This is a genomic window from Actinomadura rudentiformis, from assembly GCF_008923185.1.
In the GTDB taxonomy this organism is placed as follows: domain Bacteria; phylum Actinomycetota; class Actinomycetes; order Streptosporangiales; family Streptosporangiaceae; genus Spirillospora; species Spirillospora rudentiformis.
The window spans coordinates 113,313-227,352 of the sequence record NZ_WBMT01000018.1 but is presented as its reverse complement, the minus strand read 5'-3'; the positions used below and the strand labels follow the sequence as shown (position 1 = coordinate 227,352).

Annotated in this window: 103 protein-coding genes, 1 tRNA gene and 4 pseudogenes (2 of these 108 only partly in view); 59 read left to right on the top strand and 49 right to left on the bottom strand. The window is 68.8% G+C overall.

Features of this window, described 5'->3' with window-relative positions:
- Window positions 1–93, bottom strand: the beginning of a protein-coding gene (locus tag F8566_RS34145; RefSeq protein ID WP_151565980.1) for a tyrosine-type recombinase/integrase. It extends 1,056 nt beyond the left edge of the window; the window shows 93 of its 1,149 coding nt (coding positions 1–93); it begins with the start codon at window positions 91–93; its stop codon lies off the left edge, out of view.
- Between the two features lie 105 nt (window positions 94–198).
- Window positions 199–555 (bottom strand): helix-turn-helix domain-containing protein, encoded by a 357-nt coding sequence (locus F8566_RS51745; protein WP_225993751.1) that lies wholly within the window; start codon window positions 553–555, stop codon window positions 199–201.
- 1,394 nt (window positions 556–1,949) lie between these two features.
- On the opposite strand from F8566_RS51745, the gene F8566_RS34135 reads away from it, so the two are divergent.
- Window positions 1,950–3,650, top strand: a complete 1,701-nt coding sequence (locus tag F8566_RS34135) for a DEAD/DEAH box helicase (protein ID WP_151565979.1) — start codon at window positions 1,950–1,952, stop codon at window positions 3,648–3,650.
- Here the strand turns inward: F8566_RS34135 and F8566_RS34130 are convergent.
- The 3 genes from F8566_RS34130 to F8566_RS50315 form a co-directional block, all read right to left on the bottom strand.
- The gene (locus tag F8566_RS34130; protein WP_151565978.1) at window positions 3,635–4,045 is read right to left on the bottom strand and encodes a hypothetical protein; all 411 of its coding nucleotides are present in this window, start codon (window positions 4,043–4,045) and stop codon (window positions 3,635–3,637) included. The genes F8566_RS34135 and F8566_RS34130 overlap by 16 nt on opposite strands.
- 495 nt (window positions 4,046–4,540) lie before the next feature.
- Window positions 4,541–7,234: an FxSxx-COOH system tetratricopeptide repeat protein gene (gene fxsT, locus F8566_RS34125; protein WP_151565977.1), complete on the bottom strand. Its 2,694-nt coding sequence runs from the start codon at window positions 7,232–7,234 to the stop codon at window positions 4,541–4,543.
- 936 nt (window positions 7,235–8,170) lie between these two features.
- A complete protein-coding gene (locus F8566_RS50315) occupies window positions 8,171–8,344 on the bottom strand; it encodes a hypothetical protein (protein ID WP_192809999.1) in 174 nt (57 codons plus the stop codon).
- A gap of 413 nt (window positions 8,345–8,757) precedes the next feature.
- On the opposite strand from F8566_RS50315, the pseudogene F8566_RS34120 reads away from it, so the two are divergent.
- Together F8566_RS34120 and F8566_RS34115 are read left to right on the top strand one after the other, a co-directional pair.
- A pseudogene (locus F8566_RS34120) lies at window positions 8,758–9,000 on the top strand (integrase core domain-containing protein); the annotation flags it as partial.
- A 158-nt stretch (window positions 9,001–9,158) separates the two neighbouring features.
- Window positions 9,159–9,371 carry a hypothetical protein gene (locus F8566_RS34115; protein ID WP_225993750.1) on the top strand — a complete coding sequence of 71 codons (213 nt, stop codon included), beginning with the start codon at window positions 9,159–9,161 and terminating at the stop codon, window positions 9,369–9,371.
- A 124-nt stretch (window positions 9,372–9,495) separates the two neighbouring features.
- Here F8566_RS34115 and F8566_RS34110 read toward each other — a convergent pair whose 3' ends face one another.
- The gene (locus F8566_RS34110) at window positions 9,496–10,248 is read right to left on the bottom strand and encodes an IclR family transcriptional regulator (RefSeq protein WP_225993749.1); all 753 of its coding nucleotides are present in this window, start codon (window positions 10,246–10,248) and stop codon (window positions 9,496–9,498) included.
- Between the two features lie 99 nt (window positions 10,249–10,347).
- On the opposite strand from F8566_RS34110, the gene F8566_RS34105 reads away from it, so the two are divergent.
- From F8566_RS34105 to dmpG, 3 genes are read left to right on the top strand one after another with little or no spacing between them, the layout of a single operon-like run.
- Window positions 10,348–11,175 carry a 2-keto-4-pentenoate hydratase gene (locus tag F8566_RS34105; protein WP_151565976.1) on the top strand — a complete coding sequence of 276 codons (828 nt, stop codon included), beginning with the start codon at window positions 10,348–10,350 and terminating at the stop codon, window positions 11,173–11,175.
- Entirely contained in the window at window positions 11,172–12,131 is a 960-nt protein-coding gene (locus F8566_RS34100) for an acetaldehyde dehydrogenase (acetylating) (protein ID WP_151565975.1), read from the top strand. The genes F8566_RS34105 and F8566_RS34100 overlap by 4 nt, the downstream gene beginning before the upstream one ends.
- Window positions 12,128–13,156, top strand: coding sequence for a 4-hydroxy-2-oxovalerate aldolase (dmpG, locus tag F8566_RS34095; RefSeq protein WP_151565974.1), 1,029 nt, complete (start codon window positions 12,128–12,130; stop codon window positions 13,154–13,156). Before F8566_RS34100 ends, dmpG begins: the two co-directional genes overlap by 4 nt.
- Before the next feature lie 441 nt (window positions 13,157–13,597).
- On the opposite strand, the gene F8566_RS34090 is transcribed toward dmpG, so the two are convergent.
- Genes F8566_RS34090 through F8566_RS34080 form a run of 3 tightly spaced genes read right to left on the bottom strand, consistent with a single transcriptional unit; the run spans window position 13,598 to window position 16,403 of the window.
- On the bottom strand, window positions 13,598–15,013 hold the full coding sequence (locus F8566_RS34090; protein ID WP_151565973.1) for an Nramp family divalent metal transporter: 1,416 nt from the start codon (window positions 15,011–15,013) through the stop codon (window positions 13,598–13,600).
- Window positions 15,010–15,492 (bottom strand): type II 3-dehydroquinate dehydratase, encoded by a 483-nt coding sequence (aroQ, locus tag F8566_RS34085; RefSeq protein ID WP_151565972.1) that lies wholly within the window; start codon window positions 15,490–15,492, stop codon window positions 15,010–15,012. Before aroQ ends, F8566_RS34090 begins: the two co-directional genes overlap by 4 nt.
- A complete protein-coding gene (locus tag F8566_RS34080) occupies window positions 15,480–16,403 on the bottom strand; it encodes a shikimate dehydrogenase (protein WP_225993748.1) in 924 nt (307 codons plus the stop codon). The genes aroQ and F8566_RS34080 overlap by 13 nt, the downstream gene beginning before the upstream one ends.
- Window positions 16,404–16,513: 110 nt before the next feature.
- Between F8566_RS34080 and F8566_RS34075 the strand changes: the two genes are divergently transcribed.
- From F8566_RS34075 to F8566_RS34055, 5 genes are all read left to right on the top strand, one after another.
- Window positions 16,514–17,314, top strand: a complete 801-nt coding sequence (locus F8566_RS34075; RefSeq protein ID WP_151565971.1) for a 2-keto-4-pentenoate hydratase — start codon at window positions 16,514–16,516, stop codon at window positions 17,312–17,314.
- A 53-nt stretch (window positions 17,315–17,367) separates the two neighbouring features.
- Window positions 17,368–17,760 carry a carboxymuconolactone decarboxylase family protein gene (locus F8566_RS34070; protein WP_151565970.1) on the top strand — a complete coding sequence of 131 codons (393 nt, stop codon included), beginning with the start codon at window positions 17,368–17,370 and terminating at the stop codon, window positions 17,758–17,760.
- Window positions 17,753–18,709 carry a VOC family protein gene (locus F8566_RS34065; protein ID WP_151565969.1) on the top strand — a complete coding sequence of 319 codons (957 nt, stop codon included), beginning with the start codon at window positions 17,753–17,755 and terminating at the stop codon, window positions 18,707–18,709. The genes F8566_RS34070 and F8566_RS34065 overlap by 8 nt, the downstream gene beginning before the upstream one ends.
- A complete protein-coding gene (locus F8566_RS34060; RefSeq protein WP_151565968.1) occupies window positions 18,706–19,554 on the top strand; it encodes a sugar phosphate isomerase/epimerase family protein in 849 nt (282 codons plus the stop codon). The genes F8566_RS34065 and F8566_RS34060 overlap by 4 nt, the downstream gene beginning before the upstream one ends.
- Window positions 19,555–19,767: 213 nt before the next feature.
- Window positions 19,768–20,442, top strand: a complete 675-nt coding sequence (locus F8566_RS34055) for a TetR/AcrR family transcriptional regulator (protein WP_151565967.1) — start codon at window positions 19,768–19,770, stop codon at window positions 20,440–20,442.
- Here the strand turns inward: F8566_RS34055 and F8566_RS50310 are convergent.
- The 5 genes from F8566_RS50310 to F8566_RS34030 all read right to left on the bottom strand — a co-directional run bounded on the left by F8566_RS50310 (window position 20,408) and on the right by F8566_RS34030 (window position 24,512).
- Window positions 20,408–21,130, bottom strand: coding sequence for a cytochrome P450 (locus tag F8566_RS50310; protein ID WP_192809998.1), 723 nt, complete (start codon window positions 21,128–21,130; stop codon window positions 20,408–20,410). The genes F8566_RS34055 and F8566_RS50310 overlap by 35 nt on opposite strands.
- A 281-nt stretch (window positions 21,131–21,411) precedes the next feature.
- A complete protein-coding gene (locus F8566_RS50305) occupies window positions 21,412–21,555 on the bottom strand; it encodes a hypothetical protein (protein ID WP_192809997.1) in 144 nt (47 codons plus the stop codon).
- A gap of 1,116 nt (window positions 21,556–22,671) precedes the next feature.
- A complete protein-coding gene (locus F8566_RS34045) occupies window positions 22,672–23,496 on the bottom strand; it encodes a pentapeptide repeat-containing protein (RefSeq protein ID WP_192809996.1) in 825 nt (274 codons plus the stop codon).
- A 573-nt stretch (window positions 23,497–24,069) separates the two neighbouring features.
- Entirely contained in the window at window positions 24,070–24,222 is a 153-nt protein-coding gene (locus F8566_RS53105; RefSeq protein WP_404800371.1) for a hypothetical protein, read from the bottom strand.
- A complete protein-coding gene (locus tag F8566_RS34030) occupies window positions 24,219–24,512 on the bottom strand; it encodes a hypothetical protein (protein WP_151565963.1) in 294 nt (97 codons plus the stop codon). The genes F8566_RS53105 and F8566_RS34030 overlap by 4 nt, the downstream gene beginning before the upstream one ends.
- 260 nt (window positions 24,513–24,772) lie before the next feature.
- Here F8566_RS34030 and F8566_RS34025 point away from each other — a divergent pair, with 260 nt between their 5' ends.
- Complete coding sequence (locus F8566_RS34025; RefSeq protein WP_151565962.1) at window positions 24,773–25,204, top strand: flavoprotein; 432 nt, start codon at window positions 24,773–24,775, stop codon at window positions 25,202–25,204.
- Between the two features lie 112 nt (window positions 25,205–25,316).
- Here the strand turns inward: F8566_RS34025 and merB (F8566_RS34020) are convergent, their stop codons facing one another.
- The 4 genes from merB (F8566_RS34020) to merA form a co-directional block, all read right to left on the bottom strand.
- The gene (gene merB, locus F8566_RS34020) at window positions 25,317–25,964 is read right to left on the bottom strand and encodes an organomercurial lyase MerB (RefSeq protein WP_151565961.1); all 648 of its coding nucleotides are present in this window, start codon (window positions 25,962–25,964) and stop codon (window positions 25,317–25,319) included.
- An 86-nt stretch (window positions 25,965–26,050) separates the two neighbouring features.
- Window positions 26,051–26,767, bottom strand: coding sequence for an organomercurial lyase (gene merB, locus F8566_RS34015; protein WP_151565960.1), 717 nt, complete (start codon window positions 26,765–26,767; stop codon window positions 26,051–26,053).
- 119 nt (window positions 26,768–26,886) lie between these two features.
- Entirely contained in the window at window positions 26,887–27,372 is a 486-nt protein-coding gene (locus tag F8566_RS34010; protein ID WP_225993747.1) for a MerR family transcriptional regulator, read from the bottom strand.
- A gap of 26 nt (window positions 27,373–27,398) precedes the next feature.
- A complete protein-coding gene (merA, locus tag F8566_RS34005; RefSeq protein ID WP_151565959.1) occupies window positions 27,399–28,892 on the bottom strand; it encodes a mercury(II) reductase in 1,494 nt (497 codons plus the stop codon).
- Between the two features lie 129 nt (window positions 28,893–29,021).
- Between merA and F8566_RS34000 the strand changes: the two genes are divergently transcribed.
- The 3 genes and pseudogenes from F8566_RS34000 to F8566_RS53280 form a co-directional block, all read left to right on the top strand.
- The gene (locus tag F8566_RS34000) at window positions 29,022–29,414 is read left to right on the top strand and encodes an ArsR/SmtB family transcription factor (protein ID WP_151565958.1); all 393 of its coding nucleotides are present in this window, start codon (window positions 29,022–29,024) and stop codon (window positions 29,412–29,414) included.
- 257 nt (window positions 29,415–29,671) lie between these two features.
- A pseudogene (locus F8566_RS33995) lies at window positions 29,672–30,127 on the top strand (chromate transporter); the annotation flags it as partial.
- 115 nt (window positions 30,128–30,242) lie between these two features.
- Window positions 30,243–30,527 (top strand): annotated as a pseudogene (locus tag F8566_RS53280) (IS982 family transposase); the annotation flags it as partial.
- A gap of 923 nt (window positions 30,528–31,450) precedes the next feature.
- On the opposite strand, the gene F8566_RS33985 reads toward F8566_RS53280, so the two are convergent.
- From F8566_RS33985 to F8566_RS52440, 3 genes are all read right to left on the bottom strand, one after another.
- Entirely contained in the window at window positions 31,451–32,545 is a 1,095-nt protein-coding gene (locus F8566_RS33985; protein ID WP_151565957.1) for a WD40 repeat domain-containing protein, read from the bottom strand.
- A 140-nt stretch (window positions 32,546–32,685) separates the two neighbouring features.
- The gene (locus F8566_RS33980; RefSeq protein ID WP_151565956.1) at window positions 32,686–33,195 is read right to left on the bottom strand and encodes a hypothetical protein; all 510 of its coding nucleotides are present in this window, start codon (window positions 33,193–33,195) and stop codon (window positions 32,686–32,688) included.
- Between the two features lie 485 nt (window positions 33,196–33,680).
- Window positions 33,681–33,815, bottom strand: a complete 135-nt coding sequence (locus tag F8566_RS52440) for a hypothetical protein (protein ID WP_264159502.1) — start codon at window positions 33,813–33,815, stop codon at window positions 33,681–33,683.
- Between the two features lie 119 nt (window positions 33,816–33,934).
- On the opposite strand from F8566_RS52440, the gene F8566_RS33975 reads away from it, so the two are divergent.
- Entirely contained in the window at window positions 33,935–34,879 is a 945-nt protein-coding gene (locus F8566_RS33975; protein WP_225993745.1) for a DUF3500 domain-containing protein, read from the top strand.
- 18 nt (window positions 34,880–34,897) lie between these two features.
- Here the strand turns inward: F8566_RS33975 and F8566_RS33970 are convergent, their stop codons facing one another.
- The gene (locus F8566_RS33970) at window positions 34,898–35,158 is read right to left on the bottom strand and encodes a hypothetical protein (protein ID WP_151565955.1); all 261 of its coding nucleotides are present in this window, start codon (window positions 35,156–35,158) and stop codon (window positions 34,898–34,900) included.
- Window positions 35,159–35,317: 159 nt separating this feature from the next.
- Here F8566_RS33970 and F8566_RS33965 point away from each other — a divergent pair, with 159 nt between their 5' ends.
- Window positions 35,318–36,160 (top strand): helicase associated domain-containing protein, encoded by an 843-nt coding sequence (locus F8566_RS33965; protein ID WP_151565954.1) that lies wholly within the window; start codon window positions 35,318–35,320, stop codon window positions 36,158–36,160.
- Window positions 36,161–36,163: 3 nt separating this feature from the next.
- On the opposite strand, the gene F8566_RS33960 is transcribed toward F8566_RS33965, so the two are convergent.
- A complete protein-coding gene (locus tag F8566_RS33960) occupies window positions 36,164–36,364 on the bottom strand; it encodes a site-specific integrase (protein ID WP_151565953.1) in 201 nt (66 codons plus the stop codon).
- A 532-nt stretch (window positions 36,365–36,896) separates the two neighbouring features.
- On the opposite strand from F8566_RS33960, the gene F8566_RS33950 reads away from it, so the two are divergent.
- Complete coding sequence (locus F8566_RS33950) at window positions 36,897–37,481, top strand: RNA polymerase sigma factor (RefSeq protein WP_151565952.1); 585 nt, start codon at window positions 36,897–36,899, stop codon at window positions 37,479–37,481.
- Window positions 37,481–38,497: a CU044_5270 family protein gene (locus tag F8566_RS33945; RefSeq protein ID WP_151565951.1), complete on the top strand. Its 1,017-nt coding sequence runs from the start codon at window positions 37,481–37,483 to the stop codon at window positions 38,495–38,497. Before F8566_RS33950 ends, F8566_RS33945 begins: the two co-directional genes overlap by 1 nt.
- 520 nt (window positions 38,498–39,017) lie before the next feature.
- Here F8566_RS33945 and F8566_RS33940 read toward each other — a convergent pair.
- Complete coding sequence (locus tag F8566_RS33940) at window positions 39,018–39,200, bottom strand: hypothetical protein (protein ID WP_151565950.1); 183 nt, start codon at window positions 39,198–39,200, stop codon at window positions 39,018–39,020.
- Window positions 39,201–40,324: 1,124 nt separating this feature from the next.
- Between F8566_RS33940 and F8566_RS33935 the strand changes: the two genes are divergently transcribed.
- Window positions 40,325–40,999 (top strand): peptide chain release factor-like protein, encoded by a 675-nt coding sequence (locus F8566_RS33935; RefSeq protein ID WP_151565949.1) that lies wholly within the window; start codon window positions 40,325–40,327, stop codon window positions 40,997–40,999.
- Window positions 41,000–41,330: 331 nt separating this feature from the next.
- On the opposite strand, the gene F8566_RS33930 is transcribed toward F8566_RS33935, so the two are convergent.
- Both F8566_RS33930 and F8566_RS33925 read right to left on the bottom strand, forming a co-directional pair.
- The gene (locus tag F8566_RS33930) at window positions 41,331–42,785 is read right to left on the bottom strand and encodes an MFS transporter (protein WP_151565948.1); all 1,455 of its coding nucleotides are present in this window, start codon (window positions 42,783–42,785) and stop codon (window positions 41,331–41,333) included.
- A gap of 89 nt (window positions 42,786–42,874) precedes the next feature.
- Window positions 42,875–43,321: an RrF2 family transcriptional regulator gene (locus F8566_RS33925; protein ID WP_151565947.1), complete on the bottom strand. Its 447-nt coding sequence runs from the start codon at window positions 43,319–43,321 to the stop codon at window positions 42,875–42,877.
- Between the two features lie 423 nt (window positions 43,322–43,744).
- Between F8566_RS33925 and F8566_RS33920 the strand changes: the two genes are divergently transcribed.
- The gene (locus F8566_RS33920) at window positions 43,745–44,263 is read left to right on the top strand and encodes a hypothetical protein (protein WP_151565946.1); all 519 of its coding nucleotides are present in this window, start codon (window positions 43,745–43,747) and stop codon (window positions 44,261–44,263) included.
- Window positions 44,264–44,428: 165 nt separating this feature from the next.
- Here F8566_RS33920 and F8566_RS33915 read toward each other — a convergent pair whose 3' ends face one another.
- Window positions 44,429–44,884: a DUF732 domain-containing protein gene (locus F8566_RS33915; RefSeq protein WP_151565945.1), complete on the bottom strand. Its 456-nt coding sequence runs from the start codon at window positions 44,882–44,884 to the stop codon at window positions 44,429–44,431.
- Window positions 44,885–45,285: 401 nt separating this feature from the next.
- Between F8566_RS33915 and F8566_RS33910 the strand changes: the two genes are divergently transcribed.
- The 5 genes and pseudogenes from F8566_RS33910 to F8566_RS33895 all read left to right on the top strand — a co-directional run bounded on the left by F8566_RS33910 (window position 45,286) and on the right by F8566_RS33895 (window position 49,037).
- Window positions 45,286–46,602, top strand: coding sequence for an alpha/beta fold hydrolase (locus tag F8566_RS33910; protein ID WP_151565944.1), 1,317 nt, complete (start codon window positions 45,286–45,288; stop codon window positions 46,600–46,602).
- A gap of 44 nt (window positions 46,603–46,646) precedes the next feature.
- Window positions 46,647–46,856 (top strand): annotated as a pseudogene (locus tag F8566_RS53275) (transposase); the annotation flags it as partial.
- A gap of 174 nt (window positions 46,857–47,030) precedes the next feature.
- On the top strand, window positions 47,031–47,594 hold the full coding sequence (locus F8566_RS33905; protein WP_151565943.1) for an SMI1/KNR4 family protein: 564 nt from the start codon (window positions 47,031–47,033) through the stop codon (window positions 47,592–47,594).
- Window positions 47,595–48,073: 479 nt separating this feature from the next.
- The gene (locus tag F8566_RS51730) at window positions 48,074–48,589 is read left to right on the top strand and encodes an SAM-dependent methyltransferase (RefSeq protein ID WP_151565942.1); all 516 of its coding nucleotides are present in this window, start codon (window positions 48,074–48,076) and stop codon (window positions 48,587–48,589) included.
- 7 nt (window positions 48,590–48,596) lie between these two features.
- Complete coding sequence (locus F8566_RS33895; RefSeq protein WP_225993744.1) at window positions 48,597–49,037, top strand: IclR family transcriptional regulator; 441 nt, start codon at window positions 48,597–48,599, stop codon at window positions 49,035–49,037.
- Here F8566_RS33895 and F8566_RS33890 read toward each other — a convergent pair.
- Entirely contained in the window at window positions 49,020–50,450 is a 1,431-nt protein-coding gene (locus F8566_RS33890) for an acyltransferase family protein (RefSeq protein ID WP_225993743.1), read from the bottom strand. The two genes, F8566_RS33895 and F8566_RS33890, sit on opposite strands and share 18 nt — an antisense overlap.
- Before the next feature lie 217 nt (window positions 50,451–50,667).
- On the opposite strand from F8566_RS33890, the gene F8566_RS33885 reads away from it, so the two are divergent.
- Window positions 50,668–51,303, top strand: coding sequence for a hypothetical protein (locus F8566_RS33885; protein WP_151565940.1), 636 nt, complete (start codon window positions 50,668–50,670; stop codon window positions 51,301–51,303).
- 152 nt (window positions 51,304–51,455) lie between these two features.
- Here F8566_RS33885 and F8566_RS33880 read toward each other — a convergent pair whose 3' ends face one another.
- Window positions 51,456–51,740, bottom strand: coding sequence for a hypothetical protein (locus F8566_RS33880; protein ID WP_151565939.1), 285 nt, complete (start codon window positions 51,738–51,740; stop codon window positions 51,456–51,458).
- 82 nt (window positions 51,741–51,822) lie between these two features.
- Window positions 51,823–52,290 (bottom strand): cupin domain-containing protein, encoded by a 468-nt coding sequence (locus F8566_RS33875; protein ID WP_192809995.1) that lies wholly within the window; start codon window positions 52,288–52,290, stop codon window positions 51,823–51,825.
- 243 nt (window positions 52,291–52,533) lie between these two features.
- On the opposite strand from F8566_RS33875, the gene F8566_RS33870 reads away from it, so the two are divergent.
- The 4 genes from F8566_RS33870 (at window position 52,534) to F8566_RS33855 (ending at window position 55,594) form a co-directional block, all read left to right on the top strand.
- The gene (locus F8566_RS33870) at window positions 52,534–53,271 is read left to right on the top strand and encodes a CoA transferase subunit A (RefSeq protein ID WP_151565937.1); all 738 of its coding nucleotides are present in this window, start codon (window positions 52,534–52,536) and stop codon (window positions 53,269–53,271) included.
- A complete protein-coding gene (locus tag F8566_RS33865) occupies window positions 53,271–53,927 on the top strand; it encodes a CoA transferase subunit B (RefSeq protein ID WP_151565936.1) in 657 nt (218 codons plus the stop codon). The genes F8566_RS33870 and F8566_RS33865 overlap by 1 nt, the downstream gene beginning before the upstream one ends.
- Before the next feature lie 169 nt (window positions 53,928–54,096).
- Window positions 54,097–54,981, top strand: a complete 885-nt coding sequence (locus F8566_RS33860; RefSeq protein WP_151565935.1) for a hypothetical protein — start codon at window positions 54,097–54,099, stop codon at window positions 54,979–54,981.
- Window positions 54,982–55,102: 121 nt separating this feature from the next.
- A complete protein-coding gene (locus F8566_RS33855; RefSeq protein ID WP_151565934.1) occupies window positions 55,103–55,594 on the top strand; it encodes a GNAT family N-acetyltransferase in 492 nt (163 codons plus the stop codon).
- A 356-nt stretch (window positions 55,595–55,950) separates the two neighbouring features.
- On the opposite strand, the gene F8566_RS33850 is transcribed toward F8566_RS33855, so the two are convergent.
- Window positions 55,951–57,015 (bottom strand): class I SAM-dependent methyltransferase, encoded by a 1,065-nt coding sequence (locus F8566_RS33850; RefSeq protein ID WP_151565933.1) that lies wholly within the window; start codon window positions 57,013–57,015, stop codon window positions 55,951–55,953.
- Between the two features lie 697 nt (window positions 57,016–57,712).
- Here F8566_RS33850 and F8566_RS33845 point away from each other — a divergent pair.
- The 3 genes from F8566_RS33845 to F8566_RS33835 are packed head-to-tail and all read left to right on the top strand — an operon-like array spanning window position 57,713 to window position 60,522.
- Window positions 57,713–58,081 (top strand): acyl carrier protein, encoded by a 369-nt coding sequence (locus F8566_RS33845; RefSeq protein ID WP_225993742.1) that lies wholly within the window; start codon window positions 57,713–57,715, stop codon window positions 58,079–58,081.
- Window positions 58,082–58,096: 15 nt separating this feature from the next.
- Complete coding sequence (locus tag F8566_RS33840) at window positions 58,097–59,644, top strand: long-chain-fatty-acid--CoA ligase (protein WP_151565932.1); 1,548 nt, start codon at window positions 58,097–58,099, stop codon at window positions 59,642–59,644.
- Window positions 59,641–60,522, top strand: coding sequence for an AfsR/SARP family transcriptional regulator (locus F8566_RS33835; RefSeq protein ID WP_225993741.1), 882 nt, complete (start codon window positions 59,641–59,643; stop codon window positions 60,520–60,522). The genes F8566_RS33840 and F8566_RS33835 overlap by 4 nt, the downstream gene beginning before the upstream one ends.
- A 100-nt stretch (window positions 60,523–60,622) precedes the next feature.
- Here the strand turns inward: F8566_RS33835 and F8566_RS33830 are convergent, their stop codons facing one another.
- Both F8566_RS33830 and F8566_RS33825 read right to left on the bottom strand, forming a co-directional pair.
- The gene (locus F8566_RS33830) at window positions 60,623–61,408 is read right to left on the bottom strand and encodes a thioesterase II family protein (RefSeq protein WP_225993740.1); all 786 of its coding nucleotides are present in this window, start codon (window positions 61,406–61,408) and stop codon (window positions 60,623–60,625) included.
- 2 nt (window positions 61,409–61,410) lie between these two features.
- Complete coding sequence (locus F8566_RS33825; protein ID WP_151565931.1) at window positions 61,411–64,500, bottom strand: type I polyketide synthase; 3,090 nt, start codon at window positions 64,498–64,500, stop codon at window positions 61,411–61,413.
- A 152-nt stretch (window positions 64,501–64,652) separates the two neighbouring features.
- On the opposite strand from F8566_RS33825, the gene F8566_RS33820 reads away from it, so the two are divergent.
- The 7 genes from F8566_RS33820 to F8566_RS33790 all read left to right on the top strand — a co-directional run bounded on the left by F8566_RS33820 (window position 64,653) and on the right by F8566_RS33790 (window position 78,876).
- Window positions 64,653–64,853 carry an MbtH family protein gene (locus F8566_RS33820; RefSeq protein WP_151565930.1) on the top strand — a complete coding sequence of 67 codons (201 nt, stop codon included), beginning with the start codon at window positions 64,653–64,655 and terminating at the stop codon, window positions 64,851–64,853.
- Window positions 64,854–64,860: 7 nt separating this feature from the next.
- Window positions 64,861–65,253: a phosphopantetheine-binding protein gene (locus F8566_RS33815; RefSeq protein WP_151565929.1), complete on the top strand. Its 393-nt coding sequence runs from the start codon at window positions 64,861–64,863 to the stop codon at window positions 65,251–65,253.
- A complete protein-coding gene (locus tag F8566_RS33810) occupies window positions 65,250–68,462 on the top strand; it encodes a non-ribosomal peptide synthetase (protein WP_192809994.1) in 3,213 nt (1,070 codons plus the stop codon). The genes F8566_RS33815 and F8566_RS33810 overlap by 4 nt, the downstream gene beginning before the upstream one ends.
- 6 nt (window positions 68,463–68,468) lie before the next feature.
- Window positions 68,469–71,660: a non-ribosomal peptide synthetase gene (locus F8566_RS33805; protein ID WP_151565927.1), complete on the top strand. Its 3,192-nt coding sequence runs from the start codon at window positions 68,469–68,471 to the stop codon at window positions 71,658–71,660.
- A 9-nt stretch (window positions 71,661–71,669) separates the two neighbouring features.
- Window positions 71,670–75,632 carry a non-ribosomal peptide synthetase gene (locus F8566_RS33800; RefSeq protein ID WP_151565926.1) on the top strand — a complete coding sequence of 1,321 codons (3,963 nt, stop codon included), beginning with the start codon at window positions 71,670–71,672 and terminating at the stop codon, window positions 75,630–75,632.
- The gene (locus F8566_RS33795) at window positions 75,632–76,933 is read left to right on the top strand and encodes an MFS transporter (RefSeq protein ID WP_151565925.1); all 1,302 of its coding nucleotides are present in this window, start codon (window positions 75,632–75,634) and stop codon (window positions 76,931–76,933) included. The genes F8566_RS33800 and F8566_RS33795 overlap by 1 nt, the downstream gene beginning before the upstream one ends.
- 116 nt (window positions 76,934–77,049) lie before the next feature.
- The gene (locus F8566_RS33790; protein WP_151565924.1) at window positions 77,050–78,876 is read left to right on the top strand and encodes a sialidase family protein; all 1,827 of its coding nucleotides are present in this window, start codon (window positions 77,050–77,052) and stop codon (window positions 78,874–78,876) included.
- A 67-nt stretch (window positions 78,877–78,943) separates the two neighbouring features.
- Here F8566_RS33790 and F8566_RS50300 read toward each other — a convergent pair whose 3' ends face one another.
- Window positions 78,944–79,105 (bottom strand): hypothetical protein, encoded by a 162-nt coding sequence (locus F8566_RS50300; protein ID WP_192809993.1) that lies wholly within the window; start codon window positions 79,103–79,105, stop codon window positions 78,944–78,946.
- A 13-nt stretch (window positions 79,106–79,118) separates the two neighbouring features.
- A complete protein-coding gene (locus F8566_RS33785) occupies window positions 79,119–80,114 on the bottom strand; it encodes a bifunctional lysylphosphatidylglycerol flippase/synthetase MprF (protein WP_151565923.1) in 996 nt (331 codons plus the stop codon).
- A gap of 139 nt (window positions 80,115–80,253) precedes the next feature.
- Here F8566_RS33785 and F8566_RS33780 point away from each other — a divergent pair.
- The 5 genes from F8566_RS33780 to F8566_RS33760 all read left to right on the top strand — a co-directional run bounded on the left by F8566_RS33780 (window position 80,254) and on the right by F8566_RS33760 (window position 84,694).
- Window positions 80,254–80,345, top strand: a tRNA-OTHER gene (locus F8566_RS33780).
- A gap of 129 nt (window positions 80,346–80,474) precedes the next feature.
- On the top strand, window positions 80,475–81,605 hold the full coding sequence (locus F8566_RS33775) for a hypothetical protein (RefSeq protein WP_151565922.1): 1,131 nt from the start codon (window positions 80,475–80,477) through the stop codon (window positions 81,603–81,605).
- A 20-nt stretch (window positions 81,606–81,625) separates the two neighbouring features.
- A complete protein-coding gene (locus tag F8566_RS33770; RefSeq protein ID WP_151565921.1) occupies window positions 81,626–82,510 on the top strand; it encodes a prenyltransferase/squalene oxidase repeat-containing protein in 885 nt (294 codons plus the stop codon).
- Window positions 82,507–83,280 (top strand): tryptophan synthase subunit alpha, encoded by a 774-nt coding sequence (locus tag F8566_RS33765; RefSeq protein ID WP_151565920.1) that lies wholly within the window; start codon window positions 82,507–82,509, stop codon window positions 83,278–83,280. The genes F8566_RS33770 and F8566_RS33765 overlap by 4 nt, the downstream gene beginning before the upstream one ends.
- A gap of 43 nt (window positions 83,281–83,323) precedes the next feature.
- Complete coding sequence (locus F8566_RS33760) at window positions 83,324–84,694, top strand: pyridoxal phosphate-dependent decarboxylase family protein (RefSeq protein ID WP_151565919.1); 1,371 nt, start codon at window positions 83,324–83,326, stop codon at window positions 84,692–84,694.
- Window positions 84,695–84,802: 108 nt separating this feature from the next.
- Here the strand turns inward: F8566_RS33760 and F8566_RS33755 are convergent, their stop codons facing one another.
- Window positions 84,803–85,933 carry an FkbM family methyltransferase gene (locus F8566_RS33755; RefSeq protein ID WP_151565918.1) on the bottom strand — a complete coding sequence of 377 codons (1,131 nt, stop codon included), beginning with the start codon at window positions 85,931–85,933 and terminating at the stop codon, window positions 84,803–84,805.
- A gap of 279 nt (window positions 85,934–86,212) precedes the next feature.
- On the opposite strand from F8566_RS33755, the gene F8566_RS33750 reads away from it, so the two are divergent.
- From F8566_RS33750 to F8566_RS33735, 4 genes are read left to right on the top strand one after another with little or no spacing between them, the layout of a single operon-like run.
- On the top strand, window positions 86,213–87,349 hold the full coding sequence (locus F8566_RS33750) for an acyl-CoA dehydrogenase family protein (RefSeq protein WP_151565917.1): 1,137 nt from the start codon (window positions 86,213–86,215) through the stop codon (window positions 87,347–87,349).
- Window positions 87,350–87,384: 35 nt separating this feature from the next.
- Window positions 87,385–87,885, top strand: coding sequence for a hypothetical protein (locus tag F8566_RS33745; protein ID WP_151565916.1), 501 nt, complete (start codon window positions 87,385–87,387; stop codon window positions 87,883–87,885).
- 11 nt (window positions 87,886–87,896) lie between these two features.
- Window positions 87,897–88,451: a flavin reductase family protein gene (locus F8566_RS33740; protein ID WP_192809992.1), complete on the top strand. Its 555-nt coding sequence runs from the start codon at window positions 87,897–87,899 to the stop codon at window positions 88,449–88,451.
- Between the two features lie 13 nt (window positions 88,452–88,464).
- Entirely contained in the window at window positions 88,465–89,490 is a 1,026-nt protein-coding gene (locus F8566_RS33735; RefSeq protein ID WP_151565914.1) for a ferritin family protein, read from the top strand.
- Here the strand turns inward: F8566_RS33735 and F8566_RS33730 are convergent.
- Window positions 89,473–91,074 (bottom strand): FtsW/RodA/SpoVE family cell cycle protein, encoded by a 1,602-nt coding sequence (locus F8566_RS33730; protein ID WP_151565913.1) that lies wholly within the window; start codon window positions 91,072–91,074, stop codon window positions 89,473–89,475. The genes F8566_RS33735 and F8566_RS33730 overlap by 18 nt on opposite strands.
- A 229-nt stretch (window positions 91,075–91,303) precedes the next feature.
- A complete protein-coding gene (locus F8566_RS33725; RefSeq protein WP_151565912.1) occupies window positions 91,304–93,562 on the bottom strand; it encodes an NACHT domain-containing protein in 2,259 nt (752 codons plus the stop codon).
- A gap of 360 nt (window positions 93,563–93,922) precedes the next feature.
- Between F8566_RS33725 and F8566_RS33720 the strand changes: the two genes are divergently transcribed.
- On the top strand, window positions 93,923–94,477 hold the full coding sequence (locus F8566_RS33720; RefSeq protein WP_151565911.1) for a hypothetical protein: 555 nt from the start codon (window positions 93,923–93,925) through the stop codon (window positions 94,475–94,477).
- 20 nt (window positions 94,478–94,497) lie between these two features.
- Entirely contained in the window at window positions 94,498–95,199 is a 702-nt protein-coding gene (locus F8566_RS33715; RefSeq protein ID WP_151565910.1) for a hypothetical protein, read from the top strand.
- Between the two features lie 74 nt (window positions 95,200–95,273).
- On the opposite strand, the gene F8566_RS33710 is transcribed toward F8566_RS33715, so the two are convergent.
- Window positions 95,274–96,173 (bottom strand): alpha/beta fold hydrolase, encoded by a 900-nt coding sequence (locus tag F8566_RS33710; protein WP_151565909.1) that lies wholly within the window; start codon window positions 96,171–96,173, stop codon window positions 95,274–95,276.
- A 61-nt stretch (window positions 96,174–96,234) separates the two neighbouring features.
- Window positions 96,235–97,020 carry a hypothetical protein gene (locus F8566_RS33705; RefSeq protein ID WP_151565908.1) on the bottom strand — a complete coding sequence of 262 codons (786 nt, stop codon included), beginning with the start codon at window positions 97,018–97,020 and terminating at the stop codon, window positions 96,235–96,237.
- A 282-nt stretch (window positions 97,021–97,302) separates the two neighbouring features.
- Here F8566_RS33705 and F8566_RS33700 point away from each other — a divergent pair, with 282 nt between their 5' ends.
- The gene (locus F8566_RS33700; RefSeq protein WP_225993760.1) at window positions 97,303–97,638 is read left to right on the top strand and encodes a hypothetical protein; all 336 of its coding nucleotides are present in this window, start codon (window positions 97,303–97,305) and stop codon (window positions 97,636–97,638) included.
- Window positions 97,639–97,802: 164 nt separating this feature from the next.
- Window positions 97,803–98,153 carry a roadblock/LC7 domain-containing protein gene (locus F8566_RS33695; RefSeq protein WP_225993739.1) on the top strand — a complete coding sequence of 117 codons (351 nt, stop codon included), beginning with the start codon at window positions 97,803–97,805 and terminating at the stop codon, window positions 98,151–98,153.
- A gap of 36 nt (window positions 98,154–98,189) precedes the next feature.
- Here F8566_RS33695 and F8566_RS33690 read toward each other — a convergent pair whose 3' ends face one another.
- The 5 genes from F8566_RS33690 to F8566_RS33670 form a co-directional block, all read right to left on the bottom strand.
- On the bottom strand, window positions 98,190–99,017 hold the full coding sequence (locus F8566_RS33690; RefSeq protein WP_151566030.1) for an SAM-dependent methyltransferase: 828 nt from the start codon (window positions 99,015–99,017) through the stop codon (window positions 98,190–98,192).
- Between the two features lie 75 nt (window positions 99,018–99,092).
- Complete coding sequence (locus F8566_RS33685; protein WP_151565905.1) at window positions 99,093–100,289, bottom strand: DUF5753 domain-containing protein; 1,197 nt, start codon at window positions 100,287–100,289, stop codon at window positions 99,093–99,095.
- A gap of 248 nt (window positions 100,290–100,537) precedes the next feature.
- The gene (locus F8566_RS33680; protein WP_151565904.1) at window positions 100,538–101,575 is read right to left on the bottom strand and encodes an ArsR/SmtB family transcription factor; all 1,038 of its coding nucleotides are present in this window, start codon (window positions 101,573–101,575) and stop codon (window positions 100,538–100,540) included.
- Entirely contained in the window at window positions 101,563–102,813 is a 1,251-nt protein-coding gene (locus F8566_RS33675; protein WP_151565903.1) for an amidohydrolase, read from the bottom strand. The genes F8566_RS33680 and F8566_RS33675 overlap by 13 nt, the downstream gene beginning before the upstream one ends.
- Before the next feature lie 197 nt (window positions 102,814–103,010).
- Window positions 103,011–104,276, bottom strand: a complete 1,266-nt coding sequence (locus F8566_RS33670) for a YncE family protein (protein WP_151565902.1) — start codon at window positions 104,274–104,276, stop codon at window positions 103,011–103,013.
- Window positions 104,277–104,446: 170 nt separating this feature from the next.
- On the opposite strand from F8566_RS33670, the gene F8566_RS33665 reads away from it, so the two are divergent.
- From F8566_RS33665 to F8566_RS33645, 5 genes are all read left to right on the top strand, one after another.
- On the top strand, window positions 104,447–105,103 hold the full coding sequence (locus F8566_RS33665; RefSeq protein ID WP_151565901.1) for a TetR/AcrR family transcriptional regulator: 657 nt from the start codon (window positions 104,447–104,449) through the stop codon (window positions 105,101–105,103).
- 86 nt (window positions 105,104–105,189) lie between these two features.
- The gene (locus tag F8566_RS33660) at window positions 105,190–106,860 is read left to right on the top strand and encodes an FAD-binding dehydrogenase (RefSeq protein ID WP_151566029.1); all 1,671 of its coding nucleotides are present in this window, start codon (window positions 105,190–105,192) and stop codon (window positions 106,858–106,860) included.
- 162 nt (window positions 106,861–107,022) lie between these two features.
- Window positions 107,023–107,856, top strand: coding sequence for an IclR family transcriptional regulator (locus tag F8566_RS33655; protein WP_151565900.1), 834 nt, complete (start codon window positions 107,023–107,025; stop codon window positions 107,854–107,856).
- An 87-nt stretch (window positions 107,857–107,943) separates the two neighbouring features.
- Window positions 107,944–109,263: a glucarate dehydratase family protein gene (locus F8566_RS33650; RefSeq protein ID WP_225993738.1), complete on the top strand. Its 1,320-nt coding sequence runs from the start codon at window positions 107,944–107,946 to the stop codon at window positions 109,261–109,263.
- A complete protein-coding gene (locus tag F8566_RS33645; protein WP_225993737.1) occupies window positions 109,260–110,243 on the top strand; it encodes a 2-hydroxyacid dehydrogenase in 984 nt (327 codons plus the stop codon). The genes F8566_RS33650 and F8566_RS33645 overlap by 4 nt, the downstream gene beginning before the upstream one ends.
- Here F8566_RS33645 and F8566_RS33640 read toward each other — a convergent pair.
- The 4 genes in view from F8566_RS33640 to F8566_RS33625 are tightly spaced (each overlapping or abutting the next) and all read right to left on the bottom strand, a layout consistent with a single transcriptional unit that may run on beyond the window.
- Window positions 110,233–111,228, bottom strand: a complete 996-nt coding sequence (locus F8566_RS33640) for an ABC transporter ATP-binding protein (RefSeq protein ID WP_151565899.1) — start codon at window positions 111,226–111,228, stop codon at window positions 110,233–110,235. The two genes, F8566_RS33645 and F8566_RS33640, sit on opposite strands and share 11 nt — an antisense overlap.
- The gene (locus F8566_RS33635) at window positions 111,221–112,222 is read right to left on the bottom strand and encodes an ABC transporter ATP-binding protein (protein ID WP_151565898.1); all 1,002 of its coding nucleotides are present in this window, start codon (window positions 112,220–112,222) and stop codon (window positions 111,221–111,223) included. Before F8566_RS33635 ends, F8566_RS33640 begins: the two co-directional genes overlap by 8 nt.
- Complete coding sequence (locus F8566_RS33630) at window positions 112,219–113,220, bottom strand: ABC transporter permease (RefSeq protein WP_225993736.1); 1,002 nt, start codon at window positions 113,218–113,220, stop codon at window positions 112,219–112,221. The genes F8566_RS33635 and F8566_RS33630 overlap by 4 nt, the downstream gene beginning before the upstream one ends.
- Window positions 113,217–114,040 carry the 3' portion of an ABC transporter permease gene (locus tag F8566_RS33625; RefSeq protein WP_151565897.1) on the bottom strand. The gene runs 106 nt beyond the window's last position, so 824 of the gene's 930 nt are visible here — the last part of the coding sequence; its start codon lies beyond the right edge, outside the window; its stop codon occupies window positions 113,217–113,219. The genes F8566_RS33630 and F8566_RS33625 overlap by 4 nt, the downstream gene beginning before the upstream one ends.

Here is a 114,040-nt window from a genome sequence, read left to right as displayed (position 1 = left end):
GGTCCGGTACCTATCGGGTGTGGTGCGGACGACACCGTCGGCGTCGCGGTAGCGAACCCGGTACCACGGTCCACGTTTTTCCGCCCAGGCCATGACGATCTCCTTCCAAATACGTGATCAGGCCGGCGCCCCGAGGGTGGGGCGGTCGGGGTCGGGGTCATCCACGCTCGACTGGGCATGGGCGCTCAAGCGCCCACGTCATCCCAGCCGATGCGGCCTTTGGCGGGGCGACTGCTCACCGGCGGTGATGATCGTTTCCAGGTCGGCGCGGGAAAACCGTAGGTGCTTTCCGAGGAATGTGCACGGGATCGCTCGAGCGGCTGCCTTACGGCGCAGCCACGACGCCTTCACACCCAGCAGCTGCGCCGCCTGCTCCGGCGTGAACAACAGCGGCTCGGCCCGATCATCAACAGGGGGCATTGTGAACTCCCCCACCCTCAAGCCCACCCTTGCGCAGGCACTCAGCAGCGGCTCGCATGCCGCCATCCCGCGTCGACCGCCCAGGCGATCGACGCAGCAGGCAGCATCCACCGCATCCCGCAACGGCCGGTCCACGCGGAGAACCAACGGCGGCGCGGGGGGCGCTGGGCAGGACGGGTGCTGGTGCGCATCCACTCATCTCGAACGACATGCACCAAGGCAACCCGGCAACGTAGACACTTCTTAGGCACACGATCGGCACACCCCGGACACACCAACAGCGATCTTAAGCACGCCATCGGCAAGGGGTAGACACCATGGACACACCCTTAGGCACGCCATCCGCAAACCGACGAGGAGTTCATCAGCACGGGGACACTCGCGCCCTAGCACTCATTGCGGACCAGCGGACTCTTAATCCGCGGGGTCGGGGTTCAAGTCCCTACGGCACGCCCCACCTGACCTAGGCATTCTCGACCACGCGAGGTGCCCAGTTCGTCATTTCGCACCACTTTCCGATGCCTGGGTGCTCCATGAGCGCTCGTCAGCACCACCCAGCGCCAATAATCTCGTGATCGGGATTCATGACTGGCCACCCGACCGTCGTCCTGCTGATGCATGGCGGCTTCTACTCGTGCGGAACCGGAGCTACAAGAAGCAACCGAGCCTTCCTGGAGGTGATGACGCAACAGCTGCGGCCGGACATCCCCCTCGTGATGATGCCGATCCACCTGACGCATCGAGCGGACGGGCGTCTCCACCAAATATGTGTCGTCAGGCTCAGGCTTCCCTCCAGCCAGGCTGAATGCCCCTTGATCGTCCTACACAAGCACCCTGGCCTTGTCCGGGCACACAGGAGGTAACCATAGACCTGCGTGATCTCCAGCTGATCTGGAACTGGCGCCTAATGCCAGAAGTAGCAAAGGGAACATTCCGGCGCAGCTTCGATGAGAGCGGCCAAGCCCAACTCGGCCGAGTCCCGCGCCACGACAGGGACGAATTCCGCCCGTTCTGCAATCCTCTGCTGACTCTTAGCCCGAGAGGTATTCGAGGACAGCGGCGACAGCTGCATTTCTCATCTGTCGGGCGCGTATTTTACCCACATAGTGGGCGCGCATAAAAACTGCTTCATTGGAAGCTAGGACAGCCCCAACAGTCGTCAGCCCCAGCTCCTGCAGTTTGGACCTCTGAAACTCAGTCACATCGAGGTAATCAATCGACCTCTTCAGTTGCGAACCAAGCGCCTCATTGCCAGACGAGTCGACGGATTCCGGGGAAATCGAGGACAAAGAGCGGCGGAATGCTGGGGTCCTATCCAGCTCAGTTAGCGGGCCGGGGTGGTTTGGCCTCCTCGGGCGTGGTCAGGAGGAAGGTCGGCGCGGGCGTGGCCGGGTTGGCGTCGGGGTTCGTGCTCTACATAACGTCATCCATTGATCAGAAATGGAGATCAGGCTACTGAGAGTCCCTGTGGTGGTGAGTTGCTTTGATTTTGTTGCAGGGCCTTGACCACTTCGGCTTGCATGGAGGGCGTGGCGAAAGAGCTAGCGGTCCATCTGCAGTTCCTCAGATCGATGGGCGAGCTGAAGACCGTGGACTACAAGCGGGTCCGTGAGACAGTCCGCGCCATCGCGCACGACTACGAAGGTGCAGGGTTGCGCAAGCACAAGGTCGGGTCGTGGGTGAGTTTCAGCGCTGGTATGGATCTGAGGGTTTTCGCTGCAGAGACTGACCACAGGACGGTCCTTACCCATGTCGCCCACCACGACGTCGCATATCGGTGGGCCGAGAACCACACAGCTGTGATCGACCCGGACGACGAGCTCCTGGCTGTCCTTCCCGGAGAACAGGCCATCGGTGCGAAGCCGCCCGCAAGCCCGAGCACCAGATCGGACGGTTCGGCGGGACAGGCGGGCCCGTCGCGGTTCGCGGTCTCTGAGGCGAGACTCGTGGGGTTCGGTGTCCCCCGCCCACTGGCCGAGCAGCTTGCGCGCCGCCGAGATGAGGACCTGTTGGAGGTGCTCTCCTATTTGGCCCCCGAGCTCCAGGAAAACGTCCTATCCGTATTGGCTGAACAGGACGTGCACCCATCCGTCACGTCCGCCAGGCCGTCCGATGTCGTGGTCGTCGACGACGAGATGCTGGAGTTCGCGTTGACGCTTCCCACCGAGCTGTGGCGCGTCTTCCTCCACCCCAGGCAGCGCTATGTCGTGGACCTGCCCATCGATCAGCACGTGCTCGTCCGGGGCGGACCGGGCACCGGCAAGACCGTTGCCATGGCCCACCGATTCCTCCGCCTGACGCAGGAATGCCGCAGAACTGGGGTTGCGGGCCCTGTCCTGCTCGTGCTGAACAATGTGACCCGGCAGATCGTCATCCGGCAGCTCACCCAGCTCGGTGTTCTTGAGACCGACATTGATGTCCGGCTGGTCTCGGAATTGCCTAAGGGCAGGAACAGGCTCCTGCAGGTGCTCGGGGAGGTCGGGCCATTGGTGATCGATGAGGGCCAGGACCTTCCCGTCACCTTCGTCGCGGCGCTCGCCGAGTTTCTGGACAGCAGCAGGGCTATCCCGCCACTCACCCTCTCTTACGATGTGAACCAGGCCATCTTTCACCCGAGCGAGAAGGCGCTATCGAAGCTCCGGCAGGACGCCGACCTCATCACGCTCACCTATTGCTACAGGAGTACGAAGGAAATCATCGACACTGCCTCGGCCATCTTGGCGAACCTGCATACAAACTACACAGGGCGTGACTTCCAGAACCGGCACCATGTTGACGCCGTTCGTGACCCGGCCACCGCCCGTATGAGGACACCGATCAGCGGCCCGAAGGTGAAGGTCCTGCTGGCCACCGAACCACAACAGTTGTGCGCCCGAACGACGGACATCATTCAAAGGTTCCTAGACAGATACGGCGGCCCTTCTGGGCTGGCTGTCATCGTCGCCGCGGACCAGCCAAGCTCGCTGGTCCAGAAGCTGAGATCAGCGCTGGCAAAACGCTCCGTTGACGTCCCAGTGATCACACCTTCGGACGCCAAGGGTGAGGAGTACCTGGCCGGAGTGGTCGTGGACGGTTTCGACCACCCGGTTCGACACAACAACCAGGTAGAAGAAGTCACGATTGGGCGATACAAGTCCGTGTCAGGCCTTTACGTCGCAGTCACCCGCTTCCGGGATCGGCTGGTGATCGTAACGAGCTCCGTCGATTCTCCCATTCAGATACCTAATTGAAGCGGAGCATGCTCCACATGCCATTCACGGAGAAACGAATCACGACAAGTGCGGGGAGTTCCGTCTTTCGTCGTCACACCAAACCACAGGAGTTCGTCTGCGATCGTGACCTGCTCCCACGCACGGCCAAGATCGTCGTGCGCTGGACTACCCCTGAAGGGACCGAGCGCACTATCTGCAACTCCTGCTACGGCTTTCTCATGTCTCAACCTTGACGGTTCAGGCTTGGCTCCCAGCCCGACCGTCATTCCGGTCCGGATCGCATCGATACGCAGTTTGGGGTCACCGGCGGCCGCCTGCAGCAGGAACCAGATCGCCATCCCGGTCAGTGCTGCGGCCACCACCACGCCCAGCAGATATCGGTCTTGATCACCGGCGCTTGCTTCACACGCCACCTCATTGACCTCACCTGTTGGGCATTTGGAAAGGCTCGGGCAAGGTAGCCGCGTTAGACGTCTGAGATGAGGGCCATGATGAAGCCGCACACAGTCGAGGCATTCTCCCCGAATCCAAACAAGCCTCCGGCACCAACCCTCACCTCGACTAGGCCCTCGGCGACGTCAAGGACTCCTCGCCGACATGGCCACCGGTGCCGGCTGTACTGGCCTCCGAGGCGACCGCGCTCGGGCATGGCGGGGTTGTCACGATGGCGAGTCCGGCGGAGGTGTCGGAGTCGACCATCGCGCGGGTACGTGACGAGTTCACCGAGCGGGACTCAAGTGCCGGACGGGTGCGCCGCCCTGATGGCGGACGCAGGTCAGCCGTAGAACGGGATCCCGGTCTGGTGTCGGCGCTGTAGGCGTTGACCGAGCCGCAGGAGTTGGATGACCTGGTCTCCTCGCTGCAGGCGGCGGTCACGGAGCTCGATCAAGGGAAAGAATGGACGTGTTTCACTGTTCCCGTCTGATCCACCGGCGCCACCGCGGGTTCCCTGCGGCGAGCTCGATGGAGCGCAGGGTGGCGATCGTGTCCGGGTGTCTGGCTCCCAGCGAGCGTTGTCGAGCCTGGAGCACCGCACGGAACTCGGCTTCCGCGGTGGTGCGGTCGCCTCGAGCCAGAATCGCTCGTGCCAGTTCATGACGGCTGTCAAGAACATCTGGATGATCGGCTCCCAGAACCGCGCTTCGCTCGTGGACGAGCCGACGGAGTTCGGCCTCGGCGTCTTCGAGCTCACCGCGCTCGAAGGCGACACGAGCGAGGGCGTGGCGCGTGGCCAGGGTGTGAGGGTGGGAATCCCCGAGGAGCTCGCGACGTGCTGGCAGAATCGTGCGCAACTCGTGCTCGGCCTCTGCTATCGCGCCGCGTTCGAGGAGCGTGCGCGCCAGATTGTGTCGAACGTCGAGTGTGTGCGGATGTTGGTCGCCCAGGGACGAACGTGATGCATCCAGCAATGTGTGGAGCTCTTCGGTCGCGATGGCAAGTCGGCCGCGTCGCAGCAACAGACGGGCGAGTCCATGTCTTGTATCCAACGTGTCAGGATGCTGCTCGCCCAGTATTGCCCGGCGTTTGTCCAGGACCTGGAGCCACTCCGCCTCGGCTGCCGGCAGCTCCCATTTGCGGAGCAAAACCCAGGCGAGCCCGTGCTGAGTCTCCAGCGTGTGCGGGTGGTCGTCACCGAGCAATCTGTGACGTGCCTGCAGGACCGTACGGAACTCCGACTCGGCTGTAGGCAGTTCCCAACGTCTCAACAGTGCCCATGCCAGATAGTGCCGGGTCGCGATGGTGTGCGGGTGATCCTCTCCGAGGAGCCGGCGCCGAGCGTCCAGCACTTCGCGGAACTCCGTCTCGGCGCCGGCGAGCTTCCAGTCGCTGAGCAGGGCACGTGCCAGACCGTGCCGTGTCGCCAGAGTGTGTGAGTGGTCGTCGCCCAGCAATCGGCGCCGGAGCGCTAGCAGTGATCTGAACGCCTGTTCAGCGGCTTGTGCCTTGCCGAGATTCAGCAGAGAACGGGCTAGCAGATGACGGCAGACGAGGACCTGCTCGTTTTCCTCGCTGAGTGCTGCTCGGCAGGCTTCGACGGACATCTGACTCAACATATGAGCGCTTGAGTAATGGCCGCTTTCGTTGAGCGCGTCACAGACCCGGTTGGAAACCTGGATCGCCTCGCGGGTCAACTCGGCGCTGGTTCCGAGTTGACCCAGCAACGCCCGCACGTGAGGAGCGAGCACCAGCCAGCGAGGCCAGTCCCCAGCATGTTTGGGCTCAAGGCGGCTGGTGGCCTGGGCGAATAGTGCAACGGCGGCAGATCGGACGGCGTCCGCCGTGCCGAGCGCTCTGCCAGTTCGACGGCGCTGCGTCTCGGCTACCAGCGGGTGCATGGTGAGAGCTTCGTGAGGCCAATCGGCGTGGTGGGAACGATGGCTGATCGTGATCAGGCCCAGCGAGACCAGCCCGCGCAATGCCGCACGCACGGCTTGTTCAGGTGTGTCGTTGGGCACCACTCCGTGCTCGGCGATCACCGCAGGATCGAGCACGTCGAGTGGAAGCGGCGATGTCGGGGCGTAGCAGGCGAGCAACCCGAGTAGCTCACGCGCGAACGGAAGCCCTCTTTCGGTGAGGCTCTCCAGAGAGAGTTCCCAGGTAGTGATCACCGCTCGGCGCCGGTCCTCCCGACCTGCTCCACCGACGTCCTTCATCAACTCGCTGAAGTGACGTTCTAGCTCGTCCAGGTATTCGCGGAAGGTCTTGGCCGACGTCAGAGGATCTGCCAGGTACATACCCGCCAAGCGCAGGGCGAGCGGCAGGAAGCCGAGCCTGGCCGCCACCGTCAAGGCCACCTCGGGATCACTGGTGTTCGGAGCTAGGTCGAGAAGGATCTCCTGCGCGGCCAGCGCGCTCACGACGTCAAGGTCATGAACACGCGTCGCACCACCCCAGATGGTCCTGTCGCGCTGACGCGAGGTCACCAGGACGAAGCCCTTGGAACTCGGCCGCAACCATCCGTTGCCCTCGGCGAGCTGATGGCCCGAACGGGCCAGCACAGTCGGGTCATCGATGTTGTTGAGCACGAGGACCCAGTTGGAGACGCTCTCGAGAACTGCCCACACAAGGTCCATCGGATTTCGTTCGGCCCTACGCGCACCTTCGACCTGACCCCTCGAAGCCCCAAGTGCCCTGGCCAGTTCGAGCATCTCGGTCTCTATCTCGGTGTGATCGTTCGCAGTGAGCCACCAGACACGACGGCCCTCGTCGCGAAACCGTCGAGCGACCTCGATGGCGACGGCCGTCTTGCCCACTCCGCCCATCCCCGTCACGACGTGGAGTGACTCGCGGCGCTCGGATGCCGCGGCCAACAGATCGCGGGTAATGGCTTCGCGTCCGCGAAGAGGATGCTCCATCAATCCAATCGGCGCCGGCAAGATGCCGGTTCCCTGGCGGAACGGAGAACCTCTGGCCTCTGCGGCCGACCGTGCGTCGTCCTCGGTACGCCTCGTCCGGGGCGGCTCAGCAAGACGAACGGCCAGATCCATCAGGACAGGGGCCAGCAAGCCACACGCACCGCCGATCGCGGCGCCACCTACACCACCGAGCACCGCCCCGAGAGCCGTCCCTCCGGTGGCAAGGACCGCGCCGGTGACGACCAACCCAGCGGTCCGCCATCTGCCCCTCACCTACCCAGGATCTACGAACACGCAACAGTTCATCCACCCGGAAGTTAATCGTCTGTCACCCCGACGTTTTCGCATGTCCGTTGCTGCCAGGAAGCCCGAACTTGTGGGAATCGCGGCGCGCGGGCGGTTAAGTTGATGGGCTGGACATGGCACGGGGTTGGGAAGATCGGCTATCGGCGAATCGGGCCCGGGTCCGGACCGTCGCCCAGGACTTGGTCCTGAGATGCCGCTGCTGCGGCCGATGCCGGAGGAGCCGTTTGAGGCCAGCGGACTCATCAAACGGGTCATACCTGTGCAGGCTCCGCCGCAACCGCTCCCGCCCGATCGTGGTGGTCTTCTGGTGTGGCGGGCCAGTTCATATGAGCAGAACGCCAAAAGGGGGGCCCTGGGCCGTAGCCTGGAGCCCCCTGGACGGGCTCACACCCGCATCAAGAGATCATCGACATGTAGGCGCCAATGATCGCGAGTAGCACGATGATGGTTCCAGCGAACACTCCAAAGCCGTGTATCGCAGACTTCCGCGCGGTGGTGGACGGCTCCTTGATCAACCATGCACCTGCCAAGCCGGCGGTGATCGCGATTGTGACGACGAGCCCTATCACTAGGGCCGCTACCAGGGGTATCACTAGCTGCCTCGCATCTCTCTGGCCGAGAGAGAAGCTGGACCGGCAGAGAGCGACTGCCGGAACGTCCCCAACTCGACCACGACTGAACACGTCAGGTCTGAATTGAGTGCGGCAGCAAACTCGATCAGCAGGATAGCGGCGAGGATGGGTCCCCGACGGTGTTTTCCGGCAGGACTTCCAGAGCTGCCCCGGAGTTGAGTCACGCATCCCCTCCATGCGGGCCCTGCGAGGCGCTCCGGCGCCTCTACGGTTTTCGTGGCCTACAGCGTCGCCGAGTGGGCGACTACTTCACCGACATCCCGGCTGGCTCGCCGAGCCGGAGGTACACGGTGCGGACCGGCGGCGCAGCGTAGCGGGTGCGGACCGGCCGGGGCTGTTCGCCGTCGATGACGGTGCCGGCGACCACGCGGCCGAGGTGACCGTGAGCGCAGCACGCCGACAGCCGTGCTGCGCTCATGTGGAACCCCGGGCGGCTACCGACGAGCCGGGCGGTGTGGCGGCCGAGGAGTTGTAGCGCTGCATCGTCACGGCGACGCAGTGAGGCCATCCAGACCGACCCGGCGTAGCGCGGCCGGTGTATCAAAACTCTGTCTGATTAGAGGCGATGCGGTCTGCAAAGGAAGCGCCGCCAGGTCCTGCAGGGCGTGGACCGAACTGAGCGGCAGTCCCGTCATGGTTTGTATCGCTCCAGGCGCAGTTGATCGTTCGCACCTCGCGCATCCTGGTCTTGGCGCAGCGCAGGGATCTCCCTTGTGGCAGAGGCGTGTAGGCCGTCGTGGCGGTGCCTGCTCCTCGCAAAAGGCCGCTCCGCCGCTCGCCAGAGTGATCCCGGCCTCTGCCCACTTGCATCTGGCACCAGTCCCTAAGACTGTCACCCGTTCCCGCGGCGCGGTGGGCACCAGCGCCGACAACGCTGCCGCCGAATCCCTCAACGCGACCCTCAAACGCGAGACGTTGCAGGACGCCGACCGGTGGGCCTCGGCCCGCGACGCCCGCCTGACGGTGTTCGGGTGGATCACCAGATACAACACCCGCCGTCGGCACTCCCGACTCGGCCAGATGTCACCGATCAACTACGAGAAAACCGCAGGTAACCTGGCAACCGCCGCCTGAAATCGGTGTCCACATTCAGGGGTGAACACCTCAGGCGGCTTCCCCCCGAAGTGTGGACACCGGTTTCAGGCGGAAGCGGTCGAGCTGCCGGTGGTTTGCTCGTAGTTGATCGGTGAGAGTTGTCCGAGGCGGGAGAGCGAGACCCGCCAGATCATCCAGTGCTGGCGCGGCCTGCTGGACCGCGGACTCATTGCTGGCTGAACCTCATCGAGGCTCAGTTCACCGCACTGCGCTACTTCACCCTCGACGGCACCGACCACACCAGCCACCGCGAGCAGGGCAGCATGATCCGCCGCTACCTCGCCTGGCGAAATCGTCATACCACCGACCCCGACCTCCGCCGCGTGGCCAACAGGGCGAACGTTGCCTGATACAGCACTTTCCCACGCTGAGGTTGGACGAGCCTGAGCAGCCGAAGCCGGAGGCTCCTGAATTCCGCGTCCGCACGATCATCGCGCAATCGCTGTCCTGGGCTCTGGGGTTTCCGAATCCGTGTCAGTTGCCTTTCCGTAGGGCTCGCGACAGCCCCAGTGCGGCTGTCCGCACGGCCGGAGCCAGTTGGGCAGGGCGGAAGCGTGCTCTGGGCACGGCCAGTGAGATGGCCGCGACCGCGATCCCTCCGCCGTCGAAGACGGGAGCGGCGATGCAGCTCACGTCGCTGGTCGCTTCCTGCTCCTCGTAGGCGAGCCCGGATGCCTGCACCTGCTCGATGACCGTACGCAAGCGCAGCGGGTCACTGATCGAGTACGGCGTCAGCCGCCGCAAGGGAGCGGCCAGCACTTCCTCAACCAACTCCCCGTCCGAGAACGCGAGCAGCGCCTTGCCGACGCCGGTGCATGTGAGGGGAAGCCGGCCGCCGATCCGGGACGGCAGCTGGACCGCGCCGTGGCCGTGGATCCGCTCGATGTAGACCACGTCGTGGTGATCGCGGATTCCCAGGTGCACGGTTTCGTGCGTCGCTTCGAAGAGGTCCTGCAGATAGGGCAGGGCGGTCTCGCGCAGGCTGCTGCGACGCGGAACGAGGGAGCCCAGCTCGAAGAGCTTGCCGCCCAACCGGTAGCCGTCCCCGTCGCGCTCCAGCAACCCGAGCCGTACCAGCTCTCCCGTGAGACGGAACGTGGTGGTCTTGGTCAGGCCGGCGCGCCCGGCCAGCTCCGTCAACCGAAACGGTCCACCACCAGATGAGAAGCAGTCGAGGAGCGCCACCCCTTTCTCCAGCATGTTCCCCGAGGAGCTGTTCCGTGTCATGGAACAGATTTTGCCACGTCGGCTCGCTGCGGCCTATACCGGATCCACGCGGGCGCCTTGCCGGAGCCTTCGCTCGCCGATCACATCTTGAGGAGCCACATGTCCGTGTCCAGCCCTCCGTCGTCCGCGGCCGTGCGCGCCGCGGACACGCTCGCCGAGGCCGAGCGCACCGCGATCCCTTGTCCGCCCGTGCGCAAACTCTTCGCCGCCGATGACATCGACGCCGCGTATGCCGCACAGCGGATCCACACCGAACGCGCGCTCGCCGAGGGACACCGTGTGGTCGGCCGGAAGATCGGCCTGACGTCTCCTGCCGTTCAGGCCCAACTCGGTGTGGGACAGCCGGACTTCGGAGTTCTCTTCGCCGACATGGCCGTGCCCGACGGCGGCGAGGTGAGGTCCGGGCGGCTGCTTCAGCCGAAAGTGGAGGCCGAGGTCGCCCTCGTCCTGGGCGGCGACCTTCCGCACCGCGACTGTACGGTCGCGGACGTTCTGCGCGCGGCGGACTTCGCACTCCCCGCCCTGGAGATCGTCGACAGCCGTGTCGAGGACTGGGACATCAGCATCACCGACACCATCGCCGACAACGCCTCCAGCGGCCTGTTCGTCCTCGGCGGGCCCCCGCGCAAGCTGACGGACCTGGACCTGCGGGGGGTGGAGATGAGCATGAGCCGCAACGGCGCCGAGGTCTCCACCGGCTCCGGCGCCGACTGTCTCGGCAGCCCGCTGAATGCCGCCGTCTGGCTGGCATCCACCCTGGCCGCCATGGGCGACCCGTTGCGCGCCGGGGACGTGGTCCTGACCGGCGCCCTCGGGCCGATGGCGCCCGCCGAGCCCGGCGATGCCTTCCGCGCCGACATCACCAGCCTGGGCTCGGTCTCGGTCCGCTTCGCCCCGGTCACCTCCACCGATGGAGCACCCGCATGACGACCGGCAACCGCACCAAGGTCGCCGTCATAGGCTCCGGCAACATCGGCACCGACCTCATGATCAAGGTGCTGCGGTTGTCGGAGACCCTGGAAATGGCGGCCATGGCCGGCATCGATCCCGACTCCGACGGCCTGGCCCGTGCTCGCCGTCTCAAGGTGGCCACCACCCACGACGGCATCGACGGGCTGGTGAAGCTCGACGAGTTCGCCGAGGTGGACATCGTCTTCGACGCCACTTCCGCAGGAGCGCACCGCCGCCACGACCAGGTCCTCCGCGAACACGGCCGCACGGTCGTGGACCTGACCCCCGCCGCCCTCGGCCCCTTCGTCGTACCGCCCGTGAACCTGGACCAGCACCTCAGCACGCCCAACGTCAACATGGTCACGTGCGGCGGACAGGCCACCATCCCGATCGTCGCCGCCGTAGGAGCCGTCACGCCCGTCCACTACGGCGAGATCGTCGCCTCCATCGCCTCCCGCTCGGCCGGCCCCGGCACCCGGGCCAACATCGACGAGTTCACCGAGACCACCTCCGCCGCCATCGAGAAGGTCGGCGGCGCGGCCCGGGGCAAGGCGATCATCATCCTCAACCCCGCCGAGCCCCCGCTGATCATGCGAGACACCGTCCACTGCCTCGTCTCCGACTGCGACACCGACCTCATCACCGGCTCGGTCGAGGAGATGGTCGCCCGCGTCCGCGCCTACGTGCCCGGCTACCGGCTCAAGCAGCAGGTCCAGTACCAGCCGGTCGCCGCCGACGACCCCCTGCGCGGCCTGCTGCCCGCCGAGGACCGCACCCGGCCGGCACTGCGCGCCTCGGTCTTCCTGGAGGTGGAGGGCGCCGCCCACTACCTCCCCAAGTACGCGGGGAACCTCGACATCATGACCTCCGCCGCACTCCGCACCGGCGAGCGCATCGCCGCCCTCACCAGCCCCCGGGGAGCCCGGCGATGACCACCACTGTCCAGCCGCTCTACGTCCAGGACGTCACCCTGCGCGACGGCATGCACGCCGTCCGGCACCGCTACACCGTCGAGCAGGCACGCACCATCACCGCCGCCCTCGACTCCGCAGGCGTCTCCGCCATCGAGATCGCGCACGGCGACGGTCTGTCGGGCTCCAGCGTCAACTACGGCATCGGCGCCCACACCGACTGGGAGTGGATCGAGGCCGTCACCGACACCGCCCACCAAGCCGTCCCGACGACACTCCTGCTGCCCGGCATCGGCACGATCCGCGACCTCAGGCAGGCGCACTCCCTCGGCATCCGCTCGGTACGCATAGCCACCCACTGCACCGAGGCCGACATCGCCGCCCAGCACATCGCCGCCGCGCGGGAGTTGGGCATGGACGTGGCCGGCTTCCTGATGATGTCCCACATGGCCGAGCCCACCGAACTGGCCCGGCAGGCGAAGCTGATGGAGTCCTACGGCGCGCACTGCGTCTACGTCACCGACTCCGGCGGCCGCCTCACCATGGACGGCGTCCGCGACCGCTTCCGCGCCTACCGCGAGGTCCTCGACCCCGGCACCGAACTCGGCATCCACGCCCACCACAACCTCGCGCTCGGCGTCGCCAACACGGTCGTCGCCGTCGAGAACGGCGTGACCCGGATCGATGCCTCCCTGGCCGGCCAGGGCGCGGGGGCCGGCAACTGCCCACTCGAGGCGTTCATCGCGGTGGCCGACCTGATGGGCTGGCAGCACGGCTGCGATCTGTTCCCTCTGATGGACGCCGCCGACGATCTCGTACGCCCCTTGCAGGACCGGGAGGTCCGCGTCGACCGCGAGACGCTCAGCCTCGGCTACGCAGGCGTCTACTCCAGCTTCCTGCGCCACGCCGAGGCCGCCGCCGAACTCCACGGCCTCGACACGCGCAGCATCCTGGTCGAAGTCGGCCGGCGCAAGATGGTCGGCGGCCAGGAAGACATGATCACCGACGTGGCCCTCGACCTATCGGCCGCCCGGCAAACGCCCTGAACGCAGCCGCGCCCGGCCGCACCCCGTATCCGCGTGCTCCGGCCCAGCGATCACCACTGCACCGGAGCACACGGACGTTTCGTCGCCTCCGAAGCTCATCGGCGAAATGCTCGGTGGTAAATGGGGCCTGCAACCCCCCGCCGACGACAACGGCGCCGTTTCAGTGGTTGAACGACAATCTAGTACCGCAGCAGGCAACGTTCACCCTGCCGGAGCGCCGTGAGATCAAGAAGATCGCCAAGTCCAAACCTTCCTGGTCGCCGAGGGGGTTGCGGTGTTCCTACACCGAGGCCTACATGAATGCGTCGGTCCGCGCGGTTCCTTGGTGCAAGCGAGATCGGTTGCTGTGGAGCTGATGTCCGGTGCCGGTCGACATCTCTTCCCGTCGGCGAGGGCGGGTGCCCTCAGCCCCGGGTTGGGTTGAGGGCACCCGACGTGGGGTCAGAGTTTCTGGAGTTGGGTGATGACCATGGCGATGGCGAAGAAGCCGTAGAAGCAGATCGCGATGACCATGGTCGCCAGGCGTACGCCGCGGATCCGGATGGCGCGGGGCAGGTCCTTGGTGTTGAGGCGGATCAGCAGGATCGAGTAGAGCAGGGTGACGACCGAGGCGGCGCAGGTGGAGACGACGAGGAGTCCGATGGGCTGGTCGAATCCGGACAGCAGGATGATCGAGCCCAGGACGATCTCGGTCCACACGACGGCCAGGTAGAGGCGGGCCTCGGTCCAGCGGGTGGAGCTCATCAGGTAGTTGCGGCGCAGGAAGTCCGAGGCGACGCGGCCGATGACGTCGAGCAGGCCCATGGCCGCCGCCCACAGCGAGACCGCGGCGATGGCAAAGAAGAGGATCTTGAGCCATTCGCCGACCTCGGCGGCGAAGATGTCTCCTTGGATGCGCAGGAACGAGGGGTCGGATTCCAGGTCGTCGCGGCCGAACAGCGTCTCGTAGGCCAGCAGGCACATGACGCCGATGGTGACGATGCAGACCAGGACGAAGGTGGTGAGGTGCTCGATGTTGGCGCGCTTCCACCAGATCCGCCAGCGAGAGAGGTTGTCCTCGGTGTCGGGGAAGCTGTAGCGGTCGCCGCCGGAGGCCTCTTCCTGGCCGGTGATGGGGGAGATCAGCCGGGGGACGTGAGCGCCCATGCCGTAGCGCTTATCGCGGATCCAGTTGCTCAGGACGAGGTTGTGCACGCCGCCGGCGCCGGCCGCGCCCAGAGCGCTGAGGATCATGGTGAAGGTGATGCCGTCGGGGATCTGCCCGAAGCCGCTGACGGTCTTCTCGGCGCCCTCGCCCCAGGTGGACAGGGAGATCACGAACACTACGGCGATGGCCAGGAAGAAGAGGGTCAGGGCCACCTTGACACTCTCGACGCGTTCCACGGTCTTGTAGATGACCTTGGAGAAGGTCAGCAGGACACCGATGGCGACCAGGACGGCGACCGAGATCCAGACCGGGTCGCCGCCGCCGACCAGGTAGGTGAACACGGTCGAGCCGCTGGTGGCCCAGCCGGGCCAGACGTACTGGAACGCCCCGGCCAGGCAGATCAGGATGCCCCAGCCCTTCCACCAGCGGGAGAACCCGGCCACAGCCGTCTGCCCGGTGGCCAGGGTGTAGCGCTCGATCTCCATGTTGATGACGAACTGGATGGCCAGGGTGACCAGGGCCAGCCACAGCAGCCCGAGCCCGCCGATCGAGGTGAGGTAGGGCCACAGGATGATCTCGCCGGCGGCCAGGCCGATCCCGACGGCCACGATGCCGGGGCCGACCATGCGGCGCAGCGGCATGGGCTCGGGAAGGTCCCGGACGGGGCCGGTCTGCGCGGCGGGGCCTGGTGGCTTGGTGTGCTGGCTCATGTGATTCTCCGGGGGGTGGCAGGGAGTGGGCCGGGGGCGGCCAGAAGGTGGGCGATGTGCCGGAGGGCCAGGAGGTATCCGTGCGTCCCGGCTCCGAGGATCACCGCGTCGGCGACAGCGGAGATGTAGGAGTGGTGTCGGAAGTGCTCGCGGCGGTGTGTGTTGGTGATGTGCACCTCGACGGTGGTGAGGCGCACGGCTGCGATCGAGTCCCTTAGCGCCACGGAGGTGTGCGTGAGCCCGCCGGGGTTGATGACGATCGCCTGACATTCGGTGCTTGCGAGGTGGATCTGGTCGATGAGGGTGCCCTCGTGGTTGCTCTGGGTGAATCTGACGGCAAGGCCGTGCTCGTCGGCGGCCTCGCGCACCTCTTTCTCGATTTCGGCCAGCGTCGTGGTGCCGTACTTGCCGGGTTCGCGGGTGCCGAGCAGGTTGAGGTTGGGGCCGTTGAGGAACAGCACCGGCTTCAGGCCTGGCATCGGCGGTCTCCCTCGATCCGGCCGTGCCGCTGCGCGAGGAGGCTCCGCAGGTGCCCGAGCATGCGGCCGGTGTCGGGCGGCAGTCCGGTGATCAGCTCGAAGGCGGCGGCCGCTTGGAACACGCACATGCCCGCGCCGCCGCTCGTCCGCAGACCGCGGGCGCGCGCCGCCTGCAGCAGCGGCGTGTCCAGCGGCATGTAGACGATGTCGACCAGCCAGAGCCCGGGACGCAGTAGATCGACGGGCATCGGTGTGCCGGGGTGGGCGTGCATGCCGATCGGGCTGGCGTTGACCACGCCGTCGGCGGATGCGAGCGCCTCACTCAGGTCGTCGGGGGAGATGCCGGTGATCCGGTCGGCGCCGAACCTGGCGGCGAAGGCCCGTACCAGCTCGGTGCGCCTGGCGGCGTCCGGGTCGGCGACGGTCAGCCGCCCCGTTCCGGCCGAGAGCTGGGCGTAGGCGCAGGCGGCTCCGGCGCCGCCAGCGCCGAGTTGGACGACATGGCGGGTCTGCGCGCCGGGCAGCCCCTGCCGGAACGACTCGGCGAACCCCTGGGCATCGGTGTTGTGCCCGATCCTGCGCCCGCCGTCGAACACGACCGTGTTCACCGCTCCGATGTCGGCGGCCTGCGGCGAGAGCCGATCCAGATGAGGGATGACCTCCTGCTTGAACGGGTGGGTGATGTTGAGACCGGCGAAGCCCGAGCTCTCGGCGTCACCCAGCAGCCGGCCCAGATCGGCCGGAGTGCCGGGGTCCTCGACGTCGATCAGGTCATAGGACAGGTCGAGCCCGTGATGGGGGCCCTCGGCCTCGTGCAGCGGCGGCGACAGCGACGCCGCGATGCCCGAACCGATCAGCCCGTACCGGCAGGGCCGCATGGTCCGCACCTCGGCCGCCGGGTGCTTGCTCATACGGGTCCTCCGGTGTGGGTGGTTGTGACTTGACTCACCTGGCATAATGTACGAACTAGTACGAACGAGCACAAGACCTGGCCTTATATCGGTCCGGGAAGGCGGAGCACATGATCGAAGATGCGGGCCCGGCCGGCTGGACGGTCGAGCGCGCGGTCACCGAGCTGCTGGATCGCGAGACCGGCCGCCGGGCCGGAGGCCGCCTCACCGACCGGTGGACCGAGCTGGATCTGCCCACCGCCTACCGGGTGCAGGACGCGCTGGTGCGGCGCAAGGTCGAGTCCGGCGAGACGATCGTCGGGGTCAAGCTCGGCCTCACCTCACGGGCCAAGCAGGAACGGATGGGCATCGCCTCGCCGCTGACCGCATGGCTGACCGACGTGATGGTGCTGCCTGAGGGCGAACCGATCCCGCTGGGCTCACTCATCCATCCCCGGGTGGAGCCGGAGATCGTCTTCGTCCTCGGTGAACGGCTGGCGGGACCGGGGGTGACCGCCGCGAGCGCGCTGTCCGCGGTGGCGGCCGTGCATGCCGGCTTCGAGGTGATCGACAGCCGCTACACCGACTTCAGCTTCGCGCTGCCGGACGTCGTGGCCGACAACGCCTCCTCCTCCCGTTTCCTGGTCAGCGCCTCCGGCCTGCCACCCGAACGTCTGGACCTCGCCGCGGAGGAATGCCGGCTCGCCATCGACGGCAAGGTCGTCGACCGGGCGACCGGCGCCGCCGTTCAGGGGCACCCGGCCGAGGCGCTCGCGCTGGCGGCCAACGCCCTGAGCGAGCGCGGCATCGCCCTGGAAGCCGGCTGGACCGTCCTGACCGGCGGGCTCACCGACGCGGTGTTCGCCGAACCCGGGCGCCATATCTCCGCGGCTTTCACCCACCTGGGCTCCCTGACCGTGACCGGAGCCTGATGCCCCACCACAACGATCCGCACGCCAACGATCCGCACGACGACAGGAGCCACATGGACCAGCGACCCGAGACCATCGAGGAGTACCGCGCGACCTACGAGGAACTGGTGGGGTTCGTCCCGCCAAGGGTGCAGGCCCGGTTCGCGGCGTCGTCGGAGGCCAACCCCGAGGTTCTCGTGGCGCAGGAACGGCTGCGCAATCTGATCATGTATCCCGAGGCGCTGGACCAGAAGACCGTCCAGCTCGTGCTGTTCGGCATCCTGCACGCCAAGCTCAGCGATGCCGCCAAGCTGCACGGGCTGGCCGCGCGGCGCGCCGGGGCGAGTTGGGAGGAGTTGCGCGCTGTCATCGACCTGGCGTTCCTGTTCACTGGATTTTCGGCCGCCAACCGCGGGCCGCAACTGCTCGCCGAGATCGCGCAGATGGAGACCGACACCCATGAGTGAAACCGCCGAACCGATGTACGAGCTGGCCCATCTCGGGCACGCCGAACTGCTGACCCCGGTGTACGAGCAGAGCCTGGAGTTCTTCGTCGAGGTTTACGGGATGGACCTGGTCCAGGAGTCCGGCGGCAGCGCCTACCTGCGCGCTTGGGGCGACCACGACCTGACCACGCTGAAGCTGACCGCCTCCGACCGGGCAGGGCTGGGCCACGTCGGCTGGCGGACGATCAGCCCGCAGGCCCTGGACCGGCGCGTCGCGGCCCTGGAAGCGCGCGGCGTCACCGGCGAGTGGATCGACGGCGATGTCGGGCACGGCAAGGCGTACTCCTTCCGCACCCCCAGCGGGCAGCGCAACGAGATCTACTACGAGACCGAGAAGTACCAGGCAGCACAGGGCAAGAAGTCCTACCTGCCCAACCAGCCGCAGTCCTCGGTCACCCGCGGAGCGGCCGTCTCACGCATCGACCACATCAACGTCCTGGCGCGCGACATCCCGGCCGCGCGCGAGTTCATGTGCCAGACGCTCGGCTTCAAGCTGCGCGAGCATCTGATCCCGCCGGACCAGCCCGAGGCGGGTGCCTGGCTGAGCCTCATGAACAAGGCTCACGACCTGGCCATCACCCGTGAACCCGCCGACACCACCGGCCGGCTCCACCACCTGGCGTACGCGGTAGAAAACCGGGAGGACGTACTGCGCGCCGCCGATGTCTTCTGCGAACTCGGCACCTTCATCGAGTTCGGCCCCGCCAAGCACTCGCGGACTCAGGGTTTCTTCCTGTACGTCTACGAACCCGGCGGCAACCGGATCGAAGTGTTCGCCGGCGGCTTCCACATCTTCGCCCCCGACTGGGAACCGGTCACCTGGACCACCGAAGGGCAAGGCCGTTCCACCGCCTGGGGCCTGGACGTACCCGCCAGCTTCCACACCCACGCCACCCCCGTACTGCCATGACACCGGCACTGACCGCCAGCTTCGTGACGCTCTCGGGAGCCGGCTTCGCACAACCGGCCCGGGTCCCGTTCGCCGAACGATGCCGCGCCGCCGCCGCAGCGGGCTTCACCGGTATCGGGCTGCACGCCGACGACTACCAGAGCATGCGCATCGAAGGCATGGGCGACAACGACCTACGTGCGCTGCTCGACTCCCACTCCCTGGCGCTCAGAGAGGTGGAGTTCCTCAACGGCTGGGCCCACTCCGCCGACGACTCCACCGCTGTCGACGGCACCGGCGTCTTCAGGGAACTCGGCGCGGCGTTCACCCCCCACCACGTCACCACCGGCGAGTTCGGCCCGGACGCCCTCGACGTCCGGGCCGCCGCGGCCAGGCTGCGCGCGGTCTGCGCGCACGTCGCCGATCTGGGCCTGCGGGTCGCGGTGGAAGCCTTCCCCTGGTCGGGCCTCAAGGACGTGGCCACGGCACGCGCCATCGTGCAAGCCTCAGGCGCCCCCAACGCAGGACTCATGATCGACGTCTGGCACTTCTACAACTCCCGCTCCACCCTGGCCGACCTCCAGGGCCTGCCGCCCGACCAGATCGTGGCCGTCCAGCTCAACGACGGCCGCATCGTCGACGACGACTTCCTCACCGAGGCACGGCGCGGCCGCATGCTCCCCGGTGAAGGCGAACTCGACCTGCCCGGACTACTGACCGGGCTACACGAACTGGGCTTCCGCGGCCCCTACTGCGTCGAGGTCAACTACCCCGAGTTTCGGGAGCTTCCCGTGGAGGAAATGGCGGACCGAGCCTTCACCTCAGCCACCACGGCACTGCAGACCCTCCCCCAGGACTCCGGCTGATCATCTGTTCCGTTGTCACTGAGGGACGGGCAGGGACGCAGCTCCAGCGCTACGGTGCCGCCCAACGGCTCACCGGCCGACCCAGCTGACCACGACCGGCGCAGCCACCCCGACACGGCGGGCCATCCGGCAGGCACAAGGCCTTCAGCAAGGAAGGGCCTCACACGCACCATAAAATGGATCGTTCGCCGGTCAGCCGTTCCATGGAGCCACATGCCACCCGAGCCCCTCACCCCCGCCGCACAGGCACGCCAGCGCGACGCCGAGCGCACCCGGGCCGAGATCCTGGAGGTCGCCCAGCGCGAATTCGCCAGGCACGGGTACTCCGGGGCCAGAGTGGACGACATGGCCAAGCTCATGCGCGCCACCAAACGAATGATCTACTACTACTTCGGCGGCAAGGAACAGCTCTACATCGCCGTCCTGGAAAGGGCCTACAACCAGATCAGGGCCGCCGAGGCCACCATCGACGTACAGCACCTCGCCCCCATCGAGGCCATCCGCACACTGGCCCAGCTGTCCTTCGACCACCACGACGCCCACCAGGACTTCATCAAGCTCGTCGGCATCGAGAACATCCACCACGCCGAACACCTGCGTAAGTCAGACCTTCTGACCAACCTCGGCACGCCCGCGACCGGCCTCATCTCCCAGATCCTGGACGCCGGACGCGCCAGCGGCGACTTCGTCACCGACGCCGACGCCATCGACGTGCACATGATGATCAGCGCGTTCAGTAACTTCCGGATCTCCAACCAGCACACCTTCGGTGCCCTGTTCAAACGCGACCTGAACGCCCCCGAACACCGCGCCCGCCACCGCGAAATGATCGGCGAAATGATCGTCGCCTACCTCACCGGCGCCGGACGCCGCACACGCGACCACTAAGGGGGCGGCTCACCTCCCGGTCAGGGGCGAGGACGACGGGCAGGCGCTTGATGCCTCGGATCATCGTGGAGCAGAGCCGCTCGTCCGGCCCGACGACGCTCCAGTGCCCGAACCGCTCGACGAGTTCGTCGAAGAGCACACGTGCTTCGACCCGGGCGAGGGCGGCGCCGAGGCAGAAGTGCTCGCCGAACCCGAACGCGAGGTGCGGGTTGGGGTCACGAGTGACGTCGAACTCCTCCGTGGTCTCACCGAAGACCCGTTCGTCCCGGTTCGCGGCCCCGTACAGCATGACCACCTGGTCTCCGGGCGCCAGGTGACACCCGGCGACCTCGGCGTCGGTGGTCACTGTGCGCGCTTGGTGGACGAGCGGGCTCACCCAGCGAAGCAGCTCCTCGACGGCGAGTTTCAAGTCACGTCCCTCGCGGAGGCGCTCCTGCTGGGCGGGATGCGCGTCAGCCAGAAGGCCGCGGGTGATGAGGTTGCGGATCGTCTCGTTACCGGCACCGAGCAGCAGGTAGCAGAGCATGTGCAATTCGTGAGCGGTCAGGGCGTCACTTTCGGCCTCGACGAGCGCGCTTACGAGGTCGTCGCGGGGGTCCGTCCGGCGCTGGGCGATGATGTCCTCGAAGTAGGCGGGTTGCTCGGACAGGGCGGTTTCCTGGAGGTGGGCGAAGTCAGGGTCCGCCACCCCGACCGAGCCGTTGGTCCAGGGATGAACTTGTCGCGATCCTCCACGGGGACGCCGAGCATCTCGGCGATGACGATGACGGGCACGCGGGCGGCGATGGTCTCCACGAGGTCGAACGGTTCGCCGGTCGGGACGTCGTCGAGCGCTTCCCGGACGATGCCGCGAACGTGAGGCTCCAGCTTGGCGACAGCCCCGACGTTGAAGGACCGGTTGATGAGCCGGCGCTGGGCTGCGTGCTTGGGGAGGATCGGTGCTGATCAGGGTGACTCCCCCGGGGACGATCATCTCGCCTCCCGCATCGCTATGCCCTGGCCGCCGCAGAACGTGGCCGGGTCCCTGGAGACGGTCAGGATGTCCTCGTGCCGGGTGAGGGCGAACAATCCGCCCGCCGCACACCAGTACACCCATAGGGTGCATCGAGGCATGGGATCGTTTCGGGCGCGTTTTTGGATCGATCCAAACGCCGTGTTCGCTCGTCGTTCCGGACTGGGGACAATCATGGCCCGATACGCCCCCCCGTGGCCAGTTGCTCAGAGTGACATCGCCCCTTGCATCACCCCCGACGAGGAGCCCTGAGTCGTTGGACTGTACGTCCTGGGGCTGCTGGTACTGATGTGGCCCGGATCTGCCAGCCCATGCCATGAACTGAAGTCGGTGCAGCAGCGCCCGGTCCGATGCAGTGAAACGCACCCTCTTCCCGGCCAGCTGACGCTCCAGGACCATGATCTGATGCCGCAGCACCAAGATCTCGGCGTCCTTCTCCTGTTCGGTCATCGGAAGCAGACGCAGCACCGCGAAGGTGTTCGCCACAGTCAGTAGGCCAGTCGCAAGAGCACAGCCGCTCATCATCCCGCGGCAACCGACCATGCCTTGGCTTGCCCTGCGACCGCCCGAGCCCGGCGCCGAGGCCTCTCACCTGCACAAACGTGGTTTTCGGCAAGCACAGTGCCCTGCACGCGTGGGAGTGCGCGGGGCGACGGGCGACCGTCTGCAGAGATTCACACGGGCACCGCTCCCCTGCCCGGTTGAAAAATGAAGCCACGCACCCGCTGCTTCCCCATGCGTGCTCCCGTTGCTCCCGCCCGGAGCGGGGAGCGACGGGAGCACGCAGGGTTCCCGAACCGTTCTGAACGGACGTCAACGAGCGTCAATGCCCACCGCCGACCTGCGGCATCTTGAGAATGCGCAGGTCCGGGATTGATCGGTACGACCTTGACACGGTAGAGGTCACTGGTTCAATCCCAGTATCGCCCACCACCCTTTCCCCAGGTCAGATCCCATATCCGGCCTGGGGATCTTGCATTTCCGACCGGGTCAGCCCACCATCGGGAGCACGTTGCTCCACGGTTTGATCGGAACTACCCAGGCATGGGTCGGCGTCATTGTCACGGCCGGTTGCCAGTCAGGTCGGTCCATCGTTCCTGGAGCCGGTTTCGCAGGTCATTGGCGCATCGGGTCGCTGACGTGTGGCGAGCCGTCGAGGGGTGCGTCCGGCGAGGAGGCGGGGCGACAGCCGGGGCCTCGACTAGTCTCCTCCCCTTCTAGGAGCTGGAGGGCGGGCGCGTCGAGCGTCCGGCTTGATCCCGTCCGCCCGGATCGAACCCCGGCTCCGCGGGACGCTCCTGGACCTGCGTGTGCTCGTCGGTCCATGCCACCAGCTGAAGGTCGTCGAGCGTCAGGCCGCGGACGCCGGTCATCACCGTGCCTTGCAGCCTCGCGCCGGTCAGGTCGGCGTCGAGCAGGTCCACATCGTCCAGGCGGGCGTTGCGCAGGTCGGTGCCGACCAGGTCCGCGCCGCCCAGATTCACCTCGCGCAGGATCATGCTGCTGAGATTGGTGCTGTGCAGGTCCGCTTCGCGCAGGTCGGCGCCGCTCAAGTTCGCGCGGTTGAGGATCGTACGGCTGAGGATGGCGCCCTGCAGCCTCGCGCCGCTCAGGTCGGCGTACGCCAGATAGGCGTTGCGTAGATTTGTGTGGCGCAGATCCGCGTCGCACAGTTCCGTGAGGTACAGGTAGGCGCCGCTCAGGTTCAGGCCGCCGAGGCGCGCCCGTCCGAGGTCGAGGCCGCTGAGGTTGAGGCCGCGGTGCTCGCAGTGGCGTGGCATGCGGCCCAGCGCGGTGAGCGCAGCCTGCACATCGGCCTGGGGCCCCGCCTTCGGCCGGGGTCGGGGGGCCGTGGAGATCAGCCGGTCGTCCAGCCGGGAGGCCGGAGCCCGGCGTCGGACGAACGCCGTCAGCGCCTCCGCCGCCTCTTCGAGCGGGGCGGGCGAGTTGTCGGCCAGGCGCGCCAGCAAGTCGATGCCGTCCAGCCGGACGTCCATCTCCGCCGAACCGAGCTGCTCCACCGCCCGGGCCAGTGTCCCCATCAGACCATGATCGGGCATGGCCGCCGCAGTTGGCACGGTGAACGGGGCGACCGGTCAGCAGGACCTCCACCACCTGGCCGTCGCCGAGGTAGGGGCACAGGCCGAGATAGGTGCGGTTCTCCACGGTCTTTGCGTCCGGTGTGCAAAGGAACTGGGCTCCTTGGAGGATCCCCAGGCCGACGCCGACCTGGTCGCCGGGCAACGCCTTCGCCGCGGCGCTGATGATCGGGGTCATCACGAAAATGAAGCCGACACTGAGCCCGAGCATCCCGGCCGCCGCGGGGATCACCGATGTGTCTCCTGCGAACGTTGAGAGGAACAGGGCGAACACTCCCGTCAGCACCAGGGGCCGGGTGCCGACGCGGTCGGCGAGGCGTCCGATCAACGGCGACAGGACGGCGACCGCGGCCCCGGCCGGGATCATGACCAGGGCGCCCGTCCCCGGTCCATGTTTTCCGCCCAGGCCATGACGATCTCCTTCCAGATATGTGATCAGGCCGGCGCCCCGAAAGTGGGGCGGCCGGGGTCGGAGTCATCCACGCTCGACTGGGCATGAGCGCTCAAGCGCCCACGTCATCCCGACCGATGCCGCTTTTGGCGAGGGGACTGCTCACCGGCGGTGATGATCGCTTCCAGGTCGGCGCGAGAAAACCGCAGGTGCTTCCCCAGGAACGTGCACGGGATCGCTCGAGCGGCTGCCTTCCGACGCAGCCACGACGCCTTCACACCCAGCAACGGTTAGTGACCGTCAATCGGCCGTCGGTCCCGGGCATGGCGAGGTCGAAGCCGCTGGTGCTCTCACCTTGATCGAAGTTGACGCTGGAGATGTCCGGGTCATCGGTGTCGGCGCCGTAGATCGACAGCCAGCCTTGGTGCGTGGGACGGCGGGCGTTGATGTTGACGGCGGCGGCCGATATCTGGACGCCTTGAGGGGCTGCGGCTGGGGCGATCGCGTCGAAGGTGATCGACGCGCCGGCCTCTAGGGGCGCGGAGGAAACCCACCAACTCCTGACCACCCTGCTACGCCAACCACCCCGACCACCCCAACGCCCCCAGTCAGGGAAAGCACCCCCAACCAGCACGCACAGAGCCTCCAACCACCGAGCAGCCAGCGCTAGCCGCATCGGATTCCTCGGGCGTCGACGCCGCCGTCGAGGCCAAGCTGAGCGTCAACGCCTCACGCACCTACCACCGCCTCGACAACGGCACACTGGTCAAGTCACAGGACCCGCCAGCCGACGAGCAGCACAACCCGAGCAGCACAACCCAATCGCAAATGACCGCCGTCCTCTACGCGGTGGCCTGCGCCGCACCGCCCACCCGCCACATCAGCGGGCTCATCACCACCGCCCAACAGCACGGCTGGGACGTCTGCCTGATCACCACCCCCACGGCCACGGCATGGCTCGCCGACGAACTTCCAGACCTGGCCGACCTCACCGGACATCCGGTCCGCTCGACCTACAAGCAGCCCAACGAGCCGGACGTCCTGCCACCCGCCGACGCGATGCTCGTCGCGCCCGCCACCTTCAACACGATCAACAAATGGGCCGCAGGGATCAGCGACACCCTCGGCCTCCTCAGCGAAGCGATCGGCCTGGGCATCCCGATCACCGCAGTGCCCTCCATCAACGACGCACTTCATCAGCCGGCCCACCGACCATGCCGAGCCCCTGGCGCCCGACACCGAGACTGCGGCCGAGCATGAAGTGGCCGACGACGAGGCGTACGTGCAGCTGCCGGTCGACCCGGCTGAACCCATGGCTAGCCGGCTCGCGATCATTTAAGGTCCCGTCGCGCCAGGGAGCCGACGCCACGGGCTAGCAGCAGGAGCACTCGCCTGGGCCACCGGCCAGCGGCAGGCTCTGGATCAGGGACCGGGCCTGGTGCTGAGCCTGGGCGGTGGGCAGGACGCTGGCGCCGGGGTGGTCGTGCAGCCACGCGGCGGCGGCGTGGGCGCTGGCGAAGAAGTGCACCTGGTTGCAGAACGAGGACCGGATCTCGGTGCGGTCGGCAGGGGTGACCAGCGAGACGACGGTCGTGGCGGGCTCGACCGCGGTGACGCGATCAGGTTCGACGTGCAAGTGCACCGGGACGCCGGTGGCGTGGCAAGTCGACTCGACGTCGGCGGGGCGGCCGAGCAGGGCGGGGAAGACCAGGGTGTCCAGCGCGCACCACGTGAACAGCGAGGCGCCGTCGACGATGAAGCGGTGCGCGGTGGGCCGCAGGGTGATGCCGTTGCCGATGATCTGGCGCTGGTCGTCGTATTCGATGTCGCCCTGGCCCGCCAGCGCGGCCCGGACTTGCTCGATCGGGCGGCCGGTGACGGCGGCCAGCTGGTCTGCGGTGACCGGCCGGCCGCGGGCCAGCAGCCGCAGCAGCGGCAGGCCGAGCCAGTTCAGCGTGCTGCCGGTCTCGGCGCGGAAGACACCCTCCAGGGACGGCTCGGGTCCTGGCTGGCTGGTCATGTTCACTCCTCCTCGCGTGGTTCAGCGGTGTCGATGCCCCGGCGGGTCTGGGACTCGGCCCTGCGCCGGATCGATCGCGGCGGATGTCAGCTGGTGAGGGTGGGCAGGGCGGTGGTTTCTGCGCGGAGCTGCCGCCACCAGGTGTTCAGGTCGGCGACCGGCAGGACGCGGCCGGTGGGGTGGTCCTTGTGCCAGGACTGGGCGGCGTCGGTGGAGGCGAAGAAGGGTTGCTGGCTGCAGGCGTCGCGGTCGACGGTGGCGGGGTCCAGGTTCTGGCTGGCGGTCAGGATCGTGCCGGGTGCGGCGGCGGGGTCGATGAGCGCGACCACCGTGCCGGCGGGGTCGGCCTCGACCGCCCCGGTGGGTGCGAAGTCCACGGTGATCGGGGTCGCGGTGACGGGGCAGGTGGACGTGATGTGCAGCGGCTGGTCGAGTGCTTGGGCGACCAGGAAGGTGTCGGGTGCGCAGCCGCTGACGGCGATGGTGCGCTGTCCGATGCGGTACCGGTAGCGGGATGTGGAGGTGGTGGCCATGTCCAGGTGGACGTGCTCGTCGTCGTGCCAGATGCGTCCCCAGGTGGACACGCCGGCGGTGGTGGTGTCGATCAAGTGCTGGGTGTCGTCGGGGGTGCGGTGCAGCGCGGCCGCCAACAGCCGGAGCGGGGTCGGGTGGTCTCCGGCCGCCGTCAGCGCGATCACGGCGTGGATCAGGTCGAACAGGTGGCGGTGGCGGGTGAACATGGTGCGCCAGTTGTCCTCGAACGAACCGGCGCCGACCGGTCGGCGGGCTGAGCCGGTGTTCATGGCAGGCTCCCTTGGCTGGGTGGAGCTGGATGTTTGGCCAGCTCACCGAGACGTTAGGGTCTGCCCCCGGGGTGAGAGTCAAGCCCTACCTCGCCCTTGCCCCGGTCCGGGCGGGAGGGTCAGGGCCGGGGAATGCAGCGGGGGTCACCGGCCCAGCACAGGTCCTGCTCGTCCAGGTCGGCGCGGTGGGCGGCCTCGAACTCCTCGATCCGGCGCAGTGTCCGCTGCTGGGCGGCGATGCGCTGCTCCAGCCGCCGCCGCGACCGGCGCAGCAATTCGGCCAGGTGCGAGCCGACCGGCTCACCGCTGCCGTCCCCGGCCGCCCCGGCCGCCCCGGCCGCCGTGGCTGCCGTGGCTGCCGTGGCTGCCGTGGCCGTGGTGGCCAGGTGAACGATTTCCGCGATGGTCAGGCCGAGGCCGCGCAGCTCGCCGATGAACCGGACGCACCACAGTGCGTCGGCGTCGAACAGGCGGTAGCCCGCGGGGCTGCGGCCCAGACTGTAGATCAGCCCGAGATCGGTGTACTCACGCAGCGTCTTGACCGGCACCCCGGTCCGGCGCGACAGCTCACCGACCGTCATCGGCCGCAACTCGTTCACGCTCACGGCGCGCTCCCTTCTTGAGCGGCTGGTCAGGTGGCGCAGCACGACAGCTTGGCCACATCACGGGTGTAGGTCTGGGCGGCCAGCTTCAGCGCTTCGGCCATCGTCAGGTACGGCGACCACAGACCGGCGATCTGCTGCACCGTCATCCCGGCCGCCAGCGCGTACACCGCACCGGCGATCACCTCACCGGCGCCCTCGGCCAGGACATGGGCGCCCAGCAGCCGACCGGTCCTCGCTTCGGCGACCAGCTTGACCAGCCCGCGGGTGTCCCGAGTCACCAGGGCGCGCGATACGTATTCCAGCGGCAGCACCCGGCACTCACACCTGATCCCCTGCGCCAGCGCCTGGACCTCGGTGAGCCCGGCCGAAGCGACGACCGGGCTGGTGAAGATGACCTGCGGCAGCGCGGCATAGTCCAGCGTGTGCTGTGCACCGTCCAGCGCGTTGTCGGCGACCAGCGCGCCGTGTGCGGCGGCCACGTAGACCAGCTGCGGATGCCCGGTCACATCACCCGCAGCCCAGACCCGGGGGTTGGTGGTGCGCAGGCGGTCATCGGTCACGATTTCGCCGCGCTCACCGGTCTTCACCCCGACCGCGTCCAGGCCGAGGCCGCTGGTGACAGGGCTGCGTCCGGTGGCCACCAGCAACTGCTCGGCCCGCAACGCCATCACCTGCCCACCGCAGGCGGCCGACAGCACGTACCCGGCATCCCGATCGGCGCCCTGACCGGCATCGTTGCCGGTCAGGCCGGCGGAATCGTCGCGGTGTACGGCGGTGACGGTGGCGGCGGTGTGCACGCCGATGCCCTCTCCGGAGAACACCTCTTCCAGCGCCGTGGAGATCTCGGGCTCGGCGAACGGCGCCAGCCGGTCCCGTGCCTCCACCACGGTGACCCGCACCCCCAGCCGGGCGAACAACTGGGCCTGCTCCAGCCCGATCGAGTTGCCGCCCACCACGACCAGCGATTCGGGAAGCCGGTCCAGCTCCATCGCCGTGGCCGAGGTCAGATATCCAGCCTGCCGCAGTCCGGGAATCGGCGGCGCCCACGGCGTGGACCCGGTCGCCACCAGGTAGTGGGCGGCCTTGAGCACCGTGCTGCCGCCGTCCTGCAGGTCCACCCGCAGCGCCGGGCTGTCGGCCTCACCGGTGAACGAGGCGGTGCCGCGCAGGATCTGCCATCCGTACTCGGCTGCCAGATCGGTGTACTTGCCGGCGCGCATGCCCTCCACCAGAGCGGTCTTGCCGCCGATCAACGTGCCGAGGTCCACCGGACCCGCCTGGGTGACGATGCCGGGAAAGGGCTGAGCCACGGCCCCATGCCGGGCCTCGGCCGCCGCCAACAGCGCCTTGGACGGCACGCACCCGGTGTTGACGCAGGTACCGCCGACCGTGCCGCGCTCGACCATGACCACCGAGGCGCCCTTGGTACGGGCCGCGATCGCCGCGGCGAAGCCAGCCCCACCCGACCCGATCACCGCCAGATCGACCCCGTCCTCCGCCCAGGCCTCCGCAGCATCCATGACCTCGTCCCTCCTTCGATCCCCCGCACCTGGTCGAGCCCATCCGGAACCACTTCTATTCGCTTTGCCGAATAACAAGCTGTCCCCATACTATGCGGATAGGCGAATTGCAGAAGGTGGAAGGATCCCGTGAACCCGACTCCTGCCCTGGCACTCGGCCGCGCCGACGGCCCGGCCGAGTGCACGCATACCGACACCGTCGCCACGTTCTTCCGCGCCCTGGCCGACCCCACACGGCTCAAGCTGATGGAGTTCATCCTGGGCGGCGAGCGCACCTCCGCCGACTGCGTCGCCCACGCCGGCATCTCCCAGCCCCGGGTGTCGGTGCACCTGTCGTGCCTGGTCGACTGCGGCTACGTCACCGCCCGCCGCGACGGCAAGAAACTGCGCTACTCAATCGGCGACCCCCGCGTCGCCGACCTGGTCGTCCTGGCCCGCGCCCTGGCCGCCGACAACGCCGCCGCCCTTGCCTGCTGCCCCCGCATCTCCCCAGCCCCCCGACCGCACCCCCGACAACGCTGATGCTGAACCGGCGCTGAGCCCGTCAGCGCGCCCCGAACTCCAGGGGCCCACCGGCCCTCAACTCCCTGCGGTCCCAGCCGCCAGGCCCGGACCCACCACCGGATGACCCGGCCCGCCACCATGACCCCACAGACCAGCAACATCAACATCGACTATTCACAAGTATCGGAAGTTGGGAGGGATCGGCGCTTTAGGCGGGGCCTCTGGGCTCGGGGTTGGGCTGCCGCTGGAAGATCGCGCGTGTTTGGGCTGCGTGTATGGGTGAACCTCTTCCTATCCCGTCGCCCGAGGCGGTGCACGCCGCGCGGGCTCATCTGGCCCGCCGGTTCGGGGAGGGGGTGGAGGCCTTGTTGTGGGAGGCGCACGAGTACCCGATGCCGGACGTGGACGCGGTCGGAAAGGCCACCTGGGTCACCTTCGTGCCCTGCTTCATCTTCATCTTCCTCGGCGCCCCTTACGTCGAACGCCTACGCGGCAACGCCTCCATCACGGCCGCGCTCACCGGCATCACCGCCGCCGTCGTCGGCGTCATCGCCAACCTCGCCGTCCACACCCTCTTCCGCACCACCCACACCCACGACTGGGGGCCGATCCACCTGCAACTCCCCGAGCCGGCGACATGGCGGCCCACCGCCCTGATCATCACCCTGGCCGCCCTGGCCATGGTCTTCCACCTGCGGTGGAGCGTCCTGCGCACCCTCGCCACCTGCGCCACCCTCGGCCTGGCCGCCACACTCATCTGGCGACACGCCCGCCCCCGAATCCTGGACCAGCAGCCCCGAGGGCCGAAACGCCCCCCGACATCCAAGGGCGGCGACACCGGGCTTTGCCCAGCTCGGCATCCAGCCACTGCGGCCGACGATGCGCGGCGAGCAGCCTCGGCCGGTGCGAACGCCTGCTCAAACCGGCCCGGCAGCTGATCGAGTCGGTCAACAACACCCTCAAGGGACAACTCGACCCGGAAAGACACGGCGGTCACACCTTCCAGGCGTCGCCACACGCGTCATCTAGAGGATCCTGGCCATGGCGGCGGCGATCCGGCACACCCACCGCACCGGCCGGCCAGTCACCCGCTCGCCGATCGGCTGCGACCATGAAAGATCACTTGTCTAGCCGACGTCCTCACCGACAGCGGGACTGTGGGGTGGCGCCCCGGCTCCACCGACCGGCCCGCACGAAGCCATGCGATGAGCCACGCCGCCTCCATCGCCCCGTCCAGCAGGTAGGTCCAGCGGAGCCTTCCGCGATCAGCAGACCCGCCACGGTCTGCTCCAGCCACTCATCCTCCTTGGGACCGAAGACCCACTCGAAACTCCTCATGCTGACCAAGGCGGCCCGGCTTTTCGGGCAGGCCGACCAGCCGCAAGACCGTTCGCCCAGACACGTGAGAGTCAGGCCGACCGCTCCAGCGTTGCTCCAGCTTCTCCGCCACGGTTATGACCACCGCACTGACCAACCCGGCCACGAGATCGTCCCTACCGCTCGCACCCACATGACCGGCCCCTACCCCGACCGATGCCACTGATCCCTGGCCGCGGCAAGCAAGATCGACACCGATACCCACCTCCGCCCTGGCTGAACGGCGGTTTCGTGACACTGGCCGCATCAACGTCCGGTGATCGCGGGCCCGCGATCCGCATCGTCCTGACGGCGCCAGGGCCGAATCGGGACGGCGGGATGCGGATCACCCTCATGGCGGGACGTCTCGCTTGTGGCGTCGACACCGGCGTGGACTCCCGCCTCACGTTCATCACGGGGCAGAGTGTGACATCCGGTTCACGTGCGCTGCAGGGAATGGAACTCCGGCCGAGTCGAGGGCAACGTGAATCGGATTAAACGGACCAAACGCGACGGATACGGGCGCGCCGGCTTCGACCTGCTCCCCCTCCAGATCCTCCACGCCGATTGACAGCCATCACACGACGTGATCGCCCCACAACAATCGGATCAGAACCGCTTCTCATGGCCGCCGTCCAAACGCAGAAGCTGAGCCCACCGACAGCTCTGTGACGACGTCCGAGCTCCACGCCCTACCTCTAGGCTCCGGCGAACGACAGGTCCCACACCCGGACGGTCGTGTCGGCATGGCCCGTCACCAGGACGGGCGCGCCACCGACCTCCGCCACTGCCAGCGACATCGCCGACATCAGCGGTTCGCCGATCTGCTCCCCGCTCGCCAGATCCCAAACGCGGGTGGTGTCGTCGTCGCTTCCACTGACGACGATCGCGCGTCCCCCCACCCAGGCGGTCGCCAGATCGGTGACTCCGGAGGTGTGACCAGCCAGAGCAAGCCCGATGGGCTCCTCCTGGCCAACCTCCCAGACCTGGATCGTCGGGTCGTCGCCACCGACCACGGCGACCGCACGGCCCTCCAGTTCGGTGACGGCGATGGCCTGGGCCGCGGGCCTGACGCCCTGCATGAGCGCTCCGAAACGTTCACCACTGAGCAGGTCCCAGGCCTCAAGCGTGCGGCTCTCGCCACCGGTCACGGCGATCGGACGCCCTCCGATCGTCGCGGCTCCCATCACCCCGTTCTCCCCAGTGGTCACGGCGCAGGCGCCCAGTTCATTGGTCAGGAGGTTCCAGGCCTGCAACAGACCTGACTCGCTGCTGCTCACCGCGATGGGACCGCCCTCGGACGAGACGACCGCCAGCGAGCAGACGGCACCGACAGCCCCGTCGGCAGGGTCGTCCCCGGCCATCACTTTCCCGACCTTGCGGCCCGTCCGCAGGTCCCAGACCCGTACCGCGCCCGCGTACATGTCGGCGTCGCCAGTGTGACTGGACAGGTCATGCTCGTTGCCACCGGTGACGACGACCGGACGGCCGTCAAGTCGCGTCACCGTCATGACCGCGACGATGTGGCCCGCGGGAACCTTGGCATTCGGGTCCCCGAAGCCATCGCCCTCCTCCCAGCCCTGCTCGAGGTACCACTCGTCCTCAGGAGCCGCGGCCGGCAAATCCAACGGGACCACGGCACTTTCCCCGTCCGGGAGGGCCCACTTCTTAACGACTCCCCGGTGGTTCAGCCCCACCACGTGTGGGACACCGTCCAACTCCGTCACGGCCACGCCGGTGATATACAGCTGCTCGTCGCCCGCCAAGCAATGCATCATGTGATCTTCGGTCATGGGGCAGCAGCCTAAATCAGGTGAGTCCTGGGTCCTCAGAAGGCGGCAACCTTCCAGACCACGCTGTTCTGGGCTACGACCCTGCCCTCGACAGGGTTTCCTGGAGCCGAAGACCAAGGGCGGAGCCTCCCACGCCCAGTTCAGCCCCGGCGTAGTCGGCGATTCCACCATCCGGGACGTTCAGCGGCGATGCGCGTGAGACGCCGGTGCTCGCAATGCTGAGCGGCGATCAGCACCGGTACCAGCGGAACGGTCAGCAACGGCAGCCCGTGTGGGGCGCGCCGGTTCTCGGTCAGCAGCGCTCCCAAGGCCGCCGCGCCAGAGACATAGAGAATCGGGTTATAGAAGGGCATCATTTCTGGTCCGAGACCTTCGCAATCGCGCAGCCACGGCAGCCGAGCCCGGGTGTAACGCCGAGGCCATCCCGCCAGGTGAGCGATCACAGCGGCCAGGCTCATCGTGTTCAGCGCCGCGAACGCCGTCTCGGCGTATCCACGCCGGCCAGCCGCACGCCAAGCCGTCCGCGTACCGACCGCCCAGCCCACAGCGGCACCACGCGCCCCCACCAGCGAAGCCAGCGGCATCCCGACCCCCGCCGCCAACTCAAAGAACACATGCCCTGCCATGCCGGCAATCGCAATGCGAGTCAACGGCCTACGCTCAACGACCGGTCGCCACCATCGCGCCCGCAAGTCACCCATGTTCCCGTACGTAGCCCCCAGGACCGGAATCATTCCTGATCGGCACGGGCCGACCGGCTTCTACCTCGCCCGCCTCCCCCTGCGCGCTCCCGGCCAGGCATCTGACACGCTGGAATCGCACGAACACCACCCATCAGCATCTCCACCGCGTTAGGACCTGACCATGAGCAACGACAAGATCTGATGCCACGGCGAGCCGCAAGGTAGGCCGCTGGTGATCGCTGTCTGGGGTTACGGGGCCTGATGAGCATCGCTGCGAAAAGGCCGGTAAGCGGCCCAGGGTGTGGGTCCTTGGCATCCCGCGGCGATGCGTGTGGGCGGGGTTGATCTCGCCGGTGGTGCTGGAGAGGGCCGCGCTCCCGGTGTTCGGTTTCCTTGGGTGAGGCCCTCGGCTTGGTCCCGTCGCGCCATCACCCCCTCGGCGCGTCGGGCCGTTAGATGATCGCTAGCCAGGAGGCCATGGGCTCGTTGGGGTCGATCGGCAGGCGCACGTATGCCTCGTCGTCCTCGGTTGGGGACGGTGGTGGCTGGTCGTCGAGGTCGTCACCGGGCGGCTTGCTAACGCGCACGCCCCTTGGGCCTCCTCAATCCTTGGGAATGGCCTCATGGCTGACCGTGCCGATGGTGGCGTGCCCGTGCTCCACGAGCGCGGCGAGTCCTGCGAACAGGTCGGGGAATGCTCTCTCGCATGAGTGCTTCTCACGCCGGGGCCGCTGAGACGATGCGGTCAGCGGCGCGCGGCTTCCTCACCTGCCTGACCGATGGTCAGCACGCCCAGGTGCTCCACCCGTTCACCGATCCGGCACGGACACAGTGGAGCTACATGCCCAGGCCCCGGCCAGGTGTCAGCCTGGTGGACCTGTCCGCGACCGCACGCAAGGCCGCGCATTGCCTGCTGGCCACGGCGCTGTCGCGGAACGCGTTCGCGCAGGCCGTGACCATCATGGCGTTCGAGGAGGTGCTCGACTTGGACGAGGCGGGGCGCCGCGGGCGGCACAGCGACGACTACTGGACCGCCGTCTTCGGCGACCCGGACAAGGAGATGTGGTGCTGGCGTTTCGAAGGCCACCACCTGTCGGTGACCGCCACCATCCACGGCGAGGACGTCGTGGCTGCGCCGCTGTTCCTGGGTGCCAACCCCGCCCGCATCCACGACCAGGCCGACAGCCTCCTCTTTGGCCCGCTGTGGCGGGAAGAGGACCTGGCCCGCGCCCTGCTCTCCGACCTGCCGTCACCGCTGCGGCATCAGGCTGTCGTGGCGCAGACGGCGCCCAGTGATCTGATCACCGGGACCGCGCCGCAGGTCGAACCGTTCGACCAAGCCGGGGTCTGCGGCGCCGACCTGCCGTCGTCCGGCCGTGATCTGCTGCACCGGCTGATCAGTGTGTATCTCGACCGGCTCCACCCAACGCTGGCCAGACCTGAGCTCGACCTGGGTGAGGTGACCTTCGCCTGGGCCGGTGGGCCAAGGCCGGGGCAGAGCCACTACTACCGGATTCAGACCCCGCACCTGCTCATCGAATACGACAACACCCAGCGCGACGCCAACCACGCCCACACCGTGCTGCGCCGCCCCGGCGCCGACTTCGGCGCCGACCTGCTACCCGCCCACCTGGCGACCGAACAGCGGTAACCACCAGCCCGGGGCCGGCTATCGGCGTCGAAAGATCGTCTCCCACTGCGCCGACTGCGGCGGCCTGCGCCGGGTGCTGTGCGCGCGGATGGGCAGGACCGGCTCGAACCCCGCCTCGATTAGACAGCCACGCAGCTCGTCCTCCGCCCAGAAATGCACCGTCAACCCCGCCTTCGGCCCCGCGGCGTACCGGACCGACAGCGCCCCATCCCCACCACGTTCGGCCACCTCGTGGTCGTGGAAGATGTCGATGCCGACCGCGTTGACCCGGATCGCCACCACCCGGGCGCCGGCCCGCAGGCCGTCTTGGAGGGATCGGCGTTCTCGCCACTGTGGCGGGTGCTACGCGCGTTGCGGGCCCATGACCAGCGGCTGGTTCCCCGCCTGAGGACTGTTCGCACCGCTCTGGACGCCGCCGATGGATCGGCGGCGCTGCGCATGCCCGACTGGCTCAGCGTGAGCGGCCGAGTCCCGTTTCCCGACGACCTGGCCCGAGCCGTGCTGCTGGGCACCATCCGGTCCACCACCCAACAGTGGACCACCGACACCGCCACCCCGGGCGACCCTGCTTGGAGGCCGTGGCGGGACGCCTACGCTCATGCGGCGGAGTGCTACACCCTGCACAAGCACTTGGATGTGTACTTCGATTTCGTCTGCCGGCACGGCTTTCCCGTCGGCCGTTGGATACGTGACCAACGCCGAGACTGGCGAGGCGGCTCCCTCACGCCCTACCAGACGGCACTGCTGGACACGCTCGGGACGATCTGGCATGTCCCCAACCACAAATGGCGCAAAGCCTACGCCGTCGCCGCCGAATATCGCGCCAGCCACGGCACCCTCCTGGACGTCCCGTCGGACTACATCCGCAACGGGATCTGCCTCCGTCAGTGGCTCGACCGGCAGATCGCGCGCTACCACAAAGGCACCCTGCCACCCGACCACGCAGCCGACCTGGAAGCGCTCGGGGTCGTCGGGCCCAACTCCGACCGCAGCAGCGACCGCGCCTGGGCCCGCGGCTATACCGCCGCCCAGGCCTACCACCGCCAACACCGCTCCCTGTACAGCACCGCCGGCCCCGGCACCATCGACGGCGTCGACCTGGACGCGTGGCTACCCCAGCAGCAACGCGACCGGCGAGCCGGAAAGCTCACCCTCCGCCAAATCCAGGCACTGGACACCCTAGGTATGCGATGGGACGGGTACGGCCGGAGTCCACCCAGCCGTCGCTCCATTCCCGCGCGGCCCGGCGCTGCCGCTCACGGTGGGCTTGGAGGACTGTGATGGTCACCGAGGCCAGCGCGATGGTGGCGTCGGTCTTGGGTCGTCTTCTTCGAAGTCCCAGCCGAGTTGGAGCAACTGCTTGCGGATGGTCACGGTGCCGGCGTCGTCGAGGCCGGAGTCCTCGTCGCGCACCCCGGAGGCCTCACCGCGCCGCAGGCCGCAGAAGGCCACCAGGTGATACAGGGAGTACAGGCGGTGTCGCACCGCGCGATCCAGGAACATCCCCGTGCCGTCCGGCAGCGCCGATTACGCTCTGATGTTCTTGTCCTGGCACCACGTCCAGGACAAGCCGGGTGCGGCGGCCCCGGGGAACTGGCCAGGGCGCTCAGGCCCGGCGGGCGACTGCTACTGCGTGCGAATTTCTGCGACCACCATCCCTGCTGGACTGAGCACTCACCTTGTGCGGTGCTTGGATGGGCCCGCCGGTCAGCGCCAGGGTGCAGTCCCCCATACCGCGCTTGACCTGGGGCCGCGTTACACCATCCCAGGGACGGTGACTCGTCCACGGGTACCCGGTTCTCACGTGCGGTGACGACCCGCATCACAGTTCAACTGGACGGATTGGCGCTGGGATCCGGGCGAATTGGTGACTGCCCACCCTGTTGCAGGGAGTCCGTTTTCTGCTGGTCCGGTGCTGGGCTTCCTGCCGGCGGGAAGCGGAGCCTGTGGTCCGGCCAATAACGGGTGACCACCGTCCACGACGCGAAAGGCTCGCGATGACAAGGATGAAGTCACGGTGACTGCCGAGGTGGATCTCGACAGCGATACGGCCGTCATCGAACATTCCCGCCAGACCCCGGAAGCGTTCGCCGTGCTGTACGACCGGCACGCGCCAGCGATCTACCGCTATCTCTCCCGGCGGCTCGGCCCCGATGCGGCCGACGACCTGATGGCGGAGACGTTCCTGTTGGCCTTCCGACAGCGGGACCGCTACGACCCGGCGCGCCTGGACGCCCGGCCCTGGCTGTATGGGATCGCCACCAACCTCATCAGACAGCACTGGCGCCGTGAGGTGCGGTTCTTGCGCGCCATCGCCCGGCTCGGGATCGACCCGGCGGTGTCGCCAGCCGACGAGGACGTGACCGCGAGGGTGGCCGCCCAGGGGAGCCGACGCGAGCTGGCGGCGGCGTTGGCTCGGCTGAACCGGGGCCAGCGAGACGTGCTGCTGTTGACCGCGTGGGGGGAGCTGTCGCCCGCCGAGATCGGGGCAGTGCTCAAGGTGGCCACCGGCACTGTGCACTCCCGGCTCAACCGCGCCCGGAAGAAGATGCGCGAGGCACTGGGCGGGATCGATCCACTTGACAATGAGAGGACCAGTTGATGAGTGAGCTCAAGCGCATGTACTCCGAAGTGGCTCCGCCGAGCCCGGAGATCCTGGCCGAGGGCCGGAGCCGACTGCTCGCCGCCGCCCGGGAACGGCCGCGACCGCTCCCAGCCCGCAGGGCACGGCCTGAACGGCACGGCCGCCTGCTGGCGGTCACCCTGACCAGCGCGGTGGCCGCCGCAGCCGCCGGCACCATGGTGATCGTGCATGGGCAAGGCGGGGACGGCCCTCGGCAGGGACGGACCGTGAGCGCGCACGAGGTGCTCAGCCGGGCTGCCGCTGCGGCGCGTCTGGAGCCCGAACTCAAGCCCCGCGCCAACCAGTACATCTACGTCCGGTCGCAGACCTCCTGGGGGCCGGGAACCATCTCCCCCGGACAGCCCAAAGGACAGGAGCAGCGCCAGACCTGGCTTTCGGTCGATGGTTCCAAGCCGGGCCTCCTGCGGGCGCCTTGCTGGAGCCAACCCTCCAAGACGTGCGATAGCCCGCTGACCAACCAGGACGGGCCAAAAAACCAGCCCCTTCCGGTCCCCGGCAGCTACCTGTGGCAGCAGAAGGAGGTACCCAAGCTGCTCAAGCAATGGCGGAGCCGGCTCGACCACGGCTCCACCCCCAGCCCCACCGGTTCCATGGCCGCCCCCAGCGCCAGACCCAGCGGTTCCGCGGCCGACGAGGCATGGAGTGCGCCGCACGACCTGCTCGGTGAGAATTACCTGCCGCCCAGGCTGCGCGCCCAGGTGTTCGACTTCCTCTCCGACGTCCCGGGAGCCAAGGTGGACGAGCACGCCACCGACGCCCTGGGCCGTCCCGGCATCGCTGTGTCCAAGATCAGGTACGGCACCCGGGAGGAACTGGTCTTCGACCGCAAGACCTACCGCTTCCTGGGCAGCCGCTCGGTCCACCTAGGACCCAAAGCCAAGATCACCGACTGGACCCGGCAACCCGAGGGCTCCAACTTCGACCTGATGTTCAGCGTCCTGGACGTCAAGGTCGTCAGCCGCCTCCCTACTTGACCGGCGCTCTCGGCCAGGGCCGGCGCCCGGCTGCAGGCGGAAAGGTGGTCTGGCTCGCCAGGTCCACCGGCAGTCGCCCTGTGCCGCGCCCTCAACGCAGGACCCAAAGGACACCAATCGACCGACACCGAGGATCTGATGGCGGAGGCGCTCCTGTCGCCTTCCAATACCGGGCCAGCCGCCTCACGCCCTGCTCCGGGCCTCCGCTAAGCGTCCGATCAGCCAGCTAGCCACCGAGCCAGCAAGCGATCGTCGGCGTCCAGCCCGACATCCAGCCCAACGCCCAGGCCGCCCCCTCAATTGGGGGCTCTGGGCGATGGCTGAACATGCGCGGCTAGGGGCCGAACGCGAAGTTGGCGCGACGTCGGCCAGGAGTTCATCCAGCCTGCCGGCCGCGACCGCGTGCTCGGCCGCATGACGCAGCGCATAGGCGCTGGCGTGCGCCCCCCGGCTTGTCCCCGGGTCGGCTCCACCGGATTCGGCGGGGCCAGCGTTCAGCAACCGGTCCAAGATGAGGGACTCATATGCGGCGGTCATGACGCCGGGTCGGCGAGGGCGGCTTCGGCGCGCTGGGCGCGTTGTTGCGTAGCGGCCGGTCCCCGCGCTCCTGGCCGGTGTACGCCGCGATGGCGCCGGACAGCGAGACCGCGCACACGTGCCAGGTCGCCCCCTCGTCCGGGGAGTAGAACTGGCCGTTCCGCAAGGTCCCGGCAGGGAAGCTGGGGCATCGTCGAGGGCCTTTCGGTCGTTGCCCTGGTCGGCATCATCGGTTGTCGGTGGTCCGGTACGGGCGGCCTCGGTGTGGTCGGGGTCGGCTCAGTCGGCGCGGGCGATGGCGTCCCGGCGGTGCTCCTCGGACAGTCCCTCGGCCAAGCCCACCCCCAACACGCGGACCGCTGTCCAGCAGTGGCCCATGCGCTGTGACGGTCTCGGCCAGGGAGCGGTGGGCCAACCCTCGCTGCGTCACCTCTAAGATCATCTACCGGGGGACGGCTCACACGAGTCGACGATACGCATCGCCGTTGCCTGCCCGAGATCCACAGTCGTCTGACCGGTCGAGGTCTTGATTGTGAGGACCTTGTTGGCGTGTCGGTGCCGAGAACTGTGTCACCTCACGCGACCTGCGCGGCTGTACATCTGACGCTTGATCATCTCGCTCGTGGCAAATCTGGCGCTGGGCGGGACTGCCTGGCCGACATCGCCCTGCTGCGCGTCCAGCCGGAGCTGTTCGCGCCCGTAACCTCCGACCCGACGGTGTCACAGCTGATCGACGCACTGGCCGCCCGGCCCACCCAGGCGCTCAAGGCCATCCGGATCGCTCGTGCCACAGCCTGCGAACGCGCCTGGGCCCTGGCCGGCTGATGCCACGCCCGGCGCCGACGGCGGGCTGATCCCGATCGATGTGGATGCCACCTTGGTGATCGCGCATTCGGACAAACAGCAGGCCGCGCCGACCTGGAAGCGCACGTTCGGTTCCACCCGGTGACCGTCTGGGCCGATCACGGCGCCGCCAGATCCGGCGAGCCCTGACGGTGGTGCTGCTACCGCCTGGCAACGCCGGTCTTGGCCAAAGGACGCGGCTCGTGAGACGATGAGAACATGATCAGCACGGCACGGATGAACCGCTCGTACGCCTTGGGCGCCGAGCGCGTTGTCGTGTTCGCTCCTGGGCGTCGATGAGTCAGGCGCCGCGTGGCGGCGCCCTCCTGTTCCCCCATCTCATCGACATCTCCCTCAGTGGTCCACCGGCCCGGCGTAGCGGCCTTTCTGATCTGCCGCCCCTTTTCCCGCGGCCAGGGCTCGGTGGTCGTTCCCAGGAGCCTTGCCATGTGCTTTGTAGAGATCCGCCCGGGCGAAGGCGGCGCTGATGCCCTCGCCTTCGCCGCCGAACTGGCCGACACCATCGCCGCATGGGCGGCCCGCCGCGGCTGGCCCGTCGACCGCGCCGCGACCGATCCGGGCCGCACCATCGTGATGACCATGGCTGGCGTTCCGGTGACGCAGCTCGCTTGGCTGTCGGGCACCCACCGCCTCCAGCACCAGCCGCGCAACGACCGGCGCGGCCGCCGGCACACCTCCACCGCCACCGTTGCGGTGATGCCCCAACCCGCTCGCCCTGCCGCACCGCTCATCCAAGAGGAGGACCTGCGGGTGCAGACGATGCGGGGACGAGGCCGGGGCGGCCAACGCAAGAACAAGGTTGAAACCGCCGTACGGCTGCATCATCTGCCCACAGGCATCGTCATCACCCGGACCTCGGGCCGCTCCCAGGCTGCCAACCTGGCCTCTGCCCGCGCCGACCTGGAACACCGGCTCCGCCTCAACGCCGAGCGACAATCACAGCGCATCACCGATCACCTACGCCGAACCCAGGTCCACTCCGAACGCTCGGCCAAGACCTTCACCCACAACACCCAACGCAGCCAGGTCACTGACCACACCACCGGGCAACGCTGGTCCCTGCGCGCCTGGCGCCAAGGCCGACTCGACCCCGATCAATAATCGCCAACACCCCTCGCCCCTGCACACCTGCAGGGGGTCGGCACCGAAGAGCGCGGCACCTGGCGTGACCGGCGCATGCTCGTGGAGAGGGCCGCCGAGTCGATTACGCGTAGAACGTGAATGCTGTGTTGGACAATCTGACCCGCCAGCAGGTAGAAGCCCAACTCTAGAAGACGGCCACGGGACCGAGTTCCGCCTGGACCACGTCGCGGGCGAGTTTCGCCGGTGGTCGCTGCGGTGCCGATGAGGGCCAGGAGCGAACCTCAGGTAAGGGCCGTCGATGATCAGCTGGTCAGGCGGCCGGCACGCGACAGTTGAACATGGTCGAGACTCAAGCGTGGTGGACCTTGTCGGCGTCGCGGGACGGCGCGGCCGCGGGGGCCGCCGCGGGACGCATCCGGAAAGCGGCGATCAACGCGAGGACGACGACCACGGCCATGGCCAGGAAGGCATCGGAGAAGGCGGCGCCTTCGTGCCCGGCGTACAGGGGGTTGACGGAACCGCCGCCGCTCTGCTGCCTCGCGGCCACCAGCACGCCGAACAGGGCCGGGCCAGTGCCCGCGCCAAGGAACTGGGCTCCTTGGAGGATCCCCAGGCCGACGCCGACCTGGTCGCCGGGCAACGCGCTCGCCGCGGCGCTGATGATCGGGGTCATCACGAAGATGAAGCCGACACTGAGCCCGAGCATCCCGGCCGCCGCGGGGATCACCGATGTGTCTCCTGCGAACGTTGAGAGGAACAGGGCGAACACTCCCATGGCCGCGAGGCCCGTCAGCACCAGGGGCCGGGTGCCGACGCAGTCGGCGAGGCGTCCGATCAACGGCGACAGGACGGCGACCGCGGCCCCGGCCGGGATCATGACCAGGGCACCCGTCCCCGGTCCGAGTCCGTTGACGTCCACCACCAGCAGCGGAACGAACACCAGGCCGCCGAGATTGACGATCATGGCCAGGAACCCGACGGCGACCGCCGCCCGGTAGACCCGGTTGGTGAACAGCGCGGGCGGGACGAACGGCTGCGCGGCGCGTACGGTACGCCACCCGAAGAGCGCGAGTGCCACGGCCGCCACCACGAGGCTGCCCCAGGACGAGGGTGCGGCGAAGCCGGCGACCTGTGCCTGGGTGATGCCGAACAGGACCAGCCCGGCGCCGAGGCCCAGGAGGATGCCGCCGGGAAGGTCAAACCGGCCCGCGCCCGCCGGGGGCTCGTCCGGCAGCACGCGCAGCACTGCGGGAAGCAGCGCCAGCGCGGCCACAAGCATGAGCCAGAACAGCGCGGGCCATCCGAGGAGCTGGCCGATACCGCCGCCTACGGCCGGTCCGGCGGCGGTGCCGATGCCCGTGGCCGCGGAGATGACGCCGATGCCCATCCCCCTCTTGTCCGGCGGCATCAACCTGGTGACGGCGATGATCGAGAGCACGGGTATCGCGGCCGCGCCGACCCCCGTCACGATCCGCCCGAGCACGAGCACGAGGAGGTCGGGGGCGAGCGCGCACACGAGGCTTCCGGCGGCGTAGGCCAGCAGGGCGAAGCCGAAGAGCCGCCGCAGGCTCACCCGGTCGGAGACGCGGCCGTAGAACGGGACACCGACCGAGAACATCAGCAGGAAGCCCGTGACCACCCACGCGAGCTCCGCCTTGGAGGCCCCGAACTCCGCCCCGATCGACGGGAGCACGAGATTGACCATGTCGCTGGCGATGACCGTGACGAGCATCGCCGGCATGAGCACTGCCAGCAGGGCGAGCCCCGAGCCGGTTCGTTGGGTCGTGGTCGAGGTGTGGGTCATTCGACGCCTCCTCCGGGCTTTACTGCCACTGTTATAGTTACAGTTTGGGTCAAAGGAACGGCGGAGGGCCTGCCTCCGCCGCTGCTCGGCTAGCGATTCTGCAGGGCGACCTCACGCTCCCTATCCAGCACCTGCCGGAGCAGGTGGGCGATGGTCGTTCGACCGAGCCGTTCCTCCATGGCCCGTTCCGCGTCCCTGAACTCCGCCTCGAGAAGGGCCTGCATGTGGCGCCCGACCTCGCACGCGTCGCTGGGTGGATGGGGGTGCCGCGACAGGATCGGCCCCGCCTCGACGGCGGTGTACGCGTCATAGAGCGTGATCTCGCGTGGGGCGCGGGCGAGGGACCACCCGCCACCACGCCCCTCGGTGGACCACACCAGGCCGGCGTCCCGCAGGCTGCCGAGGATGCGCCGCACGAGAACCGGATTGCTCGCCAGGCTGTCCGCGATCTCCGCAGAGGTCAGCGAGCGGTCACCCCAGCGCGCCAACATCGTGAGCGCGTGAATCGCGACCGCGCTCCTGCTGCTGAGACCCACTGTGCCCCCTCACGCTCCACCGTGGCACCGAACGAACCGCAACCAAGCTAGTAGCAGTTCGATCGCCCCGTCAATCCGTCACCTGAAGTGGTACTTCGAGCCCTCCGCAGGCGCGGCGCCAGAACCTGAGACCAAAGACCCCGACCGCTGCCCCCGGCCATAACCCGCTGACCTGCGGAATTCCTCTGCGCCGTCTACCCCATCATCACCCGCCTGGAACAGGTCGGATGGATCACCTCGCGTTGGGAGCGCCGACAGAGCAGCATCAGGCCGATGCTTTGGGCCGGCCTCGCCGCCGCCACTACCGGCTGACCGACTCCGGCGCGGAAACCGCCCGACTCGCCCTGGCCAAAGCTCATGCCAGCCGTGCCACGGCCCCCGTTCCCTGGGGGCCCTGCGCCCGTATCCCCCGGGGACCATTCCATGAACCCCGACTTCGGCGTGCTCGACCCTCGCCTCCGCAACGCCATGATCTACCTTGTCGCCGCGATCGACTTGCCGGCCGCGCGTGTGGTGAATGCGGCGAACGCGGCGCGAGCGCTTGACTCGGCGAACGCCAGGGATGCAGCGCGCGCGGCGTTGACCGCAGCGTATGTGGCGGACACAGTCGGCGCGGCGCAGCTGACGACGGCGGTGCGACGGGCGGCAGACGCAGCATCGGCAGCTCTGCAAGCGGCCGCGGTGGCGTTCGAGCGGCCCTTGGCACCACCGCCGGCGTCATCGGAGGAGGCCAAGGGCCGGCGGCCGGTCCGACTTACGATGTGCCTGGTCGGCCTTGCGGCCGCAGCTCTGCCAGCCGCGCACCGACCTCGATACAACCAAGAATGGTTGAGCCTGCTGACCGAGCTGCCCACGCGGAGACAGCGAACCCGCCAGGCGCTCTCCATCCTGCGCGGCGCTCCCCACCAAGCATGGGTCCTGCGCCGTCCCCTGCCGCCATGACCCGAACGCCTCCACGCGGCGACGCCTATTCGCGGGCCGGATGATGGTCACGTGAGTGGTCGTCACCTGGGCGTCGTGCGCGTCAAGGTGGACAACCGTGCCGTGCGCCGGTCGACCACCTGACTCACGGCATGGGCCAGGCGCTGTGCGTTGTGCCGGCACGCTCTAGCACCCTTGGTGAGCGGCGATCCATTCGTCGAGGAAGATCTGGACGTGGTGGCTGTAAAGGCCGCCGTCGGTCAGATACTTGTGGGCGTAGGAGTAGCTCTTTCCGCACGTGGCCCGTCCGGCCTCGATCGCCCAGTCGTCGGGCGCCGTGATGCCACTTTGGGCGATCAAGTCCAGGAACAGTTCGTCCTCGCTGTAAACGCCGCCGTGGCGGGGCGGCGTGGCCCGGATGGTCGGACGAACGGTCTTGTATTCAGTCTTGTGTTTGGTGACGGTGACGGTCGGTCGCGGAGCGCTTGTCGTGGCCGACCGTGCGGCCGTGGGGCCGCGCTCGGCGGCTGTGCCGGCTGTGCGGGACGTGCCCGCGTTGAACGCGGCGAACGCGATCGCCCCACCGATGAGCATGGCCGCCGCCAGAGCGGCGAACGCCATGAGGAAGTTGCGGGTATTCATGCCAATCCCCCCGAATGTCCCGCTCTCCCTCAGCCTACGAGTATCGGTGGAGGCCGCCACCGCCACTCCGCCCGGCCAGGCCCCGTCGTTAGCCGGATGAGGTGCTGCGGCGGGCCTCTGTGATCATGTCAATGACGGACTGGGGCCATCGACCTCCAGGACAAGGCGGGTGGAGCGGTCGTTGACCTGCGGTCTCGGCGTAGCCGGCCAGCTCGAAGCCAGACCGGACCTTGTACTTGCGCCTTCCCGCGGCTAGGCGAGGAGGCAAGTTATGCAGTCTATTGACTGCCATCAGAATTTTGTCTAGCTTCGGCGGCATCCGCTCATGCATGGGCCATGAGATCTCCGGGGGCATCGCTTGTGGCCGGAAGGATCCGTCCATGCCACGGCTATGGCGAGCGATGACTGCCGCTGTTCTGGCGGCGGTTGCGGCGTTGACTCCAGGCGTCGTCCAGGCATCCGACGCGACTGCGCACTACACAGGCACGCTGCCCGACGGGTCCAGCTGGGTGGCGGATGTGCCGGCCCGATGGAACGGACGGCTTGTCCTGTTCAGCCACGGGTTCGGCCCACTGGTCGCACAGAACCGGCCCAGCGCGGCTGTCGGTGAAGCGCTGCTCGCCCGGGGCTATGCGCTGGCGGGTTCGTCGTACGCTCCTGGTTCGCTGTGGGCCCTGGACAGTGCCGTACGAGACCAGCTGGGGACCGTCGACGCCCTTTCGGCGATCATCGGACGTCCCCGTCTCACCATCGCGCTGGGCCAGTCCATGGGCGGCCTGGTCAGCGCCAAGCTCGCCGAAACCGGCGCGGTCAACGGGGCGCTCAACACCTGCGGCATCGTGGCGGGGGGCGTCGACCTCATCAACTACCAGCTCAACGCCGGGCACGCGGTGGCCACGCTGCTCGCCCCTGGTCAAGACATCAAGCTCACCAACTACACCAGCCCAGACGAGGCATCGAGTGCGGCGGTCAAGCTCACCCAGGCCGTGACGAGTGCCCAGAGCACGCCCGCTGGGCGGGCCCGCAACGCCCTCATCGCGGCGCTGCACAACCTGCCCGCCTGGTCATCCGGGGCGACACCGCCGGACCCGAACGACTACACAGCCCAGCAACTCCAGCAGTATCAGTGGTTCGCCTCGGGTGTTCTCAACTTCACCTTCGGCGCCCGCTACTGGATCAACCTTGCGGCCGGTGGCGACAGCGCCTGGAACAAGGATCTGAACTACTCCCGGCTGCTGCGGTCGTCGGCCAACCTCAAGCAGATCAAGGCCCTCTACCGGGAAGCGGGGCTGAGCCTGAAGGATGACCTGTCCCGGCTCACCGCCGCAGCCGCCAAGCAGGTCGAGCCCCAGCCGCTGGCGTGGATGACCCGGACCTCGCAACCCACCGGCCGGCTACGGGTCCCGACCCTGTCCATCCACACCGTCTCCGACCAGCTCGTCCCGGTCGAGCAGGAGAACGAGTACGCCGCGGCCGTGCGCGCCGCCAGGCGATCGGCTCTCCTCCGCCAGGCGTACGTGAACCGAGTCGGCCACTGCAATTTCACGGCCGCAGAGTATGTGGCTTCCCTCCAGGCCGTCGAAAGGCGGGTCCGTACCGGCCACTGGCACGCCACCACGGCATCGCTGAACAACGCGGCCGCCGCCCTGTCACTCGACGGCTCCGCGTTCATCGACCACAGGCCGCCTTCGTTGGTCGTACAGCCGTCCCATCCGTAGATTCGGGCGGCGACAGGACTGCTGACCTGGACAATCTCGTCCGGCTGGTCGTTGGCCGAGGCAACCGATCCGCGATCGGCACCCTGGTCGACCGCACCACCCGGTACGTCAAGCTGCTGCACCTGCCCGACGGACGCACCGCCGAACACGTCCGCGACGCGCTCCCTGCACGCCTTCGCCGACCTGCCCGCCGACCTCGCTCCCCCCTGACCTGGGATCAGGGCAGCGAGATGTGCCGACACGACGTGTTCACCCGCGGCCGAATCAGGTTGCGTTCAGCGCATTTCGACGGGCAGGAGCAGCACGGTAGGCGCGCGGCCCGTAGCGGTTCTTGAGCGTCCGGGTGAATGACGTCCTCTCCCAGCGACTCTGCCAGTCGATCGGTCGAGCAGGCAGGGAGCGTCAGGGACGGGTGATATCAGAGTCTCATGGACGTTGATCAGGCTGGCCCTGCTGAACTGGACGCGCTCCGCGCGGCCTTTGACGTCGACTTGCGCGAGCCCCCGTTGGGCTGGGACGCAGTGCGCGCGTTCGAGACCGAGCACACAATCGTGCTGCCCGAGCCGTATCGGACGTTCGTCGCTGAGATCTGCGATGGGTCCGTCCAGGGGCCACCGACCTACGGGCTGCTGCCGCTGGCGAAGACGCCCGGTGACTGGGGGCACGACCTTGACCAGCGTGTGCTGGCCAGGCCCTTTCCGCTGACCGAGGCGTGGGCGTGGGAGAGCCAAGACGATCCCCGTCCCGCGGAAGAGATCGAAGCAGCTATCGAGCAGGTCTACGATCACGGCACGATCGTCCTGGGCACCGACGGCTGCGGCATGTACTGGCACCTGGTGGTCACCGGGCCGCATCGTGGGCATGTCTGGAATATTTGCGGAGAAGGCGCTCAACCATTTGGCGCCGAGTTCGGATTCACCACCGGCCACAGCGGCTTCGCCGGATGGGTCGAGCACTGGGATGTCAGCAAGTGGTGGTGGGACGCCGAATGAGGCAGGGAGCACTGGCCGTTGCCAGGGCGACCGAGCTGCCCCGCGATCGCGACACACCCCGCAGCCGGAAACGCAAACGTGCCACCGGCATCCCCGTTGGTTCCTGGACGTCGTCCAGAGCATCGTTTGACCCCTCCGGCACTCCGCCAAGACTGCTGGAGCACACGAGTCCTCAGAGGCTCGACCTCACTCGCCATGCGAAGGCCCACCTGCCCGGCACCCCGGGCTGCATCCATCGGCGCCCGCCCGGGGAATGGGTTGGTGCTGGTCATCGGGAAGCGCCTCCAGGTCTCAAGTGCAGCCGATGCCCCCGACCGGCTGGCAAGCTGAGCCAAAGAGCGGAGGCGGTGCGTGGCCGGCTGGGGTGCCGCCGTGGGCGAGCGTGGGCACCACTCTGGGGGTCACGGATGTCCGACGTTCAGCGTGGGCCCGTCAGGCTATGAGGGGCGCTCGCCTGGACGAGAATGTAGATTCCGGGGATGGCCGAGGTTCCTGAGCGAGTGCGGTGGGCAGTTGAGACGCTGCGCGTCCGGCCCGGTGACCGGGTGCTGGAGATCGGGTGTGGAGTGGGCGTCGCGGTCTCTCTGCTGTGCGACCGGCTGGAGGATGGCACGATCACGGCGATCGACCGTTCGGCCAAGGCGATCGCGACGGCCGGACGACGGAACGCGGCGCATGTCGAGGCCGGGCGGGCCGTGCTGGAGGTCGCCTCGCTTGATGCGTTCTCCGATGCCGGGGTGTTCGACAAGATCTTCGCGATCAACGTGAACGTGTTCTGGGTCGGCCGGGCGACGGTGGAACTGGAGGTCATCAGGCGTCATCTCGCGCCGGACGGGAGGCTCTGGCTGTTCTATGAGCCGCCGACGCCTGAGAACGCCGATGAGGTCGCGCAGAAGGTGGCGGGCGGTCTTCAAGGTGCCGGTTTCACCGCGATGGTCAGCCGGAAGGGTGCGAGCCTGGTCGGCGTCGAAGCAGCGATCTCGGGCACGAGCTGATCAGCTCGTGGGCGACGTGCACTGCATGGTCGTCGTCGACCGGCTGGACAGCAGCCACGCGGTGCGCACGTTCCACCAGATCGGCGACACCTCACCGCTGCACGCCACCTCGGTCGGACGGGCGGTGCTCACCCATCTGAGCCGTGCCGAGGTCGATGAGGTGGTCGCCGGCGGTCTGAAGCGCTTCGGAGACACCACGATCACCGACCCGGACGCACTGCGCGCCGATCTCGCCGAGGTCCGGTGGCATGGCTACGCGTTGAACATCAACCAGTACCGGCCGGGTGTCTGCGCGGTCGCGGCACCGATCCTGGACGAGGACGGCACACCGCTGGCTGCCCTCGCCGTCTCCCTGCCGGATTCGCGCCTTGACACGGGCCGGCTGCCCGAGCTCGGACGGCAGGTCGCCGCCGCGGCGCAGGAGATCACCTCACGGCGTCTCGGCTGACCTTCGGCCGGCCTTTCGCTGCTCAGCCGGCGTGGTCTCGGACAGGCATCGCCGCTGGATCAGGGACAGGGTGACGGCGCCCGCAAGGTAGGCCAGAAGGGCGCCCGTGGAGAGAGCGGCGGGGCCGTGATGCCCGGGACCCGCCAGCGTGATGCCGGCCAGTCCTACCTGTACTCCGGCCAGCCCTGCGATGGTCAACGCGGTGCACGTCGGCTGCGGGGCAGTCGGTCTGCGGTCCTTGTCCACACCGGCTGGGCCCCGGCTGGATCGAGTCCTGGCGCGCCATTCGATCCAGCCGAACAGCATCACCAGGCAGGCGAGCACAACGGTCAGGCAGGCCAGCCAGGGAAGCCGCGAGAGAACCCAATGGGCCGTCCCGACCGGTGGCTGCGGGAAGATCCCCGTCGGATAGAGCGCGGCGGCGGCCACCACCACCGCCGTCATGTGCCACAGGAACATGGTCAGGATCACGGTGTTGACCGCCACCACGGCGATCCAGGGGCGGGTCCGCTGCAACCACCGGTCACCCCGGTCACGCAACAGCAGCACCAGGCCGGTCTGGGCGACTGCGAGGGACAACAAGGCCACCGTCGGCGGGTTGGTGTTCTGCACCTGTGCTCCCGGAGCGGCGACCATGCTGACCGGGTACGGCCCGGCCGTGAGCAGCACCAGGCAGCCGAATCCTGCCACGGCCAGCGGCAGTGCCACCGTCCACCGCGCCGGCAACCGCCCGTCCTGCCAGGCAAAGCCGACTTGATGCACCGCCAGCCACATCAGCAGAAAGTTGGCTGAGCCGCCGTACGGCAGGTCGAACCCCAGGCGAGCGATGTCGCCCGCGCCGACCACGACGGCCAGGACCACGGGGACCGCAAGGCCCCACCGACGGTGCAGGAGGTGCATCGCGGGCGTGAGCACCACCACGGCGAAGTAGACGGCGAGAAACCACAGCGGGAGCGTGGCCAACCAGACCGCCGTGCCGATCAACTCCTCGTCGCCACCGAGTGCGCGGGCCACCACCGCCGACATCGCGATCACGACGAGAAACGCCGTCGTCGGGCGCAACAGCCGGTCGGCGCGGCCGGCCAGCCAGTCCCGCCAGTGCACACCACGCGCCCTTGACGCACTCAGGGAGGCGGCATTGGCGAAGCCGCCGACGAGAAAGAACACGGGCATGACCTGAAACAGCCAGGACAGCCCATGCGCCCACGGCAGGACCTCCAGAACGTGGCGTCCACCGAGGCCGTCCTCGTCATAGTGCACCGCGGTGGCCAGCCAATGGCCGACCACCACCAGCACGATCGCGAGCGCACGGAGCAGATCGACCCAACGCTCTCGCTGCGGCGGCGTCTCCTCGACCAACCGCCGCAGTCCCCCGATCACCTGCCGGGGGCCACGTTTGGTGCTGCCGGACACGGTGACTACGCCACCTTCTCTCCTCCCATACCGCCCGAACGACGTCCTGCCTCCCGGCGCAAGGCTCAGGAGGCGCTGGTTCGGGCGATCAAGACAGGGCATGGTGGATCAGCGCGCCCGCCCCCGTGCCGCAGCGATGCCGTGCCCGCATTTTCTCAAGGCAAACCGTCCACAGGGCGGCTACGGGCTCGTTTCCACATGTTGGGGAGGAAGTTGGATGAACGAGGTTCTGCATGCCGGGCTTGCCGAGATCAGGACCAAGCTGGAGGTGGTACGGCGGACGGAGGCCGAGCACGGCTTCGGGGTCATCCTTGAAGAGCCCAGGGAACTGGAGGACATTCCGGAGCTTCCCGATGGTGTGACCGAGGTGTTCCGCTTGTTCTACCGCTTGGGCGGCGACTACTTCTGTTTCCGGCAGCCCGACGCCATCCAGAGCCCGCGTACCTGGGCGGCTCGACGGGTCGAGCCTGGCTGTCCGCTGGGCTGGCCCCTCGAAATCGGCTACGAACGCTATGGGATGCCCGCCGACGTCCTGGAGCACATCGACGGCGGCGCTCCCATCCGCCTGGATCTCAACGACGGAACCGTCTACTACGTCGACCCCGACGACTACATCTTCTTCTACAAGCATGTCGAGGTGGAGGAGATCGACAGTGAGGATTTCGCAGGTGACATCGTGACCTTCTTCAACCACCACGTCCTGGGCGAGGGCTACCCGCAGCTCGTAGAGGCCGTCCTGGGCAGCCGTGCCGTTACGGAACACGACCGGCGAGGACGGCACAGGGACCGCTGGATGCGCCTTCTCGCAGAGAGCGGCCTTCTCAGCGGCGGCGGGCCTGGAACTGCCGGCTAAGGACGATCGACGCTCCGGCGAGGACTCCTGCATGGCAAGCCCCGTCGGACGAGCAGTCGATGCCGACGTCCCGTTGGATGAGAGTGACCGTACCTCGGTGCTCGTCCGGCCAAGGCTTGCCGACCACAGCAGCGCGTCGTCGCGCTCCCGGATCAGCTGCGAACGCACCCTCTGGCCTCGAACTCGCTGGTAAGCGGGTAGTACGTCACCTGGCGGCACACGTAGCCTCCAGCGGCAGGGCCAGACCAGACCAGAACTGGCACATCGTAGGTTCCCGAACCGGTGCAGCCTGTCTGGGACAACGCGTAGGTGTCGCCGGTTCGAGTGGCTGTGGCCGTCAGGCAAAAGTAGCCGGGCTCGGCCTGGGCCGGGGATGCCGGCACCGAGGCCATCAGCAATGCTGTGGCGGCAAGGACGATGGCGCGTTTGAGAACCATGTCCCGACGGTAGGTGCCATCCCCCCATTGCCATAGCCCCTGAGCGGATGGCGCGCGCCGTGCGGCGCGCGCCATCCACCTCTCACGCCGGTGACCTGATCTCTATGCCGTAACGGGCCGCCGCGGCGATGAGCCGTTCCACGTCCGGGGGCTCGGCCGACGGCGGCAGATCGCGGACCGGAGCCCGCTCGCCGGCCTCCGCGAAGAACTTGTCGGCATCGGCGCCCGGCGAGTACACGACGAGCACCCGCGCGGTGCTGGTCGGTTCGAAGTTCTCCCAGACTCCGGCGGGTATCCGGAAGATCGAGCCCGGCTCCCCCTCCACCGTCTCCTCTCCGATGTGGTACCGGAGCGTGCCGTCCAGGACGTACACGGTCTCGGCACCCGGATGGGTGTGGGGCGGCGGTCCCATGCCCTCGGGGATGGTCATCTGCATGACGACCATCTCGCCGCCCGACTCCTCACTCGACACCTTGACCTCATAGAGGCCGCCGAGGACCCAGAAGGCGTCTCCCTCGGCCGGTTTGCGTGCGACTACGGTGCCTGCCATGTGATCCCCCTTCTCACATGTCTTACCTTTCACCCTGACCAGGCATGACACGAACGTCAAGGGGGCGGTGGCCGGACGATCTTCAACATTCCACCTGGTCGGCCTCCACCGAGAGTTGACCGGGTCGATAACTGATCTCTCGTGCATCAACGGCCGCACCACACTGGCTGAGCCGTGCTTGTGGTGCTCTCACACGTAGGAACCCCGGATCGGGCGGCTTAGTGTCCCCGGCGGAGGTGACCTATGGACAAGACGGTGATCTGCGCGACGACGGCGGTGGCGGATGTGGGGGACGGTTCGTCGCTGGCGGTGGGCGGGTTCGGTCTCTGCGGCATTCCGTCCGAACTGATCGTGGCGCTGCGGGACGCGGGCCGGACCGGGCTCCGGGTGGTGTCCAACAACTGCGGCGTGGACGACTGGGGGCTCGGTCTCCTGCTCGCCGAGGGCCGGATCGCCCGCATGACCAGTTCGTACGTTGGGGAGAACAAGGAGTTCGCCCGGCAGTACCTGGCCGGGGAACTGGAGGTGGAGCTGATACCGCAGGGCACCCTGGCCGAACGGCTGCGAGCGGGAGGCTGCGGAATCCCTGCGTTCTACACCCCGGCCGGTGTCGGCACCCAGGTCGCCGAGGGCGGCCTGCCCTGGCGGTACGGGCCGGACGGTTCTGTCGCGGTCGCCTCTCCTGCCAAGGAGGTACGCGTCTTCGGTGAGCGCCTCCACGTGCTGGAGGAGTCGATCACCACCGATTTCGCGCTCGTCCACGCCGCCCGCGCTGACCGGTTCGGCAACCTCGTCTTCCATGCCTCGGCCCGCAACTTCAACCCGCTCGCGGCGATGGCCGGACGGATCACGATCGCCCAGGTCGAAGAGCTCGTGGACGTTCTCGACCCGGACGAGGTCCAGTTGCCGGGCGTCTTCGTGGACCGGGTGGTGGCGGTGAGCATGGTCGGCAAGCGGATCGAGCGAAGGACGGTGGCGTGATGGCGCTCACCCGTGAGCAGGTGGCCGCCCGGGCCGCCCGCGACCTGCAAGACGGCTCGTACGTCAATCTCGGCATCGGGCTTCCGACGTTGATCCCGAACTTTCTGCCCCCGGGCATCGAGGTCGTGCTCCACAGCGAGAACGGCATCCTCGGCACCGGCCCCTACCCGCAGAGCGCCCACGTGGACCCCGACCTGATCAACGCGGGAAAGGAGACCGTCACCACGCTGCCCGGCGCGTCCTTCTTCGACTCGTCTCTGTCCTTCGGCGTGATCCGAGGAGGGCGGCTGGCTGCCGCGTTCCTCGGCGGCATGCAGGTCTCCGCCACCGGAGACCTCGCCAACTGGACGATCCCCGGAAAGATGATCAAGGGCATGGGCGGTGCGATGGACCTCGTCCACGGTGCCCGCAAGGTGATCGTCCTGATGGAGCACACGACCAAGAACGGCGCACCCAAGATCCTTCGTGAGTGCACGCTGCCCCTCACCGGCCGGGCCGTCGTCGACCGGATCATCACCGACCTCGCCGTCATCGACGTGACCGGGGAGGGCCTGGTGCTCCGCGAACTCGCCCCTGACGTCACGGCCCAGGAAGTCGCACGGGCCACTGAGGCGCCTCTGCTGATCCACGACCGCCCGCGAACCATGGTCTTTTGACCGATCGAACGGAACACCGCTGATCGCGTTCCTCCACTCCGGATGGTGACAGGGCCCTGAAAGCACGGTGAAAGCCGCGAGAAAGCGTGGTGCGAGGTCTGCCGAGAAGCCTGGGCCTGTCGCTGATTCAGAGGCGGCAGCAATTCACTCACCAGGCAAACGGGGAGACATGAACAAGGAACGCACGAACAAGGCCAGGCAGGCCCGCGGGGGCGCCGTACTGGCCGCGATGGCCACGGTGGCGATCGCCGGAGGTGTGCAGGCCGCCGTTGCGGCACCGGCCGACGCCGCGGTGCAGGGGCTGACCCGGGTCACCTATCCCATGGGCCAGCTCGACTCGCTGTCGTCCAAGGAGCGGACGCCCGAATGCCCGCGGGGCATGAGGGTCATCGGGGGCGGTGGCCGCGTCGCGGGTCCTGCCGCACAGGCGATCCGGCTCCGCATACTGCGACCGATCGGCGAGGATTCCGGCTCGGACCGGTTCCAGGTGGTCGCCGAAGAGCCGCCGGGCGGCGTCGCGGGCAAGTGGGGGCTGGAGGGGTACGCCGTGTGCGCACCGGAGAGCGAGCTCGACGGCTATGAGATCGTCTCGACGGCGTCCCAGCGGTCGTCCACGTCTCACAAGGAGGTCGCCGCCGCCTGCCCGAGCGGCAAGCGGGTGATCGGCGCCGGGGCGAGCGTCTTCGGCGGGACCTACGGGGTCTCCGCCGGTCTGCAGGTCGCACGCGCGTCCGGTCCGCTGGACATCGCCCGTGCGGCGGCGGCGCTGGAAAGCACCGCCTCCTCGGCCGACTGGCAGGTCGTCTCGCATGCCGTCTGCGCCAAGCCGGTGGGAGCCGCCGCTGAAGGCGAGGTGGTGCACGACCGGAGGGACACCATCAAGGAGTGCTCCAGCGCCAAGAAGGTGCACTCGGTCGGCGGGGCGACCGGGGACGGCCCGAACGGGCCCGTGTTCCTGAGTGACCTGTACCCGAGCGCCGATCTGCGCGCCACGGTGCTGCGGCTGACCGGCATCCCCACCGACGGCCTCGCCGTCCAGGCGATCTGCGCCTGACCGGCACCGCCTGATCCACAGCCGGGGCGGCGCCGCGCCGCCCCGGCTCTCGACATCGGATGATTTCCCCAGGCCGGCATCCGGCCATGAGGTGGCCATCGAGAGCGAGGAGACCATGGCCATGCGAACGAGAGTGCGTCCACGAGACGTTGCCGACCGGCCGGCCGTCCAGGCGTTCCTGACCCGGAACCACAGCGCCAGGGTGGCCCGCCTCGGGGAGCTGCTCGACCCGCTCGACCATCCTGCGTTCGTGGCCGAGAGCGACGACGGACAGTTGCTGGGCGTCCTCACCTACATCCCGGACGAGGCACAGAAGCAGTGTGAGATTCTCACCCTCCACACCACCGAACAGTGGCGTGGGGTCGGCACGGCGCTGATCGAGGCGATCGAGCAATGGGCTGCGCGCCGGGAACATGTCCGGCTGAAGCTCATCACCACCAACGACAACGTCGACGCCCTGCGTTTCTACCAGCGCCGCGGCTTCCACCTCGCCGCCCTGCACGCCGGCGCCGTCAGCGACGCCCGCACTCGGCTGAAGCCCGAGATTCCCCTGACCGGGTCCTACGACATCCCGATCCGCGACGAGATCGAGCTGGAGAAACGGCTCTGGTGACGCGGCGTCCCCCGTCTTCCTGACCGGAGGCGGACAGCGCGCTTCCGGCACCGCTGCTCAGGGGGTCGGCGCGGCATCACGAACGCGGCCGGACCGATCGGCACATGCCACAATTCGAGCGAAGGCGGGCACGCGCCCGCCGATTCCTGGATGGTGGCGGATGACGTTGCTGGTGGCGCCTTTCGCCGGCGATCCGTACCGTGCCGATCCATACCGTGTCGATCCGGCTGGTCAGGGCGCTCACCCGGGCCCGGGAACGCGGCGCCGGGCGATCGCTCGACGAACTGGCCGGGCTCGCCCTCACCGCCATCGACGAGGCCACACAGGACCACCAACAGGTCCAGGGGGCTACCCGATCAGGCAGGATCGAGCCGGTAGAAGCGCCACAGGTCGTGGTCGATCGGCAGCTCGGCACAGCCCGCGTAACCTGACTGGTCGGCATAGGACCGCACGGTGCCGGGCCGTAGCACGGTACCGGCCTCCACCGCGGCGCCCTCGGCACGCGTGGCAGGCAGGCAGTGCAGGACGCTGAACGCGTAGTTCATCCGCTCCAGCAGGTCGCCCGGGGCGGTGAAGTGCTCGGCCACCTTCTCATCGCCGATCAGGACCGCCCCGCCGGGAGTCAGCAGATCCCGTGCCGAGCGCAACGCGGCCACCGGATCGGCCATGTCGTGCAGCGCCTCGAACACGCACACCAGGTCGTACCGTCCGCCTACGCCCGGCTTGGCCGCGTCCCCGAGCGCGAACGTCACCCGGTCGGCCAACCCCTGCTCGGCGGCGTGGCCGGACGCCTCCGCGATCGACGCCTCGTCCAGGTCGATGCCGTGCACACTGACAGCCGGGAACGCCTCGGCCAGCGCGATGGACGACCAGCCGGTACCGCAGCCCAGGTCGAGCACCCGGGCGCCATCGCCGTCCAGCCGGGCCGCGATGTCGGGCATCCCCGCGATCCAGTCCGCCACCCCGGCGCGGAAGGCGGGCCGGTTGAGCGCGCCGATCCCGTGCCGCGTGTCCTCACCGTAGGCGGCGTAGGGAACTCCGCCGCCGGAGCCGAACGCGTCCGCCACCTGCGGCAGCACCTCGGCGATGGACGCCACGAAGCCCGGCAGCGGCCCGACGAAGAACGGGCTGTCGCCGTTCAGCAGCGCCTCGGCGACGTCCGCGGGCAACGAGAAGACACGCGCGTACGGGTCCTCGTCATCGGCGGCCACGGTGAGCAGGCCGCTTGCGCCTTGCTGTTCGAGCCACTCCCGGGCATAGCGCGGGTGAACGCCGGTGGCCTTGGCCAGGGCGCGGGCGTCGGCGGCTTCGCCGGCCAGCGCCTTGTACAGCCCCAAGCGAATGCCCAGGGCGACGCTGAGCATCTCCATCGCCGTCACCGAGTCTTCCAGCAGCCGCTCGGTGAGCTCTTCTGTCGTCATTGATCCTCCCCCGTGTTCTCCAGGTACCCCCGAATCCTTCAGGCGACGCCTCACCTCCGGCTCACACGGCGCTCACAGCGGGATCAGCCGTTCACCGTCGAGCAGAACGCCCGCGCTGTAGATCACCGGAGTTCTGCGTGGAGCCACAGCCCCTGACGCGTGTTCCCACCGGGCGTTCGAAGTCATGTCATCCGCACCTGCACGGTCGCGCGAATCTACTCCGTGATCGCCGACAGCAGGGGACGCCGACGGGCGAAGACAGCGGCCGGGGCATTAACCCGGCCTGAGGCCGTACATGGGATCAGCGACCGTAACCGGTCAGTGAGTGCCGGAACCGAACCGGGCAGGGACGGCGCCCGTCACCGACAACATGGGCATCCATCGCCTTGCCCGCGCGGCAGCGGTCGCGCCGGGCGCTCCAGCGCCGTTGCGGACAAGACGGAAAGGCGCTTTTACTGCGCTGGAAATCACTTACCGCCGGCACAGACAATCATGATCGGCCGACCTCCAGGTACCGCACATGTGGGAAGTGAGCTCAATGCGGCGTCAGTTCGACGTCAGCAACTCGGGTTAGGTTCCCTGTAGAAAGTGAGAAAGCAATACCGGATCGGTAAATAGCCGCCCGGTCAAGAACCCCGGCATATGCACATGCGGCAGTAATTTTAGCTCGCTGCCGCGGGTTCGAGGCGTGCGAGAAATGAAACTGGTAGAGAATATGCTGGCGATCGAGCGGCTGCATGAGCTGCCCTTGTCCGAGCGGCGTGAGGAACTCGAAGAACTTGTCGTCACGGAGTTCAGGACGACCCTGATGATGACGGATGACGAGGATCTGCCGTTCGATATGAGTTACTTCGAGCTCGGCTTCACCTCGCTGGGACTCACCGAGATCAAGGAACGGCTCGAAACGCAGCTCGGCCGCAGGGTGAGCACGAACGTGCTTTTCAACAGCCCGACCATGGAACGCCTCCTGGCCTATTTGGCCGACGAGGTCCTGGCAGACCTCTTCCAGGGCCGAGAGGCCACCAGCCGATCGGCCGACCTGCGCGTTCGCCCAGCGAGCAGATGAAAGGGAGGCCAGGCCGTGAACAACCCGAATCCGCAGACGCTTACCGCCCGGTCCGCCGAGCATGCACGGCGGCGCCCCGATCACCTGGCCGTCGTATGCGAAGGCCGTGAGGTGACCTATGCGGAGCTGCACCGTCGCAGCAACCAGACCGCGCACGCGCTGCTCGCCGAGGGGTTGCGCCGGGGAGCGCGGGTCGCCTACATCGGCCGCGAGTCAGAGCACTACTTCGAGATCGCGCTCGGCTGTGCCAAGAGCGGCACCGTGCTCGTGCCGATCAACTGGCGGCTGACCTCGCGCGAGGTCGATCACGTGCTGCGAGACTCGGGCGCCGAACTGTTGTTCGTCGAGCGCGAGTTCCGGCCGGTCGCCGACCGGCTGCGGCCGGTCCTGCCGTCGCTGGGCAGGGTGATCGAGATGGACACGCCCGGCTCTCTGGCGGACGGCTTCCTGCGCTGGCGGGCCGGCCATCCCGACGCCGATCTCGACCCCGGCACCGGGCGCGACGACGCCGTCGTACAGATGTACACCAGCGGCACGACCGGCCTGCCCAAGGGCGTGGTGCTCGCACACCGCACGTACTTCACCTTGATCGAGCACATGGGCCGGGCGAGCCTTGACTGGTTCGACTGGCGCATCGAGGACCGCTCCATGAGCTGCTTCTCCAGCCTGCACTCGGCGGGCATGGGCTGGTTCATGAACGGGTTCGCGGCCGGATGCACGAACGTGGTCATGAGGATGTTCGTCCCCGAGGAAGCGGTGAAGCGCATCCGCGACGACGAGGTGACGATCATGCAGGCGGCTCCGGCGATGCTGCGCATGGTGCTGGCGGAGCCCGGCGCGTCGCGGCAGGCGTTCACGTCCCTGCGCAAGGTGATCTACGGGGGGTCGGCGATCGCGCCGGCGCTGCTGCGCCAGTGCATGGAGCAGCTGGACTGCGACCTCGCGCAGATGTACGCGGCGGCGGAGTCGGGCAACGTGGTGACGTGCCTGTCTCCGGCGGAGCACCGGCCGGGCAATCCGAAGCTGGGCTCGGTCGGCCTGCCCTGCCCGGGCAACGAGGTGAAGATCGTTAACTCCGGCGGAGACGCTCTGCCTGCCGGTCAGGTGGGCCAGATCTATGCCAGGACGCCCGCCAACTTCATCGAGTACTGGCACCAGCCGGAGGCGACCGGGAAGGCGCTGGTGGACGGCTGGCTGTGCATGCCGGACGCCGGATTCCTGGACGACGACGGCTACCTGTTCGTCCTCGACCGGCTGGACGACGCCATCATCGTCGCCGGCCAGAACATCTATCCGGCGGAGGTCGAGGCGGCGCTGGCCGAGCACCCGGCGGTAGCGGACTCCGCGGTGGTGGGCGTGCCCGACCAGCGATGGGGGCAGGCGGTCAAGGCCGTGGTCGTGTTCCACCGGGACCAGCGGGCCACCGCACGCGAACTCATGGTCTTCCTGCGTGGCAGGATCGCCGATTTCAAGATTCCCACCCGCTACGACTTCGTGGACAGCCTGCCCCGCAATCCGACCGGCAAGATCCTGCGCCGGGTGCTGCGCGCGGAAGCGCGATGAATTCCAGCCGCACCGAATCGGGTGCCTCCATCATGGGCCATTGCCTAGATCGGGAGTTCGCTGAGAAATCAGCAAAGGGGGAGCTTCACATGACTGAATTCTTCGTCCTCGGGCCACTGGAATGCCGGTCGGCCAATCGTCCTGTCAATATATCCGGGACGCTTCAACGGGCGCTGCTCGCGACGCTGCTGGCCGCCGAGGGAGTCCCGGTGTCGGTGGACGCGCTGGTCGCGGAGTTGTGGGGGGACTCACCCCCTCCACATTGGGAGAACGCGCTGCAGGCACATATCAGCAGGCTGCGCCGGCGGATAGATGCCGTTGCCGACGACCGGTCCACCGGGCTCATAGTCGAGCACTCCGGATATTGCCTGCAGACGGCCGAAGACACGGTGGACGCCAAAGTGTTCATGCGCAAATTCGACACTGCCCGGCTGCTCGGCGCCACCGATCCGGTGACGGCGGCCGACGCCCTACGAGATGCGCTGTCACTATGGCGCGGCAAGGCCTTCGGTCTGGTGGCTCAGGGATCGTTGTGCCGCACGGTGGCGCAACGCTACGAGACCGCCCGGGTGGTGGCGCTGGAGACGCTGTTCGACCTGGAACTGCGGAGCGGGCGGCACACCGACATCATCCCGATGTTGTCGGAGCTGGTCGAGGCGCCGACGCTGAACGAACGCTTCTGCGAGCAGCTGATGATCGCGCTCTACCGCTCCGGACAGCAGGCGCGCGCCTTGAGCTCCTATCTCCGGATGCGTGACCGGCTCGACGACGAGCTCGGCGTCGAGCCGACCATCACGCTGCGCAATCTCTTCAACGCCATCCTCAACCATCATCCGGCGCTTCGCCTCGGCGCCGATCATGCGGTGCTGCGCGCCTGACGCAGCCGTGCCCGGCCGCACCCCGGTCATGATCGGCTCCCCCTCTCCCCCGTGCCGGCCAGATCATGACCGAGGCCGGCCAGATCACGACCGGGTGCGCCTAGCGGTCCTCGGTGACCCGCATCAGCCGCCGGCTGAAGTCCGACATGACGGCCGCCGCGTGCTCGCCGACGTAGAAGTGCCCTCCGGGATACTCCTGGTGCCCTAGATACCGGCGGCTGCGCCCGGCCCAGGCCGTCATCGCGTCCGGCTCGACCAGCAGCGGGTCCGACTGCCCGGCGTAGGACACCAGTGGGCATTCCACCACGGCATCGTCGTCCTCGTACTGCACCGCGATCCGGAAGTCCGCGATCACTGGCGGCATCACCAGATCCAGCATGTCGGGATCGCTCCACAGCTCCTCCGGGAAGGCGCCGAGGTCCTTGAACAGTCCGCCGAACTCGTCCATCGAGAGCTTTTCGTGGCCGGCGGGCGCACGGAAGAAGCCCTTCGGCGACCAGCCCGACATGCCGAGCAGCGACGGCGGCGGATCGCCATCGGCTTCGAGCCGGACGGCCAGCCGGTAGGCGAGCATGGCACCGATGCAATGCCCGAAGAACGCATACGGGCGCTCATCGTCCAATGTCGCCAGCACGGCGCGGTGCAGGTCATCGAGGAGTGATTCCCACTCCACGGGCAGCGGCTCGGCGCGCCGGCTCTGCCGTCCCGGGAGGGTCAGCGCCTGTGCGCCGATCTCCGCGGGCAGCAAGCGGCTCCAGCCCCGGTAGGCGGCCGCTCCACTGCCCGCATGAGGCATCAGGAACACGCGGATCCGGGTGTCCTCCGGCGTCTCGGCGGGACTGAACCAGCGGCTCACCGCACGTGCCGGACTCTGGGTCGTGTCCATCGCTAACCCACCTTCTCCAGATGCCCGTCGAGGAACGCGGCGAGCGCGCGGGGCGTCGGGTTGTTGAAAATCTCTGGCGTGGCGAACGCGGTCGACAGCGCCGCGCTGAGCTCCTTGCGGAGCTTGACCGCGAGGAGCGAGTCCATCCCCAGATCGGTGAACTCGATGTCGGCCCCGACGTCGGCGATGTCAGCGAACCCCAGCACCGCGGCGACCGCCTTCCGGATCAGCTCGGTGGTGGCCGTGTGGCGTTCGCCGTGCTCTGCCGTGATCGGCAAGGCTGCTCCGGCCACCCCTGCCTGGTCCGCTGGATTCGTGATCGCCTGGTCGTTCGCGGCGGTCTGGCCCTTGCCCACGGCGGGACCGGCAGGCGGTGCCGCCGTCGCCGGGTCGATCGGCAGCCGGTACGGCCTGCGATCGAACGCGTACATCGGAAGTTCGATCAGCCGCCCGCCGCGTCCCCGGTGGAAGTCCCGCCAGGAGATCGGCTGACCGGCCGCGTAGGCCTTCGCGACCGACTCAAGGAGCACCGCTCCCTCCTGGTCGGAGGAGTGCATGCTGGCCAGCCAGACGTGCCGTCCGGTCGGGACGCAGCGCCTGCCCAGCGACGTCAGCGTCGCGGACGGGCCGATCTCGATGAAGAGGTGCTTGCCCCGCCGGTCCAGCGCCTGCATCGCGGCCACGAAGTTCACCGGTTCGGCGATATGACGTGCCCAGTAGTCGGCGGAGAAGTCGCTGTGCCTGGCGGCCTGACCGGTCACCGCCGAGACGAGGGTGATCGCGGGCTCGGTGAACTCGACGCCGGCGAGTGCCTCCCGCAGCTCCTCGGCCACCTCGGCCATCAAGGGCGAGTGCGAGGCCTGCGACACCGTGAGACGCGCGAATTCGATGTCCTGAGCGGCCAGTCCGGCGGTGATCTCCTCGATGGAGGCGCTGCCGCCGGAGATGACGCACTGTTGCGGTGCGTTGATGGCGGCGACGGCGACGTCCGGATACTCGGCCAGCAGTGGGGCGACGGCGTCCGCGTCGGCCCCGACCGAGACCATGCAGCCGGGTGTGCGCACCGAGTCCATCAGCCGCGCCCGGAGGGCGATGAGCCTGGCGGCGTCCGCGAGGCTGAAGAGCCCGGCCACCGCGCCTGCCGCGACCTCCCCCATGCTGTGTCCCGCGGCCGAGGTCGGCCTGATGCCCCACGACATCCAGAGGCGGGCCAGCGCGTACTGGAGCGCGAACTGAACGGGCTGCCCGTACTGGGCCAGGCCGAGCGCCTGGGCGTCCTCCATCCCGCAGGTTCCCAGCACCATGTCCTTGACCGGACGGCCGACGATCGGTGTCAGGACCTCGTCGCAGGCGTCCAGTTCCGCGGCGAACACAGGGTGCCGCCGGTACAGCCCGGCACCGATGCCGGGTCGCAGCGGACTCAGGCCCGAGAAGAGGAATCCGACCTTGCGGGACTGGAACCCCGGCAGCTCGCCGCGTTCCACGGTGGCCAGCAGTTCCTCGAGCCGGGCGGCCAGATCATCGCCGTCGGTCACCACGCCGGACACACGATGGCGGAAATGGGCCCGGCCGACGTTGGCGGTGTGGCACAGGTCGGCGATGTCGAGGGCGGGCCGGCCGGCCTGCCATTCCCGGTAGCGCCGGATCTGCGCGGCGAGCGCCGGGGCCGACTTGGCGGAGATGGTCAGCACATGACCACCGGCGGGTTCTGGTGTCCGCGTCTGCGGTGTCACTCCCTTCGGCGCCTCTTCCAGGACGGCCGAGGAGATCGTTCCGGTGAACCCGAACGAGTTCACCAGCCCCCGGCGGACGCCGGCGTGCCACGGCTCCGATCGGGTGGGGACGCGGACCGGCCAGGTCTCCCAGGCGATGCGGCTGGACGGCTTCTCCAGGTTGAGGTGCGGGAACACGGTGCCGTGCCGCATCTGCAGCACCGTTTTGACCACGCCTCCGATGCCGGCCGCGGCCTCCATGTGCCCGATGTTGGTCTTGAGCGAGGCGACCAGGAGCGGATCCTCCGCGCTGTGCGACGGCCCGAACACCTCGGCGATCGAGGCCATCTCGATCGGGTCGCCGAGCGGCGTGCCGGTCCCATGGGCCTCCACGTACTGGATGTCGCCCGGCTCGAGCCCGGCGTTGTCGAGTGCGGCGCGCATGAGCGCCTCCTGCGCGATGCCGTTGGGGGCGGTGAATCCGGCGCTCTCGCCGTCCTGCCGCACCGCGGTGCCGCGCACCAGCGCGAGCACTGTGTCGCCGTCCCGCTGAGCGTCGCTGAGCCGCTTGAGCACGACCACAGCGCACCCTTCGGCGCGACCGTAGCCGTCGGCGGACTCGTCGAACGTCTTGCAGCGCCCGTCGGATGAGAGCGCCTGCATGTCGGTGAGCAGCACGCTGCTGTACGGGTGGTGGATGACGCCGACGCCCCCGCACAACGCGAGCTCGCACTCCTGGCCACGCAGGCCGTTGACCGCGAGGTGCAGCGCGACCATCGACGACGAGCACGCGGTGTCCACGGACATGCACGGTCCGCGCGCTCCCAGGAAATAGGAGACCCGTCCCGCCACCGCCGCGTTCAGCAGGCCGCCGGCGAGGTACCCCTCCATGTTCTCGGCGGCGAGTGCCCCGATCTCCCACGCGAAGTCCACGGCACTGGCACCGAAATAGACCCCGACATTGCCACGTCTCAGCCCGGTGGGGTCGATATTGGCGTTCTCCAGCGCCTCCCAGGTCGTTTCCAGGGCCAGGCGCTGCTGCGGGTCGATACAGCGGGCCTCTTTGGGGGAGATATTGAAGAACGAGGCGTCGAACTGATCGATTCCTGTCAGGAATCCACCGCTGGCTGAGCTGATGCGGCCCTTGCCGTCACTGCTGGCCTCGGCGAACTCGGCGGCGTTCCACCGGTCCGGCGGAATCGAGGCGATCGCCGACCTCCCCGAGCCGAGATACTCGGCGAAGGCGCCGATCGTCGTACTGCCTCCCGGCATGCGAAGGCCGATTCCCACGATCGCGATGGGCTCGCGCAACCGCTGGAGCCGCGTCTCGTACTCACGAATCACCTCATGTGCCGCGCCAAGCTCAGCTTCGATCGTCATGCGGGCCAATATGCCAACCGGTCCTGATACGCAGCTGTTTCAACGCTGACCGCGGATATGTCAGAACGCCGTCAGTGAATGATCAGAAGCCTTTGCGAGGATTCCGCGAAGACGGAAAGAGCAGACGGAGACAATCACCCTGGAGCGCGGTCGTGGCTGATCCTTTTGAAAACGAGGAAGCGAGCTATCTCGTTCTGGTCAACCACCAGGGGCAGCATTCCTTGTGGCCGGAGGCGATCGAGGTGCCGTCCGGCTGGCAGGTGGTGTTCGGCGGCGGCGGGCGGCAGGAGTGCCTGGACTACGTGGCGGCGAACTGGACGGACATCACGCCGAGAAACCGGTCCCCCAGGTGAACGCGCGATGACCGACATCATCGCCACCGCTGAGACGAGGCTGTGCCGGATCATCGCCGACGTCGTCGGCCTGGATCTGGTCAGTCCGCGAGACGGCTTCTTCGAGGTGGGCGGAGACAGCGTGCTGGCCGTTCAGGTCGTGGCCCGCGCCCGCGAGGCGGGCCTCGTGCTCAGCGTGCGCGACCTCTTCGACCACCAGACCCCCGAGTCGCTGGCCGCCGTGATCGGCGATCTTGCCGCCACCCCCACCGCCGCCGGAACGGGTGGCACCGGTGGCGACTCCGCGGAATCACCGCTGATGACCTTCGCGGACGACGAGTTCGGCGATTTCGAGGGGCTCGGCGCCGGCCGCCCCGACGGCGGCGACGAAGGCGAAGGCGAATGGGAGATCATCACATGAACCGCGCCGACATCGAGTGCGTCCTGCCGCTGACTCCCCTGCAGGAAGGGCAGCTGTTCCACGCCGAGTTCGACGAGGACGGCCCGGGTCTCTACAACATGTACCTGTCGGCCCTGCTGTCCGGGCCGCTGGACGTCGCCGCGCTGCGGTCCGCCTGTGCGCGGTTGCTGGCCAGACACCAGTGCATGCGGGCCTGCTTCCGCCGGAACCGCGAGAACCAGATCGCCCAGGTCGTGCTCCGCGAGGTGCCGCTGCTCTGGCGGCAGATCGATCTGTCCGGGCTCCCCGAGCCCGAACGCGCCGAGCGGCTGGAACGACTGGAACGGGAGACCCGGACAGAGCGCTTCGACCTCGCGAAGCCGCCCCTGACCCGGTTCGTGCTCGTGCGGCTGGCGCCGGACAGGCACCGCTTCATCCTCTGCACCTATCACGCCGTTCTGGACGGCTGGTCCTCCTGGCTGCTGTTGGGTGAGCTGGCACGGCTCTATGAACAAGGCGGGGACGCCTCCGGCCTGCCGGAGCCGCCGCCCTTGGAGGACTACTACCGCTGGCTTGCGAAGCAGGACCGCGCCGCGGCGGAGGAGGCGTGGCGGACCTCGCTCGCCGGCCTGGCGGGCCCGACCATGCTGGCGCCGTCCGGACCCGAACGATGGCTGGCCGGCAGCGAACGGTTCGGCGTCAGGCTTCCCGCCGACCTGGTCACGAAGCTGCAAGCCCTCACGCGCGGCCGCGGCCTGACGATGAACACCGTCTTCCAAGCGGCGATGGGGCTCGCTCTGGGCACCGCCACCGGCCAGAGCGACGTGGTGTTCGGAGGAACGGTCACCGGCCGTTCTCCGGAGGTGCCGGGCATCCAGAACATGGCGGGGATGTTCCTCAACACGGTGCCGGTCCGGGTCCGCCAGGACCTGTCCCGGCCCGAGACGGTCGCCGCCATGCTGGCGCGGATCCAGGCCGAGCAGGCGCGGCTGATCCCCCACCACCATCTCGGCCTCGTCGACATCCGCCGTGCGGCGGGACGGCCGGAGCTGTACGACGCCCACCTGTCGTTCCAGAACTTCCCCGGGGCCGGCACGACGGGCGGTTTCCCGATGTCCGACGTGCGGACCGACGTCAGGACCGACTACACGCTGAGCATCGCCGTGCAGGCATCGGGCGACGTGATCGACCTGGACGTCGAGCACCGGCTCGGCCTGTTCGATCGGGAGCGCGCGGACGAACTGGCGGCACGTCTGGTGAGAGTTCTGGAGGCGGCGGCGACGGCGCCGGACGTCCCGGTGAGCCGGGTCCCGGTACTGGCGGCCGAGGAACGGCGGGCACTGCTTGAGCTCGGGCAGGGCGAGCCCGCGACGGCCGGACCCGACCTGGTCCCGGAGCTGTTCGCGGCACGGGCGGCGACGGTGGAGCCGGGGCTGACCGCCGTGGTCCACGGCGACGTGGAGGTGTCGTTCGGCGAGCTGGCCGGACGGGTGAACCGGGCGGCCCGCCAGCTGATCGCCGCGGGCGTGGGCGTCGGCGACCCGGTGGCGGTGTTGTTGCCACGGTCGGCGGACTCGGTGGTGGCGATGCTGGGGGTGCTCGCGGCCGGGGCGATGTACGTACCGGTGGACGTGTCCTATCCGCCGGAGCGGGTGCGGTTCATGCTGGCCGATTCGGCACCGCAGGTGGTGGTCACGACGGCGGAGCTGGCGGCGTCGGCAGAGTGGCCGGGCGGGGCGAGGCCGTTGGTGCTGGACTCCCCCGAGGCCACCCTCGAAGCCGCGGCCGAACCGAGGGCCTCGACGGACGGGCCGGTCGACCCGGCGGAGCGCCGCGCCCGGCTCACGCCGGCGGACCCGGCGTACATGATCTACACCTCCGGTTCGACGGGCCGGCCGAAGGGCGTGGTGGTCACGCACCAGGGCCTGGCGAACCTGTTCGCGTTCGCGTGCGGCGAGGTGATCGAGCCGGCGGCGCGGCGGTTCGGACGGCGCCTGCGAGCGAGCCTGGTCGCCGCGCTGTCGTTCGACGCTTCCTGGGACATGGTGCTGTGGCTGCTGGCCGGCCACGAGCTGCACGTGCTGGACGACGACGTCCGCCGCGACGCGCACGCGCTGGTCGGCCATGTCCGCGACCACCGGATCGACGTCGTCGAGGTCACGCCTTCCCATGCCGAGCAGCTCGTCGAAGCGGGGCTCCTCGCGCAGGGCGGGCCGTCCGTGCTGGTTCTGGGTGGTGAGGCGGTGGATGCCGGGCTGTGGGAACGGGTCGCCCGGACCGAGGGCCTGATGGGCTGGAACTTCTACGGTCCCACCGAATGCACGGTGAACTCGGTGGTCGCCCGCGTGAACGGTGACGGGCCGGTGATCGGCCGTCCCGTGCCGGGCACGCGGGCGTACGTACTGGACGAGTGGCTGCGCCCCGTCCCGGCCGGGGTCCCGGGTGCGCTGTACCTGGCCGGACCGCAGGTGGCCCTCGGGTACTGGGGCAAGGCGGGCCTGACCGCCGAGCGGTTCGTGGCCGACCCCTTCCAGGCGGCAGGGGGACGGATGTACCGCACCGGCGACCTTGCCCGCTGGACCCGCGACGGCGTCCTGGAATTCCTCGGCCGGGCCGACGACCAGGTGAAGATACGCGGATTCCGGATCGAGCCCGGCGAGATAGCCGCCGTCCTCACCGAAAGCCCGCTGGTCAGCCAAGCCGCGGTGCTGCCCGGCAAGAACGGCCTGGTGGCCTACCTGGTGCTCGCCGACGCCGACGCCGCCCACGACGCCGATGCCGGCGAGCTACGCCGGCACCTCATGACCAGGCTTCCCGACCACATGATCCCGTCGGCTTTCGTGCCGCTCGACGCCCTGCCGCTCACCCCCAACGGCAAGCTCGACCGCGACGCGCTCCCCGACCCCGGCGCCGCGCGAGTCCCAGCCGGCCGGGCTCCGCGTACCCGTCAGGAAGAGGTGCTGTGCGGCCTGTACGCGGAGCTGCTCGGCCGCGAGCCGATCGGGATCGACGACGACTTCTTCGCACTCGGCGGCCACTCGCTGCTCGCCACCCGCCTGACCAACCGGATCCGGACCGAGCTCGGCGCCGAGCTCTCCGTCCGGACGGTGTTCCGGGCACCGACCGTGGCCGAGCTCGGCGCCACGCTCGCAGGCGCCCGTCCCGCCCGTCCCGCCCTGCGGCGGATGAGCCGCGCGTCGAGGACTCTCGGGCCTCAATCAGGAAGGTAGGGCACGATGATCCCGCTGTCCTTCGCGCAGCGACGGCTATGGTTCCTGAACAAGCTGGAAGGCCCCAGCACGACCTACAACATGGCGGGAGCGCTGCGGCTGCGGGGCCCCCTGGACCGCACGGCGATGGCGGCGGCCATCACGGACGTCATCGGTAGGCACGAGCCACTGCGCACGGTGTTCCCGACCGTGGAGGGAGAGCCGTACCAGCAGGTCCTGGGCGTCGATCAGGCCGGCGTGCGTCTGGAGATCAGTGAGCCCGGGCCCGGCGGCCTGACGGAGGCCATGCACCGGGCGGCGAACCACGTCTTCGACCTCGGCGCCGACCGGCCGCCGTTCCGCGCGACGCTGCTCGTCGCCGGCCCGGACGAGCATGTGCTGATGCTCGTGGCCCATCACATCGCCGGGGACGGCTGGTCGACGGCTCCGCTGCTGCGCGACGTCGGGCGCGCCTACCAGGCGCGAACCGGGGGGCGGGAGCCGGACTGGGAGCCGCTCCCCGTCGACTACGTGGACTACGCGTTGTGGCAGGCGGAGTTCCTCGGCCGGGCCGACGATCCCGGCAGCGTGCTCGCCGAACAGCTCGCGTTCTGGACCGGGGAACTGGAAGGCGCGCCCGAGTGCCTCGCCCTGCCCACCGACCGGCCCAGGCCCCCGGCCGCCACGTACCGCGGCGACACCGTCTCCCTGAGGGTGGACGCGGACCTGCACGCTCGTCTCGACGGCCTGGCGCGGGCGAACGAGGCGACGATGTTCATGGTGCTGCACGCCGCGCTGGCCGTGCTGCTGAGCAGGTGGGGCGCCGGCCAGGACATCCCGGTCGGGTCACCGCTGGCCGGGCGCACCGACGAGGCTCTAAACGATCTGGTCGGATTCTTCATCAACACGGTGGTCGTACGCACGGATCTCTCCGGCGACCCGACCTTCGCGGACGTGCTGGGCCGGGTGCGCGAGCGGGTGCTGGCGGCCCTGGAGAACCAGGACGCGCCGTTCGAGATGGTGGTCGAACACCTCAACCCCGAGCGGTCACCGGCCCGCAACCCCCTCTTCCAGGTCATGCTGACGCTGCAGAACGCGCCGCGCGACGCTGAGGTGATCCCCGGGCTGAAGGCGGAGATGGAGGCGGTGCTCACTCCGACCGCCAAGGTCGACCTCTCCTTCACGCTGACCGAGGAGCACGGCCCCGGCGGCCTGCCCGCCGGGCTGACCGGCGACCTTGAGTACGCGCTCGACCTGTTCGACAAGGAGAGCGCCGAAGCGCTGGCCGGAGGGCTGCTACAGGTGCTGGCGGCGGTCGTGGCGGCTCCGGACGTCCCGGTCGGCCGGCTGGACCTGCTGACGGTCGACGAACGGCGGGCGCTGCTGGACCTGGGGCAGGGCGAACCGGCGACGGCCGGATCCGACCTGGTGCCGGAGCTGTTCGCCGCGCGAGCGGCGGCGGAGCCGGAGGCGACCGCGCTGGTGTGCGGGGACGTCGAGCTCTCGTTCGGTGAGCTGGCCCGACAGGTGAACCGGCTGGCTCGACGGCTCGTCGCGGCGGGTGCCGGGCCCGGGGATCCGGTGGCGGTGCTGTTGCCGCGATCGGCGGACTCCGTGGTCGCGCTGCTGGCCGTGCTGACGGCCGGAGCGATGTACGTGCCGGTGGACGCGTCCTCTCCCCCGGAACGGGTGCGGGCCATGATGGCCGACGCGGCGCCGATGCTGGTGATCACCACGGCCGGGCTCGCGGAACGGGCCGACCCCGGTGTCCGGCAGCTGACACTCGGCTCGGCCGACGCGGAAGCCGAGCCGGCGGGATGGCCGGACGGCCCGGTCGGCACGGCCGAGCGCCGCGCCCGGCCGGCGCCGTCGGACCCGGCGTACATGATCTACACCTCCGGCTCGACGGGCCGCCCCAAGGGCGTGGTCGCCACTCACCGGAATCTGGCGAACCTCTACGCGTTCCTGAACGGCGAGATATTCGAGCCCGCGGCCCGGCAGGCCGGACCGCGGTTCAAGGCGACCCTGGTGAGCGCGCTGTCGTTCGACGCTTCCTGGGACATGGTCCTGTGCCTGCTGGCGGGTCACGAACTGCACGTACTGGACGACGACGTCCGCCGCGACGCACGCGCGCTCATCGACTACGTCCGCCGCCGCGAGATCGATGTGGTCGACGTGACCCCCTCGTTCGCCGAGCAACTCACCGAGGAGGGCCTCCTCGACGAGCGGAACCAGCCATCGGTGCTGATCCTGGGCGGTGAAGCGGTGGGAGCCGGGCTCTGGGAACGGGTGGCCCGGACCGAGGGCCTCACGGCCTGGAACATCTACGGCCCCACCGAATGCACCGTCGACTCGGTGATCGCCCGGATCCGCGGCGACCGGCCGATCCTCGGACGCCCGCTGCCCGGCACCCGGGTGTACGTGCTGGACGAGTGGCTCCGCCCGGTCCCTCTCGGCGTCCCCGGCGCGCTGTACGTGGCCGGTGCACAGGTGACGCGCGGCTACTGGCACCGCCCGGACCTGACCGCCGGACGGTTCGTCGCCGACCCGTTCGGCGCTCCCGGTGAACGGATGAACCGCACCGGCGACCTCGCCCGCTGGACCCGCGGCGGCGTGCTGGAGTTCCTCGGCCGGGCCGACGACCAGGTCAAGGTGCGCGGGTTCCGGATCGAGCCGGGTGAGATCGCCGCGGTCCTGGCCGAGAGCCCGCTGGTCAGGACGGCGGCGGTGGCCGTACGCGACGGCGCCCTGGTGGCCTACCTGGTCCTCACCGACGGCACCGCCGACACCGGTGAGGTGCGCCGGCACGCGATGGCCGAGCTGCCCGACTACATGGTCCCGTCGGCGTTCGTGCCGCTCGACGCTCTGCCGCTCACGCCCAACGGCAAGCTCGACCGCGACGCCCTCCCCGACCCGGCCACATCGCACGTCCCCACCGGCCGGGGCCCGCGCGACCACCAGGAGGAGGTGTTGTGCGGCCTGTTCGCCGAGCTGCTCGGCCGCGAGCCGATCGGGATCGACGACGACTTCTTCGCGCTCGGCGGTCACTCGTTGCTGGTCACCAAGCTGGTCAACCAGATCCGGAGCGACCTCGGCGCCGAGCTCTCGGTCCGGGCGGTGTTCCAGGCGCCGACCGTGGCCGGGCTCAGCGCCGAGCTCGCCGCCGCCAGGCCCGCGCGGCCCGCGCTGCGCCCGATGACCGACCCGGCGATGACCTGAGGAGAGACGATGATCCCGTTGTCGTTCGCGCAGCGACGGCTCTGGTACCTGAACAAGCTGGAGGGTCCCAGCGCGACCTACAACATCCCGGGAGCGCTGCGGCTGCGGGGGCCGCTCGACCGCCAGGCGCTCGCCGCCGCGCTGAACGACGTCGTACGCAGGCATGAGCCTTTGCGGACGGTGTTCCCGGACGTCAAGGGAGAGCCGTACCAGCAGGTCCTGGAGGTGGAGCGGGCACGCCTGGAGCTGGAGATCGTCGAGCCCGATCCCGATGACCTGCCGGCGGCGGTGCACGAGGCCGCGAGCCATGTCTTCGATCTGGCCGCCCCGCGCCCGCCGCTGCGCGCGACGTTGTTCGTCGTCGGCCCGGACGAGCACGTACTGATGATCACGATGCACCACGTCGCCGGGGACGGCTGGTCGACGGCTCCGCTGCTGCGCGACCTCGGACTCGCCTACCAGGCACGATGCGAGGGGCGGGAGCCAGACTGGGAGCCGCTCCCCGTCCGCTACCTGGACTACACGTTGTGGCAGTCCGAGCTGCTCGGGGAGGCCGATGACCCCCGCAGCGTCCTGGCGGGCCAGCTGGCCTTCTGGGCGAAGGAACTGGAGGACGCGCCGGAGTGCCTGCCGCTGCCCACCGACCGGCCGCGTCCCGCGTTCGCCGGAAATAGCGGCGACACCGTCTCGCTGAGGGTGGACGCGGCCCTGCACGCCCGTCTCGCCGACCTGGCGCAGGCGAACGGGGCGACGGTGTTCATGCTGCTGCACGCCGCGCTGGCCGTGTTGCTGAGCAGATGGGGCGCCGGTAAGGACATCCCGGTCGGGTCACCGCTGGCCGGACGCACCGACAAGGCGCTGCACGATCTCGTCGGGCTCTTCATCAACACGGTGGTCATGCGCACGGACCTGTCCGGGGATCCCACCTTCATCGAGCTGCTGGCCAGGGTGCGCGAGACGGCCCTGACGGTGATGGACAACCAGGACGCGCCGTTCGAGATGGTGGTCGAACACCTCAACCCGGAGCGGTCACCGGCCCGCAACCCCCTCTTCCAGGTGATGCTGAACGTCCTGGTCATGCCGCCGCCCACGGACCTGCTGCCGGGGCTGTCCGCGGAGATGGAGCCGGTGCGCACACCGACCGCCAAGGTCGACCTCCTCTTCACGCTTACGCTGCACTCCGGCCTCGATGGCGGGCCGGCCGGGATGGGCGTCGACGTCACCTACGCCCTCGATCTGTTCGATCGGGAGACCGCCGAGGCGCTGGTAGGAGGCCTGGTGCGGATCCTGGAGGCCGCCGTTGCGGCGCCGGACGTCGCGGTGAGCCGGATGGAGACGCTGACCGCCGAAGAGCGGCGGACGCTGCTGGAGCTAGGGCAAGGCGCGCCCGCGGCGGCCGGACCCGACCTGATCCCGGAGCTTTTCGCGGCACGGGCGGCGGCGGTAGAGCCGGGGCTGACCGCCGTGGTGTGCGGGGACGCCGAGATGTCGTTCGGCGAGCTGGCCCGACGGGTGAACCGGCTGGCCCGATGGTTGATCGCGGCGGGCGCCGGCCCCGGGGACCCGGTGGTGGTGGCGTTGCCGCGGTCGGCGGACTCGATGGCGGCGATGCTGGGGGTGCTGGCCGCCGGGGCGATGTACGTGCCGGTGGACCTGTCCTATCCGGCGGACCGGGTGCGGTTCATGCTGGCGGACGTGGCACCGCGCGCGGTGATCACGACGGCCGGGCTCGCGGCGGAGGCGGCGGGTCCCGGTGTCCCGGTACTGCCGCTGGGTTCGGCGTCGGCGGAGGCCGAGCTGGCGGGGCTGGCGGACGGCCCGGTCGACCCGGCCGAGCGCCGGAGGACATTGTCGCCGTCGGACCCGGCACACCTGACCTACACCTCCGGGTCGACGGGCCGCCCCAAGGGCGTGGTCGCCACCCACGAGGGCCTGGCGAACCTGTACGCGTCCCTGCGCGGCGAGGTGATCGAGCCGGCCGAACGGGAGGCCGGGCGGCGGCTACGGGCGGGCCTGGTGACCGCGCTGTCGTTCGACGCCGTGTGGGTCATGGTGGTGTGGCTGCTGGCCGGTCATGAGCTGCACGTGCTGGACGACGACGTCCGCCGCGACCCCCGCGCGCTGGTCGGATATGTGCGCGAGCACGGGGTGGACGTACTGGAGGTCACCCCCTCCTATGCCGAGCAGCTCATCACAGAGGGGCTGCTGGAGCAGGGCGGGCCGGCGGTGCTGATCCTGGGCGCCGAGGCGGCGGGGGCCGGGCTGTGGGAGCGGGTCGGCCAGGCTGAGGGCGTGGCGGGCTGGAACTTCTACGGCCTGACCGAGGGCACGGTGGACTCGGTGGCCGCCCGGGTGAGCGGTGACCGGCCGGTGATCGGCCGCCCGCTGCCGGGCACCCGGGTGTACGTGCTGGACGAGTGGCTGCGGCCCGTTCCGGCCGGGGTGCCGGGCGCCCTGTACCTGGCGGGCGCGCAGGTGTCCCGGGGGTACTGGGGTCGTCCCGGGCTGACCGCCGAACGGTTCGTGGCCGACACGTTCGGCGCTCCCGGCGAACGGATGTACCGCACCGGCGACCTGGCGCGCTGGACCCACGACGGCGTCCTGGAATACCTCGGCCGGGCCGACGACCAGGTGAAGATACGCGGGTTCCGGATCGAGCCCCGCGAGATCGCCACCGTCCTGGCCGAAAGCCCGCTGGTCGCCCAGGCCGCGGTGGTGGCCAGGGAGGAGAGGCTGGTGGCCTACCTGGTGCCCGCCGACGGCTCCGCCGACGCCGGCAGCGGCACTGGCACCGGCGAAGTGCGTCGCCACGCCATGGCCAGGCTTCCCGAGTACATGGTCCCCTCGGCGTTCGTGACCCTCGACGCCCTGCCGCTGACCCCCCACGGCAAACTCGACCGCCGGGCCCTCCCCGACCCCGACTACTCCGCACCGGGCTCCGGCGACCACGCCGCCCGTACCGCCCGCGAGGAGGCACTGTGCTGCCTGTTCGCCGAGGTGCTCGACCTGGACGCGGTGGGCGTCGACGACAACTTCTTCGCGCTCGGGGGGCATTCGCTCCTGGCCACCCGGCTGGTGAGCCGGATCCGGGCGGCGCTGGGAACGGACCTGTCGGTGCGGCTGTTCCTCCAGGCGCCCACCGTGGCCGGGGTCATCGAGTCCCTCGCGGCGGACCCCGCCGCGCAGGCCCGGATCGACCCGGTGGTGCCGATCCGGACGTCCGGCGAGCAACCTCCCCTGTTCTGCGTGCATCCGGTCTCGGGTGTGGCCTGGTGTTACTCCGGGCTGCAGCGGCACCTGCCCGCCGACCTCCCCATCTATGGCCTTCAGCTGGAGATGTCCGGTGAGTCGGCTCGGCCTCGGGACCTCGAGGAGCTCACCTCGAGCTACGCCGCCCGGATCCGTGAGATCCAGCCGGCGGGTCCGTACCGGCTCCTCGGCTGGTCGCTGGGCGGGACGATCGCGCACGCCGTCGCCGGCCGGCTCCAGCGCGAGGGCGAGCGGGTGGAGTTCCTGGCTCTCCTGGACTCCTACCCCACCAATCCCTGGCTACTGGACATGGATCCCGCGGCCATGCGCGGCGAGGTCGAGGTGGCGATCCTGATGACCATGGCCCAGGATCTCGGCCTGGACGTCGAGACCATGGACGATCCGCGATCGCGGCAGCGGATGAGGCAGGCGGTCGCCAGGGGCTTCGGGCTTCGGGAGGAGATCCTGGCCGAGCTCCCGCACGCGGCGGGGAACCTCATCCGGATAGCCCAGGGCGACGAGCACGAGGTCTTCCACGGGGATCTGGTCTTCCTCAAGGCCTCGGGCACCCCCCTCGGCGACACTGACGCGACGCAGCTGTGGCGGCCGTACGTCAACGGGACCATCGACCATCGCGTCATCGGCTGCGAGCACTTCGAGATGATGAAACCGGGGCCGGTGGCGGAGATCGGAGCGCTGCTCACGGCCAGGATGGTGGCCTGATGGCCACGGGCACCGCCCCCGCCGAGGCCGCCACCGGTGGCGGCGCGCTGCGGGGGCGGGACTTCCGGTTGTTGTGGGCGGCGGAGACCGTCAGCAAGACGGGCACCGCCGTGACGACCTTCGCGCTGCCGCTGGTCGCGCTGCAGACGCTGGGCGCGAGCACCCTGATGATGGGTGTGCTGAACGCCATGATCTGGCTGCCGTGGCTGCTGGTCGGGTTGCAGGCGGGGGTCTGGGCGGACCGCCGCAGCAGGCGGCCGCTGATGATCGGCTGTGAGATCGCCTCGGCGCTCCTGATCGTGAGCGTCCCGGTGCTGGCCTGGCTCGGCGCCCTGACCATGGGGTACCTCCTGGTGGTCGCGTTCGCGACCGGGTGCGCGACCGTCCTGTTCACCGCGGCGTACAACGCCTACCTGCCGTTCCTGGTCGGCAAGGACGAGCTCATGGGCGCGAACTCGCGCCTGATGGGCAGCGAGCAGGCGGCCAACATCGCCGGTCCCGGCCTCGGCGGTCTGATCATCCAGCTCTTCTCGGCCGTTCTCGGGCTGGTCGTCGATGCGTTCAGCTTCGTGGTCAGCGCCGTCTGCCTGTGGTCGATCCGCGCGCGAGAACCGTCCGGAGGCCCGGGTGACCGGACGGAGCGGACGCCGGCCACATTCCGCGCCGACATCGGGGCGGCGATCCGGTTCGTGGCGCGGGATCCCTATCTGAGGATCATCACCGCGAGCAGCACCTCCACGAACCTGCTCATGGCCGGGATCCAGGCACTGGTCGTGGTGTTCCTGGTCCGGGACGCCGGGCTCAGCCCCTGGGCGGTCGGCGCCACCACGATCACGATCAGTGTCGGCGGAATCCTCGGCGCCTTCCTCGCGCCCAAGGTCACCGGCCGCCTGGGGACCGCCAGGACCCTGCTCACGGCTCCGGTGACCGACTGCTTCCTGCTGCTGTTCCCGCTTGCCGGCCACGGCCCGCTGCTGGTGGTGGCGCTCGCCGGGACCCTGGTGTGGGCCACGGGGATCGTCGTCAGAAACGTGACGGGCGGTGCTTTCCGGCAGGCCTACTGCCCGTCTGAAATGCGCGCCCGGGCCGCCATGACCATGCGGTTCACCTTCTTCGGCATCTGGCCCATCGGCAGTCTTCTCGGCGGTGTGCTGGGCAGCGTCCTGGACGTCCGGACAGCGCTGTTCATCCTCGCCGGCGCGAATGTCATCACCGACATCTGGATATTCATCGGCCCGATCAAGCGCAGCAGAGATCTGCCTACCGAATTCGCGAGATCGCCGGGCGAGAGCGCCGTATAAGCGTCACCGGACCGCCGGGCCGTACGCATTCCACAGCCGCTCGCGTCAGCTTCCTGTCAGCACCTCCTGCGACAATTATCACAATTTCCTTGCGCAATTTGGAAGGGAGAATGAGCGTGCACAGAATACGGATGTTGGCGGCGCTGGCCGCGGCCGGCGGAATGGCGATCGCGCTGACGGCGGGGTCGCCGACGGCCTCCGCCACGGGGGCGGGAGACCGGGGCGGAGCCACCGCCGCCCGGATGGGCATGGCCGACCCGGCCACCCAGTTCCCGCGAAACGATCAGGACATGCCGACCTTGGCGGTCGACCCGGTCCACCCGAACGTCGTGGCGGCGACCGCGAACGACCTGGTGGATCTGCAGCGGTGCTCGAAGCAGGCCGCCACCCTGGGAGCGGCGTGCAGCCTTCCCGCCAGCACCACGGGAGAAGGCGGCGGGTTCAACCGCGGGGTGGGCTTCAGCGGCGTGTACTTCTCCTACGACAGCGGCCGCCGGTGGACCCAGCCCACCTATCAGGGGCTGACGGCGGCCGGATGCGACCCCGAGGCGGAGCCGTGCACGCCCAAGCCGGGGCCGATCCACACGGTCCCCAACTACTACGAGAAAGGCTTCGCGGCGCGCGGCGGCAGCTCCGTGGCCTTCGGCCCGGTGTTGCGCAACGGCAAGTTCTCGTGGGCGAACGGCTCGCGACTGTACCTGTCCTCGCAGGGCGCGACACTGAACAATGCGCCGATCGAGCCCGGTCGCATCGACAGCCGTCGGGCCCTGATGGTGTCGCACATCGACGATCCGACGCCGGCCCGGGCCGCCGACCAGTCGAACTGGTCGACCCCGGTCATCGTGCCGGACCGCACCCCCGCCATCTCGAATCCGACCCAGGGCCAGATCTGGGCCGACAACGCCGCCAGCAGCCGGTACTTCGGCCATGTCTACACGTGCTGGAACGACTTCCGGATCGAGGGGCTCAACGGCCCCGGTCCCATCGAGCCCACGGTGAGCGTGTCCCGTGACGGCGGGCGGACCTGGGCGACCCAGGGTTTCGCCCCGCCGGTCAACTCGGCCGCCGACGGCTATCGCATGTCGTGCACGGTCCGTACCGACAGCCACGGCGTGGTCTATCTGTTCATCAATCACTACAGCGGGCAGTTCCCCTCGTTCGAGCCGTCCGGAAAGCTGACCATCGTCAAGTCGTTCGACGGCGGCGCCACGTGGACGAAGCCGGTCGACTTCATGCCGATGAACACCGGCTGCTTCTATGTGGACCGGCTCGGCAACCGCTGCACCGAGGCGGGGCCGGCGGGCACCGCGAACGAGCAGGGGCCCAGCGTCGGCATCGCCAACGGCGCGCCCACCGGGGCCGGCGCCACGAACGAGATGGTGCTCGCCTGGTCCGACGGCCGGTTCGGCCAGAACCAGGAGTCGGCGCTCCTCTCCTACTCCAGGGACCGCGCCAGGACCTGGTCCGCACCGGCGAGGATCTCGCTGCCGGGCGACCGGGTGCTGTACACCGCCCTCGCCATCGCACCCGACGCCTCGCGCGTGTACCTGACCTACAACGCCTACACCACGCCGTTCAGCCCGACGACGGCGAATCCGCGGTTGTTCCGCGGGGTCCTGCGTTCGGCGGCGATGCGGCACGGTGAGCCGACCCGCTGGAGGACCGACTACGCGGGGCCCACCGGGGACGCGCGAGGCACCAGCTTCGTCACCTGGAACTACCCGGAGTTCCTCGGCTACCACGTCTCCGCCATCGCGACCCGCCGCTACGGGGCCGGCGCCTGGACCGACGTGGCGCGCGCGGCCGACTGCCCGGCCATGGACGTGTGGCGGCAGAAGTCGCTGGAAGCCCTCAAGCCGCTGACCCCGGCGCCATGGCCGCTGGCCGAATGCCCGGCGAAGTTCGGAAACTCCGACATCGTCAGCGCGACGACCGCTCGTTAGCGTGACATGCCACCGCCCGCTCTGATCTCGATTATTCGATCAGAACGGGCGGTGGCTTTCGTCGCGTTCAGCGGTCGTCCGGGGCGACGGCCAGAAGCCGTTCGAGCCGCATCAGCGCGTCGTCGGCGGCCCGGCCGACCTCCCTGTCATCGGGCGCCTCGGCACACGCGCCCAGCATTTCGACGACCCTGGCCCCGGCCGCCGCGATCTCGTCGTTCTCGTCCGTCATGGCTCGACCTCTCTCAGACGGCGTTACATGCCCGGAAGACGTGCACCAGCGCGGGGATGCTGGCTCCGCTCTGGAAGGCGATGTACTCGGGCAGGATGACGTCCTGCTTCCATTTCTCCTTGTAGGCGTACTGGGTCTGCGCCGGGTAGATGTGCTCTCCGTTGGTCCAGAGCTCCTTCATGAACCACTGGAAGGCGCGGCTGTGGCCGGGGAACTCGGCCTCGGTCGAGAGTCCCGAGAAGGGCGTGTAGCCGAAGTGGAGCCACTCCACGCCCTCGGCCTGGAAGGTTTCGATCGCCGCCTTGTTGATCGCCTCCATCACGCCCGGCGGGGAGTCGGGCCGGCGACGGCTGAGGTCGTGCATCCACCCGGGCCTGGAGCCGTAGACCGGGGAGTAGGAGATGTAGCCGGTCAGCCGGTCGCCGTGCACACCGGCGAAGAGCCGGCGCAGGTGCTGATAGGGCCCGCCGTACTCGCCCACGAGGAACTCGAGCGGCCGAGCGCCGCCCTTGGAGCCCAGCCATTCGCTGTCCAGCTCCTTCATCTGCACGTGCCACTCGCCGAGTGGTGCCTCGTGGATCGTCAGCCCGCTGCGCAGCGCTCGTGCGATCTTGTTGCGCAGCTGCATGAACGGCGTCCCGCGCAGGGTGAACGTGTCGAGGCGGAGAGCGTAGGACGCGCCGATCTGGTTGACCGTGAAGCCCTCGTCCAGGTACTCGGCCGCGTCGGCGCCCTGGAGCTGGATGGAGACGATCTCCCGGTCCTGTTCGGCGGCCAGGTCGAGAAAGGCGCGCAGCAGCCGGGGCCGTGCCTCCTTGGGCGCGAACGGGCCGCCGAACTGCACCAGATATCGCCCGGTGGGCCGGTAGACGATCACGCCCGGCGTGTCCGGCAGATGCAGATATCGGTTGCCCTCGTTGACCGCGAGGAACGAGCTCGGATTGTCCGCGTCCGGATGACACCGGATGGCGTCCAGTGCGATGTCCGATCTCGCGAGCGTCCCGGTCATCGTGGTACTCCATTCTCACGGCTCGATATTCGCTCCGTTTATCGCATAGAAGTGCGTGAATGGCAAGGAAAGAAAGGGTCAGTTACGAGTCAGCAGCAGATCAGAGGCATCGGGCATGATGGTTTCAGCGCAACAACTTGGAGAGGTTCCCAAAGTGGCCTAATGGGGCCCGGCGTCAGCCGGGAAGGTGCTGTCCAGGCGCCTACGCAGGTTCGAATCCTGCCCTCTCCGCGACAACGAGGTCAGTCCTTTTCTAGGAGGATTCGTGGGCGATAGGATCGCGGACGAAACCGTGCCCCTTGAGGGCGTACGGGTGTCATGGGAATACCGGGCTCCACACGGTGAGTGGGGCCCGGTCTCATGACGACGTCAGCCGGCTTTCGCGCCCCGGCCTCCCTTGGGATTCCCGTTGACGGCGTTCAGCAGTGGCTGGCGACCTTGCTGCGGGACCTGCCGAAGCCGGCCGAATATCAGATGACCGCCGATTACTCCCGCGCGGTCGCCGACTATTGCCTGGAGAAGTGGCTGGCCGCGAGCTCGCCCGCTCCCCCGTCGGTCGAGGAGGCCGGCGCGGAGTTCCGCACGGCGCTGGTGGCCGCGAACGATCTCTCCGAGCATCAGGTCGAGCAGATCTGCGATCGGACGTTCGGCCTGGAACGCGAGCTCTCGGCCTGGCTCCGCGGCACGACCGAGCGGTTCCTCGGTCTCGTCAAGCCGTGGACTCCCGTCTGGCTCGGCTTCACCAGCTGGGCGCTGCGCTGGTGCCGGCAGAACTCGATCGAGACCTTGGTCTTCCTGGCACGTGACGCGCTGCCGTTCTATGTCGCGGCGACGTCCCTGGAACAGGGCCTCCACCTGCACCTGGCGCACGTGTCCAGAGCCACCCGGCCAGACGCGCCGACGGTCGACCTGCTGCTCCGGCGGCCCTCACTCGCCCTGGTCGATTCCGGCTGCTACGGGACGTGCATCAGTGATCTGCGGCAGCGGCGCGGCGCCACCGACCAGGAAGGTCCGGCCACGCTCCTTTACTACAGCCGCAATCCGCAATTGTTCGGCTATATCAACCACGTCATGTCCCGGGACATGCTTTCCAGCCCGGAGACGATGGACCGCGCGGCGGACTTCACCATCTATGCGGGTGACCTCCTTGAGGCCTTGCCCAAGCCTTACCGGTACCGGGCTCACGACCGGTCCATGGTGGAGCCGGCCGACCTCCTCAGCTTCACCATCTCGATCGCGGCGCTCGCCGAAATGAGCAGCCTGGCAAAGGCGAGCACGTTCCTCGACGTCGAGCGGATGAACGACATCCACGAGCAGGTGCGGCTGCTGTTCAGGATCTACCAGCTCTCCCGGCATCGCAGCGAGCTGCGCAGCGGCTTTCTTTTCGACGAGCCGACGCCCAAGAGCCTGCCGGAACCCGGCGCCCTGGCCGACCTCGACTATCTCGACATCGCACCGCAAAGTCACGTCTTCGGCACTGCCGCCGGCTAATGTGAGGAGCTGTTTTTCTGATGGCACTTCCGGCCAGTTCCCTGCCGTTGCCTCCGGCGAGCGCGACGCTGCGCTTCCTGGCTTCTCGCAGGCAAGGACCGGGCGCGTATCTGGAAGCGCGCGAGAACGAGCCGACCATGGAAGCCCTGCGGTGGGCGGCCGAGATCACCTCGTTGCTGTCCGGCGAGCCGGTCACGCCCGCCCCGTTCATCGACGAGTGCCGCCGGCGGGACGGCACGTTCGCGATGACGGCGGATGACCCCGAGCCGTCCCGGGCCGCGTGCTATTACGCGGTACGCGCTCTCGCGCTCTCGGACCGGCATGGCGACGTTCCCGCAGAGCTCCCGCACTGGTTCGTCAACGAGCTCGCCACGCCTGACCTGCCTGCCGCATCCGACATCGACGAAATGTTCTACGTCCTGCGTGCTCTGGAGCAGCTGGGCTCGCTCGACCTGCTCACGCCCGGCGTCTCTCGCTCGCTCATCCACTTCATCCAGGCCTGCCGGAACGGCGACGGAGGCTATGCCGGCATACCGGGCCGGCCATCGGACACCGAGCACACCTACTGTGCCGTCTGCAGCCTGTCGCTCCTGCGGCATCCGCTCGATGCCACCGAGAGCCACGTCACCGCCGACTGGCTCAAGGACCGGTTCGACACTCCGTCCGGCCTCGCGACGCTCACCGCGGACGATGACGCTCCTTCGCTCGCCGCCTCATATTGGGGCTTCCGGGCGGGAGAGGTTCTGAACACCACCGTCTGGACGGATCGGCTCGGGTCAGCGGTGGAGGGCCTGGCCAAGGCGGATGGCGGTTACGGGACGCGGGCTGATGCCACGTTGTGGGAGTCGTACTGCGCGCTGCGCGTGATCTCCAGGCTCGCCGCTCCGCGAGGAGGCGGGCGATGACGCCGTCGCGGCTGTTGGACGTCATCGGCGGGCGCGCCAAGCGGGGCGGGCTCGCGGTCGGGATCTATCTCGTGCCGGGCTTCCCGGACTGGGACACGAGCATCGAGGCGCTCGAACTGTGCCTGAGCCTCGACGTGGACTTCATCGAGTTCCCAGCGATCTCGGATCCGGAGTGGTCACCCAGGACCGGCCAGATGATCGCCCGGGCTCTCCAGGAAGCCGAGCCCTACTCCGAGGCCAAGGCGACCTCATGGTTGCTGCGTGCCCCCGTGCGGGTGGCCGTCGTCTACGGGTCCGCCTGGCCGTCGCCCGGCACCTGGTCCGCGCCGCCCACGCTCCGTGCCGGAGTCTCGGGCTACCTTTTCGAGAGCGACCCGTCGGATATCGCGCCCTACGCTCTGGCCGCCGCCGAAGAGGGCGCCGTCATCATCCCCGCGGTGGACGCCACCGCCTCTGGCCTGTCCGATGGCGACCGGCATCTCATCGCCCGCGGTGGCGGTTTCGTGTACGCCTCGCTGGGGCCGGAGACCGGAACGAGGGCCGCTTCCCCCACCGATCTCCAGCGAAAGCGCGCGGAGGTCCAGTCCGTCCGCCCGGACCTGCCGGTCTGCGCTGCCTTCGGCATCAGCCGGCCTGCCGATGTCGAGGAGTTGCGCGGCTCTGGCGGTTGTGACGGGGTCGTCATCGGTTCCGCCGCCCTCGCCAGGCTGGATGAGGGGATGCCGTCATTCACCGCATGGCTCAAGGAAATCGTCACCGCGGCACGGTAGGCCGCTTTGAGGAAATGCGGGACGGGATGTGAACGGTAACTCCATGCACACTCTGGACCAGAAGCTGGCGCGGCTCGTGTTCGACGAGTGCCGGCGGCAGCTCAGCCTGGACGAGGTCCCGCTGAAGACAGGCGGTGACAGGGAACGGCTCACCGAGAGCCTGGCCGGGCTCATCGGGGCGTCCGGCCACGATCCCGAGGCGGTCCTGTCGGCGTTCCTCCGGGACGTCGCACCGGCCATCATCGCGTGTGACACTCCGCGTTTCATGGCGTTCGTGTCGTGCGTTCCCTCGAAGACATCGATCCTGTTCGACATGGTGGTCTCCGCCTTCTCGCTGCACGGCATCTCCTGGCTTGAGGCCGCCGGTCCGGTCGCGGCCGAGAACCAGGCTCTGCGGGTGCTGGCCGACGCCGCCGGGCTGCCGGCCGGCGCCGGTGGATGCTTCGTGTCCGGCGGCTCCAGCGGCAATCTGTCGGCCCTCCTGGTCGCGCGCGACACCGGCCTGAGCCGTCGCGGTGGGCGGTGCGGGCGGCCACGGGTGGCCGTCACCGCGGACGCCCACAGTTCGATAGGCAAGGCCCTCCACGTCCTCGGCATGGAACCGCTGCCGGTGCCCGTGCACGACCACCGGCTGTCGGCACGGGCGCTGCGGGACACTCTGGCCCGCGAGCCCGACCGGGACGACGTGGTGGCCGTGGTCGCGACCGCCGGTACGACGAACGGCGGGCTGATCGACGATCTCGCCGGGGTGGCCGAGGTGGCTCGGCAACAGGGGTTGTGGTTCCACGTGGACGCCGCCTATGGAGGTGCCGGCCTGCTGGCGCCCTCGGTGCGCGGGCTCTTCGACGGCATCGAGCAGGCCGACTCCGTGGTCATCGACCCGCACAAATGGCTCTTCTCGCCGTTCGACTGCGCGGCTCTGCTCTACCGCGACCCACCGACGGCGAAGGCAGTGCACACCCAGCGGGCCTCCTACCTGGACGCCATCCACGATGAGGACGACGGGGGCGTGGGGAACCCGAGCGACTACGCCCATCACCTGACCCGCCGGGCCCGTGGCCTTCCCTTGTGGTTCGGGCTCGCGGTCCACGGAACGGACGCCTACCGCGACAACATCGAGAACACGCTCACCATGGCCCGCTACGCGGCCGACCTCATCACCGGGACCGAGGGCCTCACGCTGGTCTGCGAGCCGGAGCTCTCCGTGGTCCTCTTCCGGCGGGACGGGTGGGGATGGGACGACTATGAGAAGTGGTCGGCCAGGCTCCTCGCGAACCAGGTCGCCTTCGTCCTGCCGACCTCCTGGGACGGCGAACCGGTGGCCCGGCTCTGCTTCGTTCATCCCGAGACGACCAAACAGCTGGTCGACGAGGTGATCTCAACGATCGCCCGGCCGCTGGACGGCGTCACCTGAGGACCCAGCCCGCGGATGTCCAGAGCGCACGAGCTCACCGATGACCAAAGCCCAAGAGCCCGGCGGCCAGGGACATGTCCTGGCCGCCGGGCCATTTCCAGCACGGGTCTAGGAGGCGGGCCCGGGGGGCACCTCGGGAAGGACATCGACGACGACCACACGATCCGGCAGCAGGTCCGCCGGCAGACGGGTGGCGAGCCAGTCCGCGACGAGTGCGGACTCGATCGCGCGGGCGGCGCCGGCCGTCGCCACCACCGGACGTGGGTCGCTGTCGTATCCCGGCCGTATGGCATGGACGGCATAGCGGCCGGTGCCCTTGAGCATGTCTTCGACCTCCACGCTGACGCGGAATCCCTGACCGGAAAGCCGCTCGGTGACCTGCTGGACCCGGCCTTCGGTCGGCGAGCCGGCCTCGTCGTGGACCTCCATGGTGATCTGCTGGATCAGCGGCCAATGCCGGGCCTCGATCCCCTGGAGCACGTCGTATTCGGCACGCTGGGCGTCGATCTTCACCAGATCGATCGTGCCGGCTCCGACCTCATCGATCACCGCCGACATCGTGCGCAGCCGGCACCGGCATTCGATGAACTCGAAATCCTTGGCCACCAGGCCCTCGACCTCAGCGAGATGCTCCGCGCGGCCGGGCGGGCCGTTCCTCCGCTCGTTCGCGACGTACAGCTTGATCAGCTCGACCTCGTTCTCCCAGTTCGTGTAGTCATGGCGGCACGACATGATCGAGATATCCGGGTAGTAATAGAACGAGACCTCCTGCTCACGATCAGAAAGCCCGTAGTCGAACGATCGCGTGGAGAGGCCGCGCTCGCCGATGTTCTCCTGAAGCTTGGCGAACACCTCGGGAACCGGCTCGAAGGAATACACCTGCGCGGAGGGGCAGCGGGCTTCGATGAAGAGGCTGAACATCCCTATGTTCGCGCCGACATCGAACACCACGGCATCCTCGCGGAGCACGATTCCGCCGCGCAGATAGACCTCGTCGACGAAGATCTCGTCGTGCAGGAACCGTGTCTCGGCCATGTTCATGACCGCCAGCTCCGCGAGGATCCCGGTGTCGGCGGTAACGGAATGTGTGCCCCACGGCAACACGTGTGCCACCAGCCGATCCCCGGCATCGCGGAGGACGCGGGCACGCGCTATGCCGGGATAACGGCGCAGCGTTCTTTCTATTTCGGCCGCGACCTGGCGGACGGGCAGCCCGACAGAATTGCCAGGGTTAGCCATTTGGTCTCCTACCTCTAGTGCGGCTCGGCTGAATCCAGCATGTCAGGCCCATCCGACTCAGTGCTGACTTCCCGCTGACGGAAATCCTCGTCCCCACTCGCCATTCTGACCGTTCGCCCCGCGTAGCCGGGGGCGTAGGCAATCTTGTTCCGTTGCGGTCAGCATGACGTCAGGACCGGCTGCAATCATTCACGGAGATGGAGCGATTTCCCCGCATCGCCCGGAACGAGCAGGCGAGCCGCTGATCGCGATCGCCTGAAATAGATCGGAGAATGATTGATGCGCTCCCTGGACGAGGCACGTGATGTGTGCGAGCGCTACCACCCGGGAATGTGTGCCGCTCTCGCGGACATCTCCCTGACCGAACGTGAGGCTCCGGACGGAACGGTTCTCGGCATGTTCCGCAAGTTCGGCGGACCCGGGCTGCTGGTGCCGCCGGAATACGGCGGCATGGGAGTGGACGCGCTCAGCGCGGCACGCATTGTGCGGGCGATGTCGTCGTATTCGCCATCGCTGGGCGCTGCCACCACAATGCATCACTACACGGTGGCGACGCTTTTCTCGCTCGCCAGGAGGGCCGGACGGCTGACCTCTGCGCAGCTGGAACTCCTGGCTGAGATCGCGCCGGGCAATCTCATCGTGGCTTCGGGGTGGGCTGAGGGCAAGCCAGGGGCCAACATCGTCATCCCGGCGGCGACCGCGCGCGTCACCGACGGCGGCTACCTGGTCAACGGCGGAAAGAAACCGTGCAGCCTCGCCCGGTCGATGGACCTGCTCACGGCCAGCGCCGCGGTGCCGGTGGAGGGGACGTCCACGCTCGCGTTGCTGCTCATCCCGGCGAGTTCGCCGGGCATCTCCGTGCACAGGTTCTGGCTGAGCAATGTGCTGGCCGGAGCGGAGAGCCATGAGGTCAGGCTCGCCGATGTGTTCGTCCCCGCGGACATGGTGATCCGCACCGAGCCGGCCGACCCGGATCGGCTCGATGATCTGCAGACGACCGGGTTCGCCTGGTTCGAGATGCTGGCGACCTCGGTCTACGTGGGCGCGGCGAGCGCCCTGGTGGAGCAGGCGCTGGCCAGAGGGCGGGGCAGCGTGACCGACCGCGCGCAGGCGGCGATCGAACTGGAGTCCGCCGTCGCCCTGGTCGAGGGCGCGGCCCGGGCCATCGGCGAGGGGCTCACCGGCGACGCCGCCGTCTCGACTGTCCTGGTGGCCAGGTACGCGGCTCAGCGGGCGCTCAGGGCGGCCGGTGACATGGCGGCGGAGCTCCTCGGCGGCATCGCGTTCATGCGGTCTCCGGACATCGGTTACCTGGTCGCCGCCGTCCGCCCGCTGGCCTACCACCCGCCGTCACGAACGGCGATGGCGGAGGCGCTCGTCGACTATTTCACCGGTCAGCCCCTGCGTCTGTCCTGACCAGCCAACCCACCGCGTCAGTGAGGTGTCCAGCCATGGACGTGAAGAATCCCTTCGAGAGCCCGACCACGTTCCGGCTCCACCGGGCCGAGTACGTGGCCGCCTGGCTCACCGTCAACGTCTTCCTCATCATGCACTGGAGCGAGATCCGCTGGCTCCCGGCGCTCGTCCTGTTCGCCTACATCGATCTCCTCGGCTACCTGCCGGGCGCGATCGCCTTCCGGCGCAGCCCGAACGGCCGGATCTCCAAGAACTACTACCTCGCCTACAACCTCATGCACAGCATGATCACGCAGGGCGCGGTCATCGTGATCTGGGGGCTCACGATCGGCTGGGAGTGGGCGCTGCTCGCGATTCCCTGGCACATCTTCGGCGACCGCGGCATCTGGGGCAACTTCCTCAAGCCGTTCAGCCTGCCCTTCGAGCCGCACGCGGCGCCGGGCTACCGGCGGCTGATCGACGAGCTCTCCGCAGGGGATCTGGGGGCAGCCGACGACGGGCGGGCTCCGGCCGCCGCCGGGGTATCCGTCAGATGACGACCCATCACATGACGACGGCCGATCTGGACGTGGTCCTGCGCCAGGCGGTCCGCCGCCTCGTGACCGGCGTGGCGGTGGTGACCGTCTGGCACGGCGACATCGTCCGTGGCACCACGGTCTCCTCGGTCGCCGCGATCTCGCGGGAGCCGCTGCTGATCGGCGTGTGCCTGCGCGAAGAGTCCTCCCTCACCGAGGTCATCGGTGAGGCCCGGCGCTTCGCGGTGAACGTGCTGTCCACGCGGCAGTCCCCGCTCGCCGGCTGGTTCGCCGATCCCGGCCGGCCGCGGGGACTGGCCCAGTTCGATCATCTCGAGTGGGAGCCCGACACGTTCAGCGGAGCACCGTGGATCAGCGGTTCGCTCGCATCGCTCGGCTGCCATCTCACCACGACCGTCCCAGCCGGTGACCACGACCTTCTGCTCGGCGAGGTCGTCACCGCCCGTAACGGCGAGGGCGGCCCTCTGCTGCACTTCACCGGGCGGCTGCACGACGGGATGCTCCGCGTCCTGCCCCGAGAAGCCACGCACCCACCCGGCCAAGTCGCCACGCTGGGCCGGTCATAGAAAGCGAGTCGGCATGACACAGTCAGTGCCTCGGGAAGCCGATTTCGACTTGGCGCCCAACCTGCTCGACGGCGCGATGAACCTGACCATGACCACGCGCGACTGCGACCTCGCGTACTGGCTGACAGCCGTGGCGCAGGGCACCCTCGCCGGACGCGCCACCACCGGCCACGCCGTGACCGCGGCCACCCCCGAGTTCATGCGCGAGCCCGGCCCGCTTCGCGAGGCGCTGATCCTCGAACTGGGCTGGCGTTCGGTCGCCGAGGATCGAGCGGCCCGGGCGTTGTCGTACTTCGTGGCCGAGGCGCCGGGCATCGCGGAGATGGAGTTCTTCGCGACCCAGGTGCTGGACGAGGCCAGGCACGCGATGGTCTTCCGCAACCACCTCGTTGAGCTCGGTGTGCCCGCAGAGCGGTTGCACGAGACCATCGCGGAAGTATCCGCTGATTACACCGCGGAGGTGCTCGCGCCCATCGAGGAGTTCGTGGTCCGCACCGTCCGCGACGAAGGCGACTTCGTCGGTGCCGTGGCGGCCTTCACGATCGTGGTGGAAGGGGTACTGGCACCCGCCGCCGAGCTGAGCGAGCGCAAATGGGACCGGCTCGACCCGGCGGCCGGCGAGATCGCCCGGGGCGCGGGGATCGATGAGATCCGGCACCTGACCGTCGGGAGCTCGATCGTGCGCGAGCACCTCATCGGTGACCCGGACTACCGGTCGCGGGCCATGGAGATAGTGACCGCCGGCCGCAAGCTCTGGGATGAGGTGCCCGTCCTCAAGTACGTGCTGCGCCGCGAGAACCTCTTCCAGGAAGGCATGCGGGAACACACCGACCTGCTCGACGGCTATGAGGTGTTCCCCGGCCGCAAGCTGCTGGAGACCACCCCGGTCGAGCGCTACGACATCGCAGAACGGTGGACCGACGAGATGGCCGGGGCCCGCCTGCGCCACATGGACCTCGAGGAGGCGGCGGCGATCCTGGCGCAACCTTCCGTCATGGGTGATCGCCGGGGTGACGGCCGCTCAGGTGCTGTGGCTTGACCTTGTGCTCACGATCTGGGTCATGCCCTCTTCCTGGATCGCCTGCGGGGCGGGCTTGCGCGCGTCGTGGCTCATCCGGACCAGGATCGCGATCAGGATCCAGTTCGCCATCAGCGAGGACCCGCCCTGCGAGAGGAACGGTGTCGTCAGGCCCGTCAGCGGGATGAGACCGGTGACGCCACCGACGATGACGAACACCTGCAACGCCAGGACGAACGACACCCCGCCCGCGAACAGTTTCAGGAAGGGATCCCGTGCCGTGAGGGCGGTCTTCATCCCGCGTTGCATGATCAATGCGTACATCATGAGCAACGCCATCAAGCCGGTGAGCCCGATCTCCTCACCGAGCGAGTCGAAGATGAAGTCGCTGAAGGACAGGGGGGTGCGCCAGGGCTCGCCCTGGCCGAGGCCTGTGCCGAGGACGCCGCCCTCGCCGAGCGAGAACAGGCCCTTCAGCAGCTGCGCGCTGTCGGCGTACTCGCCGTTCATCCGATTGCAGACGCGAAGGCCCGCCCCGAGCGCCTGACCGGAACGGGCGACCTCCTGCTTGTAGAGGTCGGTGTCCGGGTGGACCGGGATGACCCTGCCGTCGACCAGGCAGCCGCCGTCGAAGTACGGGCCGGGGTTCTGCCAGATGTCGATCCGCTGGTCCACATGCCTCATGAACGGCAACAGCGTGGCGATGAAGACGCCGATCGCCAGCAGCCCGACACCGATCATCACCCAGGAGATCCGCTGGGTGGCGATGTACAGCATCGAGATGAAAAGCCCGAAGAACAGCAGGGCGGTGCCCAGGTCTCTCTGCACGAACAGCACGCCCAGGCAGAAGAGCCAGATCACCACGATCGGGCCCAGGTCACGGGCGCGCGGCAGGCTCAGCGGTCCGAACTTCTTGCCGATCAGCGACATCGCCTGCCGCTTGCTGACCAGATAGCCGGCGAAGAAGACGACCAGCATGATCTTCGCGAACTCGCCGGGCTGTACGGAGAATGTGCCGATCCGGATCCACACCCGGGCACCGTTGATCGAGGTGCCGATGACCGGCGCGATCGGCAGCAGCAGCAGGATGATCGCACCGGCGCCTGTCAGGTAGGTGTAACGCTGCGCGGTCTTGGGAGTGAACGACAGCCGGGCATCGCTCTTGTCGGTGTCCCGCATGACGAGCACCGCGGCCACGAAGAGAGCGATCCCGACGAACGTCCACATCAGCTGGCCCGGCGCGTCGGCCGCGTCCTTGGCCGCCTCGCCGGTGCTCAGCGCCGCCTGTTTGTCCTTGCTGGTGTCCAGGTCCAGCCGGTAGATCATCGCCAGGCCGACGCCGTTCAGCGCCACTGCCAGCGGCAGCAGCAGCGGATCGGCGTACGGGGCGAACTTGGCCTGCACGACGTACGCGACCAGGGCGAGCACGGCCAGGCCGCCGCCGTAGACCGGCAGCCCAAGGGGGAGCCGCCCGTCGCGCGCCAGCCCGACCTCGGCGAAGGCCGACAGGGTCAGCACCATCGCGAAGACGAGCAAGCTCAGCGAGGCGGCGTTGCGCCTCTGGAACGGCAGGCGCGCCCTGATCTGTTCCCCGATGGCGTTCACCTGCGATCCACCTCCCCGTGGCACCGATCGGAAACACCACAAACCACACCTGCGCCAAGTGCCCGGGCCAATGGGCCAAGGCCTGCCCTCACTGCAGGTCAGAGGCCTGCCGTTGCGTTCTGCGCCCCCAGCCGCCTCCGCCCACAACCTGCCCGGAATGGGCCTAGATCACCCTCAACACACCCCCACGGCGAGAGGGCCGAGATCGCCGAAGGCGCATCACCTTCGGCTAGTGGCGAGACCGCGGATCAAGATCGACCTGCTGAGATCTGGGCAGGCAGGAGTTGGCTCGCTTGCGGAGGTCCATGTTGAGCTTGGGGTTCCCGGCGAGGGCTTTGAGGTGGCCGGCCGCGGCACGGTGCTCGTGGTCATGGAAGGCCAGCGCGACCTCCAGCATGTCGTGGCCGCTGAGGTGACGTTGCCTGCCGAGCAGGCGTTCGTAGAGATGGGTCGCCTCGCGCTTGTCGAGTTTGCCGACTTCGCCGATGGCCTGAAGCCTCATCGTGGTGTCGATGGAGCGGTCAGCGATCTTGGCCAACGACGTGATGCGCTGGCGCCTGGAATCGATGGCGAGCGCCGCGTCCAGGGCTGACGGCCCCCTCCAGTCGCCGGCGAACCGGACCAGCAGTTTCGTGGCCTGCGCGGGGTTGAGTTTCTTGAGTTCCCCAACGGCGTTCAGCTGGTCGTCCGGGTTGTGGAACTTCTTGGTCGCCAGCGCCACAAGGGTCTGCTCGCCGGTTTCGCGATCCGCGCCGGCGGCGGCGGTCGCGGTGTTCACCCGTTCCGCATTGGACATCTTGGCGTTGAGAGCCAGCTCGCTCAGATGTTTCGCAGCCCATGCGGGCTTGTACCGGCGCAGCAGGATCGCCGCCTGTTTGCGCGAGTAGACCGGCCGCTCCTTGGCGCCGGCGAGACGGTCCAAGCACGCACCGCCGTCGGCAGAGGCGGCAGTGGACGCCGCCTCCAGGCTGATGTCAACGGGAGTGCTCCGGTCGATCACCAGCGGCTCCAGTGCCTCCAGCCCGAGCACACGATCCCGGTCGAACAGGGCGCTCCCCGCGGCCAGCCGCCCTGCCGGATCGAGGCCGCCCTCCTTGGCGATGGACGCGAGGCATCTGTCGGCCTCGGCCGCAGGCTCGACCTTGACGGCCGCGTTGATCCGCAGATGCGCGTTGTGCACGCCCGAGTCGAGCGCCAGCTCCCTGAAGACCTCATTGCCGTCCGCGCCGAGCAACCTGCCGGCGTCGTAGCGCACCTGAGGGCTCCGCGCGGATGACAGACCGAGCTTCTTCAGCAGCGGCACCGCCCTGGCCGGATCTTGACCGAAGAGCTCCCGGGCCGCCTTGAACCTGGCCTCGTCGTTCCAGTCGCTGTGATCAGCCTGATGTTCCAGAAGGTCCAGTCCGCGAGCCGGGTCGTGCTTGAGCACCGCTGTTGCCTGCTGCACACCGGCCTCACCCATGGACGGGTCCAGCGCCGCCACGGCACGAGCCTGAGCCGCTTCCTCCGGAGGGAGCTGTCGCGTCAGGAGCTCGAGCATGCGCGCCCGCACCGACGAGATCATCTGCCGGTCCTGGATCTGGGCCGCCATGGCGTCCAGCGCGCGCCGGCGATCGCGTCGCAGGAGCAGCTCGGCGGCCCCGGGCCCGTGGGTGTGACTCCGGCGGACCACATCGTCCAAGATGTTCTGGGCCTGCTCGGGGTCGACCATGTCCAGCGCCTCGACCAGGCGGCTCCAGCCGTCCGGCGTTCCGGGTGACCCGAACGGTTCGGCGACCAGCTGCTGCAGCCGCTGGACGGTGCCCGTCCTGATGGCGTCGGGGAGCGGTACGCCGTCATCCACCACCATGGCCAGCAAGCGCAGGCTGGCGACCCGGTTCCGTTTCCGCCGCAGGAGCAGCCGCAACCACCTGCCCAGGTCCTGCCCGTCTTCGAGCCAGAGCCCTATGAGGAACGCGGCGACCCGCAGATCCCGCTCCGGCCACGAGTCGCGAGGACGCAGATATCTCCGGCGCGAGAGCCAGCCAGTCCGCTCGGCCTGGATGAATTCGGCGCAGAGATAGTCCTGGTAGCTCGCGTCCACGAACCGATAGTCCGCCCCATGGCGGACGAAGAGGCCGCTCGGCTCCAGGAGCTGCCCGACGACTTGGTCGGGCGGATGAAAGTAGGTCTGCGCCAGCTCCAACAGGCTCTGCCCGTCACGCAGTTCGTGAGCGAGCCCGCGCAACCCGCCGCCTGCGGGCAACCGCCCGCAGCGAAGGTCGATGAACCTCCGATACAACCCGGTCCTGCTGACGGGCAGTGGCGCAGTCTCCGAGACCGCGAAGAGCTCGCAGGCCATCGACAGGTGCAAGGGTGTGCGAGCGTGCTCGTTCAGCCTGCTGTCGCCCATCGCCTGAGCCAGCCGCGCCGCCAGTGCTCGCGGATCTTCGTACCCGTGCTCCCGGTACCAGTTCTCAGCGGACCGGGCGATCTCTTCCGGCGTCATCCGCGTCACCCTTCTGCAGCCGGGCACCAGCCTGCCTCTGAGTCTGGCCGGCCGATCGGACTTCCAGAAGGAAGGATCGCCTCGTTGACAACTCCCGCTCTACGTCTTGTGCAACAGAAACAGCCGCAAAGTGAGGCCGCCGGCAGAGGGCTGGGCATAGTCGGGGCTTGCGAGAAAGGCTGCCAGGTCATGGGCCCGCAGCACTAAATCCGCATAGTGCCGTGGCATCTTACGTGAACGCTTGGTGAACGGCTTAGCTGCTCTTTCAAGACCTCGGCGCGCCCTTACCCCCCATGCGAACGAGATGGTGAAATGACACATTCCCCTCCCCTCGAAATTCCGAGGCGCCGGACTCGTGGCGTGAACAGCGCACTCCGGATCCTCACGGTCGCGGCCGTCGCCTCTGGTGCCCTGGTGGCCGTGCAAGCCCAGGCACAGGCGACTCCGTGGCCGGAGAAGCGGTTGGCCGACAACGCCACACACACGTACTGCATCACCGGCGGCGGCTGGACGACCAATCGCAGGACCTCAGCCGTCTGGGGCATGAACCGCCTGGCCAACACCACGGACATGTCCGCCCGCTCCGAGAGCTGCACGATCAAGACCGACGTCATCTGGCGCACCAAGAATCTGGAAGGGGGGCTGCGCGGGCGCACCAGGTGCACCAAGACCATCGGTCCCAGGTGCGACAGCGCCACCATCTGGATGGACTTCCCCGAACTCGCCAAGGGGACCGACGACTGGTACGACTACCGCAAGACGGCCCTGCACGAGATCGGGCACACCATCGGCTTCGGCCACCACGCCACGGGGTCGCACGAGTGCGCCATGTTCGAGGGCGAGGTCCCCAGCCGCTCGATCGTCTGGCGCAGCTTCACCGCCCACGACCGCAGCCACGTCAACGCGTCCTACTGAGCCGAGCGGGAGACCTCAAGATGAAGACGAACATCGTCGTCATGTCCGCCGCCGCGCTCGCCCTCGCGTTCACGGCCACCGCGTGCTCCGGCACCGACTCCGGTGGCCGGACCGCCGCCGTCAGCGGCGCCAGCGACTCGGGCTCGGTGACGACGGGCTCGGTGCGCGAACTGACCGAACTGGCCGGACAGAACGTCCAGGTCGACTACACACCGCTGACGTCCCCGGCGGACGCCAGGAAGAAGGCCGACCTCATCGTCGAGGGGACGCTGACGAAGGTGGAGGACGGAATCCGGCTGGCCGCCGCGAATCCGGCCCAGTCCCCCCAGGCAGGCTCCGAGGAAACCTACGTCACGTTCGTCGTCAACGTCCACAAGGTGCTGGACGGGGACGCACGCCGGGTGGTGGGCGGGAAGGTCTACGTTTCGGTCTACACCGACGGGACCACCTCGCCCGCCAAGCTCGCGGCGCTCAACCCCCAGGCCAAGGTCGTGGCTGTCCTCGACGACATCACCGACTGGAGCCCCTCCCCCGCAGAGACCGTGGTGCGACCGGCGAACATCCCGGCGGGCGCACCTCTGTACGCGCCGTACACCGATGGTCTCTGGCTCCAGGGCCGGAGCGACACCCAGATGTTCGGCGTCGGCGTCGAGGCCGACGAGCTGCCCACCGGCTGGAAGCGCGCCAAGACCGTCAACCAGTTCTCGGCCGCCTTCAAATAGCAGGCCCATGAACGGCGACGGCCGACCCTCGACACCGGGGTCGGCCATCGCCCTTTCACCGATGGGACGCGTTCCTACGGGGTGGTCGGCGCCGCGGCGAGGAAATCGAGAAGGTGCCGGACGGTCTCGTCGGGCGCCTCTTCGGGGAGGAAGTGCCCGGAGTCGATGGCGGCGCCACGGACGTCGTCGGCCCAGCCTCGCCAGACCTCCAGCGGCTCGTACCACTGGGCGACCGGCCCTGCCGCGCTCCACAGTGCGAGCGTCGGGCAGGTGATGCGCCGCCTGCCACGGTCGGCCCGGTCGTGCTCGTGGTCGAGCGTCGCGGCGGCGCGGTACTCCTCGCAGATGGCGTGCACGGTGTCAGGGTCGGCGAACTGCGCGGCGTAGGTGGCCCGCACCTCGGGAGGAAAGGCATCCGGCGCCTGTGACCAGGCGTTCAGCATGTGGTCCACCAGGATCGAGGGCGCCGCCGCGATCAGCTGTTCGGGCACGGGCTCGGGAGCCGCCAGGAAGGACCACACCCAATACCCGAGGGCGAAGTCCCTGTCCGCGCGGTCGAAGGCATCGCCTGTGGGAACGATGTCGAGCACGGCCAGCCGCGTGACGGCCTGCGGATGATCCAGCGCCATCCGGTACGCACAGCGCGCGCCCCGATCATGCCCGGCCACGGCGAACCGTTCGTACCCCAGCGCACGCATGACCTCCACCTGGTCGAGGGCGATCGCGCGCATGCTGTACGGCGCGTGGTCGGGCGTGCTCGGCGGTGTGCCGCTGGCACCGAAGCCACGCAGGTCGGTCGCGACCACCGTGAAGCGCTCGGCCAGCCGCGGCGCCACCCGATGCCACATCAGGTGCGTCTCGGGAATTCCGTGCAACAGCAGGACCGGCGGCCCCGCCCCGCCACGTACTCCGTGGATCGTCGTCCCGGACGTGGTGACGTCGAACTCTGCGAAGCCCTCGAAGCCAGCCGACACCCTGGGCAGCCTTCCACATGGCCGGGACGGTATGCGTGGCCAAGAGCATCTGGTCACGACGTCATGTACGGGCTGAAGCTTGGTCCGGCTGATGGCTTCGGGCGGGTCTCGGCCTTGACCCGGTACCGGAGGGATTGAAGGTCAGGTGCCCGTCTTGCGCGAGGACGGCCAGGTCGTTCATCACCGAGAAGATGCCGCGGCCGAGGACGAAGGCGATGTCGCGGACGGTGCGACGTCCGTTGACCTTGGCCAGGACGTCGGCGCGGGACTCGTTGACGGGCGGGTCCGCACGCTCGTGAGCCGGCTGCGGCCGGCTGTGAAATCCCAGCCCGAGCGGCCGCCACTCCGCGGCCGTGATGAGCCGGCGGGTGGTCTCCCGCAGGAGCCGGTCGACCTCGATGCCGGGCTCGGCGGGAAGGAGCGGCGCCAGGTCGTCATCCCCGGCGGGCAGAGCCGTACATGTCTGTACACCGCACAGCGCCATGGCGAAGACCGCGTCCATGACCGCCACCTGTGTCAGCACCTGGAGGCCTGCCGGGCCGACGAGTTGCCGATCGACCAGTTCGGCGGGCATCCGGCCCGTGGGGGCCGCCGCGGCGAACGCCTCGGTCCACTCGTCGTCTGAGATCCGGCCTGAACGCAACAAGAGCGACTCAGGCCCGGGCGAGGCGGGTGTGGCCGCGGCGATGACGAGCCCCTCCGCCATCGTCACCGTTCCGTCCTGTCCACCATCGATGCGCAGCGTTCCGGAGAAGCGGTCCTGCGCTCGGCGTTTGAGGGCCGAGCTGAGGATGCCGGCCGGCTCCGGCGAAGCGGAGGGGTCGGCTGGAAGAGATGCTGCGGTCACAGTGTCGATCCCCCACGAGTCGATGGTGTCGCATCACGCTTTGCGCATTTTGCCAGGCCCGGTCCAGGGAGAGGTCAAGGATGTGAACGCTCGCATCGATGGGCGAAATGGGCCACTTGCTCAAACTTGTCCAGGTATATTGCCGAAGATCAAGCGGAGCACACGGTCGCTCGGGGTGGGCGCCGACGCATCCGTCACCAGGCCCGGGGGCGATCAGATCCAGCTGGTCGGGCCCAGATGAAGGGGACATGAGTGAACATCGAATCCGCGCTCAAGGAAGCCATGGCCACGGAGGGTGCCATCGGCGCGGCCGTCGTCGACTACGAGAGCGGCATGTCGCTCGGATCGGCCGGAGGGGGCAAGGACCTCGACCTGGAGATCGCCTCGGCGGGCAACACCGAGGTCATCAGGGCCAAGGTCCGCACGCTGGAGGCGCTGAGGATCAACGACTCCATCGAGGACATCCTCATCACGCTTGACAAGCAGTACCACCTGATCCGAGTGCTTGAGCGCGGCGGCGCCCGGCTGTTCCTGTACCTGGCGCTGGACCGTTCTCGGGCCAACCTGGCCCTCGCGCGCCACAACCTGCGCGCCATCGACAACGCTCTGAGCCTCTAGAGCGACCAGCCTCGCGGACGCCGAGTCTGGATCTCCGCGCCATCTCGCTTCGATCGCCCTGCGCACGCCCACTATCGTGGTCCGCGCAGCGACAGGGGCTGGTCGTACGCGCCGTCACACTCCCGGGGGCCGAGACGATGCCTGATACGACGAGCACACAGACCGTGCTCTCAGAACTTCACACGCTGCGCGACAAGGTGACAGGCCTGACCGACAGTGCCGTCGCCTCCGTCGACGGAATTCTGATCGCGTCCGACACCGATGAGGTGCGCCCCGACGTCCTCGCCGCGCTCGCCGCCGCAGCGCTGGGCCTGGGGAAGAGCACGGGCAAGGAAGTCGGCATGGGGGAACTGCGCGAGGTGGTCACCCGGTGCCAGAGCGGCCATATCGTCGTCTACGCGATCGCCGACTCGGCACTGCTGGTCATCCTGGGCGATGAGGGCCTCGACGTCGCACGCCTGCATCTGGAGTCACGCCCCGCCGTGGTCCGATTGCGAGAGACCTTGAGCGCCTGAGTGGCCGTGCCGTTCGTCTCAAGGTTTGCGGGCGACTCAAGGTTTGCGGGCGACTCCGCCGTAGACGTCGACGTCGACGGGCTGAATCGGGCTGGGGTCGGGGCGCCAGCGCGGGATGGGCACGACGCCGGGTTCGACCACGTCCAGCCCGTCGAACAGTGCGGCGACCTGTTCGGGGCTGCGCAGCCGGTAGGGCACGGCGCCGGTGTCGTCGTACCCCTGCTGGGCCTTGAGCAGGTCGGGATCGGTGGCGGTGCCGTCGTAGACGGCCAGATAGCTGCCTGAGGCAAGGGGCTCCAGGAGGCGTTTGACGATCGAGACGACCTCGCCGTAGTCGCTGACATGGCCCAGGATCCCCATCAGCATGAGCGCGATCGGCTTGGAGAGGTCCAGGAGTGAGCTCGCCCGGGCGAGGATGTCTTCCGGGTCATGCAGGTCGGCGTCGATGTAGGCGGTGGCACCCTCGGGTTTGCTGGTCAGCAACGCGCGGGCATGGGCCAGTACCAGCGGATCGTTGTCCACATAGACGATGCGGGACTCGGGTGCGGCTCGCTGGGCGACCTGGTGGGTGTTGTTCTCCGTGGGCAGGCCGGTGCCGATGTCCAGGAACTGCCGGATGCCTTGTTCAGCGGCCAGATAGGTGACGGCGCGCCCGATGAACTCCCGGGAGGCGCGAGCCATGTCGAAGATGCCGGGAAAGGTCTCGGCGTATGTGTCGCCGGCGTCCTGGTCGACGGGGAAATTGTCCTTGCCGCCCAGCCAGTAGTTCCAGATCCGTGCCGAATGCGGAACGCTGGTATCGATCTCGTCACTGCGATGGTCTCCGTGATCGTCCGGAGCTCCAAGGCTGCTGCCGCCGGTCATCATTAGCCTCCGTGCGGACACCGGGGGGTGTGCTGTTTCCCCATCACATCAGACAATCCCCGCGGACGCACGAGCTCAATGATTTCCTGGCTGGAGCCGGTCAAGAACCTCCAGGAGCATGCCGACGGTTTCATCGGGTTCAAGCGCTTTGACCACCAGATGGCTGTGACAGATATGGAAATGAGAGATGTCACTGGGCTTCCAGTGATACGTGCCACGCATCTCGTGTTCCATGTACACCATGTCCGAGCAGGCGGGCTCGGCGAAGCGCATGATCGCCATCGGGATCGGGGGAATGATCTGTTCGGCGGCGTCATCGGCGACGAACTGCACCCTGATGTGGTGGAAGCTCGCCAGAGTGATCAGATGTTTCAGCTGTGGCCGCATGACGTGCGCCGGCGTGCTGGTCTCCTGGAGAACTCGCTGGTTGACGATGGCCCAGTAGCTGGGCGGATCGGAACGGCGCAGCAGTTGCTGACGTCGCATGCGCAGTCCGACCAGCCTCTCCAGGGTGATGCCGTCGATGCCAGGCATGTCCGCTCTTATTGCATGTCGAGCGTAATCAGAGGTCTGCAGCAGGGCCGGGAACCACCGCGGAGCATAGGCGCGGATGTCGCTGAGCTCCTGCTCCAGGGTCAGGTAAGGGCCCCACGATTCCGGCACGATGTCGTCATGGTCATTCCACCAGGCGCTGGAACGCCGCTGGCGCGTCTCGTCCAGCAGCCGCCCGGTGGCCTGCTGACGCTGATGTTGCTGGCGATGGGCGACAGGAGTCATCTCCGCCATCCCGTGTGAGAGTGCCGCATCGGCAGGGACAGAGACATCCAGTCGGGTGGCGCTTCCCTTACCGGCGGGCGCCTCACCGTCCGCAACGGCGCCACGCGATGCCGTACGGATGGTCCGGCTCGGTCCGTGAGCCGTGGCGCCGGGCTGGTCTGCGGCTTCGTCGAAGAGCCGGCGGAGCTCCTCCAGAGAATGCATGGCGCCGACGTCCAGTTGATCGTCTCGCGCGATCCAGTACAGCACCGCCCAAAGTGACGCCACCAGGTCCCATTTCAACGAACGGCGTCCACGCTCCCGCCTGAGGAGATCATTCGCACTGGAGCTGGGCACCACCTGAACTGCGACGCCGCAGACCACCGCATGGGATTCGGTCAGGCGAATGGATGTCCGTTCAATGGTGGCATAAGAGGGGTTATCCGCAATGCGGCGATTGCGGACAAGGAGCCTGATGAGCGGGGCGTAACGTCGCGCGCGATCCTCACCTGTCATGTTCATGGCCCTATCGATTACATGGCCCCTTTCGATCACCTGCACTGGTGGCGCGGGCGAGGACCACGGTCGTATCAGATTCTAGGTGAGCACCGGTCAGATGCCACCAAATCCCTATCCCACCGGCCCCGGCCGGTGGATCCTTTCCCGGATACTCGCCAGTATCCGGGAAAGGGCGGAACGGTCCAATGGCCGGAACGATCCAGGTCCGTCAATTCAGTGATCGGATGGCGCATCGGCCGGCTCCTTCAGTGCTGCAAGGCCGTCGCCACGTCGCGGCCGATGCGTTCAACCGCTGCCAGGTCGAGGCCGTAGTGCACGTAGCGGCCGTTGCGCTCCACGCGGACCAGGCCCAGTTCGCGCAGTACGCGGAGATGGCGGGACACCTGGGGGCGGGTCATCGACAGGCGCTCGGCCAGGTCGGCGGTGGTCATCGCCTGCCGGGCGATGAGGCGGCACAGGCGTGCCCGGCTCGGATCGGTCAGTGCCAGGAGGCGGCTGCGTGCCAGGGTGACGCTCACGCCCGGACCTTCCACAGGAAAGTGAACGACGGGCGGCAGGCCCGGTTCGTTCTTGGCCAGCAGGTGCGGGGCGCCATACCGGGTCGGGATGAGAAAGACCGGTGTACGCGCCGGATTGATGATCGCGTGGTGCACCTTGTCGAAGATGACCCGCGTGGGATCAGTCGACGTCACACCGGACGGGCTGAGGGAGGCCAGGGCGGCGGCGGGGCCTTCGTCTGCCAGCCTTCGCCGTAGGAGGTGGGCGGCACGAGTGAGGATCGGTTCGGTCTCGGACCATAGGTCGTTGAAGAAAACCTCCCTGCACAGATCGACGAAGGCGCTGACGTCTGCACGCAGACTCTCCGCGTCGTCCAGCAGGTCCTCTGCCAAGCGCAGGTGTGGCTCAGGAAGTCTGGAAGCGGCTTGGCGGAGCGCGGCGGCTTGTCCGGGGGCATGCAGGAGACGGCTGAAGTCGAAGCCGTGGTAGCCGCTGACGCAGGTGTACGCGGTCAGTTCGGCGAACTGATCGAGAGAGATGTCCCCGTTCAGGCCCGGGTAGAAGGCGCGCCAGCGCAGCGCGGTCCACAATGGCGCGAACCGCCGGAGCCCGGAACGGAACGCGGGCGGAGCCGTACGGATGACCTCGACGGCCCACGGCGCCTGCTCGGGGTGGTGGGCGTGCTCGGTCAGCACATGGAGGCCGGCAGCCAGCTCCGCAAGGGGCGACACCGCGACCGTGAACCGGTCCGCGTCCACCCCTTCCAGGATGATCACGACGGACATGGCTGCGACTCACCGGCTCGTTCACCGGTTCGTTCACCGGCTCGTCCACCGGCTTGTCGACGTGCCGCGAACTCCGCCTGCGCCTCGGCCAGGAGGGCCGGTCGCGTGAGCAGGTCGGTGACCACGCGGCCGAGGGCGGTGGCGGCGACCTGCGTGCGTTCGTGGGCGAACGGCGTCGCGGCCGCGTCGCGCATCGCGGCGGAGTGGGCGGGCGTGCCGGTGCGGGCGATCTGGATGTACGGGTGGATGACCGGCAGCAGGACCGACAGGTTGCCGATGTCGGAGGAGCCTGCCGGGCCGTCGGGGTCACCGGGCTCGATGTCCACGTTCAGCGCTCGCACCGCCTCGGCGAACCGCTCGGCGAGCACCATGTTGTCGCGGCGTTCGGCGTACAGGGGGCCGGTCTCGCCGACCGCCGCCGTCGTGCCGGTGGCCAGCGCCGCGCCCTTGGCGGCGTCGTGGACCCGTCCGACCAGATCCTCGACCGACGCCGCCGTCCGGTCCCGGACGTAGAGGTCCACGGCGGCGTGGGCGGGCACGACGTTCGGCGCCTGACCGCCGTCGGAGATGATGCCGTGCAGCCGGACGGTTGGCCGAACGAACTGGCGCATCGCGTCCAACGCCTGGAGGAACAGCTGGGCCCCCGCCAGCGCGCTGCGTCCCAGCCACGGTGACACCGAGGCGTGCGCGCTCACCCCGTTGAAGGCGACGCGGAGGTGCGCCGCCGCCAATCCGGGACGGAACGTCAGCGAACGGTCCCCCGGATGGAACATCACCGCCGCGTCGACGCCGTCGAAGACACCGGCGCCGGCGAGCCGCACCTTGCCGGCGCCGCCCATCTCCTCACCCGGCGTGCCGATGACCGCGACCGTGCCCGGGTGCTCCGGCAGCGTCCGCACGACCGCGATCGCCGCTGCCACTCCCCCGGCGGCGATGAGATTGTGGCCGCAGCCGTGGCCCACGTCAGGCAGCGCGTCGTACTCCGCCAGGACGGCCACGCATGGGCCGGGCGATGTTCCCTGGTGGACGGCCACGAAGGCGGTCTCCACACCTCCAGCGGCCAGCCGCACCGCGAATCCCGACTCCGCGAGCCAGCCGGCGAGCTGCTTCTGGGCATGGAACTCGGCGAACTTCAACTCCGGCCTCGCGTGGATGGCCAGGCTCACCGCGTCCATGCGGGGCCGCAGGGAGGTGAGTTCGGCCGAAAGGGTCTCGAGCGTGGATGCTGCGGCGGGCATGAGGGCTCCCCTCGGTGGCGAATGCCTTAGCGCGTACGCCGAGATTACGAAGGCACCGGGCCGCACGCGCTCAGGTTGCCGTGGCCCAGGTAACCGTCCGCCCCTGCAAACCACCACCCGTACAAACCACCACCCGTACAAACCAAGGTGCCCCGGCCCGAGGGGGTGCGGGCCGGGGCTGGGATGTGGTCCTTGAATCAGCTGTTCGGGCCGGTCCAGCCGGTCGGGAGCTGGGCGACCCGCACGCGCTGCGGGTGGTCGCCGACCGGGATCGACGTGATCTTGTGGCCGGTGGCGAAGTCGATCGCGGTGACCTGGTCGGCGCCGCTCTCGGAGATGACGCAGGCCCTGCCGTCGCCGCTGACGGTGGCCCAGTACGGCTTGGACGCCCGCACCAGCGGGCCCTCCCGCAGGGTGGAGCGGTCGACCACGGTGGCGTAGTCGTCCATGGTCCCGGCGATGCACAGCTTGGTGCCCTGGGGGTTCATGGACATGCCGTGGTGGCGGGAGTCGTTGACGAAGGTGGTGCGGTCGTCGCTGGTGCCGGGGTTCTTCGGGAGCACCTTCTCCCGGGTGATCTTGTCGGTGGCGACGTCGTACTCGAAGAAGCCGTTGAAGAACGACACCTGGAAGTACAGCTTGGACTCGTCGGGGGTGAACGCGACCGGGCGCACCGCGTCGGAGAAGTCCTTGCGGCCGAAGGCGTCCAGCCGCTGCCGCATGTCGATGACCTTGACCTGCTGGAACGTGGCGGCGTCGGCAATGGTGATCTTGCGGTCGCCCTTCAGGAAGTCCTGCCAGGGCGCGTCGAAGTCGTTGTTGACCTCGCCGATCGACATGTTCCAGATCTTGCCGTCGCGGGTGAACACGTTCTCGTGCGGCTTGTCACCGGTCTTGAACGAGCCGACCTGCTGGCCGGTCTGGATGTTCAGCACGTGGACGGTGTTGCCGGTGGACGCCGACACCGCCACCCGCGAGCCGTCGGGCGAGACCGCCATGTGGTCCGAGCGGAAGCCCGAGACGGGGAACCGCCACTTGAGCCGGCCGGTGGCGGTGTCGATCGAGGCCACGTCGGCGAAGCTCGGCCGCGAGACCACGATCGCCGAGCCGTCCGGCGTGGAGTACATGTCGTCGACGAACTGGTCGTGTCCCTCGCCGACCGTCTCCCGGATGCCGAGGAAGAAGGCCAGCCGGACGGGGTTGAGGTAGATCTCGCGGAGCCGGTCGTCCTTGTCGGGGATGAGGTTGATGCGGCCGATCTTGGCGAAGTCGCCTCGGGACTTGATGACGTCGGCGGTGCCTTCCCAGTTGTTGCCGACCAGCATCACTTCCTGCAGGGGTGCCGCGTTCGCGGGTGCCGCGTTCGCAGGGCCCGCGCAGACCACCGCGCCGGCCGCCATGACCGCTGCCGCGGCGGCTGCCAGCAGGAGCTTGCACCGGCGTGCCGTGACCGAGGAGAGCATCTGGGTTCCTCCAGGGGTGGGGGGAGGGGAGGAAGGCGTGGGCCGTGCGCGTCCCCGCCTAGTCTGAATATCTCCATATTCAGACTTGGTTACTGGATAGTAGGCAGACGTGACGCCCACCACAAGGCCCGATCGGGGAAAATCGGGGCGACGCGGAGCGGAGGACGCGGGTGACAGGAAGGATCACGCCGGCGGCCGGCCGGTACGGGGGCAGGTCGGCGGGTGAACGGCAGGCCGAACGCCGCAGGCGCTTCCAGGAGGCCGGCCTGGACCTCTTCGGCGCCGGACCCGGCTACCGCGCCACCAGGATCACCGATGTCTGCAAGGCCGCCGGGCTGTCCACCCGCCAGTTCTACGAGGAGTACCGCACCCTTGAAGACCTGCTGGCCGAGCTGCACCTCTACGTCAACGACATCGCCGAGCAGTCGGTCTTGGCCGTGCTTCCCGGGCTGGAAGAGCTGGCCCCTGCCGACCGCTACACCCGGCTGTTCCGCGCGTACGCCGCCGGGGCCACCGCCGACCCCCGGCACACCCGCATCGCCTTCGTCGAGATCATCGGCGTCAGCCCCCGCCTGGACCGCCAGCGCCTCGACCGGAGGGCCCGCTGGATCGACTTCCTCAGCGAGCAGGCCCGGCAGGCCGCCGAGCGCGGCGAGATCCCGTCCCGCGACTACCGCGTGACGGCGGCCGCGTTCATCGGGGCCATCAACGGTCTCATGCACGACTGGGCCGTCGGGTGGGTCGACGCCACCCTCGACCAGATCATCGACGAGCTCCTGCAGATCCTGCTCGACCGCCTGCACGTCTCCCCTCCCCCGACGGCCTGATTAGCTGGATCATCGTGCTGGGACAGGACGGCACCGATGGGAACGACACCGAGCGGCCGCACGCCGGCCGAGCCGAGGAGGACTGCATGGACGCCGATGTGATCATCGTTGGGGCGGGCCTGGCCGGTCTGGTGGCCGCGCACGAGCTCACCTCGCGCGGCCGCACGGTCGCGCTCGTCGACCAGGAGAACGCCGCGAACCTCGGCGGGCAGGCGTTCTGGTCGTTCGGCGGCCTCTTCCTGGTCGGCACGCCCGAGCAGCGCCGCCTGCGGGTGAAGGACTCCTTCGACCTGGCCTGGAACGACTGGCAGGCCAGCGCGGGGTTCGACCGCGTTGACGACGAGGACGCCTGGGCCGTGCGCTGGGCCCGCGCCTACGTCGAGTTCGCCGCCGGTGAGAAGCGTTCATGGCTGGCCGGCCACGGCATCTCGCTCACGCCCATCGTTGGCTGGGCCGAACGGGGCGCCTTGCGCGCCGACGGTCACGGCAACTCGGTGCCTCGCTTCCACGTGGCCTGGGGCACGGGCACCGGCGTGGTCGCCCCGTTCGTCGGCAGTGCCCACAAGGCCGCCGAGGCCGGGCGCCTGACGTTCCACCACCGCCACCGGGTCGACGAGCTCATCGTCGACGACGGCACCGTCACCGGCGTGCGCGGCACCGTCCTCGCGCCCGACGACGCCCCTCGCGGCGCGCCCTCCAACCGTGACTCCGTCGGCGAATTCACGCTGTCCGCCCAGGCGGTGATCATCACCTCCGGGGGCATCGGCGGAGATCACGACATCGTCCGCCGCCACTGGCCGCAGCGCCTGGGGACCGCCCCGGCCAGCATGGTCACCGGCGTGCCCGCGTACGTCGACGGCCGCATGCTCGACATCAGCGCGGAAGCGGGCGTACGCCTGGTCAACCGCGACCGGATGTGGCACTACACCGAGGGCGTGCAGAACTGGGATCCCGTCTGGCCCGGCCACGGCATCCGCATCCTGCCGGGCCCGTCCTCGATGTGGTTCGACGCCCTCGGACGGCGGCTCCCCGATCCGTGCCTGCCCGGCTACGACACGCTCGCCACGCTGAAGTACCTGCGGACGACCCCCGACATCGCCGAGTACGACCATTCGTGGTTCGTGCTCACCCAGCGGATCATCGAGAAGGAGTTCGCCCTCTCCGGCTCGGAGCAGAATCCCGACCTCACCAGCGGCGACCGCAAGGCCGTCCTCCGCGAGCGCCTCGCCAAGGGAGCGCCCGCCCCGGTCGAGGCGTTCAAGCGCCACGGCGCCGACTTCGTCGTCGCCACCGATCTCGACCGGCTCGTCGACAAGATGAACGCCCTCACCGACAAGCCGCTGCTGGACGCCGCGTCCCTGCGCCGCCAGATCCAGGCCCGCGACCTGCAAGTCGGCAACCCGTTCGGCAAGGACTCCCAGCTCCATGGCATCCGCAACGCGCGCCGCTACCTGGGCGACCGCCTCACCCGCGCCGTCGCGCCGCACCGCATCCTCGACCCCGCCGCCGGGCCGCTGATCGGCGTCAAGCTCCACGTCCTGACCCGCAAGACCCTCGGCGGCATCCAGACCGACCTGGACTCCCGCGCGCTCGGCGCCGACGGGCAGCCCGTCGAGGGCCTCTACGCCGCAGGCGAGGTCGCCGGCTTCGGCGGTGGCGGGGTCCACGGCTACAACGCCCTTGAAGGCACCTTCCTCGGCGGTTGCCTCTTCTCCGGCCGCGCCGCCGGACGGGCCGCCGCCAAGCAGGTCACCTAGAGGACCAGCAGATCACCTAGAGGGAGCCGAGCAGGGCGCGCACGGCCCGCCTCCAAGGATCACCTTCTCCGTGTGTAGACAGCGCCTCCCTATCTATTAGGCTGGCGCGACCCCAGCTCCCGCACCACGCATCCGCTTTCAAGGATCTCTGGAGGCCCCACCATGGCCGCTTCGTCCGACGAGTCACCGGGCATCGACGACAAGACCACCGGGGTCCGCGAGGTCAAGTCGGCGGCGCGGACGCTGGAGTTGCTGGAGCTGCTGGCCTCCCGGCAGAACCGCCCAGCCCGGCTCCGCGAGCTGACCGAGGCGCTGGACGTGCCGCGCAGCAGCCTCTACGCCCTGTTGCGCACACTGACCAAGCACGGCTGGGTGCGCACCGACGCCTCCGGGACGATGTACGGGATCGGCATTCGCGCCCTGCTGGCCGGCACCAGCTACCTGGACACCGATCCGCATCTGCGGATCGTGAAGCCGGTCCTGGACGAGCTGGGCGAGAAGCTCGACGAGACCTTCCACTTCGGGCGGCTGGACGGCTTCGACGTGGTCTACCTGGCCACCCGGGAGTCGGGCCAGTACCTGCGCCCCTACAGCAGGGTCGGGCGCAGGATGCCCGCGTACTGCACAGCGCTGGGCAAGGCTCTGCTCGCCGAACGCGAGGGCGACGCGCTCGACCTGCACGTTCCCGAGGAGCTGACCGCCTCGACCCCGCACACCCTCACCGACCGGGACGCGCTGGAGGCGGACCTGGAGCGGGCCCGGCAGCGCGGCCACGCGATCGACGTCGAGGAGAACAGCCTCGGCCTGCACTGCTTCGGCTTCGCGCTGCGGTACGCGCCGGAGGGCCGGCCGCCCCGGGACGCGATCAGCTGCTCGGTGCCGGTGGCGCGCCTCACCCCGGACCGGGGGAGCGAGATCGTGGCGGCGATGCAGGAAGCCCGCGAGCGGATCGAGCACGCCGCGCCGCCCTTCACCGAGGACTCCTGGGAGGTGTGATCCCGGAGGGCCTCATCTACATATGAAAACACGGTCTGCTAACGTAGCTGATCACTGGAGCCGATCGTGTTGTGAGGTGCCGCCCCCGTGTCGAAGCCGCCCCCGAATCCCTTGCCGACTGAGACGCCTGGACACCGGTCAGACCAGCGGATCGCCGAGGTCACGATCACGCCGGTCGCCTTCCGGGACCTCCCACTGCTCAACACCGTCGGAGTGCACGAGCCGTACGCCATCCGCGCGATCGTCGAGGTCCGGACCGACGAGGGCCTGACCGGCCTCGGCGAGACCTACGCCGACACCGCGCATCTGGCCCGGCTCCGGCGCGCCGCCGAGGAGATCACCGGGACCGGCGTCTGGGACCTGAACGAGCTGGCCCGCCGGGTGCGGGCGAGCCTGGCCGGGGACACCGGGACGGGCGGGCACGGGATGGCCGGGATGGTCACCAACAGCAGCACCGCCGACGCCGTCCTGTCCCCCTTCGAGGTGGCCTGCCTCGACGTGCAGGGGCAGGCGACCGGCCTGCCCGTCAGCGCGCTCCTCGGCGGCGCCGTCCGCGACCGGGTCGAGTACTCCGCCTACCTGTTCTACAAGTGGGCGGCACACCCGGGGCAGGAACCCGACGCCTGGGGCGCCGCGCTCGACCCGGACGGGATCGTCGCGCAGGCCCGGCAGATGATCGGCGCCTACGGCTTCTCCGCGATCAAGCTCAAGGGCGGGGTGTTCCCTCCCGAGGAGGAGATCGAGGCGATCCGGGCGCTGCGCCGGGCGTTCCCCGATCATCCGCTGCGGATCGACCCGAACGGCGCGTGGACGGTCGAGACCTCGATCCGGGTCGGGCAGGAGCTGGACGGCGTCCTGGAGTACCTGGAGGACCCGACCGCGGGCATGGCGGGGATGGCGGAGGTCGCGAAGAAGGTCCCGATGCCGCTGGCCACCAACATGTGCGTGGTGGGCTTCGCCGACATCGAGCCGGCCGTGAAGCGGGACGCGGTCGGGGTCGTGCTGTCCGACCACCACTTCTGGGGCGGACTCACCCGATCGCGGCTGCTGGCGGGGATCTGCGAGACCTTCGGGCTGGGCATGTCGATGCACTCCAACTCCCATCTCGGCATCAGCCTGGCCGCGATGACGCACCTGGCGGCCGCGTCGCCGAGCCTCACCTACGCCTGCGACACCCACTGGCCCTGGAAGGACCCCGGCGAGGACGTGATCGTCGATGGGGCGCTCACATTCAGCGAGGGAGCCCTGGCAGTCCCGGCGGGACCCGGCCTCGGCGTCACGCTCGACCGCGACAGGCTGGCCCGGCTGCACGAGCAGTACGTGCGGTGCGGGCTGCGCGACCGCGACGACACCGGCTACATGAGGCGGATCGACCCGTCGTACGAGCTGAAGCAGCCCCGCTGGTGACCCCGCGGTTGAAGATCCTGGTCACCGACCCGATCATCGGCCGTTTCGCATCGATCCTGGCACCGCCGGGCGAGCATGATCTCGTGCTCGCCGCCGGCCGCCCGGACGAGGAGATCGTCGCGGCGCTGCCCGGCACTGACGTGGCTGTCTGCTCGCGGATGACCGAGGCGATGGCGCGTGCCTCCGGGCCGGAGCTGCGGCTGGTGCACTGCACGGGAGCCGGCTACGAGCGCATCGCGATCGACGCGCTCCCGCCCGGCACGGCCGTGTGCAACACCTTCCATCACGGCCCTTCCATCGCCGAGCACGTCGTGATGGTCATGCTCATGCTGTCGCGGCAGGTGCTGCGGAAGGACCGGCTGGTACGAGAGGGCGTCTGGGAGTCGGTCGGCGTCGACCCCGGACTGCCGCTCGGCGACACGCTGGCGGGCCGCACACTCGGGCTGCTCGGGCTCGGCGAGACGGGCCGGGAGGTGGCGCGGCTCACGGCCGCGTTCGGCATGCGCGTGCAGGCGATGCGGCGCGACCCCGGCGCGCCCCTGGACGGCGGCCTGCGGCTCGACCGTGTGCTGCCGCCGGGCGGGCTGCACGAGCTGCTCACGTCCTCGGACGTCGTCGTGGTGACCGTCCCGCTGAACGAGCACACCCGGGGCCTGATCGGCGCCGCCGAGCTGGACCGGATGCGGCGCACCGCCTTGCTGATCAACGTCGCGCGCGGTCCGGTCGTCGACGAGCGGGCCCTGTACGAGGCGCTCGCCGCCGGCCGGATCGGCGGTGCGGGGATCGACGTGTGGTGGCCCGGCGAACAGGGCGCGGGACGCGGCGGCAGCACGATGCCGTTCGAGAAGCTCGACAACGTCGTGCTGACGCCGCACAACTCCGGTCACACGGCCCGGACCTTCGAGAGCCGCGCCCGCGACATCGCCGCGAACATCGCGGCCCTCGCCGAGGGCCGCCCGCTCCGCAACGTCATCCGCTGACGGCCGGCTCCAGCGGGAAGTGGCAGGCGGCCTGATGGGCGGCGCCCGCCTGGCTCTCCGGCACGGTCGTCGCGCATGTGTCTTCGGCCTTCCAGCAGCGCGTACGGAAGCGGCAGCCGGACGGCGGATCGAGCGGCGAAGGCACCTCGCCCTCCAGCAGGATCCGTTCCCGCCGGGCACCCGAGACGTCCAGCTCGGGGGCGGCGGACAGCAGCGCGGCGGTGTACGGGTGGCGCGGCGCCTCGAAGACCTCCTCGGCCGTGCCCGTCTCGACGATCCGCCCGAGGTACATCACGGCCACCCGGTCGGCGACGTGCCGGACCACCGACAGGTCGTGCGAGATGAAGACGTACGACACCTTGAGCTCACGCTGCAGCTCGTCCAGCAGGTTGAGGACCTGGGCCTGCACGGACAGGTCCAGCGCCGACACCGGCTCGTCACAGACGATCACCTCGGGGTCGAGCGCGAGCGCGCGGGCGATGCCGATGCGCTGGCGCTGCCCGCCGGAGAACTCCTGCGGGTACCGGCCGGCGTCTCCGGCGCGCAGCCCGACCAGGTCGAGCAGCTCCAGCACCCGCTTGCGCCGGTCCTGGCGCGAGGGGACGACGTCGCGATGCGTCCGCCACGGCTCGGCGATGATGTCGGCGGCGGTCATCCTCGGGTTGAGCGAGGCGAACGGGTCCTGGAACACCATCTGGACGCGGCGCCGCCAGGCCAGCAGCTCCTTGCCCTTGAGGGTGAACGGGTCGACGCCGTCGAAGCGCAGCGTGCCCTCGTCCGGGCGTTCCAGCATGAGCAGCAGGCGGGCCAGCGTGGACTTGCCGCAGCCGGACTCCCCCACCAGGCCGAGCGTCTCCCCGCGGCCGAGGGTGAGGTCGATGCCGTCGAGGGCGCGCAGCCGGTCCTTGCCGTCCTTGTTCTTCGGCACGTGGAAGGTCTTGGCCAGACCACGCGCCTCGATCACGTTGGTCGTCGGTTCAGACATGAGCCGGCTCCTTGGTCGCGAAATGGCAGGCGGCGGCACGTCCGGGCGCGGTCTCGGCCAGGCCCGGATGGTCGGTGCGGCAGACGTCCGCGACCATCGGGCAGCGGGCCTGGAACGCGCAGCCGGCGGGGATGGCGTGCAGCTCGGGCGGCCCGCCCTTGATCGAACGCAGCTCCTCGCCGCGCCCGACCTTCGCCGGGACCGACGCGAGCAGCCCGCGGGTGTAGGGGTGGCGCGGGTCGGCGAAGACGTCCTGGACCGGGCCGGTCTCCACGACCCGCCCCGCGTACATCACCGCGACGTGGTCGGCGTGCTCGGCCACCACGGCCAAGTCGTGGGTGATGAGGACGACGGCCATGTCGCGCTCGGTGCGCAGCTCCCGCAGCAGTTCCATGATCTGGGCCTGGACGGTCACGTCCAGCGCGGTGGTCGGCTCGTCGGCCAGCAGCACGTCGGGGTCGAGCGCGACGGCCATCGCGATCAGGAGCCGCTGCCGCATGCCGCCGGAGAACTGGTGCGGATAGGCCGACAGCCGCGCCTTCGGGTCGGGGATGCCGACCCGTTCCATCAGCTCGGCGGCCTTGGCGAGGGCGTCCTTGCGCGACATCTTGCGGTGGATCCGGAACGGCTCGGCGAGCTGGGCGCCGACCGTCTGCACCGGGTTGAGCGCCGTCAGCGCGTCCTGGAAGACGATCGACAGCTTCGGCCCGGCGAGCTTGCGGCGACCGGCGCGGTCCAGGGCCAGCACGTCGGTGCCGGCGAGCCGTACCGAACCGCCGGTCACGCTCGCGACCGGGTCGAGCAACCCGACGATCGCCTGCGCGGTCATGCTCTTGCCGCAGCCGGACTCGCCGAGCAGCGCGAGGGTCTCGCCGGACCGCACGGCGAAGCCGACGCCGTCCACGGCGCGCACCTCCCCGTGCCGGGTGCGCAGCTCGACCGACAGGCCGTCGACCTCCAGGGCGGGCGCGTTCGAGGAACTCGGGGAACTCACTGGGTCACCTCCGGAAGGACGGGCGCGGAACGGCGGCCGCGCCGGCCGCGCGGCAGCGCCAGCCGCCACCGCTGGGCGGGGTCGGTGGCCAGCCGGAACCACGAGGCCAGCAGCGTGGCGGAGACCGTCGTGATGACGATGGCGAGGCCCGGGAAGACGGCGGTCCACCAGGCGGTCTGCAGGTACTGGCGGCCCTGCGCGACCATGAGGCCCCAGCTGACGTCAGGCGGCTGGATGCCGATGCCGAGGAAGCTCAGCGACGACTCGGCCAGCATCACGAAGCAGAAGTCGACCGTGGCCACGGTCAGGAGGGTCGGCGCGACGACCGGCGCGATGTGCCGGACGATCACCGCCCCGGACCGGGTGCCGAACGTGCGCGCCGCGTCCACGAACAGCCGCCCGCGCAGCTCCGCCGACTCGGCGCGGGCGGTGCGCAGGTAGACCGGGATGCGGGCGATGGCCAGCACCGCGACGATGTTGGCGGCGCTGGGCGAGAAGATGTAGAGGACGACGACGGCGAGCAGCAGCGACGGGAAGCTGAGGATGATGTCGGCGACGCGCATCGACACGTTCTCCCGCCAGCCCCGGTGGTAGCCGGCCCACATGCCCCACGCGCCGCCGACGATCAGCGAGATCAGCACGGCCGGGACGGCCACCGAGAGGCTGGTGCCGCCCGCGACCATCAGGCGGGCCAGGACGCTGCGCCCGAGGGCGTCGCTGCCGAGCACGAACTCCCAGCCGTGGCCGAACCCGGGCGGGGTGTTGGTGGCGCGCAGGTTCTGCTTGGTGTCGAGGTCGCCGATGAGGAGCTGCCCGAGGGTGGTGGCCAGCACCACCAGCAGCAGGACGACGGCGGCGGCGGTCGCCACCCGGTCGCGCAGCAGCAGCGTCCACCAGCGGGTGCGCCCGGCCTGGGAGCGCGCGTCCTCCGGCTGGGCCGCGGTGTCGAGCGTCGCCGTCATGGAGTCTCCGCCCTTCTTCTGCTCGGACACGGTCATGCCGTCACCGCCTGCCGGACGCGGGAGTCGAGCAGGGCGTGGCACAGGTCGACGAGGATGTTGAGCGCGAAGATCGTCACCGCGGTGATCAGCACGGCGGCCTGCAGGACGGCGAAGTCGCGCTGCAGGATGGAGTCGATCATCAGCTTGCCGATGCCCGGCCAGCCGAAGATCGTCTCGACGACGACGGCGCCGTTGACCAGGCCCACGGTCAGGTCGCCGGCGACGGTCAGGACGGGCGGCGCGGCGTTGCGCAGCGCGTGCCCGAAGACCACCCGCGGCTCGCTCGCGCCCTTGCTGCGTGCGACCTTCACGTACGGTGCCGACAGCGCCGACACCATCGCGCCGCGCACCACCTGCACCAGGACGCCGAACGGGCGGATCAGCAGCGTGAGCAGCGGCAGCACCCACACCTCGGGGCCTCCGACGACACCGGAGGTGGGCAGCCAGCCGAGCGTCACCGCGAACACCAGCACGCCCATGATCGCGAACCAGAAGTCGGGCATGCTGGCCGCGGCCATCGACAGCAGGCCGGAGAGCCTGTCGGCGAGCGAGTTGGGCTTGTAGGCGGCCCAGCTCCCGATGAGGACGGCTCCGACGATGGCCAGCAACATCGTCGCCCCGGCCAGTTGGAGCGTGGCGGGGAACGCGCGCAGCGCCATCCCGGCGGCGTCCTGCCCGGTGCGGAGCGACTCGCCGAAGTCGAGGGTGAACAACCCTTCGAGGTAGTCCCACAGCTGCTCGATCAGCGGCTTGTCGAACCCGTTGCGGGCCAGGAAGTCCTCCCGCATCTGCGGCGTCGCGCTGAGCGGCAGGTAGA

What these genes read in the sequence shown, in the direction of transcription:
- F8566_RS50315 (WP_192809999.1), bottom strand. Translation starts at nt 8,344, where the DNA reads ATGAGCGCAGCACGGCTGTCGGCGTGCTGCGCTCACGGTCACCTCGGC.
- F8566_RS34110 (WP_225993749.1), bottom strand. Translation starts at nt 10,248, where the DNA reads ATGACACGGAACAGCTCCTCGGGGAACATGCTGGAGAAAGGGGTGGCG.
- F8566_RS34105 (WP_151565976.1), top strand. Translation starts at nt 10,348, where the DNA reads ATGTCCGTGTCCAGCCCTCCGTCGTCCGCGGCCGTGCGCGCCGCGGAC.
- F8566_RS34100 (WP_151565975.1), top strand. Translation starts at nt 11,172, where the DNA reads ATGACGACCGGCAACCGCACCAAGGTCGCCGTCATAGGCTCCGGCAAC.
- dmpG (WP_151565974.1), top strand. Translation starts at nt 12,128, where the DNA reads ATGACCACCACTGTCCAGCCGCTCTACGTCCAGGACGTCACCCTGCGC.
- F8566_RS34090 (WP_151565973.1), bottom strand. Translation starts at nt 15,013, where the DNA reads ATGAGCCAGCACACCAAGCCACCAGGCCCCGCCGCGCAGACCGGCCCC.
- aroQ (WP_151565972.1), bottom strand. Translation starts at nt 15,492, where the DNA reads ATGCCAGGCCTGAAGCCGGTGCTGTTCCTCAACGGCCCCAACCTCAAC.
- F8566_RS34080 (WP_225993748.1), bottom strand. Translation starts at nt 16,403, where the DNA reads ATGAGCAAGCACCCGGCGGCCGAGGTGCGGACCATGCGGCCCTGCCGG.
- F8566_RS34075 (WP_151565971.1), top strand. Translation starts at nt 16,514, where the DNA reads ATGATCGAAGATGCGGGCCCGGCCGGCTGGACGGTCGAGCGCGCGGTC.
- F8566_RS34070 (WP_151565970.1), top strand. Translation starts at nt 17,368, where the DNA reads ATGGACCAGCGACCCGAGACCATCGAGGAGTACCGCGCGACCTACGAG.
- F8566_RS34065 (WP_151565969.1), top strand. Translation starts at nt 17,753, where the DNA reads ATGAGTGAAACCGCCGAACCGATGTACGAGCTGGCCCATCTCGGGCAC.
- F8566_RS34060 (WP_151565968.1), top strand. Translation starts at nt 18,706, where the DNA reads ATGACACCGGCACTGACCGCCAGCTTCGTGACGCTCTCGGGAGCCGGC.
- F8566_RS34055 (WP_151565967.1), top strand. Translation starts at nt 19,768, where the DNA reads ATGCCACCCGAGCCCCTCACCCCCGCCGCACAGGCACGCCAGCGCGAC.
- F8566_RS50305 (WP_192809997.1), bottom strand. Translation starts at nt 21,555, where the DNA reads ATGCCTCGATGCACCCTATGGGTGTACTGGTGTGCGGCGGGCGGATTG.
- F8566_RS34045 (WP_192809996.1), bottom strand. Translation starts at nt 23,496, where the DNA reads ATGGGGACACTGGCCCGGGCGGTGGAGCAGCTCGGTTCGGCGGAGATG.
- F8566_RS34025 (WP_151565962.1), top strand. Translation starts at nt 24,773, where the DNA reads ATGACCGCCGTCCTCTACGCGGTGGCCTGCGCCGCACCGCCCACCCGC.
- merB (WP_151565961.1), bottom strand. Translation starts at nt 25,964, where the DNA reads ATGACCAGCCAGCCAGGACCCGAGCCGTCCCTGGAGGGTGTCTTCCGC.
- merB (WP_151565960.1), bottom strand. Translation starts at nt 26,767, where the DNA reads ATGAACACCGGCTCAGCCCGCCGACCGGTCGGCGCCGGTTCGTTCGAG.
- merA (WP_151565959.1), bottom strand. Translation starts at nt 28,892, where the DNA reads ATGGATGCTGCGGAGGCCTGGGCGGAGGACGGGGTCGATCTGGCGGTG.
- F8566_RS33985 (WP_151565957.1), bottom strand. Translation starts at nt 32,545, where the DNA reads ATGACCGAAGATCACATGATGCATTGCTTGGCGGGCGACGAGCAGCTG.
- F8566_RS33975 (WP_225993745.1), top strand. Translation starts at nt 33,935, where the DNA reads ATGAGTGCTTCTCACGCCGGGGCCGCTGAGACGATGCGGTCAGCGGCG.
- F8566_RS33965 (WP_151565954.1), top strand. Translation starts at nt 35,318, where the DNA reads ATGCCCGACTGGCTCAGCGTGAGCGGCCGAGTCCCGTTTCCCGACGAC.
- F8566_RS33945 (WP_151565951.1), top strand. Translation starts at nt 37,481, where the DNA reads ATGAGTGAGCTCAAGCGCATGTACTCCGAAGTGGCTCCGCCGAGCCCG.
- F8566_RS33935 (WP_151565949.1), top strand. Translation starts at nt 40,325, where the DNA reads ATGTGCTTTGTAGAGATCCGCCCGGGCGAAGGCGGCGCTGATGCCCTC.
- F8566_RS33930 (WP_151565948.1), bottom strand. Translation starts at nt 42,785, where the DNA reads ATGACCCACACCTCGACCACGACCCAACGAACCGGCTCGGGGCTCGCC.
- F8566_RS33920 (WP_151565946.1), top strand. Translation starts at nt 43,745, where the DNA reads ATGAACCCCGACTTCGGCGTGCTCGACCCTCGCCTCCGCAACGCCATG.
- F8566_RS33915 (WP_151565945.1), bottom strand. Translation starts at nt 44,884, where the DNA reads ATGAATACCCGCAACTTCCTCATGGCGTTCGCCGCTCTGGCGGCGGCC.
- F8566_RS33910 (WP_151565944.1), top strand. Translation starts at nt 45,286, where the DNA reads ATGACTGCCGCTGTTCTGGCGGCGGTTGCGGCGTTGACTCCAGGCGTC.
- F8566_RS33905 (WP_151565943.1), top strand. Translation starts at nt 47,031, where the DNA reads ATGGACGTTGATCAGGCTGGCCCTGCTGAACTGGACGCGCTCCGCGCG.
- F8566_RS51730 (WP_151565942.1), top strand. Translation starts at nt 48,074, where the DNA reads ATGGCCGAGGTTCCTGAGCGAGTGCGGTGGGCAGTTGAGACGCTGCGC.
- F8566_RS33885 (WP_151565940.1), top strand. Translation starts at nt 50,668, where the DNA reads ATGAACGAGGTTCTGCATGCCGGGCTTGCCGAGATCAGGACCAAGCTG.
- F8566_RS33880 (WP_151565939.1), bottom strand. Translation starts at nt 51,740, where the DNA reads ATGGTTCTCAAACGCGCCATCGTCCTTGCCGCCACAGCATTGCTGATG.
- F8566_RS33875 (WP_192809995.1), bottom strand. Translation starts at nt 52,290, where the DNA reads ATGGCAGGCACCGTAGTCGCACGCAAACCGGCCGAGGGAGACGCCTTC.
- F8566_RS33870 (WP_151565937.1), top strand. Translation starts at nt 52,534, where the DNA reads ATGGACAAGACGGTGATCTGCGCGACGACGGCGGTGGCGGATGTGGGG.
- F8566_RS33865 (WP_151565936.1), top strand. Translation starts at nt 53,271, where the DNA reads ATGGCGCTCACCCGTGAGCAGGTGGCCGCCCGGGCCGCCCGCGACCTG.
- F8566_RS33860 (WP_151565935.1), top strand. Translation starts at nt 54,097, where the DNA reads ATGAACAAGGAACGCACGAACAAGGCCAGGCAGGCCCGCGGGGGCGCC.
- F8566_RS33855 (WP_151565934.1), top strand. Translation starts at nt 55,103, where the DNA reads ATGCGAACGAGAGTGCGTCCACGAGACGTTGCCGACCGGCCGGCCGTC.
- F8566_RS33850 (WP_151565933.1), bottom strand. Translation starts at nt 57,015, where the DNA reads ATGACGACAGAAGAGCTCACCGAGCGGCTGCTGGAAGACTCGGTGACG.
- F8566_RS33845 (WP_225993742.1), top strand. Translation starts at nt 57,713, where the DNA reads ATGAAACTGGTAGAGAATATGCTGGCGATCGAGCGGCTGCATGAGCTG.
- F8566_RS33835 (WP_225993741.1), top strand. Translation starts at nt 59,641, where the DNA reads ATGAATTCCAGCCGCACCGAATCGGGTGCCTCCATCATGGGCCATTGC.
- F8566_RS33830 (WP_225993740.1), bottom strand. Translation starts at nt 61,408, where the DNA reads ATGGACACGACCCAGAGTCCGGCACGTGCGGTGAGCCGCTGGTTCAGT.
- F8566_RS33825 (WP_151565931.1), bottom strand. Translation starts at nt 64,500, where the DNA reads ATGACGATCGAAGCTGAGCTTGGCGCGGCACATGAGGTGATTCGTGAG.
- F8566_RS33815 (WP_151565929.1), top strand. Translation starts at nt 64,861, where the DNA reads ATGACCGACATCATCGCCACCGCTGAGACGAGGCTGTGCCGGATCATC.
- F8566_RS33810 (WP_192809994.1), top strand. Translation starts at nt 65,250, where the DNA reads ATGAACCGCGCCGACATCGAGTGCGTCCTGCCGCTGACTCCCCTGCAG.
- F8566_RS33805 (WP_151565927.1), top strand. Translation starts at nt 68,469, where the DNA reads ATGATCCCGCTGTCCTTCGCGCAGCGACGGCTATGGTTCCTGAACAAG.
- F8566_RS33800 (WP_151565926.1), top strand. Translation starts at nt 71,670, where the DNA reads ATGATCCCGTTGTCGTTCGCGCAGCGACGGCTCTGGTACCTGAACAAG.
- F8566_RS33795 (WP_151565925.1), top strand. Translation starts at nt 75,632, where the DNA reads ATGGCCACGGGCACCGCCCCCGCCGAGGCCGCCACCGGTGGCGGCGCG.
- F8566_RS50300 (WP_192809993.1), bottom strand. Translation starts at nt 79,105, where the DNA reads ATGACGGACGAGAACGACGAGATCGCGGCGGCCGGGGCCAGGGTCGTC.
- F8566_RS33785 (WP_151565923.1), bottom strand. Translation starts at nt 80,114, where the DNA reads ATGACCGGGACGCTCGCGAGATCGGACATCGCACTGGACGCCATCCGG.
- F8566_RS33775 (WP_151565922.1), top strand. Translation starts at nt 80,475, where the DNA reads ATGACGACGTCAGCCGGCTTTCGCGCCCCGGCCTCCCTTGGGATTCCC.
- F8566_RS33770 (WP_151565921.1), top strand. Translation starts at nt 81,626, where the DNA reads ATGGCACTTCCGGCCAGTTCCCTGCCGTTGCCTCCGGCGAGCGCGACG.
- F8566_RS33765 (WP_151565920.1), top strand. Translation starts at nt 82,507, where the DNA reads ATGACGCCGTCGCGGCTGTTGGACGTCATCGGCGGGCGCGCCAAGCGG.
- F8566_RS33760 (WP_151565919.1), top strand. Translation starts at nt 83,324, where the DNA reads ATGCACACTCTGGACCAGAAGCTGGCGCGGCTCGTGTTCGACGAGTGC.
- F8566_RS33755 (WP_151565918.1), bottom strand. Translation starts at nt 85,933, where the DNA reads ATGGCTAACCCTGGCAATTCTGTCGGGCTGCCCGTCCGCCAGGTCGCG.
- F8566_RS33750 (WP_151565917.1), top strand. Translation starts at nt 86,213, where the DNA reads ATGCGCTCCCTGGACGAGGCACGTGATGTGTGCGAGCGCTACCACCCG.
- F8566_RS33745 (WP_151565916.1), top strand. Translation starts at nt 87,385, where the DNA reads ATGGACGTGAAGAATCCCTTCGAGAGCCCGACCACGTTCCGGCTCCAC.
- F8566_RS33740 (WP_192809992.1), top strand. Translation starts at nt 87,897, where the DNA reads ATGACGACGGCCGATCTGGACGTGGTCCTGCGCCAGGCGGTCCGCCGC.
- F8566_RS33735 (WP_151565914.1), top strand. Translation starts at nt 88,465, where the DNA reads ATGACACAGTCAGTGCCTCGGGAAGCCGATTTCGACTTGGCGCCCAAC.
- F8566_RS33725 (WP_151565912.1), bottom strand. Translation starts at nt 93,562, where the DNA reads ATGACGCCGGAAGAGATCGCCCGGTCCGCTGAGAACTGGTACCGGGAG.
- F8566_RS33715 (WP_151565910.1), top strand. Translation starts at nt 94,498, where the DNA reads ATGAAGACGAACATCGTCGTCATGTCCGCCGCCGCGCTCGCCCTCGCG.
- F8566_RS33700 (WP_225993760.1), top strand. Translation starts at nt 97,303, where the DNA reads ATGGCCACGGAGGGTGCCATCGGCGCGGCCGTCGTCGACTACGAGAGC.
- F8566_RS33690 (WP_151566030.1), bottom strand. Translation starts at nt 99,017, where the DNA reads ATGACCGGCGGCAGCAGCCTTGGAGCTCCGGACGATCACGGAGACCAT.
- F8566_RS33685 (WP_151565905.1), bottom strand. Translation starts at nt 100,289, where the DNA reads ATGACAGGTGAGGATCGCGCGCGACGTTACGCCCCGCTCATCAGGCTC.
- F8566_RS33680 (WP_151565904.1), bottom strand. Translation starts at nt 101,575, where the DNA reads ATGTCCGTCGTGATCATCCTGGAAGGGGTGGACGCGGACCGGTTCACG.
- F8566_RS33675 (WP_151565903.1), bottom strand. Translation starts at nt 102,813, where the DNA reads ATGCCCGCCGCAGCATCCACGCTCGAGACCCTTTCGGCCGAACTCACC.
- F8566_RS33670 (WP_151565902.1), bottom strand. Translation starts at nt 104,276, where the DNA reads ATGCTCTCCTCGGTCACGGCACGCCGGTGCAAGCTCCTGCTGGCAGCC.
- F8566_RS33660 (WP_151566029.1), top strand. Translation starts at nt 105,190, where the DNA reads ATGGACGCCGATGTGATCATCGTTGGGGCGGGCCTGGCCGGTCTGGTG.
- F8566_RS33655 (WP_151565900.1), top strand. Translation starts at nt 107,023, where the DNA reads ATGGCCGCTTCGTCCGACGAGTCACCGGGCATCGACGACAAGACCACC.
- F8566_RS33640 (WP_151565899.1), bottom strand. Translation starts at nt 111,228, where the DNA reads ATGTCTGAACCGACGACCAACGTGATCGAGGCGCGTGGTCTGGCCAAG.
- F8566_RS33630 (WP_225993736.1), bottom strand. Translation starts at nt 113,220, where the DNA reads ATGACCGTGTCCGAGCAGAAGAAGGGCGGAGACTCCATGACGGCGACG.